101 protein-coding genes, 1 other RNA gene and 4 pseudogenes (1 of these 106 running past the window's edge) are annotated in these 115343 nt (G+C 37.3%); 37 read left to right on the top strand and 69 right to left on the bottom strand.

Going from position 1 to position 115343, the window contains the following annotated elements:
* Positions 1–1218, bottom strand: the 5' portion of a protein-coding gene (locus H6G25_RS10595) for an NADP-dependent isocitrate dehydrogenase (protein ID WP_190392444.1). It extends 204 nt beyond the left edge of the window; 1218 of the gene's 1422 nt are visible here — the first part of the coding sequence; it begins with the start codon at positions 1216–1218; its stop codon lies off the left edge, out of view.
* Between the two features lie 277 nt (positions 1219–1495).
* Between H6G25_RS10595 and H6G25_RS10590 the strand changes: the two genes are divergently transcribed.
* Positions 1496–2218: a GUN4 domain-containing protein gene (locus H6G25_RS10590; RefSeq protein WP_190392443.1), complete on the top strand. Its 723-nt coding sequence runs from the start codon at positions 1496–1498 to the stop codon at positions 2216–2218.
* Positions 2219–2363: 145 nt separating this feature from the next.
* Here the strand turns inward: H6G25_RS10590 and H6G25_RS10585 are convergent, their stop codons facing one another.
* From H6G25_RS10585 to H6G25_RS10575, 4 genes and pseudogenes are all read right to left on the bottom strand, one after another.
* Positions 2364–2969: an exopolysaccharide biosynthesis protein gene (locus tag H6G25_RS10585; protein ID WP_190392442.1), complete on the bottom strand. Its 606-nt coding sequence runs from the start codon at positions 2967–2969 to the stop codon at positions 2364–2366.
* 40 nt (positions 2970–3009) lie between these two features.
* Positions 3010–3178, bottom strand: a pseudogene (locus H6G25_RS21160) (IS701 family transposase); the annotation flags it as partial.
* Positions 3179–3375: 197 nt separating this feature from the next.
* Complete coding sequence (locus H6G25_RS10580) at positions 3376–4254, bottom strand: CoA-binding protein (RefSeq protein ID WP_190392441.1); 879 nt, start codon at positions 4252–4254, stop codon at positions 3376–3378.
* 39 nt (positions 4255–4293) lie between these two features.
* Positions 4294–5532, bottom strand: coding sequence for a succinate--CoA ligase subunit beta (locus H6G25_RS10575; RefSeq protein ID WP_190392451.1), 1239 nt, complete (start codon positions 5530–5532; stop codon positions 4294–4296).
* Positions 5533–5867: 335 nt separating this feature from the next.
* On the opposite strand from H6G25_RS10575, the gene H6G25_RS10570 reads away from it, so the two are divergent.
* On the top strand, positions 5868–7445 hold the full coding sequence (locus H6G25_RS10570) for a hypothetical protein (RefSeq protein ID WP_190392440.1): 1578 nt from the start codon (positions 5868–5870) through the stop codon (positions 7443–7445).
* A 58-nt stretch (positions 7446–7503) separates the two neighbouring features.
* Here the strand turns inward: H6G25_RS10570 and H6G25_RS10565 are convergent, their stop codons facing one another.
* Positions 7504–8370 (bottom strand): shikimate dehydrogenase, encoded by an 867-nt coding sequence (locus H6G25_RS10565; protein ID WP_190392439.1) that lies wholly within the window; start codon positions 8368–8370, stop codon positions 7504–7506.
* A gap of 153 nt (positions 8371–8523) precedes the next feature.
* Here H6G25_RS10565 and H6G25_RS10560 point away from each other — a divergent pair, with 153 nt between their 5' ends.
* Together H6G25_RS10560 and H6G25_RS10555 are read left to right on the top strand one after the other, a co-directional pair.
* Entirely contained in the window at positions 8524–9426 is a 903-nt protein-coding gene (locus H6G25_RS10560) for an alpha/beta fold hydrolase (RefSeq protein ID WP_190392438.1), read from the top strand.
* 270 nt (positions 9427–9696) lie between these two features.
* Entirely contained in the window at positions 9697–10143 is a 447-nt protein-coding gene (locus H6G25_RS10555) for a pyridoxamine 5'-phosphate oxidase family protein (protein ID WP_028089165.1), read from the top strand.
* Positions 10144–10249: 106 nt separating this feature from the next.
* Here the strand turns inward: H6G25_RS10555 and ilvA are convergent, their stop codons facing one another.
* Positions 10250–11761, bottom strand: a complete 1512-nt coding sequence (gene ilvA / locus H6G25_RS10550) for a threonine ammonia-lyase, biosynthetic (protein WP_190392437.1) — start codon at positions 11759–11761, stop codon at positions 10250–10252.
* Positions 11762–12095: 334 nt separating this feature from the next.
* Positions 12096–12356: a hypothetical protein gene (locus H6G25_RS10545; RefSeq protein WP_190392436.1), complete on the bottom strand. Its 261-nt coding sequence runs from the start codon at positions 12354–12356 to the stop codon at positions 12096–12098.
* 294 nt (positions 12357–12650) lie between these two features.
* Between H6G25_RS10545 and miaB the strand changes: the two genes are divergently transcribed.
* The gene (miaB, locus tag H6G25_RS10540; RefSeq protein WP_190392435.1) at positions 12651–14012 is read left to right on the top strand and encodes a tRNA (N6-isopentenyl adenosine(37)-C2)-methylthiotransferase MiaB; all 1362 of its coding nucleotides are present in this window, start codon (positions 12651–12653) and stop codon (positions 14010–14012) included.
* Positions 14013–14234: 222 nt separating this feature from the next.
* On the opposite strand, the gene crtR is transcribed toward miaB, so the two are convergent.
* Together crtR and H6G25_RS10530 are read right to left on the bottom strand one after the other, a co-directional pair.
* Complete coding sequence (crtR, locus tag H6G25_RS10535) at positions 14235–15116, bottom strand: beta-carotene hydroxylase (protein WP_028083201.1); 882 nt, start codon at positions 15114–15116, stop codon at positions 14235–14237.
* Between the two features lie 195 nt (positions 15117–15311).
* Entirely contained in the window at positions 15312–15458 is a 147-nt protein-coding gene (locus H6G25_RS10530; RefSeq protein WP_190392434.1) for a hypothetical protein, read from the bottom strand.
* 77 nt (positions 15459–15535) lie between these two features.
* On the opposite strand from H6G25_RS10530, the gene pyk reads away from it, so the two are divergent.
* Complete coding sequence (gene pyk / locus H6G25_RS10525) at positions 15536–17305, top strand: pyruvate kinase (RefSeq protein ID WP_028089224.1); 1770 nt, start codon at positions 15536–15538, stop codon at positions 17303–17305.
* 167 nt (positions 17306–17472) lie between these two features.
* On the opposite strand, the gene H6G25_RS10520 is transcribed toward pyk, so the two are convergent.
* Both H6G25_RS10520 and H6G25_RS10515 read right to left on the bottom strand, forming a co-directional pair.
* Positions 17473–17802: a type II toxin-antitoxin system PemK/MazF family toxin gene (locus H6G25_RS10520; protein ID WP_190392433.1), complete on the bottom strand. Its 330-nt coding sequence runs from the start codon at positions 17800–17802 to the stop codon at positions 17473–17475.
* The gene (locus H6G25_RS10515) at positions 17790–18050 is read right to left on the bottom strand and encodes an AbrB/MazE/SpoVT family DNA-binding domain-containing protein (RefSeq protein WP_190392432.1); all 261 of its coding nucleotides are present in this window, start codon (positions 18048–18050) and stop codon (positions 17790–17792) included. Before H6G25_RS10515 ends, H6G25_RS10520 begins: the two co-directional genes overlap by 13 nt.
* A gap of 202 nt (positions 18051–18252) precedes the next feature.
* On the opposite strand from H6G25_RS10515, the gene H6G25_RS10510 reads away from it, so the two are divergent.
* Complete coding sequence (locus H6G25_RS10510; RefSeq protein ID WP_104386476.1) at positions 18253–18504, top strand: UPF0175 family protein; 252 nt, start codon at positions 18253–18255, stop codon at positions 18502–18504.
* A 150-nt stretch (positions 18505–18654) separates the two neighbouring features.
* Entirely contained in the window at positions 18655–19779 is a 1125-nt protein-coding gene (locus tag H6G25_RS10500; RefSeq protein ID WP_190392431.1) for an ATP-binding protein, read from the top strand.
* Positions 19780–20001: 222 nt separating this feature from the next.
* On the opposite strand, the gene H6G25_RS10495 is transcribed toward H6G25_RS10500, so the two are convergent.
* Genes H6G25_RS10495 through rfbC form a run of 3 tightly spaced genes read right to left on the bottom strand, consistent with a single transcriptional unit; the run spans position 20002 to position 22512 of the window.
* Positions 20002–21078, bottom strand: coding sequence for a glucose-1-phosphate thymidylyltransferase (locus tag H6G25_RS10495; RefSeq protein ID WP_190392430.1), 1077 nt, complete (start codon positions 21076–21078; stop codon positions 20002–20004).
* Positions 21075–21974: a dTDP-4-dehydrorhamnose reductase gene (gene rfbD, locus H6G25_RS10490; RefSeq protein WP_190392429.1), complete on the bottom strand. Its 900-nt coding sequence runs from the start codon at positions 21972–21974 to the stop codon at positions 21075–21077. The genes H6G25_RS10495 and rfbD overlap by 4 nt, the downstream gene beginning before the upstream one ends.
* Positions 21967–22512 carry a dTDP-4-dehydrorhamnose 3,5-epimerase gene (gene rfbC / locus H6G25_RS10485; RefSeq protein WP_190392428.1) on the bottom strand — a complete coding sequence of 182 codons (546 nt, stop codon included), beginning with the start codon at positions 22510–22512 and terminating at the stop codon, positions 21967–21969. Before rfbC ends, rfbD begins: the two co-directional genes overlap by 8 nt.
* 468 nt (positions 22513–22980) lie before the next feature.
* On the opposite strand from rfbC, the gene tadA reads away from it, so the two are divergent.
* Complete coding sequence (tadA, locus tag H6G25_RS10480) at positions 22981–23463, top strand: tRNA adenosine(34) deaminase TadA (protein ID WP_347239167.1); 483 nt, start codon at positions 22981–22983, stop codon at positions 23461–23463.
* 110 nt (positions 23464–23573) lie between these two features.
* Positions 23574–24422: a 1-acyl-sn-glycerol-3-phosphate acyltransferase gene (locus H6G25_RS10475; RefSeq protein ID WP_190392426.1), complete on the top strand. Its 849-nt coding sequence runs from the start codon at positions 23574–23576 to the stop codon at positions 24420–24422.
* On the opposite strand, the gene H6G25_RS10470 is transcribed toward H6G25_RS10475, so the two are convergent.
* Positions 24385–26493, bottom strand: a complete 2109-nt coding sequence (locus H6G25_RS10470; protein WP_190392425.1) for a S8 family serine peptidase — start codon at positions 26491–26493, stop codon at positions 24385–24387. The genes H6G25_RS10475 and H6G25_RS10470 overlap by 38 nt on opposite strands.
* 162 nt (positions 26494–26655) lie before the next feature.
* Here H6G25_RS10470 and H6G25_RS10465 point away from each other — a divergent pair, with 162 nt between their 5' ends.
* The 5 genes from H6G25_RS10465 (at position 26656) to H6G25_RS10445 (ending at position 33205) form a co-directional block, all read left to right on the top strand.
* Complete coding sequence (locus H6G25_RS10465; protein WP_190392424.1) at positions 26656–27246, top strand: hypothetical protein; 591 nt, start codon at positions 26656–26658, stop codon at positions 27244–27246.
* 78 nt (positions 27247–27324) lie between these two features.
* Positions 27325–27576, top strand: coding sequence for a BolA family transcriptional regulator (locus tag H6G25_RS10460; RefSeq protein ID WP_028089095.1), 252 nt, complete (start codon positions 27325–27327; stop codon positions 27574–27576).
* Positions 27577–27665: 89 nt separating this feature from the next.
* The gene (gene grxD, locus H6G25_RS10455; RefSeq protein WP_190392423.1) at positions 27666–27989 is read left to right on the top strand and encodes a Grx4 family monothiol glutaredoxin; all 324 of its coding nucleotides are present in this window, start codon (positions 27666–27668) and stop codon (positions 27987–27989) included.
* A gap of 124 nt (positions 27990–28113) precedes the next feature.
* Entirely contained in the window at positions 28114–32421 is a 4308-nt protein-coding gene (locus H6G25_RS10450) for an AAA domain-containing protein (RefSeq protein ID WP_190392422.1), read from the top strand.
* Positions 32399–33205 (top strand): hypothetical protein, encoded by an 807-nt coding sequence (locus tag H6G25_RS10445; RefSeq protein WP_199319720.1) that lies wholly within the window; start codon positions 32399–32401, stop codon positions 33203–33205. Before H6G25_RS10450 ends, H6G25_RS10445 begins: the two co-directional genes overlap by 23 nt.
* A 262-nt stretch (positions 33206–33467) precedes the next feature.
* Here the strand turns inward: H6G25_RS10445 and H6G25_RS10440 are convergent, their stop codons facing one another.
* Entirely contained in the window at positions 33468–33722 is a 255-nt protein-coding gene (locus tag H6G25_RS10440) for a DUF6761 family protein (protein ID WP_028083035.1), read from the bottom strand.
* Positions 33723–34501: 779 nt separating this feature from the next.
* On the opposite strand from H6G25_RS10440, the gene H6G25_RS10435 reads away from it, so the two are divergent.
* Complete coding sequence (locus H6G25_RS10435) at positions 34502–35272, top strand: response regulator transcription factor (RefSeq protein ID WP_190392421.1); 771 nt, start codon at positions 34502–34504, stop codon at positions 35270–35272.
* 141 nt (positions 35273–35413) lie between these two features.
* Here H6G25_RS10435 and H6G25_RS10430 read toward each other — a convergent pair whose 3' ends face one another.
* The 3 genes from H6G25_RS10430 to H6G25_RS10420 form a co-directional block, all read right to left on the bottom strand.
* Positions 35414–36166, bottom strand: a complete 753-nt coding sequence (locus H6G25_RS10430; RefSeq protein WP_190392420.1) for an ATP-binding cassette domain-containing protein — start codon at positions 36164–36166, stop codon at positions 35414–35416.
* Between the two features lie 230 nt (positions 36167–36396).
* Positions 36397–36960 (bottom strand): hypothetical protein, encoded by a 564-nt coding sequence (locus H6G25_RS10425; RefSeq protein WP_028083032.1) that lies wholly within the window; start codon positions 36958–36960, stop codon positions 36397–36399.
* A 125-nt stretch (positions 36961–37085) separates the two neighbouring features.
* On the bottom strand, positions 37086–38780 hold the full coding sequence (locus tag H6G25_RS10420; protein WP_190392419.1) for an NAD(P)H-quinone oxidoreductase subunit 4: 1695 nt from the start codon (positions 38778–38780) through the stop codon (positions 37086–37088).
* 434 nt (positions 38781–39214) lie between these two features.
* Between H6G25_RS10420 and H6G25_RS10415 the strand changes: the two genes are divergently transcribed.
* Positions 39215–39949, top strand: a complete 735-nt coding sequence (locus H6G25_RS10415) for a DUF305 domain-containing protein (RefSeq protein WP_190392418.1) — start codon at positions 39215–39217, stop codon at positions 39947–39949.
* Here the strand turns inward: H6G25_RS10415 and H6G25_RS10410 are convergent.
* The 6 genes and pseudogenes from H6G25_RS10410 to hisIE all read right to left on the bottom strand — a co-directional run bounded on the left by H6G25_RS10410 (position 39924) and on the right by hisIE (position 48051).
* Complete coding sequence (locus H6G25_RS10410; RefSeq protein ID WP_190392417.1) at positions 39924–40619, bottom strand: C40 family peptidase; 696 nt, start codon at positions 40617–40619, stop codon at positions 39924–39926. The two genes, H6G25_RS10415 and H6G25_RS10410, sit on opposite strands and share 26 nt — an antisense overlap.
* Before the next feature lie 307 nt (positions 40620–40926).
* Positions 40927–41124, bottom strand: a pseudogene (locus tag H6G25_RS10405) (WD40 repeat domain-containing protein); the annotation flags it as partial.
* A gap of 21 nt (positions 41125–41145) precedes the next feature.
* Positions 41146–42405 carry an RNA-guided endonuclease TnpB family protein gene (locus H6G25_RS10400; protein WP_190392416.1) on the bottom strand — a complete coding sequence of 420 codons (1260 nt, stop codon included), beginning with the start codon at positions 42403–42405 and terminating at the stop codon, positions 41146–41148.
* An 84-nt stretch (positions 42406–42489) separates the two neighbouring features.
* Positions 42490–45846, bottom strand: a complete 3357-nt coding sequence (locus H6G25_RS10395) for an AAA family ATPase (RefSeq protein WP_190392415.1) — start codon at positions 45844–45846, stop codon at positions 42490–42492.
* Between the two features lie 108 nt (positions 45847–45954).
* Positions 45955–47244 (bottom strand): P-loop NTPase fold protein, encoded by a 1290-nt coding sequence (locus tag H6G25_RS10390; protein WP_190392414.1) that lies wholly within the window; start codon positions 47242–47244, stop codon positions 45955–45957.
* A gap of 156 nt (positions 47245–47400) precedes the next feature.
* The gene (gene hisIE, locus H6G25_RS10385; RefSeq protein ID WP_190392413.1) at positions 47401–48051 is read right to left on the bottom strand and encodes a bifunctional phosphoribosyl-AMP cyclohydrolase/phosphoribosyl-ATP diphosphatase HisIE; all 651 of its coding nucleotides are present in this window, start codon (positions 48049–48051) and stop codon (positions 47401–47403) included.
* Between the two features lie 137 nt (positions 48052–48188).
* Here hisIE and hemL point away from each other — a divergent pair, with 137 nt between their 5' ends.
* Positions 48189–49487: a glutamate-1-semialdehyde 2,1-aminomutase gene (hemL, locus tag H6G25_RS10380; protein WP_190392412.1), complete on the top strand. Its 1299-nt coding sequence runs from the start codon at positions 48189–48191 to the stop codon at positions 49485–49487.
* Between the two features lie 318 nt (positions 49488–49805).
* On the opposite strand, the gene H6G25_RS21155 is transcribed toward hemL, so the two are convergent.
* The 3 genes and pseudogenes from H6G25_RS21155 to H6G25_RS10365 all read right to left on the bottom strand — a co-directional run bounded on the left by H6G25_RS21155 (position 49806) and on the right by H6G25_RS10365 (position 51253).
* Entirely contained in the window at positions 49806–50333 is a 528-nt protein-coding gene (locus H6G25_RS21155; RefSeq protein ID WP_190392411.1) for a cold shock domain-containing protein, read from the bottom strand.
* A 147-nt stretch (positions 50334–50480) separates the two neighbouring features.
* Positions 50481–50954: pseudogene (locus tag H6G25_RS10370) on the bottom strand (type II toxin-antitoxin system YhaV family toxin).
* Positions 50951–51253 carry a type II toxin-antitoxin system PrlF family antitoxin gene (locus H6G25_RS10365; RefSeq protein ID WP_190392410.1) on the bottom strand — a complete coding sequence of 101 codons (303 nt, stop codon included), beginning with the start codon at positions 51251–51253 and terminating at the stop codon, positions 50951–50953. The pseudogene H6G25_RS10370 and the gene H6G25_RS10365 overlap by 4 nt, the downstream one beginning before the upstream one ends.
* A gap of 201 nt (positions 51254–51454) precedes the next feature.
* On the opposite strand from H6G25_RS10365, the gene H6G25_RS10360 reads away from it, so the two are divergent.
* Together H6G25_RS10360 and H6G25_RS10355 are read left to right on the top strand one after the other, a co-directional pair.
* Positions 51455–51703: a helix-turn-helix transcriptional regulator gene (locus tag H6G25_RS10360; protein WP_190392409.1), complete on the top strand. Its 249-nt coding sequence runs from the start codon at positions 51455–51457 to the stop codon at positions 51701–51703.
* Complete coding sequence (locus H6G25_RS10355) at positions 51693–52706, top strand: BstXI family restriction endonuclease (RefSeq protein WP_190392408.1); 1014 nt, start codon at positions 51693–51695, stop codon at positions 52704–52706. The genes H6G25_RS10360 and H6G25_RS10355 overlap by 11 nt, the downstream gene beginning before the upstream one ends.
* Here H6G25_RS10355 and H6G25_RS10350 read toward each other — a convergent pair.
* From H6G25_RS10350 to H6G25_RS10330, 5 genes and pseudogenes are all read right to left on the bottom strand, one after another.
* Positions 52676–53770 carry a DNA methyltransferase gene (locus tag H6G25_RS10350; protein ID WP_190392407.1) on the bottom strand — a complete coding sequence of 365 codons (1095 nt, stop codon included), beginning with the start codon at positions 53768–53770 and terminating at the stop codon, positions 52676–52678. The genes H6G25_RS10355 and H6G25_RS10350 overlap by 31 nt on opposite strands.
* Positions 53771–53917: 147 nt before the next feature.
* On the bottom strand, positions 53918–56494 hold the full coding sequence (gene leuS / locus H6G25_RS10345) for a leucine--tRNA ligase (protein ID WP_190392406.1): 2577 nt from the start codon (positions 56492–56494) through the stop codon (positions 53918–53920).
* Positions 56495–56631: 137 nt separating this feature from the next.
* Positions 56632–56922, bottom strand: a pseudogene (locus H6G25_RS10340) (DUF4351 domain-containing protein); the annotation flags it as partial.
* Between the two features lie 10 nt (positions 56923–56932).
* A complete protein-coding gene (locus tag H6G25_RS10335) occupies positions 56933–58027 on the bottom strand; it encodes a hypothetical protein (RefSeq protein WP_190386783.1) in 1095 nt (364 codons plus the stop codon).
* Between the two features lie 135 nt (positions 58028–58162).
* Complete coding sequence (locus tag H6G25_RS10330) at positions 58163–59293, bottom strand: TRAP transporter substrate-binding protein (RefSeq protein WP_190392405.1); 1131 nt, start codon at positions 59291–59293, stop codon at positions 58163–58165.
* A 166-nt stretch (positions 59294–59459) separates the two neighbouring features.
* Here H6G25_RS10330 and H6G25_RS10325 point away from each other — a divergent pair, with 166 nt between their 5' ends.
* The 4 genes from H6G25_RS10325 to H6G25_RS10310 all read left to right on the top strand — a co-directional run bounded on the left by H6G25_RS10325 (position 59460) and on the right by H6G25_RS10310 (position 62564).
* Complete coding sequence (locus tag H6G25_RS10325; protein WP_190392404.1) at positions 59460–60266, top strand: Uma2 family endonuclease; 807 nt, start codon at positions 59460–59462, stop codon at positions 60264–60266.
* A gap of 43 nt (positions 60267–60309) precedes the next feature.
* On the top strand, positions 60310–60933 hold the full coding sequence (locus H6G25_RS10320) for a TRAP transporter small permease subunit (RefSeq protein WP_190392403.1): 624 nt from the start codon (positions 60310–60312) through the stop codon (positions 60931–60933).
* 8 nt (positions 60934–60941) lie between these two features.
* Positions 60942–62285, top strand: coding sequence for a TRAP transporter large permease subunit (locus H6G25_RS10315; RefSeq protein ID WP_190392402.1), 1344 nt, complete (start codon positions 60942–60944; stop codon positions 62283–62285).
* 93 nt (positions 62286–62378) lie between these two features.
* The gene (locus tag H6G25_RS10310; protein WP_190392401.1) at positions 62379–62564 is read left to right on the top strand and encodes a hypothetical protein; all 186 of its coding nucleotides are present in this window, start codon (positions 62379–62381) and stop codon (positions 62562–62564) included.
* Positions 62565–62905: 341 nt separating this feature from the next.
* Here H6G25_RS10310 and H6G25_RS10305 read toward each other — a convergent pair whose 3' ends face one another.
* The 7 genes from H6G25_RS10305 to H6G25_RS10275 form a co-directional block, all read right to left on the bottom strand.
* Entirely contained in the window at positions 62906–63862 is a 957-nt protein-coding gene (locus tag H6G25_RS10305) for an NAD-dependent epimerase/dehydratase family protein (RefSeq protein WP_190392400.1), read from the bottom strand.
* 195 nt (positions 63863–64057) lie between these two features.
* A complete protein-coding gene (locus H6G25_RS10300; protein ID WP_190392399.1) occupies positions 64058–65380 on the bottom strand; it encodes a CO2 hydration protein in 1323 nt (440 codons plus the stop codon).
* Between the two features lie 233 nt (positions 65381–65613).
* Positions 65614–67107, bottom strand: coding sequence for an NADH-quinone oxidoreductase subunit M (locus H6G25_RS10295; protein ID WP_028090926.1), 1494 nt, complete (start codon positions 67105–67107; stop codon positions 65614–65616).
* 50 nt (positions 67108–67157) lie between these two features.
* Positions 67158–69017 (bottom strand): NAD(P)H-quinone oxidoreductase subunit F, encoded by a 1860-nt coding sequence (locus H6G25_RS10290; RefSeq protein WP_190392398.1) that lies wholly within the window; start codon positions 69015–69017, stop codon positions 67158–67160.
* A 301-nt stretch (positions 69018–69318) separates the two neighbouring features.
* Positions 69319–69513, bottom strand: coding sequence for a hypothetical protein (locus tag H6G25_RS10285; protein WP_190392397.1), 195 nt, complete (start codon positions 69511–69513; stop codon positions 69319–69321).
* Positions 69514–69734: 221 nt separating this feature from the next.
* A complete protein-coding gene (locus H6G25_RS10280; protein WP_190392396.1) occupies positions 69735–69947 on the bottom strand; it encodes a hypothetical protein in 213 nt (70 codons plus the stop codon).
* A 124-nt stretch (positions 69948–70071) separates the two neighbouring features.
* A complete protein-coding gene (locus H6G25_RS10275) occupies positions 70072–71271 on the bottom strand; it encodes an argininosuccinate synthase (RefSeq protein ID WP_190392395.1) in 1200 nt (399 codons plus the stop codon).
* Positions 71272–71381: 110 nt separating this feature from the next.
* Here H6G25_RS10275 and H6G25_RS10270 point away from each other — a divergent pair, with 110 nt between their 5' ends.
* Entirely contained in the window at positions 71382–72347 is a 966-nt protein-coding gene (locus H6G25_RS10270; RefSeq protein WP_190392394.1) for a glycosyltransferase, read from the top strand.
* A 176-nt stretch (positions 72348–72523) separates the two neighbouring features.
* Here the strand turns inward: H6G25_RS10270 and H6G25_RS10265 are convergent, their stop codons facing one another.
* Positions 72524–72925 (bottom strand): fasciclin domain-containing protein, encoded by a 402-nt coding sequence (locus tag H6G25_RS10265; protein ID WP_028082616.1) that lies wholly within the window; start codon positions 72923–72925, stop codon positions 72524–72526.
* A gap of 114 nt (positions 72926–73039) precedes the next feature.
* Between H6G25_RS10265 and H6G25_RS10260 the strand changes: the two genes are divergently transcribed.
* Positions 73040–73978, top strand: a complete 939-nt coding sequence (locus H6G25_RS10260; RefSeq protein ID WP_190392393.1) for a putative 2-dehydropantoate 2-reductase — start codon at positions 73040–73042, stop codon at positions 73976–73978.
* A gap of 177 nt (positions 73979–74155) precedes the next feature.
* A complete protein-coding gene (gene rpiA, locus H6G25_RS10255; RefSeq protein ID WP_190392392.1) occupies positions 74156–74866 on the top strand; it encodes a ribose-5-phosphate isomerase RpiA in 711 nt (236 codons plus the stop codon).
* A gap of 399 nt (positions 74867–75265) precedes the next feature.
* Here the strand turns inward: rpiA and H6G25_RS10250 are convergent, their stop codons facing one another.
* From H6G25_RS10250 to H6G25_RS10240, 3 genes are all read right to left on the bottom strand, one after another.
* Positions 75266–75667 carry a transcriptional regulator gene (locus H6G25_RS10250; protein WP_242034931.1) on the bottom strand — a complete coding sequence of 134 codons (402 nt, stop codon included), beginning with the start codon at positions 75665–75667 and terminating at the stop codon, positions 75266–75268.
* Positions 75651–75950, bottom strand: a complete 300-nt coding sequence (locus H6G25_RS10245) for a type II toxin-antitoxin system HigB family toxin (RefSeq protein ID WP_137908881.1) — start codon at positions 75948–75950, stop codon at positions 75651–75653. Before H6G25_RS10245 ends, H6G25_RS10250 begins: the two co-directional genes overlap by 17 nt.
* 129 nt (positions 75951–76079) lie before the next feature.
* A complete protein-coding gene (locus H6G25_RS10240; RefSeq protein WP_190392390.1) occupies positions 76080–77390 on the bottom strand; it encodes a hemolysin family protein in 1311 nt (436 codons plus the stop codon).
* Between the two features lie 515 nt (positions 77391–77905).
* Between H6G25_RS10240 and mfd the strand changes: the two genes are divergently transcribed.
* Entirely contained in the window at positions 77906–81364 is a 3459-nt protein-coding gene (gene mfd, locus H6G25_RS10235) for a transcription-repair coupling factor (RefSeq protein ID WP_190392389.1), read from the top strand.
* Between the two features lie 248 nt (positions 81365–81612).
* On the opposite strand, the gene H6G25_RS20930 is transcribed toward mfd, so the two are convergent.
* On the bottom strand, positions 81613–81855 hold the full coding sequence (locus H6G25_RS20930) for a hypothetical protein (RefSeq protein ID WP_206754777.1): 243 nt from the start codon (positions 81853–81855) through the stop codon (positions 81613–81615).
* A gap of 60 nt (positions 81856–81915) precedes the next feature.
* On the opposite strand from H6G25_RS20930, the gene H6G25_RS10230 reads away from it, so the two are divergent.
* From H6G25_RS10230 to H6G25_RS10220, 3 genes are all read left to right on the top strand, one after another.
* Entirely contained in the window at positions 81916–83307 is a 1392-nt protein-coding gene (locus H6G25_RS10230) for an AAA family ATPase (RefSeq protein WP_190392388.1), read from the top strand.
* On the top strand, positions 83307–83864 hold the full coding sequence (locus H6G25_RS10225; protein ID WP_190392387.1) for a hypothetical protein: 558 nt from the start codon (positions 83307–83309) through the stop codon (positions 83862–83864). The genes H6G25_RS10230 and H6G25_RS10225 overlap by 1 nt, the downstream gene beginning before the upstream one ends.
* 93 nt (positions 83865–83957) lie before the next feature.
* Positions 83958–84515, top strand: coding sequence for a Uma2 family endonuclease (locus tag H6G25_RS10220; protein WP_190392386.1), 558 nt, complete (start codon positions 83958–83960; stop codon positions 84513–84515).
* A gap of 204 nt (positions 84516–84719) precedes the next feature.
* Here the strand turns inward: H6G25_RS10220 and H6G25_RS10215 are convergent, their stop codons facing one another.
* The 3 genes from H6G25_RS10215 to H6G25_RS10205 all read right to left on the bottom strand — a co-directional run bounded on the left by H6G25_RS10215 (position 84720) and on the right by H6G25_RS10205 (position 87144).
* Positions 84720–85595 (bottom strand): Uma2 family endonuclease, encoded by an 876-nt coding sequence (locus H6G25_RS10215; protein ID WP_190392385.1) that lies wholly within the window; start codon positions 85593–85595, stop codon positions 84720–84722.
* 318 nt (positions 85596–85913) lie between these two features.
* Positions 85914–86363 carry a zf-HC2 domain-containing protein gene (locus tag H6G25_RS10210; protein WP_190392384.1) on the bottom strand — a complete coding sequence of 150 codons (450 nt, stop codon included), beginning with the start codon at positions 86361–86363 and terminating at the stop codon, positions 85914–85916.
* Positions 86364–86487: 124 nt separating this feature from the next.
* Positions 86488–87144 carry a sigma-70 family RNA polymerase sigma factor gene (locus H6G25_RS10205; RefSeq protein ID WP_190392383.1) on the bottom strand — a complete coding sequence of 219 codons (657 nt, stop codon included), beginning with the start codon at positions 87142–87144 and terminating at the stop codon, positions 86488–86490.
* Positions 87145–87337: 193 nt separating this feature from the next.
* Here H6G25_RS10205 and H6G25_RS10200 point away from each other — a divergent pair, with 193 nt between their 5' ends.
* Positions 87338–88045: a L,D-transpeptidase family protein gene (locus tag H6G25_RS10200; protein ID WP_190392449.1), complete on the top strand. Its 708-nt coding sequence runs from the start codon at positions 87338–87340 to the stop codon at positions 88043–88045.
* Between the two features lie 7 nt (positions 88046–88052).
* On the opposite strand, the gene H6G25_RS10195 is transcribed toward H6G25_RS10200, so the two are convergent.
* From H6G25_RS10195 to H6G25_RS10175, 5 genes are all read right to left on the bottom strand, one after another.
* Positions 88053–88916 (bottom strand): M23 family metallopeptidase, encoded by an 864-nt coding sequence (locus H6G25_RS10195; protein ID WP_190392382.1) that lies wholly within the window; start codon positions 88914–88916, stop codon positions 88053–88055.
* A gap of 150 nt (positions 88917–89066) precedes the next feature.
* On the bottom strand, positions 89067–90026 hold the full coding sequence (locus H6G25_RS10190) for an AEC family transporter (protein ID WP_190392381.1): 960 nt from the start codon (positions 90024–90026) through the stop codon (positions 89067–89069).
* 444 nt (positions 90027–90470) lie between these two features.
* Positions 90471–90835: RNase P RNA component class A (gene rnpB, locus H6G25_RS10185), an RNA gene on the bottom strand.
* A gap of 344 nt (positions 90836–91179) precedes the next feature.
* A complete protein-coding gene (locus H6G25_RS10180) occupies positions 91180–93951 on the bottom strand; it encodes a bifunctional acetate--CoA ligase family protein/GNAT family N-acetyltransferase (protein WP_190392380.1) in 2772 nt (923 codons plus the stop codon).
* Positions 93952–94229: 278 nt separating this feature from the next.
* Positions 94230–94709: a hydrogenase maturation protease gene (locus tag H6G25_RS10175; RefSeq protein ID WP_190392379.1), complete on the bottom strand. Its 480-nt coding sequence runs from the start codon at positions 94707–94709 to the stop codon at positions 94230–94232.
* Positions 94710–94834: 125 nt separating this feature from the next.
* Between H6G25_RS10175 and H6G25_RS10170 the strand changes: the two genes are divergently transcribed.
* Positions 94835–95233 (top strand): pentapeptide repeat-containing protein, encoded by a 399-nt coding sequence (locus tag H6G25_RS10170; protein WP_190392378.1) that lies wholly within the window; start codon positions 94835–94837, stop codon positions 95231–95233.
* 144 nt (positions 95234–95377) lie between these two features.
* Here H6G25_RS10170 and H6G25_RS10165 read toward each other — a convergent pair whose 3' ends face one another.
* The 11 genes from H6G25_RS10165 to H6G25_RS10115 form a co-directional block, all read right to left on the bottom strand.
* Positions 95378–95959, bottom strand: a complete 582-nt coding sequence (locus H6G25_RS10165) for a Uma2 family endonuclease (protein WP_190392377.1) — start codon at positions 95957–95959, stop codon at positions 95378–95380.
* Positions 95960–96088: 129 nt separating this feature from the next.
* The gene (locus H6G25_RS10160) at positions 96089–97537 is read right to left on the bottom strand and encodes a Ni/Fe hydrogenase subunit alpha (protein ID WP_190392376.1); all 1449 of its coding nucleotides are present in this window, start codon (positions 97535–97537) and stop codon (positions 96089–96091) included.
* A 594-nt stretch (positions 97538–98131) separates the two neighbouring features.
* Complete coding sequence (locus tag H6G25_RS10155; protein ID WP_028088930.1) at positions 98132–98746, bottom strand: CP12 domain-containing protein; 615 nt, start codon at positions 98744–98746, stop codon at positions 98132–98134.
* Positions 98747–98797: 51 nt separating this feature from the next.
* Positions 98798–99343, bottom strand: coding sequence for an oxidoreductase (locus H6G25_RS10150; protein ID WP_190392375.1), 546 nt, complete (start codon positions 99341–99343; stop codon positions 98798–98800).
* A gap of 12 nt (positions 99344–99355) precedes the next feature.
* Positions 99356–99883: a DUF3122 domain-containing protein gene (locus H6G25_RS10145; RefSeq protein WP_190392374.1), complete on the bottom strand. Its 528-nt coding sequence runs from the start codon at positions 99881–99883 to the stop codon at positions 99356–99358.
* A 40-nt stretch (positions 99884–99923) separates the two neighbouring features.
* Positions 99924–100640: a bidirectional hydrogenase complex protein HoxU gene (gene hoxU, locus H6G25_RS10140; protein WP_028088927.1), complete on the bottom strand. Its 717-nt coding sequence runs from the start codon at positions 100638–100640 to the stop codon at positions 99924–99926.
* 93 nt (positions 100641–100733) lie between these two features.
* Positions 100734–102341: a NuoF family protein gene (locus H6G25_RS10135; protein WP_190392373.1), complete on the bottom strand. Its 1608-nt coding sequence runs from the start codon at positions 102339–102341 to the stop codon at positions 100734–100736.
* Complete coding sequence (hoxE, locus tag H6G25_RS10130) at positions 102328–102828, bottom strand: bidirectional hydrogenase complex protein HoxE (protein ID WP_190392372.1); 501 nt, start codon at positions 102826–102828, stop codon at positions 102328–102330. Before hoxE ends, H6G25_RS10135 begins: the two co-directional genes overlap by 14 nt.
* An 81-nt stretch (positions 102829–102909) precedes the next feature.
* Positions 102910–103923, bottom strand: a complete 1014-nt coding sequence (locus tag H6G25_RS10125) for an NAD(P)-dependent alcohol dehydrogenase (protein ID WP_190392371.1) — start codon at positions 103921–103923, stop codon at positions 102910–102912.
* 34 nt (positions 103924–103957) lie between these two features.
* Complete coding sequence (locus H6G25_RS10120; protein ID WP_190392370.1) at positions 103958–104479, bottom strand: universal stress protein; 522 nt, start codon at positions 104477–104479, stop codon at positions 103958–103960.
* A 322-nt stretch (positions 104480–104801) separates the two neighbouring features.
* A complete protein-coding gene (locus tag H6G25_RS10115) occupies positions 104802–105923 on the bottom strand; it encodes a sensor histidine kinase KdpD (protein ID WP_190392369.1) in 1122 nt (373 codons plus the stop codon).
* Between the two features lie 233 nt (positions 105924–106156).
* Here H6G25_RS10115 and H6G25_RS10110 point away from each other — a divergent pair, with 233 nt between their 5' ends.
* Complete coding sequence (locus H6G25_RS10110; protein ID WP_190392368.1) at positions 106157–106738, top strand: thioredoxin family protein; 582 nt, start codon at positions 106157–106159, stop codon at positions 106736–106738.
* Positions 106739–107124: 386 nt separating this feature from the next.
* Here the strand turns inward: H6G25_RS10110 and H6G25_RS10105 are convergent, their stop codons facing one another.
* The 3 genes from H6G25_RS10105 to H6G25_RS10095 all read right to left on the bottom strand — a co-directional run bounded on the left by H6G25_RS10105 (position 107125) and on the right by H6G25_RS10095 (position 109890).
* Positions 107125–107871 (bottom strand): creatininase family protein, encoded by a 747-nt coding sequence (locus H6G25_RS10105; protein WP_190392367.1) that lies wholly within the window; start codon positions 107869–107871, stop codon positions 107125–107127.
* Between the two features lie 159 nt (positions 107872–108030).
* Positions 108031–108249, bottom strand: coding sequence for a DUF2839 domain-containing protein (locus tag H6G25_RS10100; RefSeq protein ID WP_190392366.1), 219 nt, complete (start codon positions 108247–108249; stop codon positions 108031–108033).
* Positions 108250–108330: 81 nt separating this feature from the next.
* Positions 108331–109890 (bottom strand): ATP-dependent DNA helicase, encoded by a 1560-nt coding sequence (locus tag H6G25_RS10095; protein ID WP_190392365.1) that lies wholly within the window; start codon positions 109888–109890, stop codon positions 108331–108333.
* Positions 109891–110023: 133 nt separating this feature from the next.
* On the opposite strand from H6G25_RS10095, the gene H6G25_RS10090 reads away from it, so the two are divergent.
* A complete protein-coding gene (locus H6G25_RS10090) occupies positions 110024–110977 on the top strand; it encodes a M48 family metallopeptidase (protein WP_190392364.1) in 954 nt (317 codons plus the stop codon).
* A 226-nt stretch (positions 110978–111203) separates the two neighbouring features.
* Positions 111204–112370, top strand: a complete 1167-nt coding sequence (locus H6G25_RS10085) for a pentapeptide repeat-containing protein (protein ID WP_190392363.1) — start codon at positions 111204–111206, stop codon at positions 112368–112370.
* A gap of 418 nt (positions 112371–112788) precedes the next feature.
* Here H6G25_RS10085 and H6G25_RS10080 read toward each other — a convergent pair whose 3' ends face one another.
* Positions 112789–113715 carry an AAA family ATPase gene (locus H6G25_RS10080; RefSeq protein ID WP_190392362.1) on the bottom strand — a complete coding sequence of 309 codons (927 nt, stop codon included), beginning with the start codon at positions 113713–113715 and terminating at the stop codon, positions 112789–112791.
* Positions 113716–114057: 342 nt separating this feature from the next.
* On the opposite strand from H6G25_RS10080, the gene H6G25_RS10075 reads away from it, so the two are divergent.
* Positions 114058–114462, top strand: coding sequence for a hypothetical protein (locus H6G25_RS10075; RefSeq protein WP_190392361.1), 405 nt, complete (start codon positions 114058–114060; stop codon positions 114460–114462).
* The last annotated feature ends 881 nt before the right edge of the window (positions 114463–115343 follow it).

Raw genomic sequence — 115343 nt, 5'->3', positions numbered from 1 at the left:
AATTTTATCTAACCCAGCGTGTTTTGGTGCTGTACCATGAGTGGCTTCAAAAATCGCGCAGGAGTCGCCAATATTTGCCCCTGGACCCATGCCTAAACCGCCAACAATAGCGGCAGCAGCATCAGATAAATAATCACCGTTTAGGTTCATTGTAGCCAGAATAGAATACTCATCTGGACGAGTTTGAATTTGTTGAAAGATACTATCAGCAATGCGGTCATTGACCATGATTTTCTCTTGCCATTTGCCATTTCCGTGGCTGTCCCAAATTGTATTGAGAACTGTTTCTACTTCTTTGACAATTTGGGCTTTTTTCTCTGGTGTTAAAGCATCAAAACCAGGATCAATTTGACGGGCGTTTTCTTCTGAGGAAATATTGGGATTTTTCTCTTTATTTCCTAATATCCAAGATTCCCGTTCTGTAACAGTTTCTTGACGAAATTCCGTAGTGGCCAGTTCATAACCCCAGTCACGAAAAGCACCTTCGGTATATTTCATAATATTACCCTTATGTACCAAGGTGACTTGTTGCTTATCTTTGGGCAATAACAAAGCGTGTTTAATCGCCCGTCTAACTAAACGCTGAGAACCAGTTTTACTGATGGGTTTGATGCCTATACCAGCATCTAAGGGAATTTGCTTTTTACCGTGTTCAGATGTAGCAGGTATTAACTCTTCGTTAAGGATCTTGATGAGGCGATTCCCTATTTCACTACCTTGTTTCCACTCAATTCCCAAATAAATATCTTCCGTATTTTCCCGATAAACAATTACATCCAACTTTTCAGGAGTTTTGTGGGGAGAAGGAGTACCCGCGTAATAACGACAAGGACGCACGCAAGTATAAAGATCAAAGATTTGGCGTAAGGCGACATTTAAAGACCGAATCCCTCCACCAACGGGAGTAGTCAAAGGTCCTTTAATCGCTACGCCATATTCTTTAATAGCCGTCAATGTATCCTGGGGTAAATATTGATATGTACCATATAAATCACAAGCTTCATCACCAGCATAAACCTTAAACCAGCTAATTTTTCTTGTGCCATTATATGCTTTTGCGACTGCGGCATCCAGCACTTTTTCCGTTGCAGGCCAAATATCTATACCCGTACCATCACCGCGAATAAATGGGATAATGGGATTTTCAGGAACAACCGGTTCACCGTTTTTGAAGGTAATTTTTGCGCCGGTGGTAGGAGGAGTAATCTTTTCGTACATAGTTAACACATTCCAAATAGAAGAAATTCACCAACTTAGAAGTCAGGAGTATTTATTCTGTAACTCCTGGATCATGTAACTCCTTAGCTGATAAAGTATTGTGGGCTAGGATTTCGCTAAAGCCACTGGGAGTGATTTTTTCAAATACACACTCCGGGGCTTTCCAACTTTCCCCAAGATTTGAAGTAAACTACTTTTCGCTATTTGTGCTTCATTTTGTAGAATAACCGATAGCAATAGATAGTTTATTCACGCTCACGCTAACACGAGTAATGGCATGACAGACCCAATGATTGTATCAGGCACTACAAATGATCTTGACTCCCTCCGCCAAAAGTTAATCGCTGGGTCCGAAAAAGTCCAACAACAAATCATCCCGCAGTTAGCTGACTTGGGTAATGAGGGGTTAGAGGTATTGAAGGAATTTTTGCTGAAACGTCGTGACCACCCAGCAACTTGGATTGATGGTAAACTCTACCAAGTCATCTACAATACTGATGCACCGACAAGTCGGGAATTTCTACAAACTAACTTTCCTGAAGGAATTGTACCTCTAAAATCGGACTGTGGGATCAGTTACAATTCTTTGCAAAAGCTACTTGTAAATCAAGATTTTCAAGCAGCAGACCTCTTGACAATTCAGAAGATGTGTGAAGCAGCAGGTTCTCAAGCAGTAAAAAGAAAATGGCTATACTTCACAGAAGTCGAAAGTTTACCAATTCAAGACCTACGCACTATTAATCAACTCTGGGTAGTTCACTCAGAAGGTAAATTCGGCTTTTCTGTACAACGAGAAATTTGGTTAGGTTTAAATAAAAATTGGGTTAACCTCTGGCCGAAAATTGGCTGGAAAAATGGCAATAACTGGACAAGATACCCCCACGGGTTCACCTGGGATTTAAGCGCCCCTAGAGGTCATCTACCCCTCTCTAATCAACTGCGTGGAGTCCGGGTAATGTATTCTTTATTATGTCATCCCGTTTGGAATAAGACTGAATAATTTTCTCGCGCAAAGGCGCAAAAGGAAGAAGGGTCTATAAATTAATTGAACAATTACAATTACCCTCAACTTTTAGTTAGTTGGGGGTAATTGTTTAATTACTGAGTTCCAATGTCACAAATTTTTGGCATTTCTGCCAAAAATTTCATTTAAAAACTGAAGGTAACAAGTTGGGGGCTAACCATAAAGCATAACCAATGAAGGCAAATAGTAAAGTAATCAAAAGAGTCACTACATAGCTAATGCTCATTAGCAAACCATCGGATTCAATAGTAGCAACTGCCAAAAGTAAAATTCCCACGGTTGGGATAGGATTGGTAAAGGGAACAGGAGAAATCAATAATATTGTCAACCAAGAGATACATAACCCATTAAATCGCCAAATTAAAGGATGATTAGCGACTTTTTGAAATCGGGGCTGGGCAATTTTTTCTAAAATTTTAGTTACTCGACGCAGATTTTGTAAGATAATTTGGGCGAAAGCGTTGGGAAATTGATAGTTAGCGATTTTTTTGGGTAGCCAGGGTGTTCTTCTACCTAAAACCATTTGTAATGATAATATTAAACAAGCTATGCCTAGAGGACCGCTTAATCCCGGTGGCATGGGAAATAAAAAGGGTAATACTAATAATGTGATGACTAAGCTAAAACCCCGTTCTGACGTTTCTAAGAGAATATCACCTAAAGTCAAAGGTTTTTCGGTTAACCGTTGCAGTAAAGATTTGATTTCTTGGGAAAAGCGTAAATTCATTTTTGTACTAGTTAAAAAAATTGTCATTTTGGCGAAAAAATATAGGAATTACGCATTGAGAAAAAATCTCATTCATGGGTTTCCCCTGTAGTTGGTACTGAATTCCCATACACATCACTGTAATACAGTGTGATTAAATTTATTCCTGTGATGCTCTTATGATATTTCCCAGCTTAAAAATAAGCGATTAATTCTGCATTTTTTGGATCAATTTCTGTGATTGTCCGATGTCTGGTAAATAGACGACACTTTTTATAAATACACTATTTTGCCCCTTTGTCAATGCGTAAGTCTCAGAAATAACCGACAAATAAATCATTTTAAAATTTGATTCCTCCATGATCTCTATCTCTGTATCCTGAAGTGGTTAGTTTTTCCATTGCGGGAATTTTCGGAAGAAGGAAAGTCAAATTAGCCTTTTTAGCAATTCAGGAATTTGAGATGGACTATTGGCCAGAGGGATTTTTAGCGCCTCAAAAGCAGCCAATTTACTTTCTACCGTGCCAAAATTAGCAGAACGTCCAATTACAGTGGCTAAAGTTCCTGTTTGTTGCCAATTTTGTGTGGGAGGTGCGTGTCTACCGGCAATATAGGCAATTACGGGTTTATCAATTGTTTCAGCAATATATTTTGCTGCTGCTTCTTCACTTCCCCCACCAGGTTGGCCGATTAAAACAATGGCTGCTGTGGTGTCATCTTCATCGAGAATTTGTAACCATTGAAGAAATGAAGAACCAACAATAGTATCACTGCCAATACTAACACTAATTGACTGTCCCAAACCCACTTTTGTTAATTCCCAAGCTACTTCATAAGTGAGGGTACTACTGCGACTGACAATTCCTACAGGACCTGGGATATAAAATTCATGTTCGTGAGTACCCAGGAGAATTTTTCCAGGGACGATAATTCCGGGACTATTTGGACCGATAATTAAGGTTTCACCTGCTTCTGTTTTGCGAAGTAATTGCACCATATCCAGAGGTGGGACACCAGCAGTGATAATAATAATTTGGGGGATATTAGACGCTATTGCTTCTAATGCTGCATCCAAAACTTGATCCGGTGGAACACAAATAATTGTTGTGTCAATCTGTCCAAATTTGGCAATAACCTCCTCAACTAAATCAAATACTGGTAGATTATATATTTGCTGTCCACCATGTCCAGGATTGACACCAGCTACCAAATTTGTACCATAAGTTTGCATTTGAGCAATATGAGTTGCTGAGATAAATTCACAAAATCCTTGGATTAAAACTTTACTTTCTGGTGTTAAGTTCATAATTTGTTAGTGGGTAATGCAATTTTCATTTCTCAATAATTACCTATTACCTTTTTTATTCCCAGGTGATTTAACTAAATGAACCGCTTCTCTAACTGCTTCATCTAAATTTTCTACAATAACAAGTGATTGATTAGCAGTTTTTAATGTAGCTAAATATTTTCTGACATCCTTAAATTCAGAACCAGCTAAACGGATCACTAAATGGGGGAGATTAACCTGAACTTGACACTTATTACCATTGGAAACCGATAGTTCAGATGTGATTTCACTTGTATCTGATTGGAGAAATTTGGTAATAATTTCTGGAAGTTTGTCAACTTGAGGGATAGTTCCTAAAAAGTTGATTAAAATAACTTGAATACTTTGATATTCAGCTAAAGTTTTCAAGCTACTTACCAAGCGATCGCTAAAAGTCGTCGATTTAGTATCACTCGTAAATGAATGACGCAAATTGACACATTTACCAGGTTTACCACCTGCATAAACAACCGCATCCAATGTTGTGAATATAGAACCTTTGCCATTCCCTAAGATACCGATTTTACCGGGCATTTCTAAACTATTCCAACTACCCAAAAAGTCGTTATTTTCGCGCTCATCATCACGACGGCTGACCATTTTTGCGGCCATGTCAGCTATTTCGGGATGACGGTTAATAGCTCGTTCATTAACCCTGATTTTACCATTCAGAGCCATGACTTGACCCATTGAGTTCACACCCAAAGGATTAATTTCTACTAAGTCCAAATCTTTTTGGATGAATAACTGGTACAGTTTCTCGACAATATTGCTCACAGACTGCATCAAAGTACCCTGCAAACCCATTTTCAAAGCCAGTCGTCGAGCGTAAAATGGAGAAAATTCTTGTTGGACAACTACGTGCTGGAATTTTTCTCCTGCTGTTTCCCAGTCAATATTTGCTTTTGTACAACCCAATAAAACGGGACGACACAGCGCAGTATCCAAAACTACAGCAAGATAAAACTCCTCTTGAGCATCATACTTTGATTCTGCCAATAAGACCTCTGGGAATTGTCCCCAAATTGGTAGATTAAATATATTTTGTGCCGCAGCTATGGCATCAATTGTCGTTTCTACGATTCTCACCCCACCCGCTTTTTCCCTTTCCCCCCCTTGTACCTGGGATTTCAGCACAATCGGGTAAGGAATTTTTAAGCGTTTTAAATCTGTGGGATGATCTATTTTTTGGGATGGTAGGACGGGAATCCCGATTTTACCAAACCATTCTTTAACTTGATACTCCAATAAATCCATTGAGACACACCTTGTATTGATAACTCCAACGCTATATATTCCTGATAATATCCAATATTCTGCACAATCCTGAAGATTATAGAATTTGGCTTTGGTTAACTCAAAAATTTCTTGTGCCATTGTCTAATTTATAATCTGGTTGTGTAAAAAAGTATAAGACATCACGCGAAACTCTTGGCTGTATTTTTCGTGAATAATTCAACATTGGTTAGAAAATGATTGTCTTGGCTTTGAAATCTGGGTCTGCATCTGGCTACGAATTTTCCTCATCCCTGTGCCAATTCCCGTTCTCTTGGATCATCAAAACTATACATCAAAAGTGACGGTAACGCTTCATGAAAACAACAGTCGAACAAGAAGAACTACAACTTTTAGGCGATATTTTGCGGACAAGATTAAAAGCAAAAGTACCTGCTAGTCAGGATTTTCAGGTGAAATGCGCCATCAAAAATGATTTATTGATGATTTTAACTCAACACCCTCCTGGAGTGACAGTTGACACTGAGCAAGTTTTTGATGTCTTGGCACAAACATTACAATCCCAATTCAACTACAAAACTCAACATATCCAATTTTTCTTGAGAGTTTTTGGGGACAAGCTTCCCTATGCTAAATATTTCCTAGATTCTCCCATGCCGACAGTGGAGACAGAAGGGGAAACGGAAAGCACCAACCAGAAGGAAAAAGAAACTTCCTTAACTGAAACCATTCCCGATTCATTTGTCTCCACTCCCGAAGCACTTTTATTAGACTATTCCTCACCGGATTCAATTTTACACAATCTATCTCTGGATCAAGATCAATCCCAGGAAATTGGGGAAGAGTCTTATCCTTTTGTTCATATCCCAGCTAAACCCAAAAAAAGACACTTATTGCGATCATTTCGTCCTGGTCCTATAATTAGTACTACTGTATTTATCGTCTTCCTTTACCTGAGTGGTACTTTTGTTCTCCATCGTGGTTGTGTAATTTTGGAGTGTAAAGAATTGCAAACAGCCAAAAAATTTAAAGGTGAATATCAGCAACAGATCAAAAGTACCAAAACCGATTTAGAGTTATTAGCAATACAACAAAAATTAGACAAGGTGGTAGCAGATTTACAAAAAATACCTCAATGGTCTTCTCGTTATCAAGAATCTCAGGAATTAGCTAATAGTTTTTCTCAAGAGTCGTTAAAAATTAACCAGGTGCTACAGGCTTTACGGGCGGCAACATCTGTAAAAAAAACAACTTTATATCCAGCTAAAAGTTGGGCTGAATTACGTAATAGACAAAATTTGTTGAGACAGGCAATCACTCGACTAAATAACATTAAACCTGAAAGTGAATTTTATCAATTAGTACAAGGAAATTTACCAAGGTATGAAAATAGTTTAAAGACTATTACCCAGCAGTTAATTAGAGAAGAAACATGGCTGAAAAAAATTGCCAGGGCTAAAACCCTACGAGAAGCAGCTATCAAACGTCAAGCCACTGCTAAATCTGCTGCTGATTGGCAACAGGTAAAATATAATTTAGGGGCAGCAATCAATATCTTAAAAACTATTCCTCAAGATAGTTTTGGTTTTCAAGACGCAGGTAAGCTATTAGTATATTATCAATCAGAAGTCATTGTAGCATATGAAAACGCCGAAAAAGAACAATTATCAACAATGTCCTCTCAACAACTTCTCGCAATCATTAATCAAGTCAAAACCGATCTCAATAAAACTTGCACTAGTAAAATTAAGATTTGTACTTTTACCATCGAGAACCATCAAATTAATATTCGCTTAAGTAGTGAATATGACAGCTTATTAAAAGTTAATAATCGAACAATGCAGCTTCACTTCCAAAGTTTGCAAAATGCTCTCAAAGTCATTGGTCAAAAATATCAACTTCCTGTATTTATTTATAATTCCCAAGGACAATAACACTAGAAGGGGCAGGGAAAGAGGGGGTCAAATCTCAAATCTAAGATTGTGTGATTCCTTAAATTCCCAAGTGATTTTGTAATGCTTGACGCATTTGCGTCACGGGAACTGTTTCTTCTTGTAACCAGATTTTTAAGGCTGCTGCACCTTGTTGTACAAGCATTTCTAAACCATCAATAGTTACTATCCCTTGTTTTTGGGCTAGGTGCAAAAATTTTGTTGGTTTAGGGATATATATTAAATCATAGGCGATGGCATCACCAGGTAAATAACCCATTTCTTGACTACTCAATGGTGATTGTTCAACATGGGGATACATTCCTATGGGGGTTGTATTTACTAACAGGTTAGCTTGGTGAAGTAAATTTGGTAACTCTGTCCATTCATGAACCTGGAATTTATCTGCAAAGGGTGAATTTTGCCAACTTTGCTCAAATACTTGTAATTTCTGTAAATTCCGCCCCACAACGTGAATTTCGGCTAAACCAAGTTGAATACAACCAGCAACAACAGCCCTCGCAGCACCACCATTCCCTAAAATTACCGCTTTTTTCTGACTCCAATCTTGATGATATGTTGTTTGTAAAGGAGCGATAAATCCTTCTACATCTGTATTTGTACCTAACCATTTATTACCTTTATTCACAACTGTATTTACAGCACCAATAGCTTGGGCAATAGGGGAAATTTCTGATAATAAAGGTAATATTGCTTGCTTATGAGGAATTGTGATACTAAAGCCTACAACACCAATACTAGCAAAACCTGCGATCGCCGTTGCTAAATTTTCTGGGGCAACGGGAAAAGGTAAATATACATAATCTAATCCCAGTTTAGTCAAAGCGGCATTGTGCATCAATGGTGACAGAGAATGTTCTATAGGGTGTCCAATTACTCCCAAAATTTTAGTTTTTCCGGTAATCATTTGTATTAGTTGTTGGTTGTACATTTAAAAGGCGGTTAGAAACCGCATCTACACAGGCAAAACCCACCTGTGTGGGTGATAATTAATTTAATTTACATAATTTAATTTACATAATTTACAATTGTTCACAGTAACTTAATATTTCTTGGCAATATGCAAACAAGAATCGCTCCTTTGACAAATCCGATTCCTGGTCAATACTGGCAATGGCGTGGACACAAAGTGTATTATGTACAGGCAGGAGAACCGCAAGTGCAACGTCCACCCTTACTATTAGTACATGGTTTTGGTGCGTCCACAGACCATTGGCGTAAGAATATCACAGAATTGAGTGCAGACTTCCAAGTATTTGCCATTGACCTATTAGGATTCGGACGTTCAGCAAAACCTAAATTGCAGTATAGCGCCGATTTGTGGCGGGATCAACTCCATGATTTTATCAGTGAAGTTATTGGTCAAAAAACAATTTTAGCGGGTAACTCCTTGGGAGGATATGCTTGTTTATGCGTTGCTTCTCAACGTTGTGATAGTGCTGCTGGTGTAGTATTACTTAATAGTGCAGGTCCTTTTTCCCCAGCAGAAAATCAAATTCAACCTGCTGCAAATCCCCTCAAAAAACTTTTAGGAAACGCTATTAAATGGTGTTTTAAACAACGGTTAGCACAGTCTTTGTTATTTGAATATACGCGGCAAAAATGGGTAATTCGGCGCACCTTAGAAAAAGTTTATCTTGACAAAAATGCAGTTACAGATCAATTAGTCGCAGAAATTCAACGTCCTGCTTATGATCAAGGGGCTTTAGATGTATTCATTTCTGTTTTTAGCACTCCTCAAGGGGAGAAAGTTGATGTTCTACTCAAACAATTAAATTGTCCTTTATTGTTATTATGGGGAGAAGCAGATCCTTGGATGAAAGCGAGAGAACGTTCTCAGAAATTCCATGAATATTATCCCCAATTAACAGAATATTTTCTCATAGCTGGTCATTGTCCCCATGATGAAATCCCTGAACAAGTAAATTCATATTTACGTGATTGGGTAATTAGTTTGCATTAAATTTGCATTAAAATTAGGATGGGTGGGCATCTTGTCCACCCCACAATATTTTTAATATATTAAAATATTTTTATTTTTACTTTAATTTTAAAAATTGACATCTTCTTGAAGATATATTTCCTTAGTTATAAATTGGTAATAGCAAGTTTTAATTTTAATTTGAATTAAAATTTTAATAATTACCTCTTTAGACTCAGGTATATAAATTGAAAAACCTTAACACTAAGAATATCACTTCATCATCTTTATAAAATTAAAATTCTAGATATAATGACACAATCTGTACAGACAAAACCACAAATTCAGGAATTGCGTAAACTACTAGAAGGTATTGAATGTGGAATGTTAACCACAATTGATGATCATGGTAGTTTACATAGTCGCCCCATGTCAATATGGAATGAAATTGATCATAATGGTACACTTTGGTTTTTCACTTTAGCTAATTCCCATAAAGTCGTAGAAATTGAACATCATCAACAAGTAAACGTCAGTTTTTCTGCACCTAATCAACAGCGATATGTTTCTATACTAGGTTCAGCACAATTAATAAGAGACCGCGATAAACTTGAAGAAAAATGGCAGCCAGGATTAGAAATTTGGTTTCCCCAAGGGATAGATGAACCTGATATTGCTTTACTAAAAGTAAAAGTTAATAAAGTAGATTATTGGGAAAGTTCCTCTAGTTTTAGTCCGCAAACAATTAGTTTTTTATAGTTTTTTAGAACAATCACACCGTTAAATTCTCATCTCTAATAGCCAAAATACCTATCTCCCCAATTTCCTCAAGCAGTTGGGGAGATAGGTTTAGATATAGACTAAATCATCCTAAAAATAACTTATATGCAGGATTATCACTTTCATGCAAATAGCTATAACCAAGAGTATCTAAAAATGATTGCCATTCTGTCATTTCATGGGGAGGAACTTGCATTCCTACTAAAATGCGTCCATAATCTGCGCCATTATTGCGATAATGAAATAAGCTAATATTCCAATCAGGAGACATGGAAGTTACAAATTGCATTAAAGCACCAGGACGTTCAGGAAATTCAAAGCGGTAAAGTAGTTCATTTTCTGCTAGGGGAGAATGTCCTCCTACCATGTGACGTAAATGCAGTTTTGTTAATTCATCATCTGTTAGATCTATGGTTTTTAAATCGTGAGATTCAAAATTTTCAACCATTTTTGCTGCGTCGGCACGATTTTCTATTTGCACACCCACAAAAATATGCGCTTCTTTTTCGTTAGCAATACGATAATTAAATTCAGTTAAATTCCGCTTACCAATACATTCACAAAACTTTCTTAAACTGCCTCTTTCTTCGGGAATTTTAACTGCAAAAATAGCTTCTCGACGTTCTCCAAATTCTGCCCGTTCAGCCACAAAACGCAACCGATCAAAATTCATGTTAGCGCCACAAGCAACAGCAACCAGGGTTTGATTGGCAATTTTTTCTCTTTCTGCATAAACTTTTGCCGCAGCGATCGCTAATGCCCCCGCAGGTTCTAAAATAGAACGAGTATCCTCAAAAACATCTTTAATGGCCGCACAGGTGGCATCTGTATCCACTAAAATAATTTCATCTACGTATTGTTGACATAAACGGAAGGTTTCTTCTCCTACTTCCCGCACCGCTACCCCGTCAGCAAATAAACCGACCTGAGACAACCGCACTCTTTCACCAGCTTGCAGTGATTGATACATAGCGTTAGCGTCCACAGGTTCAACACCAATAATTTTAATATCGGGACGCAAGCGTTTAACATAAGCAGCAATACCGGAAATCAAACCACCACCACCAATGGCCACAAAAATGGCGTGAATAGGTTGTTGATATTGTCGGAGTATTTCCATACCAATTGTTCCCTGGCCAGCAATGACATCAGGATCATCAAAGGGATGTATAAAAGTTAATCCCTTTTCCGCTTCTAATTGGCGAGCGTAAGCGTAAGCATCGTCATAATTATTACCATATAGTATTACTTCCCCTCCCCTAGCTTTGACCGCATTAATTTTTACTTGGGGTGTAATCACTGGCATGACAATAATTGCCTTTGTTCCCAAGCGACTAGCAGCTAAAGCGACACCTTGGGCGTGATTTCCCGCTGAAGCCGCTATGACACCCTGCTTCAGTAAATCTGGTGTCAGATTGACCATTTTATTATAAGCGCCCCGTAATTTGAAGGAGAAGACTGACTGCATATCTTCCCGTTTCAGTAGGAGTTTGTTATTAATACGCTGGGAGAGATTGGGTGCATATTCGAGGGGTGTTTCCTGAGCTACATCATAGACACGGGCGGTAAGGATTTGTACTAAATAGTCGCAATACATATCAAGGGGTGCATTTCGGGTTGGTTGTTAATTGTACCGCTTGTTGGGTCTTTTGGTGGCAGGTTTTGAGAAAAAAATTTCGCTTCTGCATCCCGTGGTGCGGGCATCTTGCCCGCTATAATCATAAAAATCCCGTGGTGCGGGCATCTTGCCGGCTAAAAGTGTCCCTCACTCTTATAGTAATCCGCTGTCAAATATATCCATAGTGATTGTGTTTAAGAATACCCTGGGGCAATCACAGATTGATATTGGCAATTACAATCAATAGTAAATCCAATCTCTGCGATCGCTTTTCCCATATATCTAAGTATAAATTCTTATACTATACTGTTATTTAATGACATCCCACACTAATATTAGGTAAAGTTGATTTAGGGTTAGTAGTTAATTTTACCCCTTGTTGTCCAGATGGTGCATTTAATTTGATGGAGTTTTGAGTTCTGAGGATGAAATTTTGGCTTCTGAGAATCAGGTTACGAGTTCTCAGCAGAGAGTTTTGAGTTCTGAGTACAGGGTTGGAAGTTCTGACTACAGGATTTTGAGTTTTGAGGACGGAGTTTTGATTTCTAAGTGCGTAGTTGTGAGTTTTGAGCATAAAGTAAAGTTTTGACTTATTGATCATTCCTGTTTTTCAGAGGATATCATCATATCAATCTTTTGCTCCCTATATTAGTCAAGGCGAAAATTTTGAGATTTTAACTTTTCATGCCCTTCTACTCCAATATAGAATAGTAAATAGACTTGATATAAGTAGGTGATCGAAAAAAAAAACGACACAAGTAACGAAAAGTAAAGTTGCCCAAATCCTCTTCCCTGTTCCCTGTTCCCTTGTCATAACGACAATTTTTAACCCCAACCTACTTACATTACTAATTAAGCGTAATTCCCAATGACCACTAAACGACATTACCACATTATTACCTTCGGTTGCCAAATGAATAAGGCCGACTCCGAGCGCATGGCTGGTATTTTAGAAGACATGAACTTTGAGTGGTCAGAAGACCCAAATCAAGCAGATGTAATCCTTTACAACACTTGCACCATTCGGGATAATGCGGAACAAAAGGTATATTCTTATTTGGGTAGACAGGCTAAACGCAAGCATGATCAACCAGATTTAACCTTGATTGTTGCTGGTTGTGTCGCTCAACAGGAAGGAGAAGCTTTATTGCGACGAGTACCCGAATTAGATTTAGTTATGGGACCGCAACACGCTAACCGTCTCAAAGATTTGCTAGAGTCTGTCTTTGAGGGTAATCAAATTGTCGCTACGGAAGAAGTTCACATTTTTGAAGATATCACCCAACCCCGTCGGGATAGTCAGGTAACAGCTTGGGTAAATATTATTTATGGCTGTAACGAACGTTGTACTTATTGCGTAGTTCCGAACGTGCGCGGTGTGGAACAGTCCCGTACACCGGAGGCAATTAAGTATGAAATCGAACAGTTAGGAAAACAAGGTTACAAAGAAATTACACTGCTGGGTCAAAATATTGACGCTTATGGTCGAGATTTACCCGGTTCTACTCCTGAAGGTCGTCATCTGCATACATTAACAGATTTACTTTATTATGTACATGATGTGCCGGGAATAGAAAGAATAAGATTCGCTACTAGTCATCCTCGTTATTTTACAGAAAGATTAATTAAAGCTTGTGCTGAATTACCGAAAGTGTGTGAACATTTCCATATTCCCTTTCAATCTGGAGATAATGAGCTTTTAAAAGCAATGTCACGGGGCTATACTCATGAAAAATATCGCCGAATTATTGATACTATTAGAGAGTATATGCCGGATGCGTCAATAAGTGCTGATGCCATTGTGGGTTTTCCGGGTGAAACAGAAGCACAATTTGAAAATACTTTGAAATTAGTAGAAGATATCGGTTTTGATTTATTGAATACCGCTGCTTATTCACCCCGTCCCGGTACACCAGCGGCTTTGTGGGATAATCAAATCAGTGAAGAAGTAAAAAGCGACAGATTGCAAAGATTAAATCATTTAGTTAATATTAAAGCAGCCGAGCGATCGCAACGTTACTTTGGACGCATTGAAGAAGTATTAGTAGAAGCTGAAAACAGTAAAGACAAAACCCAGGTTATGGGAAGAACCGGGGGAAATCGTCTCACATTCTTTACTGGTGATATTAATTGTCTAAAAGGGAAAATAGTCAAAGTCAAAATTACCGAAGTTCGTCCTTTTAGTTTGACAGGAGAAGCGATAGAAGTTCGTCAAGCCGCAACAGTTTAATAGAAATACTTAATAGGAATACAAGAGTATGGTTTAAGAGGGTGTTTGAAAAGTGATGATTTATGTATTTTTACCCCTCCCTAACCCTCCCCTTGTTAATGGGAGGGAACTAGATTTCCTTGTTTCCCCCTTTCCAAGGGATTAAGGGGGGGTAAGAGGGGATACTAGTTTTCAAACAACCTCTTACATGAAACGTCTCCTTTTCCACAAAAATATCAGAATTCAGTGATGAAAGTGAATACCTATGAAAATATCATAGACAAATTCAAAAAAGTCCTTTTTCTGCAATAACCCGGAAGTTTGGGGACTGCCTTTTTCATCCAATAACGGCTTCATTAAATAATAAGCCGGTTGATAATTATACCAAGGAATCGAAGGCCACAGATGATGAATTAAATGGTAATTCTGCCCTAAAATCAGGATATTGAGAACTTTACCAGGATAAACCCGGGCATTTTTCCAGCGATTTCTTTCTACAAACGGACGGTGGGGTAAATAATCAAAAAATAACCCCAAAGTTATTCCTACTAAAAAAGCCGGAATAAACCAAAAGTTAAGAATATAGCCCAAAAAATGATATTGGACAGAAATATAAACAATAGTAATGATGATTAAGCGACTAATAAACCATTCTAGTAGTTCATAATTACGCCATAATCGTCTTTGGAAGAAAAATACCTCATGGTACAAAAATCTCACCGCAATTAACCACAGGGGTCCGCCTGTCGAAACATAATGATCTGGGTCATCATTAGGGTGGTTAACATTACCATGATGCTGCAAATGTACTCGTGTAAATACTGGAAAAGCAAAGGCGAGAATTAAGGCACTACAATGGCCTAAGATAGCATTAACAATTCGATTCCGATGGGCTGACTGGTGACAAGCATCATGAATGATTGTTCCTGAACAATGGAGTGCTAGTGTATTGATACTAAAACACAACCAATGAGGCCATTCCCACAACCAATACCCAAAATTAGATAAAACCAACATCATCACTACGACTAAAAACATCAGTAGCGTGGGGTTAAAATCACCAGGAGGTGATAAAAGTTCTTTGGGGGGAATTGTCAGTGGCTTTTGTGCCTCCGACGTGAGCATTATTAACTCCTTTAATTAATAATCAATCTTTACGGATCATACTATTAATCTTAGTTAAGAGTAAAGTTATGTAAAGCAAGATTTATTTACAGTTCTGTGGAAGGGTCAATAAATGAGGCTATGATTCTTGGCTAAACCAGTGCTTTTAGATAAAAAACTCTCTGAGAGGACTGTTGCCAATGTACGATATCAAATTTATACCATAATTACCTCCCTAACTGCCTGTAACATTGATTTAGCAGTTAATAAAAAAGACAGTTCGTTTAATTCATACCAATTTGCAAAATGATGGTGATCAATGGAAAAATGAATTGCTGATACTGTCAGTTTTTCATCATCCAAAATCTTAGATCTCAAATGGTATCAGCAAAGATGACGATAAATTCCCCGGTAGACTCCAAAAATCTTCAACCCAGCCCATGACGCAATTAAGAGATTCTCAGCGCCGAACTAAAATTGTTGCTACTATTGGACCTGCTACCAGTAGTCCAGAAATGCTGAAAGCAATTATTGAAGCGGGTGCTACAACCCTTAGACTCAACTTCTCCCACGGAACTCATGCTGATCATCAGCGTAGTATTCGGTTAATTCGGCAAACTGCTTTTGAATTAAATAGACCAGTAGCAATTCTACAAGATTTACAGGGTCCCAAAATCCGTTTGGGACGGTTTGAAAATGGTTCTATAATCTTAGCCAAGGGCGATCGCTTCACCTTGACAAATCGCCCCATAGAAGGAACTCAAGAAATAAGTTGTGTCACTTACGATTACTTAGCGGAGGAAGTTCCCACAGGTGCAAAAATCCTCCTCGATGATGGTAAAGTCGAAATGGTGGTAGAGGACATCAACCGCGAAAAAGGTGATTTACACTGTCGTGTCACAGTTCCAGGTAAACTTTCTAACAACAAAGGTGTTAATTTTCCGGGAGTTTACTTATCCATTAAAGCCATGACCGACAAAGACCGGGAGGATCTCATGTTTGGTCTAGATCAAGGTGTTGATTGGGTAGCACTTTCCTTTGTCCGTAATCCCCAGGATATCATTGAAATTAAAGAACTAATTTCCAGCACCGGTAAAAGTGTCCCTGTAGTTGCTAAAATCGAAAAACACGAAGCCATTGAACAAATGGAAGCAGTTTTATCTTTGTGTGACGGTGTCATGGTCGCTAGAGGTGATTTAGGGGTGGAATTACCAGCAGAAGATGTACCCGTACTACAAAAACGGCTAATTGCTACGGCTAACCGCTTGGGTATTCCCATCATTACCGCTACCCAAATGCTAGATAGCATGGTCAGTAACCCCCGTCCTACCCGCGCAGAAGTATCCGATGTTGCCAACGCGATTTTAGACGGTACAGACGCTGTCATGCTTTCCAATGAAACCGCCGTCGGTAGTTTTCCTGTGGAGGCTGTAGCGACCATGGCCAGGATAGCAGAACGCATGGAACAGGAGTACGCACAAAACCCCAACTCCCGTCAGTCACGAGATAATAAACCCTCTATTCCCAATGCTATTAGTCAAGCAGTTGGTCAAATTGCAGAAAATTTGGGTGCAGCGGCGATTATGACTTTAACACAAACTGGAGCTACAGCCCGCAACGTTTCTAAATTCCGCCCGAAAACACCAATTTTAGCAATTACACCCCATGTTAACGTAGCGAGACAGTTACAGATGGTCTGGGGCGTAAGACCGCTTCTAGTGTTAGAATTACCTTCCACAGGTCAGACGTTCCAAGCAGCTATCAATGTAGCCCAGGAAAAAAACCTCTTAACGGAAGGTGATTTAGTAGTCATGACTGCTGGTACACTTCAGGGGGTTTCTGGGTCAACAGACTTGATTAAGGTGGAAGTGGTGACTGCTATACTCGGCCAGGGAGTTGGACTGGGACAAGGTTCAATTACTGGACGCGCTAAGGTAGTTCATAATGCTATGGATGCCAGTAATTTTAATTCCGGTGATATTCTAGTAGCATCCCGCACAGGTGTGGATTTTGTAGAAGCAATTCGCAAAGCTGGGGGGATTATTACTGAGGAAGATAGTCTCACTAGTCACGCCGCAGTTATCGGTTTACGCTTAGGTGTACCAGTAATTCTGGGTGTGAAGGAAGCAACACAGGTAATTAAAGACGGTGCGATTTTAACTTTAGATATACAGCGAGGTTTGATTTACTCCGGCGCTGTGGGAACTTAAACAATTAAAAATTCAAAAAAATAATTTTGGATTTTTAATTTTTGGGTTTTAAAAACATTTCACGCAGAGACGCAAAAGGCGCGAAAGGCGTTTTCTGCGTCTTGATTTTATGATAAATAAAAATAAACTACGAAGAAGGGAAGCATACGAAGCAAGAAGAAGGTTATTTATTCTGCAAATATTTCCGCTAAGATATCCAAAACTGCTTTTTGTTCTTCTGTGGTAATTTGACCGAGAAGTTTTACTAATCGGATTTTATCTATTGTGCGAATTTTCTCAAGTACGATTTGTCCTTCTTTTCCTTGAAATTGACAGGTTACTCTTGTGGGGTATGGTTGTCCTTTTGTTGTCATTGGTGCAACTATTACGGTGGAAATATAATGGTTTATTTCATTGGGTGAAATTATTAAGCAAGGGCGTATTTTTTTAATTTCATTGCTAATGGTAGGGTCAAGATTAACTAGGAAAACATCAAATCTGTTAACTACCATTGCCATTCATTTTCATCCCATTCTGTTGTGTTGATATCATTTAATAAGATATCATCGCGGTTTTCTGCCATTTCTATAAATGCTTTTTCCCAACCTTTTCTGACTTTTTCAACTGGGCGAATAATGAGATGATTTCCTTGAACTTCTATTTCTACTTCTGAGTTAATTCCACTTTGTTCTAATAGGGTTTTGGGGATACGTAACCCTTGAGGGTTGCCGATTTTGACTATTCGGGTTTTGATTGCTTTACCCATTTTATGTTTTGGGGGATAGGGCAGTATCTACATTGTAATTACAAAGATAAAAATAGTCAAGTAGAGGAAGATATGTTTATTTAGTGAGGGATGTTAATCGCAGTTTAGATGCTGCACAGAAAAAATTACAAATTATTGCGACGAGATATGTAAACAGGTTTTTGAGTATAATGAAGTAATGAATCACAAATATTGTTCTATAATGAGTAAATTTGCGAGTTCGATTAATTTACAATTATCACCTGATTCTTTAAGTCAGGGTGAGTCGGCTATTCGTCAGGAATTAGCTTTACAGTTATACGCACAGAATATTTTTACTTTTGGTCAAGCACGACGTTTGGCTAATTTATCTGTTTGGGAATTTCAGCAGCTTTTAGGAGAAAGGAAAATTGAACGACATTATAATGAAGTTGATTTATTGGAAGATGTTAAGACTATTCAAGAAGGTTTTTAATAATTGTGACTGTTATTTGCAATGCTACACCTCTAATTAACTTTGCTGCTATCAATCGTCTAGATATTTTAAAGGAGGTATTTGGACAAGTTATAATTCCTCAAGCTGTTTATCTTGTAAACTAGAGAAAAAGAATTAAATAGAGCTTATATGCTGAAGTCTTTTCAAATACGCAACTTCAGACTTTTTAATCGTCTTGAAGTGAAAAAATTAAGTAATGTTAACCTTATTGTCGGTATGAATAATGCTGGTAAGAGTACATTTCTCGAAGCAGTAGAACTTTATGCCAGTAATATCTCCCCTATGACTCTACTTGATATTGTAGAATCAAGGCAAGGATCTTGGATTAGTGAAGCACAACAGCATCCTCCAAATTTTCTTAGTAATCCCATACGTCATCTATTTTTTAGTCATAAATTACCCGATATAGGAGAACAAGGTATCATTCTTGGAGAAATTTCTTCAACCTCAAAAATTCACATCGGCGTTGCTGTATATCAGATTAAATCTGATGATGAAGGGACAATGAAAAGAATTCGCATTTCTGGTGAGCAACTATATGAAGACTTATCAAATATTGAAGTTATTCTCATAGCAGAAGAAGGCGAAAAAACTCGAAGAATCTTGAGATTAGATAAGGATTTTAGAGAAATTAGACGTGGTTCTAGAGTTGTTTATGAACGACAAGATTCTGAATTAAAATACAAATGGCAATTTGTCTCAACAGAGAATATGCCTAACCGAAAATTAGCTGCTCTATGGGATTTGACAAGTTTAACCAGTTTGGAATCAGAGGTAATTTCTGCTCTTAAACTTATTGAACCTAAGATATCAGGAGTCGCTTTTGTAGAAGATATTAGTAAAGGCCGTAGTAGTGACAATCGTATTCCTCTAGTAAAAGTTGAAGGTATAGATGAACCATTACCTCTTAAAAGTATGGGTGATGGTTTAAATCGTTTATTTCATATCATGGTAGCTCTGGTGAATGCGAAAGATGGAATTTTGTTAATTGATGAATTTGAAAATGGCTTGCATTGGACAGTACAACCTAAAGTTTGGGAGATTCTTTTTCATTTTTCCGAAAAGCTCAATGTTCAAGTATTTGCAACCACACATAGCCGTGATTGTGTAAATGGTTTTGATAGTGCGTGGCATAAGTATCCTTTACTTGGTGCTTTCTTTAGACTAGAAGTTAAAAATAATCTGATTAGAGTAAAAGAATATTCTTCTGAAACATTGGCAGATTCTATTGAAATGGACGTTGAAACAAGATAAAGAGAAATAGTATGAAAGATATCTGTAAACAAGATACCGATAAAGTATTACTTTTGGAAGGTAAAAATGATTGTCATGTGCGTAAGTCCTAAAGATAAAAAGAAATAATCATGACAGAAAATATTGATATAAAAGCCAGTTGTAGCAAGGTATTTATACTATTGCTAAAACCAGCCTTTTTATTAAATATTAGTACAGTGTCTATAATGATACTTCTTGCCTTTAAGTCAATTCAATTTGCGAATCATCACCAATTAAAAAACGTAATGCTTTAGGACGACGAGGGGCTATACTTAATTGGGCGCGTTGTCCAATTAAACTATCAATAATCCGCTGCTGAATACCCGTAATTTTAGCACCTTCTAAAACTACACTATGTTCTAAATCCGTTTCTATCAGGGTTGAATTATCCGCAATGCTACTATAAGGACCAATAAAACAGTTTTCTAAATAACAATTATTGCCAATTATCACAGGTCCGCGAATTGTACAGTTGATAATTTTAGATTCAGCACCAATTTCTACCCTACCAATAATCTGAGTTTTACTATCAATGTCGCCTAAAATTGATTTTGTTAAATAGGTATCAAGAATCAGCCTGTTAGCTTCTAATAAATCATCTTTTTTCCCTGTATCTAACCACCAACCATCAAGATTATAAGCTAAAACTTCTTTTCTTTGATCTATTAAACATTGAATAGCATCCGTAATTTCTAATTCTCCCCTCGCTGAAGGTTTGATTTGAGAAATTGCGTCATGGATAGTGGACAAAAAGAAATAAACTCCTACCAATGCTAAATTTGACGGGGGAACTTTTGGCTTTTCAATTAATTGTAATACCTTACCTTTTTCATCTACCTTCGCTACACCAAAGGCACTAGGATTTGGGACTTTACGCAACAGAATTAAAGCATCTGGTTCTTGTTGGCTAAATTTATCCAAAAATGAACTTAAGTCCCCTTGTTGAATCAAATTATCTCCCAAATACATCATAAATGGAGAATCTTTTAAAAAAGGACGCGCCACCTGGACAGCGTGGGCTAAACCGGCTGGTTGTTCTTGCAAAATATAGGTAATATTCACACCGAATTTTTCCCCATTTCCGGTTTTATTTTTGACTTCTTCTCCTGTTTCTGGACTGATAATAATACCAATATCTCTAATTCCCGCCCCAGCCATTTCTTCAATTCCGTACCATAAAATTGGTTTATTAGCAACGGGGACAAGTTGTTTTGCTCCGGTATAAGTTAAGGGACGTAATCTTGTGCCTTTTCCACCGGATAAAATTAATCCTTTCATAAAGATGTTCCTTGTAATTCTTTTAACATTAATCTTAGTCTTTGTCGCCAATGGGGAGGATAAGTTCCCAAGATTCTAGATATCTTATCACAAGCTAAAATGGAGTAAGCGGGACGTTTTGCTGGTGTGGGATATTCGGGAGTGGTAATAGGAATGATCTTTTCAATTTTCAGGGGAAAGCCCAGTTTTTCTGCTTCTTCAAAAATTGCTATAGCAAAGTCATACCAACTCGCAACACCACTATTTGTATAGTGATAAATTCCAGTAATTTCTGCTGTTAATTGGGGGATAATTTGCTGAATTGTAAAAGCTATATCTTGCGACCAAGTAGGACTTCCAATTTGATCTGTAACTACCCGAATTTCTGGCTTTTCTTGACCAAGTCGTAACATCGTTTTCACAAAATTGCTTTTTCCATAAGTTCCATAAACCCAAGCTGTACGGATAATTATATGATGATTGGGACAAGTTTTTTGAATTGCTACTTCTCCCGCTAATTTTGTCTTTCCATAGACACTTAATGGATTGGTAATATCTGTTTCTTGGTAGGGATAATTGTGATTACCATTAAATACGTAATCTGTGGAAAGATGAATTAAGAAACTTCCTAGTTTTTGGCTTTCTTCGGCGATAATTTGCGGGGCTATAGCATTCACGGTATGAGCTATTTCTGGTTCGCTTTCGGCTTTGTCTACGGCGGTGTAAGCAGCAGCATTGATAATTATTTCTGGGTTGGTTTCTCTGATAATTTGACGCAGGTTATCAGGTTGATTTAAGTCTATTTCGGGACGTGCATAAGCAATAACTTTATAGTTGCTAGAGTTGGATGAAAGGGTATTTTTTATTTCTGTTCCAACTTGTCCGTTACTACCTATTAGTAATATTGATTTATTCATAAACTTCGGCTTTTTTAAAAGTTGGAGCATTATTATCTTTAGCTGATAAAATCGGCGGTGTGGTGAGAGGCCAATTTATAGCTAAATCTGGATCATTCCAAATTATAGCGCGATCGCCTCCTGGTGCATAATAATCTGTAGTTTTGTATATCACCTCTGCCATTTCTGAAAGTACGAGAAAGCCATGAGCAAACCCAGGTGGTATCCACATTTGGCGTTTATTTTCAGCACTGAGTTCGTAACCCACCCATTGTCCAAAGGTTGGAGATTTTTTTCTAATATCCACAGCCACATCAAATATCTTACCAAGAATAACGCGAACTAATTTACCTTGGGGCTGGATAATTTGATAATGTAATCCTCGCAGCACATTGTATTCCGATTTTGAGTGATTATCTTGAACAAATTTGGCTGTAATTCCCAGTTTTTCTGTGAATATTTTTTGGTTATAGGATTCCAAAAAAAAGCCCCGTGAGTCTTGGAAGATTTGGGGTTCTATCAGGATAATGTCAGGTATTTCCGTTGGAATAAGTTTCATGGTTTTTGATTTTATTAGTTTACTATTCAATCTTGCAGATAATCAAAACTGGGCAAGTATTTGGAAGTGCATATTCCAAGGATGTTTTAGAAGTTTTTAATGTATAAATAAACCCCTCTGGAAACCTCTCAAGTATTAAATGTTATTCCTTTTCCCTCTCCTAAGAGGAGAGGGTTAGGGAGAGGTGCGGAGAGAGGCTTTTAAATCGCCATTCCAGCTTAAAAAAGTTTTTCTGCTTCCTTTTCCTAAGAGGAGGTAGGGAAGGGGGGTTAGGTTTCTGGACATTATCCGTTTCATTTAATACTTTTAAAACATCCTCTTAGACAATAGCACAAAATGTTAATTTCACAGTCAATAATTAAGTAACTGAGCAAAATTAATTCAACATTTTTAAAATAAACACACATTTCCGTATTTCTTGTCTGTTTCCTGTTACCTCACTTCAATAAAAATACTTATAAAAAGTTGATTATGGTTGAATTTCCAGAATATTTAACACATAGAAAATGGATGAATCACGCCCTGGAATTAGCACGAGCAGCGGGTAATGCTGGTGAAGTTCCCGTAGGTGCTGTGATTGTTGACAGAGATGATCACCTGATTGCTGTAGGTGAAAACAGGAAAGAACGTGATCAAGATCCTACCGCACACGCGGAAATTATTGCTATTCGCGCTGCTAGTCAAGCTTTACAAAGTTGGCGCTTGCATAAGTGTACATTATATGTAACTCTAGAACCTTGTCCAATGTGTGCTGGTGCTATAGTTCATGCCCGATTGGGGAAATTGATCTATGGAGTGGACGATAGTAAAACTGGTGCGATTCGGACTGTTCTCAACATCCCTGATCACCCAGCGTCTAATCACCGTCTAAAAGTGCTAGGAGGTATTCTGGAATCAGACTGTCGAGAACAATTACAAAATTGGTTTGCTAGCCAACGTCAGCAAAAATAACAGACACAGATAAAACTGTCCAGATGGAAAAACAAAAATTACTCAATAAAATCTACGGTGGACATAATCAAGTTTGTGTCATTATTTACTTTTAAAAACTAGCCCCCGTTATGATTAAATCAGACTCTGCTTCTACTAAGGGCCATTCACAAACCACAAGTACCTATGTAAATTCTCAGGTGGAATCTCCCCAGCGACCGTTAATGGCTGTGAGGACTTCGCGGGTTTCCCCTTGGTTAATGCCTGTGGCCTATTTTCTAGGACGTTACTTAATTCTGCCATCTTTCTTTGGACAGATTAAAGTTACTGGGCGAGAAAATATCCCTACCAGTGGTCCGGTAATTCTTGCTCCTACCCATCGTTCTCGTTGGGATTCATTGGTTTTACCCTACGCTGCTGGTCGTCATCTCACAGGTAGAGATATGCGATTTATGGTGACAAGTGATGAATGTCGGGGGTTACAAGGTTGGTTTATTCTCAGAATGGGCGGTTTCCCGGTCGATACTCAACGTCCGGCCATCGCTAGTCTCCGTCATGTGGTCAAGTTAATGCAGCGGGGAGAAATGTTAGTTATTTATCCTGAAGGTGATATCCATCGTGATGGTCAAGTTCATCTTCTGAAGCCGGGAATAGCTCGTTTAGCCTTAAATGCTGAATCTAAATACTCAGGTCTGGGGATTAAAGTTATACCTGTTAGTATCCAATACAGCGAATCCTATCCTCACTGGGGTGCAGATGTCAACATTCACATTGATGAACCTATCCAAGCTAGAGATTATATGAATGGAAATTTAAAACTGGAAGCTAAAAGGCTCACAACAGATTTAACCCATAAATTAAAACAATCAAGTCAGGAGTCAGGAGTCAGGAGGAAGATAGAACCAGAAAATTCCTCCCCTGCTTCCCCTTGCTATACATCAACTACTGTCCCTGTCCAATTACCAATTCCCAGTGATTAAGTTTGCCCACATCTAGGGCAGCGTAGTCGATAACTTGTAATTGCCAGTTACCTTGTGCGGGTAGAGAAAGTAATTGTTTCAGGGCAGGATGCGATCGCACTGTGTAAGTATTTTGTAATTGGTTACGACGGCCTAATGTGCGACTTTGCAATAAAATCCGTTGATTGTTAGGAGCAATTAAATAAATTTCTAGATCTCCTAAAAAATCATGGGTGATATTAACTGTAACTTGGATATCACCAATATTAATAACTTCATTAATAGCGATCGCACTTTTAATTCCCTGTTGATCATTATCAGGAATATTCACAACTTGAGTATTTTTTACCTGTATTTGTTCATTAGTAATTTGGGCGACGACACCCATCTGTTTTGCTAGTCTCACAGCCTTAGCTGCATTAACTTTCCCATAACCAAACCATTGACTGTAACCATTACTATCATAAGTACCTCCATCAATATTCAATTGAGGATCAGGGTTATTATCAACAATTTTATCAGCAGTATCTTGAAGAATCTGTTTAACTTGTTGAGCCGTTAAATCAGGATTAGCTGATAATACTAAAGCTGCTACTCCTGCGACTATGGGAGTAGCACTAGAAGTACCACCAAAGTTATTAGTAAAGTTTCCAGAATCATAACCTGCTGCTCCTATTTGATCTGTGGTTAAGATTCCCAACCCAAACAGAGAAGAAACAATTGCTGGTTGTGTATAAACAAAACCAGTTTCTTGAAACCACATTCCTGGGGGAGCATTATTACTAGGAGCGCAAACAGAAATATTATCTCCCCAATTACTATAAGCAGCTTTTTTATTCAAACTGGTGGAAGCAGATACAGTAATTACATCGGGATGAACTGCAAAACCGCTTAACCATTTTGTGTTACCTTTCACAATATTTTTCGGCCAGTTTTGTTCATTTACAGTCCCATTAATCGGACGGTTAGTATTTCCGGCTGCAAAGACAATTACACATCCTTTCCCATTACGTCCATTGGTAGCAGCATAACTAATAGCTGCCCTTTGACGAATAGAAAGGGGGAAATAAACAGCAGAAGCTCCCCAACTACAAGAAATTACACTTGCTCCCTTTTCCATCGCCCAATTAAAAACATCCTCAATTGATTTATCATCTAAAAAACCAGTAGTCCGAATGGGCATTATTGCACAACCAGGGGCAACTCCGACAATTCCCGCACCATTTTCTTCTGCTACGGCTAGTCCCGCGCAAGCAGTACCATGACTGGTTTCTTTTTCTCCTGGTAAGGGTAAAAAATCATTTTCTTTTAAATCTCTAGGAGCAACAATTTTACCATCACCTTGAAAATCTGGGTGATTCAAGTCAAAGGAATCATCTATTACAGCGACGACAATAGAACGAAGACCGCGAGTAGTATCCCAAGCTTGTTCTACAGAAATGTGAGAACCAGCTATCAATTGATTGCCACCATTATGATTAAGATACCATTGTTGGGAATAAAGGGAATCTTTGGGTTTATAATGGGGTTCTTGTTGAATGATAATATTTGGTTCAGCAGCTAAAACTTCCGATAGTTGTTGTAACTGATTCGTGATTTTAATTGGGTTTTGCGTGGCTTCTTTACTAACAAGAAAAACAAAAGTATTTGGCATTCCTGGAATTGGTTTATCTTTAACTAAATTAAATCTACTGACAATAGTATTAATTTTATTAATGTCTACCCAAGTAGCAAATTGAATTGTAATTTCGTCACTGAGGTAAACAAAAGTACCAGGATTATTTTCAAACATATAAACGTGACTAACAAAGTCTATATTTTTATCAGCACGTACTTGAGACATTACTGTTTCTAGCTGCTCAGGAAAAACTGTATATAGTTCTAACTTTGCCTGGGATATACTGCGCCGCCATACACATCCATGTATCTGTGATAGTTGATCACGTGGAAAGTTAGCATTAGGACGAATAGTGAAGCGATATAATGCCTTTTCTAACATTAACTCCTCGCCACTGCGTTGTAAAATTAATGCTTTGTCGCTATTTGTGACATCTGGTTCAACAAAATCTGGAGAATTCATATTATCACTCATAAAAAATTGGGATTAGTTTAAAATTAATTTACCTCTTGGTTCTTGCCTGTTTAGTCCTTTGCCAGAGAAATTTTTTCAGTCACTTGAGTTTATTATCGGTACAAAGAGAGTTAAAATACATCAAGCTTTTCAAATTTTTGCCATATTTTACTAGTTAACCTCATGAATGTTGCTACGGATCTATTAATTCGCTTTACCTGCTTATCATTTATAGCATTTGTAGGCATATTATCACCTGCTGAAGCTCAGGTACAAAAGCCCTCAAGTCCTGTTAATCCTGCTAGTGAAACCAAACCGACGACCGGGGATAAAACTAACACCCTCAGTCCCACTGGACAGGGTAATAATATCTTGAGTATAGCGGCAGGCGATCGCCTAGTCAAAGAAGCAAATCAAGCGATATCTAGTCAAAATTATGCCCTAGCTGCCCAAAAGCTGCAAGAAGCACGCCAGGTTTATAATCAGTTATCGAGCTTTTATCAAGAGTTAAATTCTAGCTTTACAGGTATTGACATTTCTGTATCTGACTCCCAACGCCAAAAAGCCCTAGCAACTGCCCAAAAGCGAGATGAAGCCAGCTACCAGTTAGCCCTAGTATATCGAGCGCGAAATCAGCCAGAACTAGCCATACCTTTGCTAGTGCAAATCATTAAAAGTCAAAACCCAACCAGAGAATTAGGGACAAAAGCTTATCAACAATTATTTGAATTAGGTTTTGTGGATGCACCCTATTCTCCTGCAAACAAGAAATAATCAGCATAAGTTAATTAGCAACAACCAAGAGTTAGATATCTGTTAATAATAGAGAAGTAAAGTTTTTTAGGAATTGCAATGATGAGTCCGCAGCAAGTGGAGGGAATGATTAAGGCACAACTACCAGATGCCCAAGTGCAAGTACAAGACTTGACGGGTGGTGGTGATCACTATCAGGTGACAGTAGTTTCATCCCAGTTTGCAAACAAGGGACTAGTACAACAACACCAGCTAGTTTATGGGGCATTGAAACAAGCCATGTCCAGCGAAGCTATTCATGCCTTAGCCCTGAAAACCTACACTCCCGAAGCTTGGCAAGTAGTAAACTAATTTGAGATTTAGGATTTTGCCTTCAACAAAATCTAAAATTGTCTTGAATTTTGACTTTCGACCTTTAAAAACGCAGGAAATAACTAATCATGACCCCAGAAATTAAAGAAAGAATTGATACTTTGGTAGAAGAAAATAAAATTATGGTTTTCATGAAGGGCAACAAATTGATGCCCCAATGTGGTTTCTCTAACAATGTTGTGCAAATTCTCAATACATTAGGAGTTCCCTTTGAAACTCTTGACGTACTTGCAGATCAAGACATTCGTCAAGGAATCAAAGAATATTCCAACTGGCCAACAATTCCCCAAGTATATATTAATGGTCAATTCGTTGGTGGTTCTGATATTTTGATTGAACTCTACAACAAAGGTGAATTAGAACAGTTGGTAGAAGTAGCCCTAGCTTCTTAATATCAACTATAAGGTGTAGGTTGGGTTAAGGAACGCAACCCAACACCTGATATCTATTGGCGACAATTTCCAATTTATTTTTAAATAATACATTATTTATTACTGACGATTTTTTACCAAAACGATGAATAATAAAACAAAGATAGAAGACTGTGGTTATACATTCATAAGTACAGCGGTTGATAATTTAATTCGCCATTTTGAAGGTCAATCATCTCTACAATTATATCCTGATTTTCGAGAACGGCGAGAACGTGCAAATGAATTATTATTTGATTTAGTTGGTAAACAACCTGGTTGTTTTTATATTCGTCGTCAAGGGACTGGAAAAGAAACGGGAGAAGAAATTTGGGAATTAATTCTAGCCACAGACCAAGATAATTTTCAATTACCAAAAAGACTGAAAAAATTAGGAAAGACTTTAGGATTTAAAGCTGCCGTTCGTCAAAACGGATCTGGTGGGTTTAAAATTTTATCAGCTTATTTATTACCAGAATTGCGGGGAATTGTTGACGGTTATGCTGTACTTTATTGGTTATGTTTAATTCCTCATTATCAAGAGCGTCTTGATATTCCCACACCATTATTGGCAAAAATTAAAAATATGCCAATTTGCGGAAATCATGTTCCTACAGAAGATCAACTTCAAGCCTGGAAAGCTTTTTTAAAGGTTGAAGAAAATATTGCCAAATCTCGTCAATTTTGCGTCTTATTTATCAATATTAATAATCACCGCTCAAATTCTCGACTAATTACTTTAGAAATTAAAATTAATTCGGCTAGTTTAGATGGTTCTGAAGAACATTTTTTGAGTGTAGAAAACTTTTGGGAACGGGTCAAAAAAGCCAAAAATCAGGAAGTTAAATTTTTAGATTCTGTCCCCACAGAAAAAAATCGCCGTAACAGTCGTCAACTAGGAACTATTGAAAAAATTGATCAAAAACATAATCTTATTGATATTCGACTAGAGAGAGAATTAATTGAATATATAGCCAAAGGTAATTATCAACTTCCCAATAATGGTTACTTATTTTTTGATGCTGCTGGAGATATCAAACAAATCGAACGTAAAGAAAAAGCTTTAGAACAATTAAGACAAGGAAGGACTCAAAACCCCTATTTAGGTAATTTTTTATTTGACGCTTCCCAAGCGAGAACTATTACAAAAACAGTGAAACTAAAATCACAAGATTTATTATTATCTTCTGCTAATGCAGGACAAAAAACCGCAGTGGAAAAGGTACTTTCCGCAGAAGATTTAGTTTTAATTCAAGGACCACCCGGTACAGGAAAAACCACCGTCATTGCAGAAATTTGCTATCAAGTAGCATTACGCGGAGGACGGACATTAATTACCTCTCAAGCGAATTTAGCTGTTGATAACGCCCTCAGTCGCTTAGTTCATAATCCCCTTATTCGTGCTATTAGAAAGGGAAGAGCCGAAAAAGTTGGAGAAGAAGGACAACCATTTTTAGAAGATCAAGTCATTAGTACATGGTTACAAAATACCGCTACTGACTGCGAAAATAATCTCAGTCAACGTCAGGAAAATATTACAATTTTAACTCAATTATTACCATTATTACCAAGATTTATAAACTATTATATATTTGAAGAACAGTTTAATCAGCAACAAAATGAACTGAAAACAGAAAAAGAGAATTTAGAGACAATTTATCAAAACCAAGAAATTAAATATGATCAAATTTTAGTAAATAAAAATGAAATTGCGTCCTTAATTACTGGTTTAGAGAATATACTGAAAAATCCCCAAAATATAGACTGGGAATCTCCAGAAATCAAGAATTTCTTACCCCATATTCAACCCTATACAGAGAATAACAAACAAGTAGATATTTTTCGAGAAAATGTAATTCAAGCTATTAAATGTATTGAGGAACTTGGTTTTGTCCGTCCTGATTTTGGTGTATTTGGTTTAGCAGTTTGGTTACAGGAAACTATTATAACTCAACTTTCTGAATTTAAAGCCGGATTAAAAGATATTAATAATCTATCTTTAGCTATTTCGGAAGTAGCGGAATTAGTTGATATTTTTCAACAACATTCTGTATCTTTACAGAAATTAGAAACAGATTTGCAAAAATTTAGTATTCACAATAATATACAACCAACAATCCAAATTTGGGAAAATCGTCAACGGGAAATTGATTATATTGTTGAAGCAGTTGTAGAATGGAAATCTACAGGATATAATAACCTATATCAAGTTTTGAAAGAATGTCAACAATCTGATTTACTTTTAACAGAAAATATGGTAAATTTACCATTAGGTTTATTGATGTTTGCTCAAAACTTAAAATTACCTATTGTTCCCAAAAATTATAAAATCAGTTTACCAGCTTGGGGAGTATTAACAAAAGCCATAGCTTATGAAATAGAAGGAAATTTCACTGATAGAAAAGGTAAACAGCATAATTTTAGTTATTTTTTACAACAAAGTTTTAATCAAATTCCCATAGTATTATCAAAAAGTGATCAGACCCAGTGGCAAAAAACCTATCAAGAGTTAAAAAATTATCAAATTCTTACTCCTAAACAGCGGAAATTGCTAATTGAAAATATTCAAGTTTTTTTGATTAGATTGGAAAAAACTTATGGTAAGTCCTTTGAATGGAATAATATTGAAGCTACTCTTAACCGCATTACCCAAGAATTACTAGAAGTTATCTTAATTAATGCGCGTCAATGTGTTTTGAAAGTTAAAACCGAAGCTCAACAACAATTGCAAATTTTAAAACAGCAATTTCAGGAACTTCCAGAAAATGTAATTTCTTCCCAACAAATAGCTGAAGCTAAAACTCAGTTAGAAAACAGTAAACAAGCTGCTAATTTAAAACTTGCAGCAGTTATTAATAATTTACAAGCAATTCATAAACAGCAAAATATACCTCATGAATTACGGAATTTAACAGAAAAGTATCTAACTAAACAAGCAAATATTTGGGAACAACCACAGGAATTTTCTCAACAAGTTAAGTTTTGGGAAAATCGCATTTATGAGTTAGAAACTCTGATTTCCTCATTAGCACCTTTTACCATTTTAGAAACAATTAAAGACGCTTTAAATCAACAATTTACAAATTTACAAGAACAAACTGATGTTTATCAAGAGGAACTTGAACTATTACAAATAGAAATATCTGATTTAGAAGACAAATTAGAATTACAATTATCAGATAATTTAATTATAGAACGGAATTGGTGGGAGTCAACTTGGCAAATTATACCAGATAAATTTAAGCCAGAATTATCTGACGGAGATTTATTTAATTTAGAGTTTTTAACCAAGGTCAGAAATAAATTGAAATCATGGAAACAACAACTGCAAAATGAAGAAAATTATTTAGATAAATATCAAAATTTTGTTCAAGATTGGATTACAAAATTACGTCAACCTTCCGAACAAGATAGTAATGATTTAAGACGAATTTATTTAGATAATGCTAACGTTGTCGGTATTACTTGTGTTCAAGCTGCAAATTATAGTTTCTCCGAAGAATTTCAATCTTTTGATGTTGTAATTATAGATGAAGTTAGTAAATGCACTCCCCCAGAGTTACTAATTCCCGCTTTGAAAGGTAAAAAATTAGTCATGGTAGGAGATCATCGGCAATTACCTCCTATGCTTGATACTAGCACAGTGGCAGAAGTGGCGCAAGCCATGGGTAATTCTAGAGAAGAATTGCAATTTTTAGAAGAATCATTATTTAAAAGTCAGTTTGAAATTGCTGATAAAAGTATCAAGAAAATGCTCAATACTCAATATCGAATGCACCCCATGATCATGGGAGCAATTAATCAATTTTATCATGGTAAATTAGAATGTGGCATTTTAGAACCTGATAGGAAACGCGCTCATAATTTAGCAGGGAAAATCATTCAATCTGATCATCATTTATGTTGGGTAAAAATGCCTAGAGAAAATGAATTTCAAGAAGAACGCAATGGTACTTCATTTGTGAATACTAAAGAAATTGATGTAATTGAAAATATTTGTCACCAATTTGAGCAGGTTTGGTTTCATAAAGTTGCGAATGGAGAACCAAAAAAAGAAATAGCTGTAATTACATTTTATGGCGCTCAATTAAGAAAAATTGATGAACGTTTACAATCTGAACTTTTCCCTTCTTTACAAATTAGAACGGGTACAGTTGATAGATTTCAAGGTATGGAAAGACCAGTGGTAATTGTGAGTATGGTCAGAAATAATCCTCAAGGAGATGTGGGATTTGCAAATAAACCAGAACGGGTAAATGTGGCTTTTTCTCGCGCTCAAGAATTGTTAATTATTGTCGGTTGTCACGATTTATTTACAGGTAAATCTGGTACAGTAGGTAATATGTATTCTGAGGTTGCAAACACTGTTAATCATCATGGAGGTTTTATTGATGTTTCCTGCTTCTGTAGTTAAAATAATTGATAATAATTTGAAATATTTAGTTGATAAAATTGAATCTGAAAATGATTATTCATCGGTTTTATTAGCACGTCAATTTTATTATCATGTAACGCAAAATTTCCTAGAATTAACTATTAAAGAACCTCGGAAATTTAATGTTTTAGAAGAGTTTATTATTCGCGCTGGTATGGAATTTAATCCCCCCCCTACAGCTAATGAATTAGCATCTATTTTAGGACTTGATTCTGTATTTGTGAAAAGTACCATTGCTAATCTTCAATCTTTACAAACTCTAGCAAATACACCGCAAATTACTGTCACCCCAGAAGGGAGTTTATTTTATAAACAAGGTTCTGTTCCTAAACCTCCATATTCTGTCCAAATTTATGCTATTACTGATAATTTACTAGGAACAATTACATTTCAATATGAACAATTAGATCATATAATAATTAACCAAAACCAATTAGATTTAATTAAGTTGATCAATATTCAACAAGAAACTCCAGCACTTTCTAGTTTACAACTTGCGGATATTCAGGAAATTATTCAATCTTCCGATTTAGGTCTTCACGTCCCCACAGCAGGTAAATTTATCACTGATTTTAAATTGCGAGGTAGTAAACAAACTATTGCCAGAAATATATCACTATTTGTGATTTTTGATCAAAATCAAAATAAATTAGATATTCAAATCAGAAGGGGAAAGGAGATTTTAGAACCTGCGACAAAAAAGATTCAAGAACTATATGATCAAGAAAAAATATCTCTAGAAGAATTAAGTAGGTTGGGGTGAAAAATTGTCGTTATGACAAGGGAACAGGGAACAGGGAACAGGTTTTGGACAACTTTACTTTTCGTTACTTATGTTGTTTTTTTTCCGTTCACCTACTTATGTCAATATCCCAATTAATTGCCATTTATATATAAAATATAATCACTTATAACCAACAACAGCAAAATTCCCCTCAGCAGCATCAAACTGAGGGGAGTATCAAAAATTGTACTACAGTCGCTATAGTCAGATGGTAGCTACTCGATAAAATCAAAATCTACCTTTAGTAGTAGCGATGTTGTCTTTCGGGTTCTGGTTGAACCATTGTAAAATTCGATACATCATGCAAATAGCGGCTGGCTTCCTCTTCTAAGCGATGAATCCAGTAGGGTTCAATGATATTACTATGTCTGAGTGCGGCTAGGTATCCATCCAAATACATCCGCATATCATCCATACGATAACCGCGATTCCATAATTCGACGAAGGCGTCGGTAAGTCTTTGGTAGTAGCGGATGGTTTGTGTGTCTTGGAGCATAACTGCTGTATTAGTCTCTTGGGAATGAGAATTGTAGATGATGATTCACGCTCAATGAAGTATCACTTCCTGCTTATGTATGAACTCATAAGTAATATTTGGACTTTAGATGAGACCCCTCAGCAGCTAAAAACTTAATTAAATCCTAGTCCAAAAAACTGGACATAAGGTGATTTTGTAGTGTATTTTTACGATTCTTTGTCAAAAGTTAGATTTAGCAATCTAGCATGGTGTTAACTTGGTGTTGATCATCACAGGTGCTAATTGATATTGATCCAATTTTTGTCCGGTTTTCTTGAGGAATACAAATTTAGCCATAGTCCAAACCTGTATAATCAAGTTTTATAACTTCTTAGCCACCTCATGGATAGAAAACAAGTCTTGTTTAACTAAGAGTCATAATCAGGTGTGAATTGTATCCTACTCCCTTTGATAAATGATTGTTATATGAGTTTATCATATCTCTTTAGGAGTAGGACAAATGATTCAAATTAAAGTTTAATCATAAGTAGGGCTTGGCAAGTAAACAATTTTATACCAATTACCAGAAATTACTAAACCACCCTAGACAAATAGCAATTTGAGTTTAGAGAATGTAAATGTAATAATAATTTAATAAAGTCACCTGCTTGATTGCAAATAAAGTGAAAAATAAATTTTTTGCAAGGTTTTCTTGAGGGAAATGTGAAGAATATCTTCATTGAGGTAACAAAAACTACAAAACCTTGACCACGAGATTGTTAATTTGAGATTCATCAACGCTAAGGGGTTTTGCCACTGTGGGTTCGGTTTGTATTGAAATTGTTGAGGGGAATCCCCATCTGAGATCGTTATTGGGTTGGCACTTGCAACAACTAGAATACCGAGTTCATCAAGCTGCCAGTATTTATCAAGCAAAAGAAGTATTTCAAAGCCATCAACCAACTCTAATTATTTTAGATGCGGATTTATCCGATGGCGATGGTATGGATTTGTGCCGCTGGTTACATCGTCAACAACAGCCTTTAATTTTGATGTTATCTGCTCGTACCAATGAAGCCGATATTGTTGCGGGTTTAAAAGCAGGAGCAGATGATTATTTAAGCAAACCCTTTGGAATGCAGGAATTTTTGGCTAGGGTTGAGGCCATTCTTCGTCGTCACCGCACACCTAATGCACCAGCTTATTTAGATTATGGCAGTTTGCAAATTGATTTAGTCCAGCGTCGGGTTCGTTTCCAAGGGGAATTTATTGATTTGACTCCCCAGGAATTTAGTTTATTGTATGTCTTAGCACAAGCTGGAGGAGTGCCTTTAAGTAGATCGGAATTATTGCGTCGTGCTTGGCCTGACGCTATTGATAACCCGCGCACCATTGATACTCATGTTTTATCGCTGCGGAAGAAGGTGGAACTTGATCCTCGTCAACCCAGTTTAATCCAAACTATTCGTAATGTTGGATACCGATTTAACATGGAAATTTTGAATGCTAATATCGCTCAACAACAAGGGAAATTACCAAGAGAAAGATTTACTAATCAACTTCCCGTATTAACCGCTCAAAGTTCTTGATTTCAGGAAACTCTTAACAGATACAGCACTTCCCGATGTTATGAGGTACAAGAACCCCACCCCCAACCCCCTCCCCGCAAGCGAGGAGGGGGCTTAAGATGTACCTCATAAGAGCGGAAACCCCTGTAAAATGACCACTAACTAATAATTAATTGTCCATTCTTCTAATTCTTGGTTTTCTGCTGCTGTCAGGGTGACTGCTAAGTTTTCCCAGTCTACTTCAGCCGCAGGTTGATTAACCACTAATTGACCTTGGTGAAGATGTAAAACATGGGTACAAAACTCCTGCACTAAATCCCTTTGCCGATTTACCATCAAAATCGCCGAAGAATGGGCTTGATTTGATTGAGTGAGGATATTGATTAAATTAGTAATTGCAGGGGTATCTAACGCCGACGTAGGCTCATCTAATAGTAAAATTTGCGGTTCGGTAACTAAAGCGCGAGCAATCGCAATTAACTGTTTTTGCCCTCCAGAAAGTTGTACTTCTGTCCGTCCTAACCATTGTTCAGGAATTTGCAGTTTTTCCCGCCAATAACTGACTTTTTCCTGAATAGTTGGTTTAGGTAAACCACGCAAAGTTAAAGGATAAGCTAAATTTTCTTCTACTGTCATCCCCAACAGTTTAGATTCTTGTTGCACAAGCATTATCTGTTGACGTAATTGAATTACAGGAATTTTGTGATATTCCTGATTTTTAAAATATATTTTCCCGCTAGTAGGTTCATTTAGCCGATTAATCAGACGTAATAGGGAAGTTTTACCAGCACCAGATACACCTACAATAGCAAAGCGATCGCCTGGTGATACTCTAAAAGAAATATTCTGTAAAATCGGGTATTGATGTTGATTCTGTAAACGTCCACATAAACTCACGGATTCTAATACAAGCATAGTAATAAACTACATTTTTAATGTAAACTATTAAAATCTTATTGTAACTTAATACATTCTTAATGTAAGCCAATACATTCTTAATGTAAAAAGTTACAATTTATGTTGTAACCTTTCTTGGTTAAATGGAGATGATTACAGAGTTAAATTATTGGCATTGCTAAATTAAAGCATCAAATCAGATATGCAATGCCAAATAATTTATCGAAATTTAATCACCCAAATACTTATTACCCATGACCCATAACTAATGCAGCTTGAATAGTCCAAATATCTACTAATAGCAATAATAAAGTCAAACCTAACAAAATTAAATACATCCAAGGCTGTGATAAAGGACGAACATCTTGAGTATCAATACCAGTTTTTGCGGCGACAATATTGATAAACTTAGAAAATCCAGACATTCGCATAGGTAATAAATAAGCCTTACCATCCTGAGTAATAAAATAATATACTAAACCACCTTGTCCAGTCGTTCGTGGCTTTAACTCTTTCACTTCCGACCATGATAAACTCCAACCGCGACGAAAAAACTGAGAAAACCAACCTGAGTAAGTAACCTTAATTCCTTCCTCATCTAAAATCACCCTTTCAGTCAAAACAGCATACAACAAAATAAAACCGCAACCAATTCCTATCCATAATAACCAGGGAGGAATAGTTGCGGCTGTTAACTGAGCTAAAAACGGTAAAGGAACCGTCAACGCTAAATATAAACTTAACAAAGTGATCCGAATCAGAGGAGAAAGACGAAAAACAGAGGTCAAACCATTAGTTAAATTAGCCGTCATGGTGTTACAATCATTAACGATATATTTATCGTAACGATAAAACCACCAAAATTTGACAAAACCATCAACATAAAACTCTCTGCTTCTAAAGCGTCTTTGCGTGAGAAAAAAAGTCCTGATGTAGCCTAAGATTTTTGTAAAATTCCCAAAACAGGAGTTAACTCAGTATGATTAACTTGGGGATTCAACAAACCACCAGCATAAACACGAGGATTAGTTTGGGAGATGATAGTATAAGATTGACGAACATGACTATTCACAGCCACAGTTGTTGCATCATACATTTGCATGGCAATTTTAGGATAAAAACCTATGCCAATAATTAACACTAGAAAAGAAGCAGCAATGAAAATTTCTCGTGGCCTAGCATCAGTATAGATAGTTTCCGTTGGTAAAAGACAATCTGTACCAAAACAAGCAGTTCCTTCATCTTCTTGATTTTGAATACCTGCATTGTTAATATCACAGATCAGGTCTGCACCAGAACCGTAAAATACTTGACGTAGCATAGAAAGGAGATAAATGGGTGTGAGGATAACCCCTACAGCAGCGAGAAAAACCGTAACAGTGCAAAAAGTGGTAGTGTAAACATCACTAGTAGTGATACCCACAAATACAGAAAGTTCACCGACAAAACCACTCATTCCTGGTAAAGCTAAAGAAGCCATAGCTCCCATTGTAAATAGAGCAAATACCTTTGGCATTGCTTGACCAATACCACCCATTTCTGCCATCATCATAGTATGAGAGCGATCGTAGGTGACACCTGCGAGGAAGAATAAAACAGAAGCAATTAAACCATGGGATATCATTTGTAACATTGCGCCATTGATACCCAAATCGGTAAAAGATGCAATTCCTATAAGGACAAAACCCATGTGAGAGATTGAGGAATAGGCCAAACGACGTTTCATGTTCGTTTGAGCGAAGGAATTTAAAGCACCATAGATAATATTGACAACACCGAGAATAACGAGAATAGGAGCAAAGTAAACATGAGCGTCGGAAAGTAGGTCAATATTCAGGCGAATTAGTCCATATCCGCCCATTTTTAGGAGTACACCGGCTAAAATCATAGATACTGGGGAAGACGCTTCACCGTGAGCATCAGGTAGCCAAGTATGTAGGGGAAAAATTGCCAATTTTACGCCAAAGGCAATTAATAAACCAGCGTATAGTAGTAGTTGGAAGGTGAGGGGATATTCTTTGTGTGCGAGTTGAGCGATATCAAATGTGACATCTCCACCGCCATATAAACCCAGTGCGAGCGCTGCTACCAAGATAAATATAGAAGCTGCTGCGGTGTAAATGAGAAATTTAGTAGCTGCGTAGCGTCGTCTTTGTCCACCCCAAATACAGACTAATAGATATACGGGAATCAGTTCCACTTCCCACATAATGAAAAATAATAGCAAGTCTTGGGCGACAAATACTCCAACTTGTGCAGAATATAACACAAGCATGAGAAAGTAAAAGAGCTTTGGTCTGCGATCGACTTGCCAAGCGGAAAAAATGGCAAGGGTGGTAACAAAACCTGCTAAAAGCACCAAGGGAGCGGAAATACCATCAACAGAAACGGTCCAATTTAAGCCTAATTGAGGCATCCAAACATAATTTTCTACGAGTTGAAAACTAGCACTACTGGCATCATAATGCTGCCAAAAAGCTAAACACATCAAAACGAAGTCTGCTATACCTACACCTAGCGCGTACCAACGTACAACCTTACCGTCCTTATCAGGGAATAGGGGGATAAGAAAGGAGGCCAGGAGTGGAAATAGGACAATTGCGGTAAGCCAAGGAAATTGATCCGCTATCATGTCAATAGGAAAAAATACTTATTTGTCTAATCAGATTATTGTACTAAACTTTTTAACAATTTCTTTATAAGTTTTTACCCAAGTTAGGTATAAGAAAATATTTACTTAAAAATATCTTATGATGAGGATTGAATAGTTTAAAAAATTGGTTTGTCTAGATAATCGTTTAAAATTACACCATTTGTGTGTAATGATGATCCAATCCTGTGGGATGGGCATCCAGCAATCCTTGTATTATTAGCGGGCTTTTCGGCCCGCACCACAAGAAATTTTTCGGTATTTTTTTAATTGGAAGTCTCTTATGTTTATCTGTGTCCTATGATACTTTTAAAACATCCTCCAAGAAACTATACTGGGAAATGCCCACCCTACTAAGTATATTTATTTTGTTCTCGCGTCTAACTTTTCCCACATTAATAACTTCAATAACTTCTATGCAAATTCCCAAGGTAAGAAATAGCTTTTTGCTACTAACCTCATTAGCGATCGCTTCTGTTTATGGCGGACTTATAACAGCCTGCTCCGTAACCACTCCCGAAAGTAAAACACCAAATACTGATACTAGTAAAACTGATGCTCTTAATCATAAACAAATGAAGCACGATGGTGATATGATGAATCATGGAGGTGGTATTAAGCACAAAATGGAAATAAATTTAGGTCCAGCCGATACTAATTATGATTTGCGCTTTATTGATGCAATGATTCCCCATCATCAAGGAGGCGTAAAAATGGCAAAACAGGCCCTAGAGAAATCAAAACGCCCTGAAGTCAAAAAGCTGGCCGCAGAAATTATCAAAGCTCAAGATCAAGAAATTGCCGAGCTAAAACAGTGGCGTAAAACATGGTATGCTTCAGCAAGCATAACTCCGATGACCTATGACCCTAAAACGGGTAAAACAATCCCCATGTCTGACCAGCAAAGACAAGGTATGATGATGGATGAAGACCTGGGATCATCTGATGCTGATGATTTGCAGTTTATAAATGCGATGATTCCCCATCACGAAGGTGCTATTAAAATGGCTGAAGACGCATTGAACAAGTCTAAACGTCCTGAAATTAAAAAACTGGCGACTAGTATTATTAATTCACAGCAAGCAGAGATTAACCAAATGAAGCAACTTACGTTATCTAGACAAGTTAGGAGTTACCAATATAACTGTTAACAACCCTACCAGCACCGCGTAATTGTTGATAATAGGCTAGACTAACCTTATCTCCCTGTTCCGAAAGTTGGTCAATACCAATACCATTGCGTCCTTGGTCTTTTCCTGAACTGTGAATGTAATAACCATCACCTAAATATAAACCTACGTGAGTGGCCTTGTGAGGAGTACCAAAAAATATCAAATCTCCCAGTTGTAGTTCAGTAATATCAATGGGTTGGGTAAAGGCCTCCTGTTGATAAGCGTCTCTGGGTAGCCAAATATGGACAGATTTAAAAGCTGCTTGCATTAAACCAGAACAATCATAATTAGGTGCAACTGTACCACCCCAAAGGTAATAATTATTTTGTGCTTTTGCTGCGTGGGTAAAAGCGATAACAGCGGGTATGTGTTGTTGAATTTCTGCGGTTGAGATAAATTGGGGTTGATATACGGTTTCTGCGGGTTGAAGAAACTGTAAATCTTCAAGTGATAACCATCCGGGATAATCATCTTCACATAAACATACTGTAACTGCGGTATTTTGATGATTTGATGTTATTTTTAAATGTCGTCCTGTAGCAGCTTGGGTGGCTAAACTGACGCATTCGGGAGAATTATAGAGATTGAGGTCGCGTAAACATTGATATTCTGTTGTGGGAGAATGGGGAATTAATAAGTTTAAAGACATGAGTAATATGTAATATTTTCTAAATCAGAATTTACAAGATTTAAGGATGTACAGAATGGTAATTTTATCACCTTTCTGTTAGAGGGTGTTGGAAAAGTTATGATTGATGTATCAAATATTTTTAACCCCACCCTAACCCTCCCCTTGTTAAGGGGAGGTAACTGGATTTTCCGGTTTCCCCCATTTCCAAGGGGGGACTAAGGGGGGTAATTTAATTAGCTTTCCTATCATTGAAAAAATCCCTACTTCCTATTAAAAATTATTTCCTGTTAATCCTTTAATCCTGGATATCCTGATTCAGACAACTTCAAATATCATCACATAATCGGCGCTCTTGGTCACTCAATTTAACCCCCGGATTGTGTAAATAATCCTTTACCCAAGCACAACCATCTTTAAGTACCCGGTCTAAATTCCGTACAGGCCACAACCGCGCTGTGTTGTCCGCAGAAGCAGTAGCAATGGTTTTACCGTCGGGACTGAAACTTACACTATTGACAGAATCCTGATGTCCGCTCTATAAAACTTACCCAAAACTACCCAAGTCTAGACACATCTGGACAGCGATCATCTTAGTATTTATTTCCTGCTTCACTGTAGTCTCAAGATGACTCTTGAGAGGTTTATCTACTCCACAGGCTGACACGGTAGAGCTTACCGCCATATCTGACCTTTCAGGGATAAAAATATCCATAAACCATCGGTCAATATTTTTAGCCGCGTTTAAATCTCTATCCTCTGTATATCCACAATTAGGACAGACATAAACGCGGTTTTTTAATGGCATTTTATGACGATGATTACCGCAGTTAGAGCATATTTGAGAACTGGGAAAAAATCTATCCACAAGGATTAATTGACTTCCAAATTTCTCAGTTTTGTACTCTAGTTGTCGTTTGAACTCATACATCCCACAATCCGCGATAGCACCCGCTAATTTGTGGTTCTTTAAAAATGCCTTAACGTGCAAATCCTCTATCTTTATCACGCTGTGGTTTTTAGCTAGATAGTAGGTTAACTTATGAATGGAATCCTGGCGAATATTGGAAACTTTGGCGTGTATTTTACCTAGTTTCTTGACAGCTTTGATTCTATTTTTAGACCCCTTTACCTTGCGGCTAACACTACGCTGTAAACGTTTCATGCGTTTACTTTTACGTCGGTATGCTTGAGGATTCTCAAATATTTTACCATGGCTGCAAACTGCTAACTCTTTGATACCAATGTCAACCCCAACAGTCGGTCTAGGAGCAACTAAAACAGGTCTTTCAACTTCATGTTTAATGGCTATAAACCACCTATCGGCTTGTCTAGAAATTACACAATTATGAATGGCTGTAACTGGTAATGGTTCAGCTAATCTAACCCAACCTATAGAAGGTAATTTAATTCTTTTACCATCATTTTTAATTAATGGTTTAGCTTTAGTTCCTGACTCCAAATAGAAAGAATCACGTTGTCCTTTCTTCTTAAATCGGGGTTGTTTTGATACTTTTTTAAAGCATCTATCCCAAGCTTGACGTAAATCAGCTAATGCTTTTTGTGGTACATTTTTGTTAACTTCGTAATACCAATCATGTTCATATTTAACCTCAGCAACTAACCTTTTATGGAGGTCAATCGCTGATGGGAGTTTAAGTTTTTCGCCTTCTTTTTGGGCGGCTAAAATATCCTTAATTTGAGCATTTGCCCAGTTGTAGGCGTGTCTAGCTACTCCAGAAGCTTTGCGAAAAGCTGTAACTTGTTGGTTGTTTGGGATAAGCGCAGTCTTGAAACTAAGTAACATTGTTCGACCTCCAATGTTTTGATGACTATTTGATCTAAAATAGTACATTTCGGCAAGTTTATCTACATCTGGCTAGAATTTAAGTTACAGGTTCAAAGCCTGTAAATTCCACACTGTAGCTTTTAGTTCTTTTATGTAGCCCCTCAGAGTGTTGATGTTCTTATCATAAGCAGAAGAGTCACCCAATGGCAATTTTCCTGCACTCTTTGGTACATAAAACACAAATATCAGATCCCTCCTAGTGAAAAAGCTCAGGAATGGGTCTTTGAGGTTATCCTTCTGTGGACTAATTGGCCAACCGTTCTTTTTGTAATTTTCAAGATTAGCAATCTGCTTTTTGCATTCTTCAATCTCCCGGTCAATAATTGATTTAATATACGTATTTAACGTAGTGATATTCTTATCATAAGCAGAAGAGTCACCCAGTGGAATACTTTTTACATAAAACGCAAATTGCAGATTCCTCCTGTTAAAGAACTGGAGAAATGCGTCCGGTTCGAGTTTATCTCCCGTTAGGCCAATTGGCCAACCCATTTTTTTGTGCTTCTCAAGTTCTCCGATTATTCCTTTAGTATCTTTGATTATTGCTTTAGGTTTTACTGAAATGTAGGACTGATAAATTTGTGCTTTTTTTAATGAATTTTGGGACTTTTCCAGATCAGCATTAGCATTTCTAATTAGGGAATTTAGTTTTTCTAATTGAGTTTGAGCAGTTTGAGCTTTTTTAAAATTAATTCCAGCATAATAGGAAGCCATACCTGCAATTACGATAAAACCCGCAGCTAAACCAGAACTTAATTTTAATCTTTTTTCTCCTTGAATTCTGGCTTTTTCTATTATCTGTTTAGCTTCCTTTTCCTGTTTTAATTCTGCTTGAGCTTGAGCTAATTTTGCTAATAATTCATTTCCCTGCTGTTGACGAATAAACTCAACTAAATAATCATGTACTAACTGATATCTATCTGCTGGAGATTCTGGTAAGAGTAAGACTAAACCGGACGCAACGAAGATATTTAAAATTAAATCCAGATTTTCACTTTCTGGTAATTTTACTACTAATTCATCTTTAGTTTTTAAAGGTCTGGTATTATTTTCATCAGTGAGTAAATATAATACTAGTCGTGCTGCTTGTTCATGTTCTGAACCACAGTCTTTAATCACATCTTTTAAAAACTTTTCTACTAACTTTTCCTTATTGCCAAATTCTCGATATTTTGCTAAGGTTGTAATTTGTTCAGTTTGTAATTGTGTTCCCACAATTTGTAATTCTATGGGTCGAACTTCTCCCATATCTCCCGCTAATTCTTTGACCAATTCAGTAATTAATTCTGTTTGTAAATAAAACTGAGTTTTTTCCGTGAGACTTTGAATCACTGTTTGAGCGTCTGCGGGAGAAAAGTTACCTAAATAATAGCGAATATCTTTATCAAGAATATTATTATTAGTGACTGTCAAATCAACTAAACGATCTAATTCTAATAAATAATGTAAATAATCTTCCCGTAAGGAAAGAACTATTTTTACAAAAGGAATATCTAAACAGATGCGGAAAAAGTCATAAAATGGTTTTCTCTGGATTTTATCAGTATAAACAAAGAAAAATTCCTCAAATTGGTCAAATATCAAAACCGTTAATAAATATTTATCAGCATTTTTTCGCAATTGTTGAATAATTGTCTCTGTAGAATGTAGGGATAATTGATCATTGGTTGATTTTGTTGATTTTAAATGCTCTCCTAAAAGTTCTATCCAATTTGTATAAACTCGTAAATATATAGGTACAGCGTTCCGTTCTCCAATGGGTTCTTGTTGAAGAGCGGGAATTAAACCACCTTGTAAAATCGAACTTTTACCAACTCCAGACTGACCATGAATTACAGTTAATTTATGTTGAGTTCCTGCGATTCTTTCCCGCAACCGTTTAACATCTTGTTCTCTTCCTGAAGCAGAAATTTCTCTAGCAATTGTACCGATATTTTCCAAGTTTTCGAGTCCCCTCTGTTCACCGGGTAAGGGAGTATTGATAATTTGACGTTGGGGGTTTAGATAAGAAGCACCCACAAAAGCCCGAAAACCATATTGTTGTTCAATTTGTAATTTTTCTTGTTTGAGATTAAATGCTTTTAAATATTGTTTTTCTTGGAAATAGAGAGAACTTAATTTTTCTAAAATCGCAATATAAAGTTTAGGATTATATTGATGATAACTTTGATTTTTAGCAGTTTCTAAGGTTTGAATAGCTGCGGATATTTCCCCTAAACCCACTTGAGAATGGGACATAAATAAACGATATTGGCTATATGCTTGGGAGGGTAAATTGGGAATTTTAGTTAAAATATCTATTGCTTGTTGTGCGTATTGATTTGCTTTTGGATAGTCTTGATTTTCTAAAGCTACTTCTGCGAGAAAACCGTAATTTTGACCTAACCACATTATTTGTGAAGGTTGTAGAGATGTTCCATGGAACGTCTCTAGATTTTCAGATAATTTCAACGATTTTTGAGCTAGATTTTCTAAATCATTCCACGCTTTTAAATGTCCGAATATTTTCCCTAAATCGTTGATATATTGAATTACTAGATCTAATCTTTGCGCTTTTTCAAAAATCTCTACAGCTTGCTGTAAATAATTTCTAGAATTTTGCCAATTTTCTAAATCTTCACCATTGTTAATTTCCGCTTTGCGGGTATAAACCAAAGATATTTTTACCAATATTATCCCATAACGTTCTAAATTATTATTTAGATTATTTAGCCAAAATTCTTGACTTTTTTGAAAATAACTTAAAGCCTGATCTAGATGATCTTGTTGATATTCCCGTAAACCAAAGGCCAAATTTAAACCAGCTTGTATTTCTGGGTTTATTACTGCTTTTCTATTTTGTAAATCCTGAGTTGCAAATTCTATTTCTTGATAAACTTGAGGACTGGGAATATGATCATTAATAAATATTTCTTCTGTTTTTTCTCGAAGGAGATTAATTAAATCCTCCCCATCATTTTCAAAATCCAGAATACTCCCCCAACTTTCTAAATCTGGTGCGACGCGGATAATTTTTTTAAGAATTTGATCATCTATCCAAATCAAAATCGGAAAGGGGAAGTTTTTTCTAAATTCCTCTCGAATTTGATTAGACAGATTCAAAATTACATCAATGTTTTTTACAGAGTCTAAACCAGAAATCATTAAGGCTGGTGGTTGTTCATTTCCCAATTCTTGAGATATTTGATTGTACAAACTTTTTGTAGATGCTGTTAAAGTTATTTCTTTAATAGGAATAGAGGAAACTTGATGAATTTGTGCTGATATTTGCTGACGTAATTTTGCATAATTACAACGCAGAAAAATCAACGATAATTGACCTTGAGAAAAATTAATTGCTCTCAATACCGTTCGCAAAGAATTTTGATTATTATCGGGGGAGATTTCTGGATGATTCATGATATGGTTTCCTCATTTCAGTTAAGATATTTAGGTTTTTAGAGGCTTGCAAAAAATCAAAATGGTGCGTTACGCTGTCGCTAACACACCCTACATTTCTAACACACCCTAGGTTTCTATTAAAATTGGATTAATATCAAACCAAGATCCATTTTCATCTCGATATTCAAAGACAAACATACTGCGAAGTAGGATATCATATTTTTCATTTCCTCGATAGTTTTTTGTCTTTTGTACTTCCTGTAATAACTCCCATTCGTCAGGTGTAATTGCTAAATTTAACTCATTACAACGTTTTTTGATCACTGTTTCCAGACATTTTCGAGAAATTGGTGTGTCTTCCATTTGTAAACAACGAAATAATAACATTAACAAGTTACGCAAATGACCACCGCTAACTTTACAAAGTCGTTCTAATGTCTCAGGACTATCAAATATTTCTGTAATTAAATTTTGACTTTCCTCTCCACTGGCTCCGGGAAAAGCTCTTTTCATAATCATTTCTTGTAATAGCGTAATTCCTGCGGGATAATCTGTACCATTCCTTTGTTTAACTGCTACCATTGGTAAAACTTTAGGATCTACTCCAAAGCGATTTGTTAATCTACCTAAAGCATTAGAAAATATCAAAACTAGAGGAATTGTATAAACAACATGACATTTTAATTTATTTAATTGTTCACCCCTTTCTACAAATAGATATTCTGGTTGATATTGACCATTTGGTTTAACAGCATTATCTATCCTATCTAGATTATCAATGATCACAACTAAACCTGTTTTACCGCGTTTTTTTAGTTTTTCTGTTGCGGGGATAAGCAATTCTTGATTAATTGATTCTAAAATTCCATTGGTACGAGGTTCTAAATATTGTCGGAGTTGACTCCGCAATTTAGGACTATCCTTTGTTTTAGCAGTAATTTTGCCAATACCTACAGATAATTCCGCTTCAAAACCAATATCTAAGGGTGTTTGTAAAAGTTCCGCTATTTCTGTGAATAGTTTTTGAAAGTATCCTGGTTTGAGTTTAATTTCTGCTGCTTCTAAACTTTGACTAACTTCACGAGCGATCGCTAGTAAAATATCTGTAATATCAATATCGGCTAAATCTAAACTTTGGCTAGACTCAAAATAAACTACATGAAATTCTGAGTTTTCCAATTCTGCTTTTAACCGCAGTAATTCAGTAGATTTACCACAACCAATATGTCCCGTAAATAATTGACAAGTGGGAATTTCAGGAGAAAGTAAAGCAATAGTTCTTCTAAATTCCCTAATAATTTCTGCACCCCGTACCTCGGAAAAATCAATATAATATTGTCTATCTTCAGCTTTACTTTGATCAAGAGTTTTGTTAGGGTTACAAGCTTGATAAAATCTTGTTAAATCAAATTTCATAGTAAATTATCGCCAACTATTTTCATCATAGTTATTACTTGAGTAAGTATACAGGCAATTACCTAATTATTCAATGACTTCCGACAAAAAAATACCCTTTGTAGGGTGTGTTAATTGTCTTTGCGACTTTGCGTCTTGGCGTGAAACATCATTCAATTACTTTCGCCGCTCATGTAATTTACGATACACAGCCCTTAAATCAACTTGATGATATGCCAAAGCTACCAGAGTATGATAAAATAAATCCGCGACTTCACCAGCGATCGCATCACTATCATCATCTTTACAAGCCATAACCACCTCCGCGCTTTCCTCACCAATCTTTTTCAAAATCTTATTATCACCACCTGCCAATAATTTACAGGTATAAGAAGTTTCATTAGGATCATCCCGGCGATCGCAGATGACATCAAACAATTGTGATAAACTATCCCCTGGTGGTGGTGTCACCGTCCCACTCACCTGGTGAAAACAACTACGCTCCCCTGTATGACAAGCAACATCACCCAGTTGCTCCACAACCACCAACAGAGCATCACTATCGCAATCATAACGAATACTTTGCACCTTTTGAATATGGCCAGAAGTTGCTCCTTTGTGCCAAAATTCCTGACGGGAACGACTCCAAAACCAAGTTTCCCCAGTTTCTAAAGTCTTTTGTAAAGATTCTTGATTCATCCAAGCCATCATTAGCACCGTACCATCTAGATAGTCTTGGATAATAGCCGGAACTAAACCCTTGTCATCATAGCGAATTTTGTCCACAGGGATAGCAGATGAGAGTGATAACAGTTGGGGAGAGGACATAGCAGTTAATTTAGAATAATCTTTGACTTAACATACCATTTTCAGTTAATTCTAGATCATAGAAATTCTGAGTAACTTTTCGACCTATCCTAAGATAGAGCATAAATTATTTATTTCCCCAGTTTAGGGAGGAAACCTTGGTAAATACCTCAATTAGAACCACAAAATCACAAGAAATCTTTGCTGCTGCTCAAAAACTTATGCCCGGAGGGGTTAGTTCTCCCGTGCGTGCGTTTAAATCCGTAGGTGGACAACCAATAGTATTTGATCGTGTTAATGGCGCATATATTTGGGATGTAGACGGTAACAAATACATTGACTATGTTGGTACTTGGGGACCAGCCATTTGTGGTCATGCTCACCCGGAAGTCATTTCCGCACTACACACAGCCCTAGACAAAGGGACTAGTTTTGGCGCTCCTTGCGTCCTGGAAAATATTTTAGCGGAAATGGTCATTGATGCTGTTCCTAGCGTCGAAATGGTCAGATTTGTCAACTCTGGTACAGAAGCTTGTATGGCTGTATTACGACTCATGCGAGCCTTCACTAACAGAGAAAAAGTGATCAAGTTTGAAGGCTGCTATCACGGACACGCTGATATGTTCTTGGTCAAAGCCGGTTCTGGAGTCGCTACCCTGGGTTTACCTGACTCACCCGGAGTACCCAAAGCTACCACAGCCAGCACTTTAACCGCCCCTTTCAATGATTTAGAAGCGGTAAAAGCCCTATTTGAACAAAACCCTGGGGAAATCGCTGGTATCATTCTTGAACCCATAGTTGGTAACGCCGGTTTTATTACCCCTGATGCTGGGTTCTTAGAAGGACTCAGGGAACTTACCCATGAATATGGTGCATTATTAGTATTTGATGAAGTCATGACAGGCTTTCGGATTGCTTACGGTGGCGCTCAGGAAAAATTTGGTATTACTCCCGACTTAACAACTTTAGGTAAAGTCATTGGTGGCGGTTTACCCGTGGGCGCGTACGGTGGTCGCCGCGAAATCATGTCTATGATTGCTCCCGCAGGTCCTGTGTATCAAGCAGGAACTCTTTCCGGTAATCCTTTAGCTATGACAGCGGGGATTAAAACCCTAGAATTATTGAGCAAGCCTGGTAATTATGAATACCTAGAACAAATTACTAAACAGTTAGCTGATGGATTGTTAAAAATCTGCAATGATACAGGTCATGCTGCTTGTGGTGGTAATATAAGCGCGATGTTTGGGTTGTTTTTCACCTCTGGACCAGTACATAATTATGAAGACGCTAAAAAGGCTGATACAGCTAAATTTGGTCGTTTTCATCGCGGAATGTTAGAACATGGTATTTACCTAGCACCATCTCAATTTGAAGCTGGTTTCACTTCTTTAGCACACACCAAAGAAGACATAGAACAGACCTTAGCCGCAGCAAAAGATGTTTTGTCTAGTCTATAAAACCTATAAATAGGTCAAAGATAAGGGGTAAGAGACATAGGACATCAAAAGCTGTTGTCTCTTACTTATTATAAGAGGAACTTTATAACCCACCGAAAATCAGCAACGCCTAAAATTGTAGGTTGGGTTGACGTATGTTACCCAACATCAAGGAGTAATAATAAATGTGTTGGGTTGCATTTCATTTAACCCAATCTACAAAATTCTTTATTCTTCCTGTCCTTCGTGTCTTCGTGGTTCAATAACTCCGTAGGTTGGGTTGACGTATGTTACCCAACATCAAGCAGTAATAATAAATGTGTTGGGTTACGAAAAATTTTATTTTGGTGCTTTACGCCAACCATTAGCCAAGGCTTCTGACTCTTGACAAAACCATTTCTCTCCCTTGCTTGGATCAATGACTGTTGATTCATAATCTTCAGAGCCAGGAATGTGATAAAACTTACGACCAGTGTTTATAGAAATATTACCTTTGATTTTACATCCTGGTTTAGTGAACGATGTGATTGGAGTTGGAGAACGGCTACCTCTAAATTCCGTTGCCAAAATAACACAACCAACAGCAACAGTAATCCCGATCAGTTTTTTCATAAGACTACCTTTTTTTACCTTTTGGTATTTTCTGACAGGTAGAGATGGAACTCCATCAATTGATGCTGTAGTGGCGCGAAGTTTTCCATCTGAGGCTGTTGTTAATTCGTACAGGATTGTATCACCGACTTTTGGACGACGACTTGCCCCCTTTATTTCACTGATATGAAGGAAAATTTCTTTACCTCCATCACTAGGTTGTATAAATCCAAAACCCCTGTTATCTTTCCATTGTGTAATCACACCTTTACGCATAACATCTTCTCACATACCTCTAAGATCAAGATTGGGTTGACGTATGTTACCCAACATTAATCAATAATAATACATAAGTTGGGTTTAGTTTTTGAACCCAACCGACAAACTAAAACCATAAATAATATTGTTAATTCAAGTTATAAATTAACTATTATCAAAATCTTCTGAAAGAGATTCTAGCTCATCTGAAGCCTTTAAAAGATCATCCCAACTATCTGGAGGATTACCACTTGCAAGCATTTTAGTAAAAATGTTGTATGGATCTGTTTTTGCTCCCTCTTTCCGAAGCGAATTTTCATCATTTATCCAAGCATAAATAATAACTTTTTCCGTACTACTATAACGAAAAAATAAACGAAATCTTTTAAAGAATTTAGCTCGAAACCAATGCTTTTTATCTGTTCCTAATGTTTTACCCTACCTAAATTCTGGTGCGCTCGGATCTTCAGGTATTCTCCTAGAAATAAGCTCATTAATGTTGTTGAGAAACTGTGTAGCTGGATGTTGCTGATATCCTTCGGGATTTTTTTCTTTAAGTTCCTCAACCTGAATAATTAATTTTTTATATTTTTCACCAAAGGCAGGATGAATTTTTAATGTCCACCCATTAACATTCATACAAATATGAAATCCTCTGGTAATTCTTCATCAAGATCAACTTCCATGCCTTCTGTAAGCAATGAGGCACGACGATAAGTATCTTCTGTAAGTGGTTCAATATTGCTAGGATTTTTCTGGATATCTCTAGCAAGGAAATCTAAGAACGCCTTTACAAAAGAATGCTTTTCCATAGTTGGAGACAATATTCTATTCATTCCTAGTGTTTCTCCTTTTTTCTGATTAATAATTATGTATTTACTGGAAAGACTTACACCAGTACGAGAAGCGCGTGCATTTTTGCGAACTCTCAGTTTCATGATTCTAACTCATTTGTGTTGAGATAATGATACTTATACATATATTCTCAATATACAAGGTTGGGTAGAACGAAGTGAAACCCCTCCAATGATGTGGTATTAGATTTGTGACTTATAGTCCGTGGACTCATAATCTACATTCACAGACAATAAATTTTGGTTCATTATTTTCTATTCATGAAACAGGAATGCTGATTATAAATGAAAAAAACACTCGTTACTGCCGTAGCTTCAACGGTTAAGCATTTTCGTAAGATAAACAGTATGAGTCAAGAGGAGCTTGCCGATATTGCAGGTCTAGACAGAACCTATATTTCAGGCGTTGAAAGAGGTGTTCGCAATATTACACTTGATTCATTAGAGCAGATAATTAATGCTCTTGGGATAGATATTGTGGCATTTTTTACCAAATTATTTGAGTATTTAGGTGATACAAAAAATGAAATCTAAGGCAAAAAAAAGCGGCATATCTCGCTGTCCTAAATTACTTGATACGAAAATTTACAAAACAGGGCAAACCAGGGGTGCCGATGATGATGTTATATACCAAAATCGTGTTTCAAGAACTAGCACAGTATTGATTCCATATGTTCTTTGGCCTAGTTGCGCTAATCCTCCTAATGGTGAATTAAACTTTGAAAATGGATTTATTGTTCTGATTAGTCCAGAAACTTACTTCTGCAACGATAACATCGATCAAGACCTTAAATCATATGGGCTTCATCTCGGTATAAATACTCTGGTATTTTATGAAACTCGAACTGATTGGAATAAGTATAATCCTGAAATAATGGGCTGGACTGCCGCACAATCCAGACGACAACGACTAGGTGGACAATATGTAGCAAGAGTACCTGCAACAACTTCTGTAGAAAATGGAGGAAAGATTATACGTGGATTTAATACAACATCTTCAAAAGGTGCAGGTATTAGGTTATATGAATATGCAAGCTCAGAAATGATTTCAAATTGTCGTCTTCAGCTTGAGTTTTTTTACTGGTGTTGTTTCGACTCAGAAAATACCTCTATAGAAAATGGCATGAGTGCTGATGATATTAGGCAAAGGAAGGAATATATTCAATCAGAGTGCCAAAAGTTTGATCTATTGGATAGACATAAATTAATAGAGGCACGTATTATCAATCAAGATGGATTAACTATTTGCCCACTTTGCTTAGAGAAGCTTTCAAGTCGAGGATTCTTTAGTCGCCTAGAGCAAGCAGAAGGACGAAAAGTTCCAGATTTAACAGTCACTCAGATCAATCTTTTTCATATTGAAGAGTTGAAGTATGGAGCTTACAATCATAGACCATACAATCTTGGCTGGGGTCATCATCACTGTAATGTAGTGGTAAAAGATTCAGGCATTACCGAAACTATCGAGTGGATGTATAGAGTTGTGAAGGTAAACATTGATAATGGCTATTTCACTCCTGAAAACAAATCAAGTTGATGAACAAAAGTTGATCTTTTATTTTCTTGTGGTTGGTAGCTGTACTCTTTTCCATTCCGGTTGATAGATTCTACTTCTAGGCGTGTAGCGATAGCTTCTACCCATTTTTTGTCAATCTCAAGCGAAATAGTGCGCCTACCAAGATTAAGAGATGCTAAAGCAGTATTGCCTGAACCGGCAAAACAATCTAAGACTATATCTCCTGGATAAGTTGTTGCCTCAATTGCGTGTTCAAGCATCGCTAAGGGCTTCTCTGCTGGATGTTTACCTTTATAAGGTCGAACAGAAGGAAACGTCCAGATATCAGTAAATTCTTTAGAACCATCAACGGCAAAGACTCGGATAACATCTTCGTATGGTGGCATATATGTTATTTTGCCCGTTCCAAGTATTGCAGAGCATACTTTTTCATACTGTTCTCTACTTGGAGTGTTGCGACCAGCTTCCCAATTAGAAACTGCACCACCATGATTGACTTTTCCATAAGCACCAATCATAGCAGTAAGTTCTTTTAGTGATAATCCTGCGGCTTGACGCATATCACGAAGAAACTGGGCAAAAGTTGAGCGGAAAAGATTCCCTTCAACTGCTGGTTCAGCAAAAATAATTCTTTCAGAATGAGGATACCATTGTCGAAGTGCCTCTTTTTTCATTTTTCCTTTCCAACCATCAAATCCTGGTTCGTTTGGTTTAGTCCAAACAATATGAGAAAGTACATTAAATTTTTTTGAAAATAGGACTTCAAGTCGGGCAGACATTGAAGAATCACAGAAACAAAATAGTGATCCATTTGGTCGCAGCACTCGATACCATTCAGAAGAATAGGACTCCATCCAGTCAAGATAATGCTCGTCTTCTTGAAATTGGGTATCTCCATAAATATTGTGCTTTTTTGTCGAGTGATAAGGTGGATCTGTCAAAATCAGTGATATTGTGTTACTCGGTATCTTACGGATTAAATCTAATGAATCACCTTCTGCGAGAATTCCATGAGGGGTAGAAACTCGAATACTATCTGATAAGGTAAGGGTAATTTGTTCAAAATCCTGCGCTCTAGTAGACATCTGTTAGTAATTATTTATGATAAAGTGACTTATAGTCTACAGCTTTAATTCAAAAAAATCAACCCCCCAGATTCTCTACCACTTCTTCTAACATACCCCTAAGATACAAGGTTGGGTTAAGGTACTTCAACCCAACCTACAAAAATATTAACCCAAAACGAAATTCACCAACTTACCAGGAACAACAATCACCTTTTTAACATCCTTCCCTTCCAGATAACGCTGTGCCACCTCAGACTCCCGCGCATACTTCTCCAAATCCGCTTTATCAGCTTTTGCAGGAACTTGAATAGAACCGCGAGTTTTACCCATAATTTGAATTACCAAAGTAATTTCATCAACTATCAAAGCCCCAGGATCAAAACTTGGCCAAGGTTGGGTATGGACAGAATTTTTATTCCCTAGTAATTGCCATAATTCATCACCAATATGGGGGGCAAAAGGTGCTAACATAATCACCAAAGTTTGAATACCTTCCGCATAAACTGGCGAATTATGACAATCAGCATCAGTCAACGCATTACTTAACTTCATCAATTCCGAAATTGCAGTATTAAATTGATAATCATCCTGCACATCTTCGGTAATTGCTTGAATAGCAATATGAATGAAGCGACGTAAATCTTTTTCGGCTTTTGTCAGTTGTCCGTTGTCATTTGTCAGTTGTTTTTTAGTTGTAGCGTAATCTGTAACCAACCGCCAAACACGGTTTAAAAAGCGGAATTGTCCCTCAACATCTGCCTCATCCCATTCTAAATCTTTTTCTGGAGGTGCTTTAAATAAAATGAACATTCGCGCTGTATCAATGCCATATTTATTAATCACATCTTCCGGTGCAACACCATTTCCTTTTGATTTGGACATGGTAGCATAGAGACGTTGTAAAGGTTCGCCAGTTTGTGGATCTACAGGATTATTAGCATCAACTAAATGAGAAGGAATCCATTTATCTTTACCACCTTTTTTCGGGTTCATGTAAGTTAAACCCTGTACCATGCCCTGAGTTAATAACTTTTGAAATGGTTCATCAAAGTTAAATAAACCTCTATCTCTCAATACTTTAGTGAAGAAACGCGAATACAATAAATGTAAAATTGCGTGTTCAATTCCCCCTACATATTGATCTACAGGCATCCAATCATTTACTTTACCAGAATCAAAAATCTTTTCTTCATTTTTGGCATCAGAATAACGCAAGAAATACCAAGAAGAATCAATAAAAGTATCCATTGTATCGGTTTCCCGTTTCGCAGGAGTACCGCAACTTGGACAGGGGACATTTACCCAACTTTCTAATTGTGCTAAAGGTGAACCACCACGGCCACTTAATTCAATATCTTCTGGTAATTGTACAGGTAAATCTTTTTCTGGTACGGGGACAATTCCACATTCAGGACAGTGAATAACAGGGATAGGTGCGCCCCAATAACGTTGTCGAGAAATTAACCAATCTCTGAGGCGATATTGTATTCTTAATTTACCAAAGTTTTGTTTTTCGGCAAATTCAATAATGGCTTTTTTTGCATCTATAGAATTTATCCCATTAAAGTCACCAGAATTAACTAAAATTCCCGCTTCTGTATAAGCTGATTTTAAAGTTTCTTCTGCACCAATTTCGGGAACAATCACCACTTTAATTGCTAAATTCTGTTCTTTTGCAAATTTGAAATCTCGCACATCATGGGCTGGTACACCCATTACCGCACCTGTACCATATTCATAAAGTACATAATCTGCAATCCAAATCGGTACTTCTTCCCCGGTAAAGGGGTTAATAACTTGACCCCCCGTAGGAATACCCCGTTTAGGTTTATCTTCCGCAGTCCGTTCTAACTCGCTTTGGTTGCTGACTTCCTTAATAAAGGCTGCTACCGCTGCTTTTTGGTCTGAAGTTGTCACCACTTGAGTTAAAGGGTGTTCTGGGGCTAATACGACGTAACTCACGCCATAAACGGTGTCGGGACGGGTGGTATAAACGGCGATTTTTTCATCTAAGCCCACAATCGGAAATTCTAAATAAGCACCGGTGGATTTTCCTATCCAGTTGGCTTGCATTAATTTAACTCGTTCTGGCCAACCTGTGAGTTTATCTAAGTCATTTAATAATTCTTCGGCGTAGTCGGTAATCTTGAAAAACCATTGACGCAATAATTTACGTTCTACTATTGCTCCACTACGCCAAGAACGTCCTTCATTATCAACTTGTTCGTTTGCTAATACAGTTTGATCTATGGGGTCCCAATTAACTGCTGCTTCTCTTTGATAAGCTAAACCCGCTTCTAAAAATTGCAGAAAAATCCATTGTGTCCATTTGTAGTAATCAGGAGAACAGGTAGCAACTTCACATTCCCAATCTAAGGATAAACCCAGACGTTGTAATTGTTGCCGCATTTGAGCAATATTTTGATATGTCCATTTCGCAGGGGGTACACCTCTATCAATGGCGGCGTTTTCTGCGGGTAGTCCGAAAGCATCCCAACCCATTGGATGTAATACTCGATACCCTTGCATCCGTTTGAGGCGAGCAATTACGTCTGTAATTGTGTAATTACGAACGTGACCCATGTGTAAGCTACCGGAGGGGTAGGGGAACATAGAAAGCGCGTAGAATTTGGGCTTGTTTTGGTCTTGATGTGTTTTATCTAAGCCAAGTTCTAACCATGTTTTTTGCCATTTTTCCTCTATTGCGGCTGGTTGGTATGATGTTTTTTGGGGGGACTCCACAACTAAAACTCCTAATGCTGTTATCTAATTTTGCTATTGTGGCATAATTTAGATATCATTTTTTTCTCACGCAGAGGCGCAGAGGCGCAGAGAGAAGGAGTTTTGGAAATTAATTTCAGCGAAGTTCGTCCCTCGATTTAGCAATCTTCCAACCAAGTTTCTAAATCTGTAACTGAAGTAAAATCTAACAAAGCTTCTCCTAATTCTTCAAGTTTCTCAACGGGTAATTCTTGGACTTTTTGAATTAATGAGGAATGAATTTCACCAACTCGACGATTTAAGAGACGGATAATTAGACGTTTTTCTTTTTGCAGTCCTTCTTGTAATCCTTCTTGTTTAGCCAGTTCTCTGTCTTGTTGGTAAAGTGGTGCTAATCGCATAATCAACTCCTGATCTTCTGTTTGTGAACTTTGATTGATTTTTAAATTGTTTAAATTTTTACTGCACAACTTCCTGAATATCAACTCCTTTAACAAAGGTTGGTATTTCAGGAGAAATCGGTGCTTCCTGAGCAATTTTACAAGCTAAAGACATCATATTCCCAACAGAGTGCAAACAATATTCAAGCGCATCTGGAGCGGAGTTATCATCTTGTTTAGAAGCTTCAATCCACTGAGATACAGTTTGAAACGGGGAGCCTTTCGAGCGAACTTGCTTTACTGAGAGTGGATTAGACGGAATTGGGAAATAGATTGAGGGCAGATTTCCTAAGCTGTTATCAGGCAAAAACCGTCTGAAAACAAACTCTCTTCGTGTTGCTTGTCCTAATGGTACATAATGAACAACTAAGTCTCGATAAGCAGATAATTTAGCTAACCAACCGCCATCGCTTTCATTAGTTATTTCACATAGCTCAGAGGCTAGGGAGTTATCTGTAATATTGACTTTAAGTATCTGTTTTCTCAAAGAATTCATTAATCGAATTCTATCGTTTGTGTTGAGAGAGCTTTTGAGTACAAAGTTTGCAACAAACTCTGCCAAATAATCCCGGAGAGTACATAACTCTCGAAGAAGATCATGAGTTTCTAAATAAATGGAAAATGAATTTAACGTTTCAATTTTGCCAGGAGAAAACTGTTGCTGTTCGCATAAAGACCAAAGTTCAACATTATAAGCTTCTGATAATTGCCGAAGTCTTAAGTTACAAGCTCTTACCTCAAAAGCAATTCGGCTACAAATATCCATTAATTCCATCTTTTCTGCTTTAAAAGCAGCGTAAGCTAACCGACTCCAATTTCTTTCTGCATGAAGACAGGAATTGTTGTTTGCCTGATCTGCATGGAAGGGATGCCACATGGGTGGATAGTATCCCTTTATTTGCTGAGATGTTTCATAGTAATCAATCCCAACTATCTTGAATCCTAATGAAATCAAATTCAACGGTAAATCATGATAGCGATCTATAGAAAATGTTGGCATAGGATCATTGCTACCAAGAGGAATAATGACTTCAGATCCCGTTTTATTAATAGCTTTCAGTCCACCTACTAGATGGACTATGCGAGTAACATTATGCCATTTTCCTTCAGTCATGAATTACCTCCTGCAAGGTCTATGTTGAAGATTTTTACTACCATCGTAGCTTCTCATTAACAAACGAAATTATACACTTTCGTTTAAAAAAAAAGGCAGAGAATTTTTTGATTTGGAAGTCTATTAAACAAACTCTCAATTCCCTGCTTTCAGCTTTCCATAAGCATAACGGGTTAAACTGCCTTCATTGAGATTATTCCAAGCATACATCCTATCTCTAAAGGGTTTCCACTGTTCATAAACGGCTTTAAAATCAGCATCTTTAGTCGCAAATTCATCATATAAAGCAAAAGAAGCTTTTTCCGCTGCTTCCAAAATTTCCTGACTATAAGCACGCACTTGAGTGCCTGTTTTTAATAGTTTTTCCAATGCTTCACCATTACGCGCATCATAACGAGCTAACATTGTTGTATTCGACTGATATGCAGCCGTTTCTAAAGCGGCTTGGTATTGAGGTGGCAGCTTTTTCCATTCGTCTAAATTAACTTGTACTTCTAAAGTTGGACCTTGTTCCCACCAACCCGGATAATAGTAAAATTTAGCGACTTTATTTAAACCCAATTTTTCATCGTCATAAGGTCCTACCCACTCAGCCGCGTCAATAGCCCCTGTTTGTAACCCTTGAAAGATTTCTCCACCGGGAAGGGTTTGTACTGTCACCCCTAATTTAGCCATAACTTGCCCCCCCAACCCGGGAATCCGCATTTTTAAGCCTTTGAGGTCATTAAGTGTTTTCACTTCACTGCGAAACCATCCTCCCATCTGTGTACCCGTATTTCCCGCAGGAAATTGAATAACGTTGAATTTACTTGCGTAAATTTCCTGAAGTTTCGCTAAACCACCACCTTCATATAACCAAGCATTTTGTTGTTGGGCATTGAGTCCAAATGGTACTGATGTACCAAAAGCCAGGGCGGGACTTTTACCGATGTAGTAATAAGCGGCAGTATGTCCTGCTTGTACCGCACCTTGAGAAACCACATTGAGAACTTCTAAACCCGGTGCTATTTCTCCGGCCGCGCGGGCTTCGATAATGAACTTACCGTTAGTTAAAACTTTGACACGCTCTGCTAATACCTGCGCTCCGCCAAAAATGGTATCTAAGGATGTTGGCCAACTTGTGGCCATTTGCCATTTAATTGTCGGCAGGTTACTGGTATCGGTTTTACCTTGATTTTGAGCTTTTTGACAACCACCAACGATGGCGATTCCTGTAGCAGCGATCGCACTTTGAGATAATCTGTTAACAATAGTCCGACGTTTCATAAAAGTTAATACTATGACTAACTGCAATACTTTACTACACTACCATAATGATGTAACATTTGAAGAATTCCTGTAAAATTTATTATTGCTGATGATTTGATCAATTTCTAATCATTTCAGATTAGTATAAAAATATTAAGTAATTTCTAACTAATATTTAACAGCTATGTTAGAAACTGTTTTGGCTTTATCCAGCGTTCAACTGCCACCCACCCAGGCAGAACTTCCTTGTGATGATGGTATCCCCATGGAAACACAAAGACATAAATTCCAAATGGATATTTTAATTGATACGATTCAGCCTTGGTTAGATCAAAGGGCTGATGGATATGTAGGGGGCAATATGTTTGTCTATTACAGTTTAGCACAATTAAAAAATCAAGATTTTCGAGGTCCAGATTTCTTTGCTGTTTTGGGTGTACCAAAAACAGAACGATTGTCTTGGGTAGTTTGGGAAGAGGGAAAACCACCAGATGTAGTAATTGAATTACTTTCAGAAAGTACAGCTAGTAATGATAAAAATGCGAAAAAATTAATTTATCAAAATCAGATGCGGGTTTCTGAATATTTTTGGTATGACCCTTTTAATCCAGATGATTTTGCAGGTTTTGATCTGAATAGTGGTACATATCAACAGATTGCTCTAAATGAGAAAAATCAACTGATAAGTAAGGTTTTAAATTTGTCTTTAGTGCGTTGGGAAGGTAATTATAGAGGTGTTGATGCCACTTGGTTGCGCTGGGCAACTTTGGATGGTGAGTTATTTCCCACTTCTCAGGAAATGGTAGGAATTGCACAACAAAAAGTAGATGAAGTCAAACAAATTGCAGAACAGGAAAAACAACGGGCAGAACAAGCTGAATTGCAATTAAGACAAGTTGCTATTAATTTGTTACAGAATAAAATGTCTGTAGAACAAGTGGCACAGTTAACAAATTTAGATATTTTGGAGGTAGAAAAACTGATTGATTAATAATCAAAACTCTCCCAATACTTGTCCTTAATTTATATATTGTATGCGTCAAACCAGAAGATTTTCCTTAATTAGTAAACTGTTGAAAATTTCGCAATTTATTGACAATTGTGCCGATAAATTGGGATGGTTATCCAATTGGTTAGTTTTATTGACAATTGGAGTCGGTTTTTTTAATGTTGTCGCCCGCTATATGGGAAGATTCAGTGGTGTACAATTGTCTTCTAATGCCTTATTAGAACTGCAATGGTATTTATTTTCTCTCACTTTTTTGTCGGGATTTGTTTATATTTTACGTCATGGAGAAAATGTGCGGGTTGATTTTTTCTATGCCAATTTTAGTGAAAAAAAACGGGCATTAGTTGATTTTTTTGGGACAATTTTGTTTTTAATTCCCTTTTGTTTAATTGGCATTTGGGTATTATTTAATCCTGTTTTACAATCCTGGGGAAGATTAAGTGATGGTAGTTGGGGGACTTGGGAAATATCCTCTGACGCTAATGGTTTACCCCGTGCCCCAATTAAAACAATGGTTCCCATAGCCTTATTACTGCTACTAATACAAAGTATTTCTCAAGCAATTAAATACCTAGCAGTCATTTTAGGCTATCAACAAGTAGCGGAACAAATTCGTTTAGAAACTTCAGAAAATATCAATATTGAATAGGAGAAAATATGGGTTTTGAATGGTTAGGAATTTTAATGTTTGTCGGCTTTTTCTTTATTCTCATGAGTGGCTATCCTGTCGCTTTTTCCTTTGCTGGCACTGCTATTGTTTTTGGACTTATTGGTACAGTAGTTGGGGCTTTTAATCCCGCTCGTCTTCTACTTTTACCTAATAGTTGGTTTGGCACAATGTCGAACTTTACCTTACTTGCTATTCCCTTTTTTGTTTTTTTGGGTGCAGTTTTAGAAAAGTCAGGATTAGCAGAAGAGTTATTAGAAACTATCGGCATTGTATTAAGTCGTGTCAGGGGAGGATTGGCTTTAGCAGTGGTTTTAGTGGGGACTGTTTTAGCAGCTACAACTGGAGTCGTAGCCGCTACAGTAATTGTGATGGGAATGTTATCATTACCGCTAATGCTACGCTATGGCTATGATAAAAAATTAGCTTCAGGAGTTATTATTGCTTCCGGTACTTTAGCCCAGTTAATTCCTCCCAGTTTAGTTTTAGTGATTCTGAGTGATCAAATTGGTGTTTCCGTTGGAGATTTATTTTTAGGGGCATTAATTCCCGGATTAATGTTATCTGGTGCTTATATTCTCTATATTTTAGGACTAGGTTTTTTTCAACCGGAAAAAGTTCCCCTTATCCCTGATGATGTCGTAATTCCTGAAGGTAATGAATTAATTAAAAAAGTTTTTAAAGCTGTTGTTCCGCCGATTATTTTAATTTTTGCAGTGTTAGGTAGTATTTTCTTTGGTATTGCCACACCCACAGAAGCGGGGGCTGTAGGTGCTGTTGGGGCTTCTATTCTCGCAGCTTTTAATAAACGTCTCACACCACAATTAATTCGTGATGCTGCCCATTCTACCGCAGTGATTACAGCTTTAGTGGTGATGATTTTATTCTGTTCTTCGATGTTTAGTTTAGTATTTGATGCTTTAGGTGGAAAAACTTTTATAACTAATTTATTAATAGGTTTACCTGGAGGATATTGGGGGTTTTTAATTGTTAGTAATATCGTGATTTTTATTTTAGGAGCTTTTCTAGAATTTATTGAAATTTGCTTTATTGCTATGCCTTTATTAGTACCAGCAGCCCAAGCTTTAAATATTGATATGGTGTGGTTTGGTGTGGTAATGGCAGTGAATTTACAAACGGCGTTTATTTCTCCACCAGTGGGATTTTCTTTGTTTTATTTACAAAGTGTTGCCCCTAAAGAAGTGAGTACATTAGATATTCATAAAAGTGCGATTCCTTTTATGGTTTTACAGTTTATTGTGTTGTTAATTGTGATTATTTTCCCGCAAACAGTCCGCTGGTTAATTGATATTTCCGCAACCACTGGGGTTTAAGGCATTTTTGGGCGGTTAGAACCCATTTCTACACAGTAATAGCGTTAGACTGTTGAATCTATATCAAAATCGTGAACTAAGGAGATAAATAAAATGTCAGAAGAAGAGTTTCCACAAAAAATCTTAAATTCACTCGAAGAATTAAAAACTGATGTGGCAAAATCAAATGAGAAATTTGAGGTATACAGGCAAACTACGCAGTCACTGGTTAATTTGGCTTTCGGTTTGATTGCCAGTGCCACGATAATTACGGTGGTGTCATCAGTTTTTAAGAGATAATTTCTAAACGCGTTCTGAACACCAATTACGCTATAGAAGTTGATCAAATCGGCGGTTGGAAACCGCGTTTACAGATGAAAATAAAATTATTCCTAAGCTTCTGGTTTTTTTTGAATGCTACATCTGAAATAGATGACTTAATCAAAACGGCACTAACTAAAATGTTGAGTTAATCCCCTATTTTTCGCTTGTTCTTGCATTTCTTGGATAATGTTATGGCGGTTCTCGGTTGAGTGAGATACAAGGGGGCTGCTTGGGAAAGGAAAGAGTCCGCGATTTGCAGTGGAGTTACCTAATCATCAAAAAAGCCCCTTGTCAAAATACATCATGTATAATATAATTTATCTGTATACATACAAACTCTTCACCCATTCCCATTCCTGGGTTAAGCCATTTCTTAAAGATACTTGGGGTTGATAATTAAGGATTTTCCGGGCTTTGGATACGTCAGCAGCGGTGTGACGGGCATCTCCCATGGCTTTTTCGATATAATGGCGTTTGATGGGTTTAGCGACTATTTCCGCCATGGTATCTAAAACTTCTGATAAAATAACTCTACTGCCGCCGCCAATATTGAAAATTTGCCCTACTGCTTCTGGTACAATAGTAGCAGCTAAGTTAGCAGCGATCGCATCACTGACAAAAGTAAAATCTCTGGTCTGGTTTCCGTCACCATAAACGGGAATTGCTTCGTCCTGCAACACTGCTTTAAAAAACTTATGAAATGCCATATCTGGCCGTTGTCTTGGTCCATAGACCGTAAAATAACGTAAGGACACAAAGGGGACACCAAAGTTTTTATGATATAACATTCCCAACTGTTCAGCCGCTAATTTAGTAATACCATAAGGTGACACAGGTAAAGGTTTAATTTCTTCATGGGTTGGTAATGTTTCCGCGTCACCATATATGCTAGATGTAGATGCAAACACTAATCTTTTTAAATTTTCAGCATCTTTAACAGCTTCTAATAAAACTTGTGTAGCGTTAATATTCCGTTCAGTATAAGCTCGAAAACCCTTCCCCCAACTGGCTCTAACTCCAGCTTGGGCCGCTTGATGATAAACTAATTGGACATCTAAAAGCAGTTTTTGCCAATCTAAAAATTGTATATCCCCTTCTACTAAAGTAAAATTGGGGTAATGTTGAAAATTGGCGATATTTTTCCACTTCAACAGGGGATCATAATAATCATTAAATTCATCAATACCAATTACCTCTTCTCCCTGTTTTAATAATGTTTCAGCTAAGTGAGAACCAATAAAACCCGCAACTCCAGTGACAATGATCTTAGTCATTTTATATTTTGTGATTTGGCTGTAATTTTGTTTAACAGCCTAATATTAATTATTTATAACTTAGTCTAACTAAGGACATAATTTTTCCATAGATATTCAATAATTTACTGAAAAAATATAAATCTTTACAAAATCAACAAATAGGGAGATACCCAACTTCTGCAAGAAGTCGGGTATCTATTTTCTCCGTAGCTTCTATCTATAATCCTGTCTTTGAATATCCCGTAATCTAGCAGCATCACGCATATTATAATCACTACGAGTAAAGCGATTTAACTGCATTTCAAAAAATTCTCGATTTGCTTGTAAATGCTGGGGATTTTCATCATCTAAAGGATATAAAAGAGCAGTTCTTAAAGCTTGAATTACCGCAGATGTTACATTGTACATGGAACGTTGAAAAGTAATTCCCAATTGAATTAAAATATCTTCTTCTCCTCGACAATATTGTTGATAATAATCAACAAGATATTGAGGCAAAAAATGCAACATATCTTGCATTAATAATGTCGGAGGAATACCTGCTGTACCGACGGGAAATACATCAGCATACAGAATACCATAATGGAAGTCTTTTTGGTCTTCTGGAACTTCCCCTGCTTGAGCATTATATGACTTTGTGCCTCTAAATGGTGCGGTGCGATAAAAAACGGCTTCCACATAGGGTAAAGCGGCTTCATATAACCAGGTAAACGCTTTTGATTTGGGGATAATTTCATAACATTCACCGTCAATATAAACATGATGATAAATGGGGCGGCCGGCAATAGCAAATATACCATTGATGAGAAAGTTCATAGCATCAGGTACACTTTTGAAACCACCTTCATCATAAATATCTGACATTTCAAAAAACACCGGTGCCATGACTTCCCAGAAAAGTCCTAAATTAGAATAATAGGACATCATGCGGCACTGTTCCAAAAACATATCAGGAAACAGTTTATAAAGTCCCAACATTAGAGGATTTTTCCGAAAATAAGCCTTAATTGCTTTATCTGCATTGGCTTGATATTCGGCTGAATCTAAATAAGCATCAAATTGGTTTACTGGTGCATACATTTTACGGTGCCAAAGCATAGCCTGCATACAAGCTTCCGCAAATTCCATGTTGATTCTATCATGGAATAAATGATGGAATATTTTCGGCATTTTGATGGTTTCACCTTTTTCCATAAATGCCAAAAGTTCTGGGTGTGCAGTAGCTTCACCGCGCCAAATTCTTAAATCAGCATCATCACCTGCATAGTGATTATGCAGGTCTAAATATTCCTGTGGTAAGAAGTATTTAAAAGCTGGTAAAGGATTTAAAAATACCCTTTCAGCAATATATAATAAATCTCGCCAATAAAAATCCATCGGTACAGCATAAGCTTTATAAATACCGATAATTTGCATTAAATTTTCTGGGGTATCTGGTAACATTGAACCACCAGCTTCTAAACGATGAATAATTTCTGCAAATTCGTGTTTTGAAGGAGGAATTTTGGCTTTTGGTTTTTCTGAAGTTTGTACCATATTATTTTTGTTTTGGGTTTATTTGTTGGCTTCTACACGCGCCTGGAATTTAAGTTCCAGGCTACTAGCTAAAGTTTACTAAAGCAAACTAAGGATTTTCTTGTTCCCATACTCTGTGTGGGAATTAATTTTAGAAGGTTCTGCCTTCAATAATATTAGAATTAGAGGCACAGCCTCTGTGATAGCATTCCCAGTCGGAGACTGGGAACGAGATAACGAGATATTGATCATAATTACTTTAAGGCAATTACGGATTTTTCGGTGGGGGAAATTGCGGCTACCATAGCGGTAGTTGTGGTTTCACTCCAACGCACTAACCAGGTGGGTTGTACTCCCAAAAAGATAATTAACAATGCTAAAATTAGTGCCGGAATTTTTTCTGCCCAGACGACTCTAGGGTAGTAAGCTAAGTTATTTTGCAATTTACCAAAACAGGTACGGTTAAGAAGAATGACAAAATAAACTGCGGTTAAACCAGAGGCAACTACACATAAAATTGTGGGAACTGGAAAGGTAGAAAAACTGCCTTGAAAGGAAATAAATTCAGCAATGAAACCGGTTAAACCGGGAATACCAGAACTAGCCATACCACCTAAAACTAGCAAGGCACTAATTAATGGTAAACCGCGAATAGGACTCATTAAACCATTGAGTTTATCTAATTCTCTTGTACCAACTTTAGTTTCAATCACTCCCACTAAATGAAAGAGAATAGCGAGAATAATTCCATGACTAAACATTTGGGCTACTGCACCAACTAATGCTAAAGGTGTGGCTGCGGCTGCTGCTAGTAAAATATAGCCCATGTGGCCGATAGAACTATATGCTACCATGCGTTTGATGTCTTTTTGGGCAATGGCTACAACCGCCCCATAAATCGCGCTAATTGCTCCCCAAATTGCCAATGTTGGGGCGATAATATGCCAAGCTTGGGGAAACATTCCTAAACCAAATCTTAATAGGCCATAAGTTCCTAATTTGGCTAATATTCCACCTAATAAAATAGCGATAGGTGCGGAAGCTTCTACGTAAGCATCTGGTAGCCAGGTATGGAAGGGAATTAAGGGAATTTTGATCCCAAAACCTACAACTATTCCTGCTAATAATATTAATTGCATTCCCGCAGAAATCTTTTCAGTGGCAACAGCATCAAAAGCAAAACTGTGAGAACCTGTTAACCATACCATCCCTAAAAATGTGGCTAAAATTAAAGCCCCGGAAATGGCTGTATAAATCAGAAATTTCATGCCAGCATAAGCTCGTTTTTCCCCTCCCCAAATGGAAATTAGTAAATAAAAGGGGATTAATTCCAATTCATAAAACAGGAAAAACAGAAGCAAATTTTGTGATAAGAAAGCACCAGCCACCCCACCACTAACAAACAAAATCAGGGCATAAAATAACCGAGGACGTTCTGTATCTTTACTGCTGCTGTAAATAGCAATCCAACTGAGGAAGCTATTTAATACTAACATTAATATTGATAATCCATCTACTCCTAATTGATAACTCAACCCCAGGGTTTCATTCCAGGGTAAATATTCGGTAAATTGCGCCCCGGAATTGGTGAGATCAAATTTGAACAAAATCAAAATATTCCACAGCAACACTAACCCTGTAATGATTAACGATGCTAAACGAATTTGATTTGCGGGAATATCTTTTTTTGGATAAAAAGCGATGATTATAGCGGCTATAATTGGTAGCCAAATTAAAACACTCAACATATTTCTGATCTGGGAATTGGTAATTGGTAATGCTATAAGTTAGGTGCAAATTAAAAAATTAATTTCATAAACTGCACACCCCAAAAAGGCCATGACAACCAAGCGCCTAAAACACCTACTCCTAAAAGCACTGTCAGGGCATAGGTTTGAGTTTGTCCATTGTTACTATATTTTAACCCTTCACCACCTAAAAGAGAGAATAAACCCACAAAGTTGACAATACCATCTACTACGAATCTATCTAGGATATCGGCAAATTTAGAAAGTTGGGCAACGCCGAAAATAATGGTGATTTTGTACAGTTTCGGAGTGTAAAAATCGTAAGCAAATAAATTTTGTAAACCTTGCCAGGGTAAACGAATTGGTTTAGGAATGTTGCCTAAATAGATGATGCTGCTAATACTGCAACCGAATATACTTGACCAAATTAATAATAGGGCAACGTCTTTATTTAATGTTGCCCAGTCAGGAAGCAATGACAAGCTTTGTAATACTAAAGGCAGGTGTAAAACAAAGCCCGATAAAATCATCATTGGTAAAACCATTAACCAAATAGCTTCGGGGGAACGTTCACTCATTTGTTTGGGTTTACCAGCAAAAATTAAACCAAATTCCCTAGTTAAACTAAATGTGGTTAAGGCATTAACAACAATAACTATTCCTACTAAAGTCGGATGTGTTGCCCATAAACCATCGGCTAGTTTAAACAATGCCCAAAAACTACCTAAAGGGGGAAAACCTATTAAACCCAATGTACCAATAATAAATGCTAAACCGGACATGGGACGACGTGACCATAATCCACCTAATTGGGTAACATCTTGGGTGACACTATTCCAAACAATTCCTCCTGTACTCATGACTAGTAATGCAGAGGATAAAGCATGGGTGAGGACTAATAGCAGCGCGGCTTCATTTTGTTGTGTGCCTACGGCAATAAATACCAAGCCCATGTAAACACTAACACAATAGGATAAACAGCGTTTAATGTCAATTTGAGCGATCGCAATTAACGCCCCACCAATAGCTGTTACTGTACCAATAGCCACCATTACAGAAGCTGCGACGGGAGATAAACTAAATACAGGTTGTAATTTAATTAACACCCATGCCCCACTGGCGACGACCACCGAATTTCGTAAAATTGTACTAGGAACAGGTCCTTCCATTGCTTCATCTAACCACAAATGCAAGGGAAATTGGGCGCATTTACCCATCGGACCTGCAATTAAGCCCAAACATACTAAGGTAATAATTGTGGGGTCAACATTTGCAGTAGCCGCCCAAGCAGTCAACTCTGTATAATTCCAAGTCCCTGAAAGTGTCCAAAGTCCTAAAACACCCATTAACAAAAACAAGTCTCCTACCCGTTTGGTTAAAAAAGCATCTCGCGCCCCAGTCACTACCAAAGGCTGACTAAACCACAACCCTACTAATAGGTAAGTTCCCAAGGTGAGGACTTCCAGAATTACATAAGTGGAAAATAAATCGTTACACAAAACTAAGCCACAAAGACCTGCTTCAAATAATCCCAATAAGGAAAAGAAACGTCCCCAACCCCAGTCCATTTCCATGTAACCAATAGCGTATATCTGCGCCAGCAAGTTCAAGCCAGTAATAATAATTAACGCCCCCACGCTGACAGCAGAAATTTCTAAATTAATGGTGAGATTTAAACCTGCTGTCGACAACCAAGGAATAAATACTTCTTTAGCTGGATGATTCCAGGTAGCAAAGAAAGCAAGAACAGCATGAACAAATGAGCAAAAGGTCATAACTGCGTTTACGTATCCCGCTGGTCGAGGACCCGTTTTGCGAATTATTCCTGGTGACCAGGGTATGGCTAAAAGCCCACCTATCAAAGCATAAACCGGGACTAGCCAAATAGTATCTAGTAAATACTGACCCATTCAATTACCTCTACAATTTGCAGCAAAACTTAAAGAAAACACAGCAAATACCGTTGATCCCTATCAATCTAGTGATCATTGATAATCGCAATTTATTTTTATTTAATATTATTATGAATAGTGTACCCTTATCTGTAACAAAAATAAATTATTTAAGTAGATGAATTTGCAATGATTTCCGTAAGTGATTCTTATATTTCTGTACATTGGATTATTAAATAGTAACCATCAGGTTTAATCTATAGATTAACTTTTCAAGCAGTATCTATAATCTAGGGGCAGTATTTACCACCCCATTTTTTTATACTTTAACAAGTATCTGACATGGGGACTCATGTAAATTACTGATTGCAATAACTACTTGTGGGCTGAGTTGGCTAATAGGGGCTGGTTTCATATCCCGATAATCAATAATTTGGACAACAATGAGGTAAGCAATAGCCAGAAGTATAGAAATTACCCCTGTAATAATCGCAACTATCTGAGAACGGTTCATTAGTATTTCCTGCAAATCAAGTATGATTGTAGAGACGTTCCATGGAACATCTCTACAAGGATTCTAAAAGATAAATCTAGTTTAAGTAGATGAACAGAAAAATTTAAATGTATGTGAAGAAAAGTAAAATCACTCAAAACTCTCTTCCTGTTCCCTGTTCCCTGTTCCCTGTTCCCTTGCCCCAACGACAATTTTTAACGCCCACCTACTTAGGTGCAATATTAAGTATTTTCTATGATTTTTATTTCTTCTGCTGTTAATTCGTAAAGTTGATCTATTTCTGTTTCAATATTTTTAACATCTTTACCATTAGCATCAAGACATTTTTGCAGAAGCTTTTCTATAGTTTTACGCTGTGATTCCGTTCTAAAAGGGTTGATTTTCAGAAATGCTTTATTTAATGATTCCCTGGGTTGTAGTTTCTGTAAGTTCATTTATTTTTCATCCAAAAAATGTAATTCTCATATCCCCAAATTCTCAAAATTAATAATTTATAATTGGTGACGGGTGATAAGTAGAATAGTTAATTATTCCCTACACCCTACACCCTACATCCTACTACTTGTTACCTTGCGCCCAAATTCGGGTAGGTAATCCCCAAACGTAGATAAAACCTTCCGCAGCTTTGTGATCAAATTGATCATCTGCGCCATAAGTCGCTAAATCAGGAGTATATAGAGTATTATCGCTCCAACGCCCCACAATTATAGCATTACCTTTAAATAGCTTTAAACGCACCACACCAGAAACTCTTTCTTGTGTTTGTTGAATAAAAGCATCTAAAGCAGCTTTGAGAGGACTATACCAAAGTCCATTATATACAAGTTTAGTATAAGTTTCTTCTATACCTCGCTTGTATTGAGTGACATCTGCTGTTAAAGTGAGACTTTCTAAGTCACGGTGAGCATTAATTAAAACTACCATTGCTGGTGATTCGTAGATTTCCCGTGATTTAATCCCGACTAAGCGGTTCTCAATCATGTCAATGCGGCCAATACCATGATTTCCCACAATTTTATTGAGTTGTTCAATTAACTCAACCGGGTTTTTTGCTGTCCCGTTAATGGTGGTAGGAAGTCCTTTCTGGAAGCCAATTTCTAGATATTCTGGCTCCTTGGGAGTATCAGCTATGGCTTTGGTCATTTCATAGATTTCTTCCGGTGGTTCGTTTGCTGGGTCCTCTAATGTACCAGCTTCAATACTGCGACCAAGTAAGTTTTTATCTATACTGAAGGGAGAGGATTTTTTCACCGGTGCGGGAATACCAAACTTCTCACCATAAGCAATGGTTTGCTCTCGACTCATGCCCCATTCTCTGGCTGGTGCTAATATCTTCAAGTTAGGGTTGAGGGCTGCACAGGAAACGTCAAAGCGCACCTGGTCATTACCTTTACCTGTACAACCGTGAGCGATCGCATCTGCACCATATTTTGCAGCCGCCTCTACCAGTATCTTAGCAATTAAAGGCCGAGCCAGGGCTGTACCAAGAGGATAGCGATTTTCATAAAGGGCGTTAGCTTGAATTGACGGAAATGCGTAATCTTTAACAAATATATCCTTAACATCCGCTACTAAAGACTCACTTGCACCCGATTTCAGGGCTTTTTCTCGAACTGGCTCTAATTCATCTCCCTGGCCTAAATCTGCTGCTAGGGTAATTATCTCTTCTACTCCCCACTCTTGTTTTAAATAGGGAATACAAACGGAAGTATCAACTCCACCAGAATATGCTAAAATAACCTTTTTGGCGCGACCCATGAATTTCTCCACTCAGTAAAACAAAGAATGAGTCATCATTATATCTGACTTGCCTAGCGTATATTTTTTTGTGCAACAGTAACTTTGGCATATTTGTCTTATTCTAAAATATGAGCAACAGTATTTTGGGTGAAAATGTGTTTTTTAGTATTGTTATTCCCACATATAATCGCTTACCAATTTTAGAAAAGTGTCTCCGCGCTTTAGAGAACCAGGAGTTCAACAACAAAAAAGATATCAAAGATTATGAAGTTATATTAGTAGATGACGGTTCTACTGATGGTACTTTAAATTGGTTGGCAACGCATAAAGATGAATTTCCCCATGTCCACTGCTTTGAACAAGTCCATGCAGGACCGGCTGCGGCACGAAATTTAGGAGTAGAAAAGGCGCAAGGTGACACAATTATTTTTATTGATAGTGATTTAGTGGTTTTATCTAATTTCCTGCAAGCTCATACAAATGCTTTGATACAAGGAAAAGAGAAGTTAGGAAGCGACAGCTTTTTTACCTATGGTGCTGTAATTAATACCTCTAATTTCGCCAATCCTACTGCGGAACCTTATAAAATCACAGATTTTTCTGCTGCTTTCTTTGCTACGGGTAATGTCGCTATTCCTAAACATTGGTTAGTGAAAGCTGGGTTATTTGATAATAGTTTTCAACTCTATGGTTGGGAAGATTTAGAATTAGGTGTCAGGTTAAAAAACTTGGGTTTAAAATTAATTAAATGTCCTGAAGCTGTCGGTTATCATTGGCATCCACCATTTACTTTACAACAAATTCCTAAGTTAATTGATCAAGAAATTCAACGGGGAAGAATGGGAGTTTTATTTTATCAAAAACATTCCACCTGGGAAGTAAAAATGATGATTCAAATGACTTGGTTTCATCGTTTATTGTGGGGGATTCTGTCCTTAAATGGGTTCTTAAATGAAAAAACAATGTCTCCGTTTTTACAATGGTTGATTGATTTGGGAAAACCGCAACTAGCTTTAGAAGTGGCACGGATTTTCTTAAACTGGTATAATGTCAAGGGTGTTTATGCGGCCTATGCTGAAATGCGGAGTAAATAGACCTCCTTTATTTAATTTCTAGAGATGTCTAATGATTTTTTCACGCAGAGATGCAGAGACTGGGAGAGTTAGGGTAGATTTTAAACGCATATTTAATTTTTAATTTTTGGAGACGTTTAATCATAGAGACGCTGTATAAAACGTCTCTATAAGATTTCCCCGGTGAAAAGGTGGGATTAACCCATCAAAATCACAGTATCAATAACATGAATCACGCCATTATCTGCAACAATATCGGCGGCTAAAACTGTAGCATTTTTTACCTCAAAACCATGATCACAATTGATTTTAATAGGAGAACCTTCCACAGAAGTTACTGTACCCAGTTTTGCCAAATCATCCTTTGTTAATTTGCCAGGAACGACATGATAGGTTAAAATTCGTGCTAACTGGGGCAGGTTTTGTAATAAGGTTGTAATTGTACCGGGGGGTAATTTAGCAAAAGCATCATCAGTGGGTGCAAACACGGTGAATGGACCGGGACTTTTTAATGTTTCTACTAACCCAGCAGCGGACACAGCCGCTACCAAGGTTTTAAACGCATCATTACTAACTGCAATATCAACAATATCAGCCATTAATTTTACCTCACCTTATATCTAGCAAAGGTTCTAGAAAATAGTAAATCATGTTTAAGTTTAATTAGCTACAATTCTGGTAAAATCTGACCTGATGATTTTTCTATACATAATATGGTTAAACGCACTTATGCAATATTGGGAACTGGTGCATTAGGCGGATTTTATGGTGCAAAACTGCAAAAATCCGGTTTAGAAGTTCACTATTTACTCAAAAGTGATTATCAACAGGTAAGGGAAAACGGTTTAATCATTGAGTCTAAAGACGGTGACTTTACCCTCCCCCAAGTTAATGCTTATAACAATGTAGAAAAGATGCCACAGTGTGATGTGGTAATAGTATCATTAAAAACTACTCAAAATCAACTTTTACGCGATTTATTACCACCAATAGTTAAAGATAATGGAACGGTATTAGTATTACAAAATGGACTGGATATAGAGGCAGAAGTTGCGGAAATTGTCAGCAATGTTAGCATTATTGGCGGCTTATGTTTTCTCTGTTCTAATAAAGTTGCACCAGGGCATATTCATCATTTAGATTATGGACAAATTACTTTGGGGGAATATACATCTAATTATCAATTAACTGGCATTACTCAAAAAATGCGGGAAGTTACAGCAGATTTTGAAAATGCGGGCATATCCATAGAACTATTAGAAGATTTACTATTAGGACGGTGGAAAAAATTAGTCTGGAATATTCCCTACAATGGTTTATCTGTAATTCTTGATGCGAGAACTGATGAATTAATGGCAGATATTCATACTCGACAATTAGTAGAAAATTTGATGTGGGAAGTAGCAGCGGGGGCAAAAAGTACAGGGAGAATTATTCCTGAAAGTTTTATTCAAACCATGTTAGATTACACCGTAAAAATGAAACCCTATCGCACTAGTATGAAAATTGATTTTGATGAATTTCGTCCTTTAGAGATAGAAGCAATTTTTGGTAATCCATTTAGAAAAGCCGAAGCAGCGGGTGTAAATTTACAACAAATTCGCTGTTTATATCAACAATTGAAGTTTTTGGATATGAGAATGAGAAAATAAATTTTAAGTTTAACTAATTTAGGACTTAGGTACAAGTCACTGAATAATGAACCACGAAGGAAAGAGTTTTTCCAGATATTTTGCATAAGTCTTATAATTACTAAGCTAAATTGATCCCCTTTTGTAGTATAGTCGGCTGTAACAGTACCTTGGCGTGAGTTTTTCAGGAGTTAAAGAATGTCCATACCAGCAGACCCAGTTAAATTGATGAAGCAAGAAGTTGGCAAGGCCGCGGCCAATTTGGTAAAATCAGGTTCGATAGTCGGTTTGGGTACAGGTTCAACCACAGCCTACACAATTCAGTATTTAGGAGAACGGCTCAAATCTGGAGAACTTGAGGATATTGTCGGTATTCCCACCTCATTTCAGTCAGAAGTTTTAGCAAAAGAGTATGGCGTTCCCCTGACTACTTTGGACGCTGTGGACCATATTGATATTGCTATAGATGGTGCGGATGAAGTAGATCCTCATAAAAACTTAATTAAAGGTGGTGGTGCGGCACATACCCGCGAAAAAGTTGTAGATTACTTGGCAAAACAGTTTATTGTGGTGGTTGATAGTGGTAAACTGGTGGATAAACTGGGTTCTGTGTTTGCTGTACCCGTAGAAGTCATCCCTATGGCGCTTACTTCTGTCACTAATGCTATTAAAGCGCTCGGTGGTAAGCCAATACTGCGTATGGGTGTAAAAAAAGCAGGACCTGTGATCACTGACCAAGGTAATATGGTTTTAGATGTGACATTTGATAGCATTGATGACCCTGTAAATCTAGAAAAAACCCTGAATAATATTCCTGGTGTTCTGGAAAATGGTATTTTCGTCAATTGTGCAGATATCGTTCTTGTCGGTGAGGTTATTGACGGTAAACCTGTTGTTAGACAGCTTTAATTTTTTGATGTAATGGTGTAAGTTAATGGTTAGAAAAAAGGAAGAAAATGGTTTTTTAGTACCCTTTTTTCTAACTGAAACTTAATAAATTATCTATTGAGTCTGGTATCAGTGAACGGGATTTTTTTGTCTCACCCAGAGGCGCAAAGGTCGCAGAGGAAGGGAGAAATACCTGAACATATTTGATTATTTATATGTTATTTATATGGTTAATACAGCAGTTTCCGAAGTTAGGAGGTAAGCCCAGAAAGAATAGAAATAGATATCGTCATGAAAGCATATTTAACCTATCTCTGATATTTTTTTTCATAAAAACGGGAATTGCTGTGATTGTGGGAGTGTTTCGGAATCAGAAATACCCATGATACAAAAATGGGATTTTGCTGAAAAAGTCGTTTTTTACCTAACAAACAAACTAGCATCGACTTTTAAAAATTTCCCCAAAATATTAGCTTGTTCTTGCGTCACTCCCACCTCACCATTAATTATCTGAGAAACCAAATTACTTGAACCAAAAATAGAAATTAAATCATCTGTTTCCAAACCCTGCGCTTCCAGCAAATGCAAAATTCTTGAAGCAGGAGTAGAAATATTTAACTGATAATGCTGACTTTCAAAGTCTTCAATTAGCCTCATTAATAACTCCAATAAGGTATCTTCTTCTGAAGTTAGATGAGAACGAGAAAGTAAATCTTCCACAACTGCTAAAAACTGCTCATTTTCTTCCTCCGTTTTGATTACTCGTGGTTGATACTGGGACAGTAATTTGCTGTAAGCGTCTGAATTAAAAGTAAGGGTCATTTTTCCAGTAGTCTTTGTCATATTCTGCATGAGTTAAGACATATTTAATATAGATTACCTGTTTATCATAATTAATACTAGAAATCAAACGGTATTTATTGCCTTTAATATTGAAAACTGTGAAATTACCAACAGCTTCAGCTTTAGGATAAACAGATTGTACTTGTACTAAATTACGCCAATCAGCTTTACTAGCAGTAATATACCAGTCGTCAAGAATTTCACAACTGTTTGCGTGTTCCTGACAAAAATCTCTGAGCTTTTTCCGGCTGATAACGTGCATTAAACAAGAAAAATTAAAGACAATAAATAGATAATTTCTAGTTTATCACCAATTACCAATTACCAATTACCCATTACCAATTACCAATTACCAATTACCCATTACCCATTACCCATTACCCATTACCAATTACCCATTATTCATTCTCCTGGGTACAACTAATACTTTATCAACTCGATTTCCGTCCATATCCATAACTTCAAAGCGCATATTATCCCATTCAAAATGATCTGCTGCTGCGGGAATACGTCCTAAATGGGTAATCACAAAACCTCCTAATGTTTGATAATTTCCTCTTTCTTCAGTTTCTAATTCTTCGAGCTCAAATAGTTCTAAAAACTCTTCTATTCCTAACATTCCATCTACTAACCAAGAACCATCTTCCCTTTGTACTGCTTGGGGTTCTTCTTGTCCTGGTCCTGCAGGAACATCACCGACTATTTCACTCATGATATCATTTAGGGTAACTAATCCTTGTATGACTCCATATTCATCTACGACTAAGGCCATGTGAGTCGCGGTTTGCTTAAATAGTTCTAAAACTCTTAATCCCCGTGTACTTTCGGGAACAAATACGGGTTGACGTAATCCTAGGGTTAGATCTAAGGGTTCATTACGTAAACTTCTGGCTAGTAAATCGGTGACAGGAATTATACCCAGAACTGTATCCAATCCCCCTTGACAAACTGGATATCGAGAGTAGGCGCTTTCGGTCATTTTTTGGCGGTTTTCTTCAGCAGGATCTTCCAAGTCTAACCAGACTATATCAGGTCTGGGTGTCATAAAGGAGGTAACGGGGCGATCGCCTAATCGGAAAACCCTTTCTACCATGTCTTGTTCGGCTTCTTCAAAGGTCCCTGCTTCCGTACCTTGTTCGATTAAGATTTTAATTTCTTCTTCTGTGACTTGGGGTTCTTCTGAGGGTGTAATTCCTAAAATTCGCAATACTAGGTCTGTAGATGCACTTAAAAGATAAACTACAGGTGAGGCGATTCTTGCTAAAGCCCGCATAGGTATAGCTACAAAAGCGGCGATTTTTTCAGGGTTATTTAAAGCGAGACGTTTGGGTACGAGTTCACCGACAATTAGGGAAAAATAGGTAATGAGTAAAACAACTATCCCAAAGGCGATCGCATTACTATAATTGGCTAAAATGGGGACTAGCTTAATATAGTCTTCTAGTCTTTTCGCAATAGTAGCACCCCCGAACACACCATTAAGAATATTAATCAGTGTAATCCCCACCTGGACAATAGACAAAAAATGATTGGGAGATTCTGCTAATTTTAATGCAGCCCTAGCGTTAATATCCCCTTGGTTAACTAACTGCTGTAGTCTAACTTTCCGGGACGAGACTACGGCCATTTCCGACATGGAAAACACACCGTTAGCGAAAATTAGCACCAAAATTGTGAAAAGTTCAAAAGAGAGGGAAGACATTTTTAAAATTGCTGGTATAAAGAGTAAAATTATACAGAGTTCCCAAGTTTGGGCTAATGTTAATTAAATCTGACTTATTTTAGTATCCATTATTTTAGGTGATTCTCTCAAATACTTTGACTATAAACAAAGTAGTAGTCAGATTTCTTCTATCTATTAGCAGTTAAGAGTCTAATTATCAAGTGAATAGGACTTACGCACAAGTCACGGAATAATGAACCACGAAGGAACGAAGAGAACGAAGAAAAGAGGGTTTGAGAGATATTTTGCGTAAGTCCTGGTGAATATTCAGTAGGGTGTGTTACGCTGAAAGTAACACGCTTTAGTAAGATGTTACTAGAATTATACAAGTTAAATCCAGTCTGGTTGATCTAAGGTTGACTTGATAAATCATTTCTAGGCTAGATTTTTTGCCCCTTCACTGTCAAGAGAGCGATTAAAACTTTTAAAATAGTTGATATCAAGGGCTTCTAGATTTTCATATCGGTAACAACTGCCAATTTAGCGTAAAACTTATGCCATTTTCTTCTATTGTCCGTGCTTTGTCCCGATCTTTGCTGACCGCAGAACTAATCACTAAACTCAACAAACAACAGGAATTGCGGTTAAATGGGATTTCTCGTTTCCCCAAGGGACTGGTAGCTTCAGCATTAGCAAATTATGAAGATCAAAATTTGTGCGTGGTCTGTGCTACTCTGGAGGAAGCTGGGCGGGTTTTCGCCCAAATGGAAGCAATGGGCTGGAAAACTGTCCATTTTTACCCTACTTCGGAAGCTTCTCCCTACGAACCCTTTGACCCTGAAAATGAGTTAAGTTGGGGACAAATGCAGGTTTTAGCTGATTTGGTTAATTGTCAGTTGCAAAAGCAGAAAACGGCTATTATTGCTACTGTGGGGGCGTTACAGCCCCATTTACCACCACCGGAGGCGTTTAAGTCATTTTCTGTGACTTTGGAAAAAGGAATGGGTTTTGATTTGGATGAATTTGCTCTAAAAATCACTGTTTTGGGATATGAACGAGTTCCCCTGGTGGAAATTGAAGGACAATGGAGTAGACGGGGGGATATTGTGGATGTGTTTCCGGTGTCTTCGGAGTTACCTGTACGCTTGGAATGGTTTGGCGACGAAATTGAACAAATTCGGGAATTTGACCCTTCTACCCAGCGTTCAGCTTTGGATAAGGTAGAAAAAATCACTCTCACTCCCACAAGTTTCGCACCGATAATTTTAAACGGATTGAAAAATTTACCAAATGTAGAGACGTACCATGGAACGTCTCTACAAGAATTAGGAACATTAGAGGGGAGTCGGCGGTTTTTAGGGTTGGCTTTTACAAGACCCGCTTCATTACTTGACTATTTACCTAAAAATACTTTTGTGGTTATTGATGAGCCAGAACAATGTTATGCTCATAGCGATCGCTGGGTGGAAAATGCTCAAAGTCAGTGGTCAGTAGTCAGTGGTCAGTTATCTATTGAATTACCTAAAATTCATCGTAATTTTGATGAGTGTATAGCAGAAATTAGTAATTTTAAAAAGTTATATTTATCGGAATTATCAGAAGAAAATAGTGGTTTGAATTTGGGGAGTAGACCTTTACCCGTGACTCCTCACCAATTTGCTAAATTAGCGGAGACAATTAGAAAAGAACGCGATCGCAATTTTGGAATTTGGATACTTTCGGCTCAACCTTCCCGTTCAGTTTCGCTACTACAAGAACACGATTGTCCCGCGCAGTTTATTCCCAATCCCCGTGATTATCAAGCCATTGATAAACTACAAATTAATCATACACCAATTGCTCTAAAATATTCCGGTTTAGCAGAATTAGAAGGTTTTATTTTACCTTCTTATCGCTTAGTTATTGTCACCGATAGAGAATTTTATGGACAACATTCCCTAGCTAATTTTGGCTATGTCCGTAAACGTCGTCAAGCAACATCTAAACAAGTTGATCCTAATAAATTACGTCCAGGGGATTTTGTTGTTCATCGTAGTCATGGAATTGGCAAATTTGTGAAATTAGAAAGTCTGACAATTAACGAGGAAACCCGTGATTATTTAGTTGTGCAATATGCAGATGGTTTATTAAGAGTTGCTGCTGATCAAGTTGGTTCTTTATCTCGATTTAGAACTAATGCAGATAAACCTCCAGAACTGCATAAAATGACTGGAAAAGCTTGGGATAATACTAAGAATAAAGTCAGAAAAGCGATTAAGAAATTAGCAGTAGATTTGTTAAAATTGTATGCAGCGCGATCGCAACAACATGGTTTTTCCTATCCCCCAGATATGCCTTGGCAAGAAGAAATGGAAGATTCTTTCCCTTATCATCCTACCACAGATCAACTAAAAGCGGTACAAGACGTGAAACGGGATATGGAAAGTGAAAGACCCATGGACAGGTTAGTATGTGGAGATGTCGGTTTTGGTAAAACTGAAGTAGCAATTAGGGCAATTTTTAAAGCTGTCACCGCAGGAAAGCAAGTGGCACTTTTAGCACCAACGACAATTTTAACTCAACAACATTATCACACAATTAAAGAACGTTTTGCACCTTATCCAATTAATGTAGGTTTACTCAATCGCTTTCGTAGTGCGGAAGAAAAACGGAATATTCAAAAACGTCTCGCAACTGGAGAATTAGATATAGTTGTCGGTACACATCAATTATTAGGAAAAAGTGTACAATTTAAAGATTTAGGACTTTTAGTAATTGACGAAGAACAAAGATTTGGAGTTAATCAAAAAGAAAAAATCAAAAGCTTGAAAACTGAAGTTGATGTTTTAACTCTTTCCGCTACCCCTATTCCCAGAACCTTATATATGTCATTATCAGGAATTAGGGAAATGAGTTTAATTACCACTCCACCTCCAACGAGAAGACCAATTCAAACCCACCTCGCACCCCTAAAACCGGAAATTGTCAGAAGTGCAATTCGTCAAGAATTAGATCGAGGTGGCCAGGTATTTTATGTAGTTCCGCGAGTAGACGGAATTGAAGAAACCACTGCAAATTTGCGAGAAATGGTTCCCGGAGGAAGATTTGCGATCGCTCATGGTCAAATGGACGAAAGTGAGTTAGAATCAACCATGCTGACTTTCGGAAATAATGACGCGGATATTCTTGTTTGTACGACAATTATCGAATCTGGTTTAGATATTCCGCGAGTTAACACAATTTTAATTGAAGATGCTCACCGTTTTGGTTTATCTCAATTATATCAATTGCGGGGACGAGTGGGACGTGCGGGAATTCAAGCTCACGCATGGTTATTTTACCCCAAACAAAGAGAATTATCTGATGCCGCTAGACAAAGATTAAGAGCAATTCAAGAATTTACTCAACTCGGTTCTGGATATCAATTAGCAATGCGAGATATGGAAATTCGCGGGGTGGGAAACTTGCTAGGTGCAGAACAATCTGGTCAAATGGATGCAATTGGCTTTGATTTGTATATGGAAATGTTAGAGGAAGCGATTCGAGAAATTAGAGGTCAAGAAATACCCAAAGTTGAAGATACACAAATTGATCTTAACCTCACTGCATTTATTCCTTCCAATTACATTACTGATCTTGATCAAAAAATGAGTGCTTATCGCGCTGTAGCCACAGTAAAATCAAAATATGAATTAAAACAAATCGCTGCTGAATGGACTGATAGATATGGTACTATACCCGTACCAGCAAATCAATTATTGCGCGTGATGGAATTAAAACAATTAGCCAAAAATTTGGGATTTAGTCGCATTAAACCAGAGAATAAACAGCATATTGTTTTAGAAACACCCATGGAAGAACCGGCTTGGAATCTATTAGCAGAAAAGTTAACTTCAAATATGAAATCTCGGTTTGTTTATTCTCCTGGAAAAGTGACAGCAAGAGGTTTAGGAGTTTTTAAAGCAGATCAACAATTGCAGACTTTAATTGATACTTTTATGAAAATGCAAGGTGCAATTTCTGAAACTCCTTGAGTTTGATTTTGTAGATTTTGTAGGTTGGGTTAAGCGACAGCGCAACCCAACAACAGTATTAATTATCTTGGGTTTCCTTTAATCATATTGCTGATTTTCTGCACTTCATTTTGTTTGTAATAGGCGAATATTACCCTGATTTTATTTTTTGATATGTGTAAAAAACATATTTCATCAATTACTTCAAGTGCTAATACTACATTATGAAATGTGGATTAAGTTTAATTTTGGAGATTTTGTAGGTTGGGTTAAGCGACAGCGCAACCCAACAACAGTATTAATTGTCTTGGGTTTCCTTTAATCATATTGCTGATTTTCTGCACTTCATTTTGTTTGTAATAGGCGAATATTACCCTGATTTTATTTTTTGATATGTGTAAAAAACATATTTCATCAATTACTTCAAGTGCTAATACTACATTATGAAATGCGGAATGTGGGATGTTGGGTTTCCTTGCGTCAACCCAACCTACGAATACTAAAAAAGCCATTATCTATAATCGGATAAGTGATAGTATAGACTAATGGTTAATAGTTAAAGAAATAGGACAATGAAAATTAAAGTCAAAAATCTTGGTACTTTACGAGAAGCAGAATTTACTCTTGGTGACTTGACGATCATTTGTGGTTGTAATAATACGGGGAAAACCTACGCAACTTATGCTTTATTTGGATTTTTATACACTTGGAGGCAAATGCTTTCAATTCAAATCAACGATGATAAAATTGAGGAACTTCTTGCTGACGGTGTAATTCGTATTGATATCCAAGAGTATGTTAAAAAATCTGAGCAGATTATCATTAAAGCCTGTGAGAGATATACCCAGGAATTACCGAAAATTTTTGCAGCACCAATTGACAGATTTAAAAACACAAAATTTAACATCAGTCTAGAAATAAAAACTGAAGATATTAAATTAAAAAACAAATTTGATCGGAAAATGGGATCAGCTAATGCAGAAATTTTCTCTATTACTAAAAGTGAAGAAAGTACAGAATTAGTTGTGACTCTTCTTGTTGAAAAAGACAAGGTAAAAATACCACATGAATTCATTAAATTTCTAATTGCTAATGCCATAAAAGATATTATTTTTGCTCAGTTTTTCCCTCGTCCTTTTATTGCTAGTGCTGAACGAACTGGCGCGGCCATTTTTCGCAAAGAGTTGAATTTTGCTAAAAATCGTTTATTAGAAGAAATTGGTCAAGCTGACGAAAATATTGATACAATGGAACTTTTACTGAAAGAGTATGATGATTATGCTCTACCGATAAAAACGAATGTCGATTTTACTCGTAAACTTGAAACCATTGTTAAAAAAAATAGTTTCATTACCGATGAACATCCTGATCTATTAGCTGATTTTACTGATATTATTGGTGGTGAGTATACTGTCACCCGCAACGATGAGCTTTATTATGTACCTAAGGGTAAAAAAGTTAAGCTTTCTATGGATGAAAGTTCTAGTGCTGTGCGTTCTTTATTAGACATTGGCTTTTATCTGAAACACGAAGCACAACATGGTGATTTATTGATGGTAGATGAACCAGAATTAAATCTACACCCTGAAAATCAACGCCGAGTAGCCAGACTTTTTGCTCGACTGGTTAACGTGGGTATTAAGGTTTTTATCACTACCCACAGCGATTACATCGTTAAAGAACTGAATACTCTAATCATGCTTAATCATGATAAACCCCATCTCCAGCGAATTGCCCAACAAGAAGGTTATCAGCCAGAAGAACTGATTACTGCTGAAAAAATTAAAGTTTACATTGCGGAAGAAGCAAATATGAAACTAGAGGGAAATACAAAAAAAACTAAATGTCAAACTCTTATACCTGCGGATATTGACCCAGAATTGGGTATTGAAGCTCGGAGTTTTGATACAACAATTGAAACCATGAATCGGATTCAGGAAGCAATTTATTGGAGTGAAGAGTAATGTCTGATATTGCTATCTTGAAAGAAATGATTCAGGAAACCGCTACGGTATCATTAGAAATTGATCTCAACGGAGGAAATCAGGTAATACTTAAAGAACCTAAATACAATTACGATATAACTATTTATGGGATGCCTGATGGTGATAATGTTATAATTATTAATCCAGAGGAATTTAAGTCACTTGATACAATTTTCAAAGGAAAAAACGGTGAATGTAAACGTGCAGACTTTATTATCATTACCGATACTGGTAAGAAACAGACAATTATCTGTATTGAAATGAAAGCAGGAAAAGGAGGAACAATGAAAGATATTACTGCACAACTTCAAGGAGCAAAGTGTTTTGTTGCCTATTGTCGGGAAATTGGTCAATCATTTTGGGATCATCCGAATTTTCTTAAAGATTATAAATGGCGGTTTATCAGCATTAAAAACATCACGCAAAAAACAAAAACACGGTTTGACCCTAATCAAAAGTCCACTTCAAAATTACAAATACGCCATATTTCAGGTAAATCTTTTCAATTTAATGATTTAGTCCATTGCCAAAAATAATGCTAGTGATAGCTATATAGTCAAGTAAATTTTATCATCTGAATAAATTGCCGATTCTTACCAATCTCAATTAAAATCTAAATAGAGGTGACAATGATTTTACAAATAGTTAGACATCAATTTACAGTTAAACAATTTCACCAAATGGCTGAATCTGGTATTCTGTCAGAAAATGAGCGAGTAGAATTAATTCGGGGGGAAATGATTGATATGTCACCTATTGGAAGAAGACACGCTGGTTGTGTAAATAGATTAGTTAATCTGCTAATTCAGCTTTTAGGAAAACGGATCATTCTTGCACCTCAAAACCCTGTAGAATTAAATGAAACTTCTGAACCCCAACCAGACATAGCATTATTAAAACCACGTCCAGATTTTTATAGAAATTCACACCCCCAACCAGAAGATATATTTTTGTTAATAGAAGTGGCTGACACAACTGTAAAATATGATCGGGATGTGAAAATTCCTTTATATGCGGAAGCAAATATTCCTGAAGTTTGGTTAGTAGATGTTAATCAGGAAATTATCGAAGTATATCGAAATTCTCTTGAGGGAATTTATCAAGATGTACAAAGGTTAACAAAAAATCAAAGTTTATCAATTTTAGCTTTTCCTGATGTGAGTATTCATCTGAGTGAACTATTTTAGTTAAATTTTTAGTTAGATTTTATGCTCTCCTGGCGGTTAGAAACTGCTTCTACAACAGCCAAAACTGAAACTCCTTGAGTTTGATTTTGGAGGTTGGGTTAAGCGACAATGAATTTCCCAATTGGGATTAATTAGGTATCCCGCAAAAAAGAATGTAGAGACGTTCTATGAAACATCTCTACAACAATTTTAGAAACCGCACATTTAATCAATTGGATCAATACCCAGAGCGCGTAACTGTTCTGCTAACCTTTTAGCCCGTTGGCTTTCTTGTTCAGCCCGTTGGCTTTCTTGTTCAGCCCGTTGTCTTTCCTGTTCAGCCCGTTGACTTTCTTGTTCAGCCCGTTGACTTTCTTGTTCAGCCCGTTGACGTTCCTGTTCAGCCCGTTGACGTTCCTGTTCAGTTCGTTGCTGTTCTTTTTCTAGCTTTTCTACAGCCCAGGGTAACAAATTACCTGCTTGATCCCACCACCGTAGCCAGTAACCTATGCGACCTTCCTTTTCCCCTTCCCACAATCCCAAAAATAATCCCATATCTGTAATCCAGTAACGATTATTTTCGTCTTTTGGCTGTAATTTATACTGTCCTGACTCGATTTGATGAACTTCTAATACAGCAGTCAGGGGATCAAAAATTACATAAGTAGGAACTTGGAGAATTTGTTCATAAAAAAACCATTTTCCGGGGGGGAAAGTGCGTCTAGCTGAGTATTCTTTTCCGTCAGTATCTGAGCAAAATTCCATGACAATACTGGGAATTTCCCCTTCTAGGTGGGGTGTATAGCTGCGTCTATCTGTCACCCCAGATAGGGGTAAAACTGTCCGCACAAAAAACCAATCTGGTGCTTTGACAACAAGTTTACCATCCATGGTGGCACAGATGCCCAAATTTGCCGCTATCAGCATGGTGGGTTGAATATATCCACTTAATTCTAGACTTTCTCGTAATGCTCCAGCAATTAATGGTTGTGCGGTGTTTTCCACAGGTTCTTCTTCTAAGATAAAATCTTCGGGTAATGCTTCCCAAGAAATTGTCACTTTTGATAGTTCGGCAACGGTCGGTATTGGAGTAGCAACCATAACTCTAACTCCCTGGGTATTTTGGGTATTTTTGGTAATTTGATTTATTTTAAATTGTCTTATTATAGCTGAATACTTGATCCTGAATATATTTTTTAAATATGTTCATGTTGTGGCTTTCCCTGGGGAAAGATTGACCTTGAGTATTCGCTCAATACTTTGTTTGAGTTGTGATACTGAACAAGAAAGAGATGAAAATGCCACCAAAAACATAGAAATGGTCGGGATGGGACTGTAAGACTGTTTCGGCTGCGAGTTACCGTGAACTGTTAAGAATCACTGACCTTCTAGGTCGGTGAGTATGTCAATAACTAGCTTTTACTTGGGTGCTATTGCCGTTTTCGGAATTTCCATCACCGGGTTGTTTAAAGCCACCATTAAAGGTGAATCTGTGGCTGCTGGTTGTGTTGTCGCTGGAGTCAATTCTGTTGTTTTTGCCACTTGTAGTATTCTGGATGAGTCGCCAGGTAATAAACTGGAAACTGTACCCAGAATACAAGCTGCTAAGGCCGCCCCACCAAATACCCAGGCCAACTGGTAGCGGCGGTTAACACGCTTGAATAATTGCTCAATTGTGCTTTCTGACGACTGATTGGCTGCGGGGACAGGTATGTTCTGTAAGCCTTGTCTAAGATTTAACAGTCTTTTATATAAGCATTTGACGGAGGCATCAGTTGATAGCCATTCTTCAACTTGCCTACGTTCAGTAGCAGTTACTTCGCCATCTAGATAAGCACTTAACAACTCGAAACAATCGCGCTTCTGCATATTCATATTACTTGTTGATTCATTTTTGCTGCTCAATGACAGAAAATCAGAAAATATATATTTTCGTTGACAGTCGTTAATACTTCTTAAAGTTTGCCATAGAATCGAGGAAACATGATGTAGATTATATATCTAGATAGCTTTGCAACTGAGTTTGTAACCTAGATCTGGCTCTGGCTATTCTAGATTTCACAGTTCCTAGAGAAACTCCGGTAAGTTCGGCAATTTCTTCATAAGCCAGACCTTCTATTTCTCTAAGAACAATAGTAGTCCGAAAAGCCTCCGGTAAATCGGCGATCGCTTCTCGCAACTGCTCATAAAATTCTCTCGTCGTCATTTCCTCATCTGGACTTGGCGTATCACCGGCAATTTCCCAATCCATTTCACCGTCTTCTAGACTCCGAGGAGCATCTAGTGACAGGGGGCTGGCTACCCGTTTGCGTTTACGTAATTCATCATAAAACAAATTAGTGGCAATACGACTTAACCAACCTCGGAACTTGGTAGGGTCTTGTAATCGGCTAATATTCCTATATACACGAATCCAAACTTCCTGGGCTAAATCGGCTCTGTCAGACCAATCAGGGGCTAAATGATATAAAACTCGATCAACTTGGGTTTGATGGCGGCGTAGCAGTTCTGCAAAGGCAGCACGGTCTGGACGCAATCCGACTTGACAGCGTAAAATAAGATCGTGGTTTGAGAGTTTGTCAATTTGCACCGATGCTGCTGGATAGGTGGCACCAACTGTTGACCAGGATACACTAACGGATTGATTCATTGATTATCGATTAGCTTCAAATCACTCCTTTCTCTCAGACTTAGACTGGATAATTGATGAAAAGTTCCCCAGTAAGGTAACGGGTTTATAATCGAAATACCGAAATATGGTGATGGGTAATGAATGGGTAATTGGTGAAATTCACATTAGTTACCAGTTCCTAGTTGGAGATGTCAGGGATAAATAACAGGCGATAGTAATGGTAAGAAACAAATCTGTAGCGAGTATGGTCATGTTTCTCTGTTTTGGTACAGCAATTTTATCTCTAGCTGTCCATTTGCAAACTATGAGAAAAACAGGCCAGTTAAATCATTCTAGGTCAATAAATCTGTATCCCCAGGAGTCACAAGTGGCGATTGGGGAAAGTGCAATTGCAGCTTCTGCACCTACCTCTCCCCGAAAGGCTGGGACAATTAATTTAGATTTAGATTCTTCTCGGAAAAAACCCAAGTCAAGTTTGGCTAGTATTACAGATACAATTAACAATACAAAACCAGAAGTACCAGCACCAGACACAAACCAGGTGGTAGTAGATTTAAGCGATCGCCGTGTCTATGTTTTTCAGTATGATGAGGTAATAGCTAGTTACCCCATCGCTATTGGTAAAAAGGGCTGGGAAACACCAACCGGCAATTTTAAAGTTATCCACAAAGAACATCATCCCATTTGGCGACATCCCATTACAGGTGCTATCTTTGACGGTGGTACTAATAGTCCTTTAGGCGATAGATGGATTGGTTTTTGGTCAGATGGTCGCAATGAAATTGGCTTTCATGGTACACCAGATGTTGATTTAGTGGGAGCGGCTGTTTCTCATGGTTGTCTGAGAATGCGTAATCCTGATGTACGGATGTTGTATAGCCAAGTTTCTTTAAATACACCTGTATTAGTCCGTGATTGAATTAGGTTCATTTAATTTCCTGGGATTTCCACGGTAATGGGTCAACTGATTGTCCGTTTACATACAAGCCCCAGTGCAAGTGGGGTCCGGTAGATGCACCGGTTGAACCTACTGTACCAATTTTTTGACCAGCTTTGACAAAATCACCTTCTTGAACATTTATACGACTCAGGTGCATGAAAATACTGACTACTCCTTGACCGTGATCAATGCCGATAACATTACCATGAACTCGGAAACCTTGGGATACTGTCCCCACTAGGGCAACTCTTCCCGCTGCGGGGGCTGTTACAGATGATCCTGCTGCTCCTGCGTAATCCAGTCCACGATGGTAGTAATCATTGGCAAATACGCCATTGTAGTAGCGACGGACACCATATCTAGTAGATTTTCTCCCGGCGTTGGGGGTGAGAAAAACACCGTTCCAGTATTTTTCCGGTGTCTGGAGGGCTTTAAGTTCTGCTACTCGCTTTAGTTCTTCCTGGGTGGCTTTTACTCCAGCTTTACCCGGTGGTAAGGTGATGCGTTGAACTGGAAATTTGCGATCGCGCACTTGTATGGATAGTTTTTGTTCCTGTGCCTCCTGGGACACTCTAATTGTTCTCACTCCAGCTTTTTCTAAGGGAGTTGTGGGAATAAAGGAACGGTATTGACGAGGTGCAATTTCAAAAGCTGGATAGGTTTTTTCGCCAATTGTCACCGTAGGATTACTAAGACTTTTTTGAGCATCTGCCTCAATTAATACTGAAACTGTATCTCCCAATTGGGGATTTTTAGGCATTATCTGTACTTCTAAAGCCTTTGCGGGTAAGCCTAAAGCCATGGGAATGGCAGTAATTATGCCCAAGAGTATCTTAACACGGTTGCTCATTGTCAGAATCAAAATTAAAGGATTAACAGGGTAAAAACAGGATTTAAGGCTTTTCCTGAACGGGGAGAGGTTTATCGGAGAGGTTTTGTCATGTTTGTAACTCCAGAATGTGACTGGAATTTTTTCCCAGTCAAATATTAAATCATAAATTTAGCCAAACCAAATTAACCACAGAGGTAGAACTAAAAATAACCCAATAAAGGTTAAAGCAATGCTACTGGCTAATAAATTCCGATCTAAGTCGTAAACTTCCGCTAAAATTAGTACGGAAAGTCCTGTGGGTGTCCCTGACATAAGTACCAAGACTAAACGCTGTTCGTCAATTATACCTGCATAGGTCGCACCTAATCCCACTAATAAGGGGATAATCAAAACTTTCAGAATACTGGCTATTATGGCAATATGCAGATTTTGATATTCTTTTATTGTTCCTAGTCGCAAACCAACCAGGAACAAAGCGAGGGCAATTACCACCCAAACAGCCTGATTTAAACCTGATTCAATGACTGCGGGTAATTGCACAAATTGGGTATTTAAGCCAATGAAAAACGTCCACAGACTGGGAACCGTAGCTATATCTCGCAATTGTATCCACCAATGATTTTCCGTGGCTCTCTGTCCAAAATAACTAGCAATTAAGACAGCAATTCCATAAGTACCAACACCATTATTTGTGACGCTAAATAATAATGCTGAATCGTTATTTTCCGGTCCTGTTAGCACTTGTGTTAGTGTTAGTCCAACAAAACCAGTATTTCCTAAAATTGTTGCCAAAATAAAACTACCTAAACTGGCTTTTCTTAAAGATTCGGGTACTTCTACGCTTTTTTGCTCTGTCTTGATTTTATTAAACCATTGCCAAAACCACCAAGTCAATAGCGCTAAAGCTAAACTTAGTATTAATATTGCTACTGCTATGGACGGTATTAGTTCACTATTTGCCGCATTAGTATGACGTGCTAATACTAACAATTGTAGTGGCACTCCTACCCAGTATAGTGACTGTCCTAGCCACTTAGCAAATTTATCGGAGCTAAATCGAGATAATATTAGACCTAACCCTATCCAAGTAAATAGGGGAATATAAGCTTTAAATAGGGTTTCAATCATGATCAAGTGGTTAGTTTTTTTGCCCGCTTTATAAGTAATTATAGTTGCAAATCATGAGTTACAATACTTGTTACCAATTACCAATAATAATCAAAGTTAAAACTAATGATAGTATTACAGCAAATTGTCATCAAACCCGGAACAAGAACCCCACCCCCAACCCCTCCAATATCAAAAGTTTATCCTTTTCTTCCCCCCGCTGCGGATTGAGGGGGGTGCGAGGAGGGGGCTAAGATGTACCTTATATGATTGGAAATCGCTGTAATTAGCAGAATAGATCAATTATGGAAAAAACCTGCTCCTCAAAACCAGACAGAGAAACCTTGAGACAGTTGGCGACAGAGCAACTGGTAGAGATGGTCGTGGAGCAGGCGCTCGCTCTCGTTTTCTGTAGTAGTTGAAAAAACGAACTATGGAAAATAAAAAATCCATAATTCGCTTAAGAAGAGAGAGTCGGTAGTAAGCCGGGTTCTGTTCTCTTGCGAGGGCAGTTATCTATCTGGGATGCTTGTTACCAAACACCTCTAGCGGCTCTTTTTTAGCGGAACTGGTAAAAGACCAACCGTAGTTCCTCCGGCCTTGCTCCCAACCGGGGTTTACCGAGCCAACGTCTCTCGACGTTGCTGGTGCGCTCTTACCGCACCTTTGCACCCTTACCAACCAATAAATTGACTGGCGGTATCTTTCTGTGGCACTATCCTCACGATCGCTCGCACTGGACGTTATCCAGCAAGTTTGGTCTTTCGGGAGCCCGGACTTTCCTCAAACCAGTCTGAATGACTAATCTGCAACCGCCTACGCCTACTCTCCCCTCATATTCTAGTTTAAACTTTAATAATGTAAGTTGCTAGTTAGGTAAATTGTCAGAATCAGGATGTCTAGGATTAAAGGATGAACAGGATCAAACCAGAGCTTTTATTACCAATTACCAATTACCAATTACCAATTACCAATTACCCATTACCCATTACCAGCCTTAACGAGATAACTAACAACTTGAGTTAATAATGCATAAGTAAGTCGGCAAAATAAAATAGTATCTTTTTTCTAGTTAGCTAATTTACCTACAACCCTTATAGAGACGTGACCGGGGTAGGGATTCTCGACTCTACAATCTTTACCTCCAGATGTCTATTTAGATGGTGGAGTAATTTTATGTCAGTTGAATTTCTGCTCTAAAAACAGTTTGATCATCAGTATGTGAAATCTGAAAACCGAGTTTTTTACATACTTGCTGCATCACTGAATTATCAGCTAAGATGTCAGCATAGATACAGCAGATTTTCTCATTTTTACCAACTTCTAGTAATTTCCAGAGTAATTCCGTACCTAAACCTTGATATTGAAACTGATCACTCACAAGTATAGCAAATTCCGCGCTTTTATTTTCATGTGATTTACTTAATCTTCCTACTGCTAATATTTCCCTGTTTTTTGTTTGAGGATTTTGGTATTCTGCAACTAAGGCCATTTCTCGATCATAGTCAATAAAACACATCCTGGTTAGTCTTTCATGGGTAATGCGTTGACTCAATTTAATTAAGTGGAAATAGCGGAAATAGACACTTTCTGCTGATAGAGTTTTGTGAAATTCTACCATTAACGGTTCGTCTTCAGGACGAATAGGACGAATAATAACTGGTATACCATTTTTCAATTGCCAATTACTAATATATTGACTGGGATAGGGACGAATTGCTAATTTTGGTAATTGATTTTCTGTTAGATCAGGAGAATGTAAAACTATTCTCGCATCTAAGGCAATTAATCCTCTAGGATTTTCTGGAGTTGGAGGAAAAGCTAATAATGGATTAATATCAATTTCTTTAATGTCAGGTTGTTCTATAACTAATTGACTAAATTCTACCATTAATTGTTCAAGGGCAGAAATATTAATACTTTTGCGTCCTCTGACTCCTGACAATGCTTGATAAATTTTTGTTTGTTCCATCATCCGTCGTGCTAGGGTAGTATTAAGAGGAGGAAGTGCCAGGGAACTGTCCTGAAATATTTCTACTAATTGTCCTCCAGTACCAAATAATAATACTGGTCCAAATTGGGGATCTAAACTACTACCAATAATCAATTCATAACCGTCGGTTTTTACCATTGGTTGTACAGTAACACCAAGAAAATCTTCTGCTTTTCCTTTCTCCTTTACTGATGTTTCAATATGCTCATAAGCAAGTTTTACAGCTTCCCCATTTTGTAAATTTAACTGCACACCTCCCACATCAGTTTTATGGGTAATTGTTTGAGAATATAGTTTTAAAACCACCGGATAACCAATATTTTCTGCACATTTGACGGCTTGGTCTGCACTTTTAGCAATGCAACCAGCCACTACAGGAATACCATAAGCAGCTAAAATTTCTTTAGATTCAAATTCCGTGAGAATTGTTCTTTTTGCTGTTCTTGCAGCTTGCATAATATTTGTAATATTAGCACAATTGCGAGTATTAACATCACAAATTAATGTTGGTAAAACCGGAGTTTCATAAATACCGCGCAGGTTATAACTCGATTTCCACATATAACTAAATACCCGCGCGGCTGCGTCAGGATAAGCATAAGTGGGAATACCTTGACTATTGAGAATTTGTTCTCCCGCAGCTACATCATTACCTCCCATCCAACTAGCTAAAATCGGCTTATTAGACAGTTGGGCGTAAGCTTTTAATTGTACTGCAATTTCGGTAGGATCTGTCATAGATTGGGGTGTTAAAATTACTAATAAACCGTCACTATTGGGATCTTTGGTAACAATTTCTAAAGCTTTTTGATAACGTTGAGGGTCAGCATCTCCTAAAATATCAATAGGATTATTATGACTCCATTGTGGTGGTAAAATTTCATTTAAAGAGGTCATTGTTTCGGGGGAAATAGTTGCTAATTCTCCACCGTTTTCAATTAAAGTATCTGTTGCTAATACTCCTGGACCACCAGCATTAGTTAAAATCGTCAACCGTGAACCTTGGGGACGGGGTTGTTTTGCTAATACTTCCGACATATCAAATAAATCGGAAATACTATTGACTCGTAATACCCCACAACGACGAAAAGCTGCATCTAAAACAGCATCACTTCCTGTTAATGCACCCGTGTGAGAAGCTGCGGCTTTAGCTGCGGCTGCGGTACGACCGGCTTTAATCACAATTATCGGTTTTGTTAAAGCCACTTCTCGCGCTGCTGACAGAAAAGAACGGGCATTTCCAATAGATTCCATATAAATTACAATACTTTTTGTCTGAGGATCATCACCCAGATAATAAATTAAATCACCCCAACCAATATCTAACATTGAACCAATAGAAATAAAGGCACTAAAACCCACATTTTCTTTTAAACTCCAGTCCAGAATTGATGTACATAAAGCCCCACTTTGGCTAATAAAACCGACATTTCCCGGACGGGCTATTTTACTAGCAAAAGTAGCATTTAACCCAGAGATTGGATTCATTACTCCTAAACAATTAGGACCAATAATTCTAATTTTTCCCCCTTGTGCTTGTTGCAGTATTTCCTGTTCTAAAACTAGACCTTTTTCTCCTGCTTCTTTAAAGCCAGCAGAAATAATAATTGCACCTTTAATTCCCGCCTCAACACAATCAGATATAATTTTGGGTACGGTTGGTGCAGGGGTGACAATAACAGCTAAATCAATTTTTTCAGGAACATCAAATATAGTAGAATAGGCTTTAATTCCTAATACACTATGACGGTAAAGATTAATAGGGAAAACAGTCCCTCCAAAGGGATTAGTAATTAAGTTCCAAAGTAAGGTTCTTCCCACACTTCCAGGTTTTTCGGTAGCACCAATTACGGCTACAGTTTGCGGTTGAAATATAGCATCTAAGGGATTAATTCTGCTCACTTGCAAGATATCATGAGCTTTATCGCTAGGTTTTTTAGTAAATGTTTCCATTTATAACTCCGAGTAATTTATAGTTAATTTTGTAGTTAATTTTGTAGTTAATTTTTATATTATATCGTTTCCCAGTCTCATGAAGTACACACCAATTTACTCCCTGTTCCCTGTTAAGAGTTCCCTGTTCCCTTGCTTTTGTAGTTAATTTTTATATTATATCGTTTCCCAGTCTCATGAAGTACACACCAATTTACTCCCTTTTCCCTGTTCCCTGTTAAGAGTTCCCTGTTCCCTTGCTTTTGTAGTTAATTTTTATATTATATCGTTTCCCAGTCTCAAGTAGAATTTTGTCCTTTACCAATAATATTAATTATTTTATTTAGAGCTATATTAATTCCTATTTCTGCTATGGGGGAAAGACAATCTCCTAATTCAAAATTCACCCCTGGTACTGTGACTAACCAAGCAGTTGGACAATAACCATAGAGGTATTTAGTCAAAGATAAAAGCGATCGCGGATTACCAATATGTCCTAACATCATATTAGATATAATATCAGATATTGAATTAGATTCACTGGGCAATATAGACTCCACTTCCACATTTTCCGATTCTGAACTGATCATAGCATCTACAAAAATTGCTAAATTGACATTTGCTAAATTTGCTGCTAATTCTGGGGTAAGTTGGTGAACTGCAAGAGATTCAACATCAGATAAATGCCAAGAATTGATAATATTGGCGACTTTTTGACCAATGGCATCATCACTGCGTAATTCATTGCCATAACCAATTATAATTGTAGTTACGCTCATTTCTCTTATTTCTTTTATAAATTTATGTAAATAGGGTATTTATTTTTCGGCTCATCAGTTATATAATACCCTCAGGTATGGTTATAAAACCTGTAAAAATTTTAAATAAATTGCGAGGCTGTTTTATGCCTGAAGTGAATTTTCAAAAGTCAATTAATAGCACTGCTGCTAAGATTGTAGAAGAATATACAGCGGGAAAAAGAGATTTTGAGAGAGCAGAATTAAGTGACGCTAATTTGCAGGGTTTGGACTTAAAAGGCTCTAATTTCAGCTATGCTGATTTGAGCAAAGCTAACCTCAGCGACGCTAATTTGCGGGGATGTGATTTGAGTTTTAGCGATTTGAGTCAAGCTAATTTACAAAATACAGATTTGCGAGGAGCGATGTTGATTTCTGCCAACTTGCGTACAGCTAACTTACAGGGGACGCATTTAGAAAAAGCAGATTATAACCATAACACCCATTTTCCTCCAGATTTTGACCCTATTACAGCAGGTTTAACCATGAGTCAACCATCAGTATAAATATTGATGCGGCTATATCAGCCGCTAATTATTTATACTTGTATTAATATAACATTAATATAAATTGTCAAAAATAGGCCATTATATTAATTCAAAACTAAAATAACATATTTTCTCAATTTTTGCAAATTTTAATTTTATAACTCAATTTTTGACTGGAAATACTTTAGTTAAATCTAAAATTAATTCCGGGAAAGATGGCAATTTTACAGACTCATTAGGGAGGATAATTGATTTATGACGATAGCCAAATGTACCTTGTAGATTTTGATATGGTTGACAATAGCATTCTAAATGATAAGCGATTAAGTTAAAGATCCAATAATCTGAAATACCGGCTTCTGCATATAAAGGTAACTTTACTTCTTGGTCATATTTTAAAGATGAATCAGCTACTTCAATAACTAGGAAAATATCAGATGGTGTAGGATGATTGAGAAAATAATCATCAGGTCTATTTTCAACAATTACTAAATCTGGTTCTGGTTCACTATTATTAGTGATAATAATTGGTTCTTGTCCACGAATAGTAGCTTTTTCCTCTAGGAGTTTAAATAACTCTTTATATAAACGAGTATTACAAACAGAATGTGGTCTACCTTTTGCAGCCATTTTGATAATTTCACCTTTAATTAATTCAATTCTGTCATCTTCCGTGAAGAAGTCAAGGTCTGCTAGACGGTGATATTCAGTTATGGTAAAGCGTTTAGTAGTAGTAAGAGTCATAAAAATTAGAAATTTGGGTAATATGAGTTTGAGCTATCTTAGAGTTAGATTATATCACATTATATCATATAAATGATCAAAAAAACCAATATGCCCGACTTTTTAAAGCAGTCGAGTAACTAATACATACTAATTACGACAAATTTGATTAATTACAGTGCCATTTTTATTTACTACTTCTATTAATAAAGGCATTTGTCCCATAGCGTGAGTAGAACAACTCAAACAAGGATCAAAAGCCCTAATTCCGGCTTCAACACGGTTTAAAATTCCTTCTTTTATGTTATCACCTTGGATAAAATGACGGGCAATTTGGGCAACTGTGCGATTCATTGCTAAGTTATTTTGACCAGTAGCAATAATCAAATTTACTTTTAACATTAAACCGTTTTCGTCAACTTGATAATGATGGAATAATGTCCCCCTTGGTGCTTCACTTACACCCACAGATTCCAAGCAATTAATCCCAGCTTCTGCCCGGAGACGGGTTGATAAAATATCAGGATCATCTAAGATAATGTCTATGTGTTCAATGGCTGCTAAAATTTCAATTAACCGGGCATAATGATAGAAAAATGATGATTTAACAGTACCATTTTCATAACTACGAAATTCTTTTAATTCTGCGTCCGCTAAAGGTGTACCAATATGACTACAAATATTCAATCTAGCCAAAGGTCCAACACGATACATTCCACTATCTAAACGACAATGATCACTACTATCGGGATAACCTAAAGGAAGATAATAAGGTGATTTTAAATAGGAGTCTGTTTGCACTGCTTCAGCGATAAATTCATGATAGTTATTGGGGTCAAGTTTATCAGCAACAATATTCCCGGCACTATCAACAAATCGAATATGTCCATCATACGTTTCCCATAAACCATCAGGACTGACTAAACCCATAAATAAACTCGGAAAATTACCAAAAGTTTTAACTTCTTTTTGATAAATTTTTAACAACTTTTTAAACAACTCAATAGCATTAATTACTGTAGATTTTGCTTCAGGAATCCGTTGCTGAATATGGGCGCGATTTTCTTGGGTTAAAGGGTGACTTACTCCACCAGGAACAGCCCAGGAAGGATGGATTTTTTTCCCTCCTAATAATTCAATGATTTCCTGTCCAAATTGCCGTAAACGAATACCACCTCTAGCTAATTCTGGTTCAGCAGCAATTAAACCAAAAATATTCCGTTTTTCTGGTGCGCTATCCATGCCTAATAATAAGTCAGGAGCGCTCAAGTGAAAGAAGCTGAGGGCATGGGATTGGACAATTTGACCCAAATTTATCAAACGACGTAATTGAGAGGCTATTTTAGGGATTTTTACCGCTAAGATGCCATCTCCTGTTTTGGCTGAAGCTAACAAGTGACTTACCGGACAAATACCGCAAATTCTCGCAGTAATTCCCGGCATTTCTGGGAAAGGACGACCAACACAAAACTTTTCAAAACCGCGAAATTCAGTGACATGAAATCGAGCGTCATTTACTTGACCTTGATCATCTAAATAAATACTAATTTTGGCGTGGCCTTCAATGCGAGTTACGGGGTCAATAATGATTGTTTTCATAATTATGTAATTGGTAATAATCAACAATTGTAGGTTGGGTAGAACAACGTGAAACCCAACAAAATCTTCGATAATGATCATGTTGGGTTTCCTTTGTAGGTTGGGTAGAACAAGGTGAAACCCAACAAAATCTTTGATGTAGAACAACGTCAAACCCAACAAAATATTTGATGTAGAACAACGTCAAACCCAACAAAATCTTCGATGTAGAACAACGTGAAACCCAACAAAATATTTGATGTAGAACAACGTCAAACCCAACAAAATATTTGATGTAGAACAACGTCAAACCCAACAAAATCTTCGATGTAGAACAACGTCAAACCCAACAAAATCTTCGATGTAGAACAACGTCAAACCCAACAAAATCTTCGATGTAGAACAACGTCAAACCCAACAAAATCTTCGATGTAGAACAACGTCAAACCCAACAAAATCTTCGATGTAGAACAACGTCAAACCCAACAAAATCTTCGATGTAGAACAACGTCAAACCCAACAAAATCTTCGATGTAGAACAACGTCAAACCCAACAAAATCTTCGATAATGATCATGTTGGGTTTCCTTGCGTCAACCCAACCTACGTATAGTAATTACAAATCATAAATTCTAGATTCTGCTAATTCTGGATATTCATCACAATAATCTTCAAAGGCAGTTTTTAGGGGTTTTTCGGCGCGTTGGTGAGCAATTTCGGCTTGTATTTCTTCTACCACATCCCAAGCGGCTGCACATTCTGTAGAATTAATACCTTTTTCTGCACAAACAATGCGAGCTTTTTTAATTTCATCTTGTAATTCTTGTTCTAATAAAAATGAGCGTGGTTGTTCTAAACAACTACTCCGGGCTAAAATGTCAGTGAGGGAAATGATTCCTAATAGTTTACCACTAATTACAGGCGCACGTCGCAGATGATGGTTAGCAAATAATCTGGCTACATATTCTAAACCTAATTCTGGATTGACAACAATACAAGGTTTAGTCATAATTTCATAAACGCGGACTTTATTCGGGTCTTTGCTATAGGAAATTACCTTATAAACAATGTCACTTTCTGTGATAATACCATAGGCATCTTGTTCATGACGACGATCTACAATTAATGCTCTCCAATCTCTAGAACGCATTAAATCAACTGCTTCTTTTGCTGTTGCTGAACTACGAATCATTGCTACATCTTTAGTCATAACATCAGCTGCTGTTAACATAATTTATCTCCAAAATAATTAAAAATCCAAAATCCAAAATCCAAAATTAAATTAACCAAACTTAATCATTTCTCGTCCAATAATTTCCGGCTTTTCTCCTTTTAATAAAGGTGAAATTGCGGCGCGAATACGATCTGCTGAAGGTGGACAACCGGGTAAATAAATATCTACTGCGACTACTTTATGTACGGGGACAACTTTATTTAATAACGGGGGAACAATTCCGGGAGAATTAGGGATTTGTTGATGAATATTAGCCCCTTGAATATAAGCTAATTGTAATGCAGGTTCAGCACCACCAGCAAGATTGCGTAAAGCAGTAACATTACCAGTAACAGCACAATCACCAAAAGAAATTATGGTTTTAGTCCGTTCTCTAATTTTGTAAATTAATTCTAAATGTTCTTCATTGGCTATAGCTCCTTCAACTAATACTAAATCTACGTTTTCTGGATATTCTTTAATATCAGCAATGGGACTATAAACTATATCTACTTGTGCTGCTAAGTCTATTAACCATTCATCTAAATCTAGGAAGGACATATGACAACCGGAACACCCACCTAACCACACTGTTGCTAATTTCATTTTCGTCATTTTTTTACCTTTTCAATTTTCATTGGCAATTAATGATTGCCATTCTTTGACAACATGAATGGGAACTAGAATATTAATGAATTTATTACCAGGTAAAGGTATGCCCAAAGTTAGAGATTCTGGAGGTAATTGGGGTAAAATTTCTGTGAAATCGTATTGACCAATTGTGGGGGCTGGGGCTGTATCTAAAAATAGATCATTAGCATTCCAAATTTTACCTGTATTCGTAGTAATTGTTAACGGTTGGGGGTGAATTAATTCCGCAGAATTTGGAAAGCCAACTAAGCGAAGATTGATATTAGATGGTTGATCTAAATAAACTTGTTTAAATAATACAACTTGCCAAACTTTTCCTGATTGATCATCTAATTTCACTTGGGAACGATAAATAACTTCTTCTGGTGGTTTTCCTAATTGAGTAATGGCTGCATTTGCTGTCTGGTATCTGATATTTGCTATATTCAGAAATATAAATGTTGTGAATATTCCTACTAATATAATTCGCGTCAATGTTTTTTGAAGTTTAATATGCTGTAACATGAGATTTTATTGCCAATGACTGATAACCAGTGAGTAATTACTAAAAATTCCATTGTTTTTTAGTTCGTGCAGTGACTAAAAATTCAATTTTCCCCCGATCATGTTTCATTTCACTAACACTTGAACCTTTATCAAATAAAGCTCCTGTGGGACAAGCATTAACACATTTACCACAAGAAGTACAAGTTTGAGAAGTTCCCCAGGGTTGGTTTAAATCAGTAATCACATGAGATTTTGATCCTCTTCCCGCCATATCCCAAGTATGAGCGCCTTCAATTTCATCACATACTCGTACACAGCGAGTACAAAGCACACAACGATTATGATCAATGCCAAAAAGATGATGAGAAGTATCAACGGTTCGCTGAGGAAATTGATATTCTAACCGCAGATGATCCATACCCATTTCTATCGCTAAATCCTGTAATTCACAATTGCCATTAGCAACGCAAACTGAGCAAATATGATTACCTTCAGCGAATAACATTTCTACAATTATACGCCGATATTTCTGCAAGCGATCGCTATTTGTAGTTATCTCCATTCCTTCTATTACTTTCGTCATACAAGCAGGTTGTAATTTATTACTTCCGACAATTTCCACTAAACATAAACGACAAGCGCCCACATCTCCCACACCTGCTAAATGACATAATGTAGGAATATGAATACCTGCTTCCTGTGCTGCTGTCAATAAGGTTTCATCTTCACGAGCGCTAACTAATTCACCATCTATTGTTAAAGTTTTTACGGACATAATGATTTATTTATCAGTAATGGGTAATGGGTAATGGGTAATGGGTAATGGGTAATGGGTAATGGGTAATGGGTAATGGGTAATGGGTAATAATTAATGACCAATAACTAATTGCAAATACTCATGACGAAAATAACGCAAAGTGCTAAAAACTGGATTTGGTGCGGACTGTCCTAAACCACATAAACTAGTATTTTTGACCATATCGCTAAGTTCCTCAAGTAAATCTAAATCAGCCAGTGAACCTTCTCCCTTGGTAATCTTCGTTAATAAACCGTATAATTGCACAGTACCAACGCGACAAGGAATACACTTACCACAGGATTCATCCATGCAAAATTCCATAAAAAAGCGAGCCACATCTACCATATTGGTGGTTTGATCCATAACAATCATCCCCCCAGAACCCATGATTGAACCCAAAGCTGTTAAGGATTCATAATCTACAGGTGTAGCAAAAGCAGAAGCCGGAATACATCCCCCTGAAGGGCCACCAGTTTGTACAGCTTTAGCAATACCACCGTCTGGAACACCTCCTCCCATGTCTTCAACAATTTCCTGTAAAGATGTCCCCATTGGTACTTCTATTAAACCCGTGTTACGGATTTTTCCGGCTAAAGCAAATACTTTTGTACCCTTGCTTTTATTAATACCAATACTAGCAAACCACTCTGCACCTTTGCGGATAATGGGCGCGATATTGGCAAAGGTTTCCACATTATTAATTAAAGTGGGATAGCCCCATAAACCGGACTCAGCAGGGTAAGGAGGACGGGGATGAGGGACACCACGTTTACCCTCAATAGAAGCCATTAAAGCCGTTTCCTCACCGCAGACATAAGCCCCAGCCCCAATGCGGATTTCCACTTTAAAATCGAAGGGAGAATCAAATATCTGCGAACCTAAAAATCCTAAGTGTTGGGCTTGACGAATGGCAATTTCTAGCCGTTTAATAGCCAGAGGATATTCGGCTCTAACATAAATATAGCCTTGATTTGCCCCAATAGCGTAGGCAGCGATCGCCATTCCTTCCAAAACTCGATGGGGATCACTTTCCAATACACTCCTATCCATAAATGCACCGGGATCACCCTCATCAGCATTACAAATAACAAACTTTTTCTCAGTATGGGATTTGGCCACGGTCCCCCATTTTAAACCAGTGGGATAACCAGCGCCTCCGCGTCCCCGTAAACCGCTTTTGGTGATAGTTTCTACTACCTCCGTGGGCTTCATTTCCCGCAGCACTTGGTAAAGGGCTTGATAACCCTTAGCCCCAATATAAGCTTGAATCCGTTCGGGGTCAATTTTACCACTATTTTCTAGGACTATGGGCAATTGGCGACTAAAAAACGGCTGGTTTAAATCACCTGTTTGTAAATTTGTTACTTCTCCATTCAACCCGCGAATAATTTCTAGAGCATTTACCGGGGTGACTTTTTCATACAACTTTGATTCTACAGGATTTGCCAAATTTTCCACCTGTACCAAGGGTCCTTGACAACAAAGACGCATACAACCCACACCCGTAACTTGCACAGTATCCTGTAAATTCTCGGCTTTGATAACTGCTTCTAAATTGTCTTTAACAGCTTGGGAATCAGAAGACAGACAAGCCGCAGCAGTACAACAGCGAATTTCTAGAGATTTTCGCTCAGAAAGTTCTTTTTCGGCAATTTCTAATAATTCATTTAGTTCCATTTTGCCACCATGCTCCCACTTTTTCGCACACTGACTCTGGGGTTTGATTACCTAAAACCACACCATCCAAGACCACCGCTGGAGCAACTCCACAAGCCCCTAAACACCTAGCTGTCATTAAAGAAATTTGACCATCTGTAGTAGTTTCTCCCGCGTGAATTTGCGTCAGTTTTTCCACCTGTGTTAAAATCTTTTGAGAGTTTTTAACATAACAAGCTGTACCCGTGCAAACCACACAGTTATGAACTCCTTTTGGTGCCAGGGAAAACAAATGATAGAAAGTAGCTACTCCATAAACCCGACTGGGTGGTAATTTCAGGCTATGGGAAATATAAAGCAATAAATCCGCTTCTAAATAACCAAACAATTCAGAAGCACGATGGAGAATTTCAATGAGTGCATCTTGTTGATATTGATGACGTTTAATCGTAGCATCTAATATCTTTAAACGCTTATCTCCTGAAGGACATGAAACAGCAGTTCTCATATCTTCCTTTCCCTAAATTCCTCAGACTCTTCGCGCCTCTGCGTGAGAAAAAATTTATACCTTCATTCACCAACGCCAAAACTATACCAAAACAATCCGATAGCGAGCTTTATTTGCTACCACCCTATCCATGGCTGCATTAATTTGGGAAATGGGTATAGTTTCAATCATTGGTTTTATTTGGTGAATGGCGGCAAATTCCAGCATTTCTTTCATAAAACGCCTTCCACCTACCACACTCCCAGCGATCGCTTTTTGACCAAATACTAAGGGTAAAAGCGGAATGTTCAGGGTAGAAACCGGCAGCCCCACCAAACACAAGACACCGTTATTTGCTAGTAAACCAAAGGCTTTGTTCCAGTCAATTTCCGAGGAAACCGTACATAGAAGTAAGTCTAAAGTGCCACTCACTTCTTTAATTTGTTCAGTATTTTTCCAATTACAGAAATAATGCGCCCCAAATTCTTTGGCTTCGGCTTCTTTATCAGATGATGTAGAAAAAGCTGTCACTTCTGCCCCCATAGCCTCCGCAAATTTAATGGCTAGATGTCCTAACCCACCAATTCCCAGCACTCCCACCTTAGCCCCCGGATATTTTATATACGTACGTAAGGGATTATAAACTGTAATTCCAGCACATAATAAAGGAGCAGCGCTGGCGGAATCTAGATTATCTGGGATTTTATAGGCAAAATCCGCGCAAGCTCGTAATTTATTGGCAAAACCGCCATGATTTCCGACAATTAATCCTTTATAACCCTGACGACAAATGTTTTCTTCTCCCCGCAAACAAGCGTCACAGACTCGACAAGAATTACTAATCCAACCAAACCCCAGGCGATCGCCAATTTTTATACCAGTTACATCCGCACCAATTTGAGTAACATTTCCTACTACTTCATGACCTGCTACCAGGGGAAATTTACTCACATTCCAGTCATTATCTCTCATGTGAATGTCAGTATGACACAGGCCATTATGGGTAACTGCGATTTCGACATCATTGCTACCTAAAGGGGCTGGTTCATATTCCCAGGGTTGTAGCTTTTCCCCTGGTTTTAAAGATGCGTAGCCTTGGAACTTTAATTCCACCATTTTCATCATCCTTTGGAAAGACAAATCAGAGTAATTACTGATTACTTACTACTTCTTCCTCTTGTGTTTTAGCACTTACAGGCAAATGTACAATCTGCACTGAACAGGGGGCATGATGTAAAACATAGTTACTCTGACTACCGAGAAAAAACTCCGCCAGTCCAGAACGTCCCCGTCTTCCCATCATAATTAGATCAGCATTCCAAGTTCTAGCCAATTCACAAATCATTCTTCCTGGATTACCACTATTTTGCATAAATTCCGTATTAATACCTGCTGTATTGGCTTGGCTACTAAATGACTGTAACATCTCCAAACCTTCATTTTTAAATTTTTCCCAGTGTTCTTGGTATAATTTAAAAGTTTCCTCATTCCACCCTGGATAATAGTCAATATTTGGGAAAATCAGGGCTTCAGGACTACCATCTTCTTCATGTGATAAAACGTGCAAAAGCATCAATTCAGCGGATGTTAACTTTGCTAAACATAGCGCTTGATTAAATACTTCTATACCTATTTCCGAACGATCTAACGCTGCCAAAATTCGTTTAAACATATTCACCTCAATATTAAATTGCTCATCAATGATAATGACTATAATCAGCTTTTTAGGTTAATTTTTAGTAAAAATCAGCTTAATTTTCACTATCAATTTTATCCCCAAAGAATTTAAAAAACTTCGGAGAATAGATTTTTAGGTGTTATTGAATTATTAAAGACGTGATGAAATTATGAACTGTAAAGACTTTCTATATAAACTTCTTAAAGAAATCATATTAGTAAAGTCTCTACAGAATTTTTTTCAAGTCTAATACTCACTCTATACAGAAAATAGCAAAATTCCATCCTATTTTAGATAGATTCACAAAAATTAAAATTTATTTCTCAGTAGCAATAATGTGTAAATCTATATGTTTGTCCCCGATTAACTCCAATAATCGTTCCGTAAAAGAGCGTTTAAAAAATCTTTTCCATCGTGGCTGCCGACTTTCACCAATAACTATCTGGGTGATATGATTAATTGTAGCAACTTCAGCGATCGCTTTAGGAACATTGTAGCTCTTAACATGAAGAAATTCACCAGCAAATTCTCGACACATTTTCTCACAGGTATCAATATGTAAACTTTCTTCTTTACTGAGAAAACGGTCAGGATCTGCCACAAATAAGGTATAAAATCTGGCATTCATGTAATTTGCCAATCGCGCTCCACGCCGTAATAATTGAATCGAATTTGGATAAGTAGATACACATACTAAAACTCGTTCATGGACATTGCGAACTTGTGGGGAAGAAATAGAGGTATTTGCTTCTTCTTCAACAGTATCAGCAACTTCTCTTAATGCTAATTCCCGTAAAGCAATGAGGTTACGACGCTGAAAAAAGTTTTCTAAAGATTGCTGAATTTTATCAGCAGCATAAATTTTACCTTCCCGTAGCCGTTCTTCTAGAGTTTCTGGAGTAACATCAATCACAACAACAGCATCAGCTTCATCTAAGAGAATATCGGGAATACGTTCTCGCACTACAACACCCGTAATTCTAGCTACCAAATCATTCAAACTTTCCAAATGTTGAATATTGACAGTAGAATAAACATCTATACCCGCAGCTAAAATCAATTCTACATCTTGATAGCGTTTTTCTCTAGGTGAACCTGGTATATTTGTATGCGCTAATTCATCAACTAAAACCAATTGGGGAGAACGGGTTAAAATTGCTTCGGTGTCCATTTCCAGAAGGTTGATATTTTTGTGAATATTCGCTTTTTTAGGAATTACCTCCAGACCTTCTGCTTTTACAGCCGTCTCTTTGCGTCCGTGAGTTTCTAAAACCCCAATAACAACATCAATACCCTCTTGTTTAAGTTGATGTCCTTCCTCTAGCATTCTGTATGTTTTTCCCACACCAGGGGCCATACCAATAAATATTTTATGTTTTCCCCTTCGAGTTGGTGGGGTATGATAATTGTTTGAGGGTGGAGTATTGGGATAAAACATAAACTAATTCCTGCTTATTTTCTTCCTCATAATAAATGTTTTAATCCTCAATTACCTTAAACTTGAAAAAACTATCAGTATATCGATCACGGGCTGTGTATAGGTTTTGATTTGTTATTTTGGAAGACTATAACTTTACTGCTTCAGCCCTCTTTTTTTGGGGAAGCCATTGAGATGGATTATTTATTATATTATTAGTTAGTCAAACTCCTGATCAAAGCATTCAATAAATTATGGTTTTAACAGCTTCAACAATGTTGCCTTTAGGCACTAAAGCACCAGATTTTCATCTACCAGAAGTGGTATCGGGAAAAACAATTTCTCTTGATAATTTCGCTGATAAAAAAGCAGTTTTAATCATGTTTATTTGCCGTCATTGCCCATTTGTGAAGCATATTCAAGAAGAATTGGTAAGGTTAGATCAAGATTATGGTAAAAGTAATTTAGGGATTATTGCTATTAGTGCTAATGATGCCCAAAATTACCCCAATGATGCTCCTGAATCATTAAAAGAAATGTCTAGAGAACTGGGGTTTGAGTTTCTCTTCTGTTATGATGAAACCCAGGCAATAGCAAAAGCTTATACAGCAGCTTGTACGCCGGATTTCTTTTTGTTTGACAGCGAAAGAAAACTGGTTTATCGTGGACAATTAGATGATAGTCGTCCCAGCAATAATCAACCTGTAACAGGTAAAGATATCAGGGAGGCTATTATCGCAGTCTTAAATAATCAACCTGTAAGAAGTGAACAAAAACCGAGCATTGGTTGCAATATCAAATGGAAACCAGGAAACGAACCTAGTTATTCAGGGTAATAGGTAATAGGTAATAGGTAAGAGTTTTACCAATTACCTATTCCTATAGAACTCCTATGGCACATTAGTAAGGTGCATCAAACTGCAAAAATTTAGCAAATAAACAGATAGTTGGTATCTGATACACGCTACAATAGATTTTTGGTGTGACACTTGCGTAAGTCCTAACAACTAAAAACATCCAGGTTACATTTTTTAGCGATCGCTGTGTCAAAAATATCACAAATGGCTTCTATAGGATTCTTGGCAATTTAACCATAAAGAGTATTAAAAGAGTATTATTTATAATTATTTATAATATAAACAATCTATTTTCAACATTCTTCCTGGATGTCTATTTAAAAAATATTCTTAATTCCGCTCCGCGCCTCTGGGTGAGAAAAAACCTATTCCTCCTTCACAAACTCCAAATATCCCTTACTCAGTTCCTCCACAGATAAATCATAAAATAGTTTACCATGTTCTGGCGTTGCTAAATCTGGATTTGAACCCATACGACCATCTGGATAACGAGAACGAAAATCAGTAGCACTATAAATGTTATGTCCACCTGCAACTTCGGGAGAAAGAAATGCTTTTTTAATTGCTTCTGGATAAACATATTGAGTCACAGCTACTTCACTAGGGGTAGCATGAGAACCTTCTTGATCACCATACAATTCTTTGGCGAGTTTGTAAACTGAACCAGCCATAAACCAATTAGCAATTTGACATTTAACTTGGGCAGAATTGGGAATTTGTAGGTCTTCTAAATGAGCATAAGTTTCAGAGAAAGCAGCTTTGAGAGTCGCAATATTTCCCCCATGTCCATTGATAAAATAAAACTTGGTAAAACCAGCTTTTACTAAACAGGTTAAATAATCTTTAACTACTAAGATTAAAGTGCTTGGACGTAAACTAATTGTTCCCGGAAAAGCTGTATGATGTAAAGCCATTCCCACATTAATTGTCGGTCCAACCATTGCTTGAGTTGCTTCCCCTACACCCTTTGATATAGATTCTGCACAAATTGCGTCTGTACCAATTAGTCCTGTAGGTCCATGTTGTTCTGTTGAACCAATGGGTAAAATAATCCCCGGAGATTGTTGTAAATAAGTTTCAACCTCCGGCCAAGTGCTTAAATGTAAGAGCATTTTTTATTAAAAATTCAACAGTTTACAATTAAATCATTGACATCATTATCATTACCAGAATCCCGACTTCTGAAATATATTCATATTATAATTATCTTGACTAATTAATTATAATATAAAACATAATCTAAAAAAGAAGTCGGGGATCTCATTTGTAAATTAACCAACAATTTCCCACCAGCCAAAACCAGGTCCAATAAATCTGATTGTGATCCAGACAACAACCATAGTACCAATACCTATCCATGCACCACGAGTAGTGATAGCTACAAATTGTGAAGCTTGAGTTTTAGTAATGGGAACCCAAGGTAATATTCTAGCAGCATTTTGTCCGTATTCTTCCCCTAGTGAATTTTTACGGCGTTTTGCTTCACCCATAATTTTATCATTGATTTTGTTGACAAGTTCAATTTAGATTTTAATAGAAATCAGTCATGAGTTGATGATTATCGCCATTAATTAAGTAGAATAATCTTCATTATTGGTGGAAAATAAACTAGGATCAAGGTAGTTTAAACGTGCTAGGGGACTCAGAGAAGAGAGAATTTGCGCTCCATAACTGCGGTTAACCACACGAGTATCTAATAAAGCCACAATACCTTGATTTTCACGTACAGGTGCGATCGCTCTTTGTAATTCGTTCATAGCTTTTGGTAACAGATATAAACGAAACCAGTCTTGATGCGATCGCTTGTAATGAGCTACTCTACCGGCGACCAAGGGATTTTCTAAAGATGGTAAGGGTAAAGTGGCAATAATTAATAATCTGGGCGCTGGTAAAACACCTTGATTTTCACGCCAAAATTCCCAACCGCTAATCAAAATCCCATTTTCATCTAAACAAGTCTTTTCCACCTGCACCCGTGAACCAAATTCCGAGGCCAAAATTGCTCCTACCCTAGCCTTTAGTGGCACGTCCCCTATCAATATTACCGTCATTCCTGGGGCTGTGGCACTCAAACATACTAAAGTACGAACTTGATGAATTAAAGCTCCTTGAAATTCTGGTGTATTTGGTAAAGGCAATTTATAAGGAACATAAAGTTGAATTGCTTCTCCTTGACTATCAGCAGCAAACTTTAGACAGGTAACATCTTCTAAACCCAAACGTTGACGGAAAAGGGGTGCTTCCGTTTCTGGTTCTAAAGCACTACCAATGAATACTACAGGTTGACGCTGCCAAATTGGTGCTATGATTTTACTTAATTCTATAGGAGCATAATATAAAGAAAATAACCCTTGACGACGAGCAATAGTCGCCCAGAACAGGGGAAAGTCAGAGGTAGAACCGAGGCAAGAATCTTGTAAATTAGGGATTTTTTGCCAAAAATTCCGCCAAGGTTCAGGAAGATGATTTGGCTCTAAAGATAAGTATAAACGTTGTAAAATTTCGATTTCTGACTGAGAAATTAGATAACAGTGATAGGGATTTTCCGGGTGCTGAAATAATTGATGTGTCAGTTGTACCTTAGCTTCCCGAATTAACTCCACTTGATATGGATAAGCGAGCATTAACTGATCCCAATCCTGGGGTTGAATAGTTTCAGTTAACTGAAAACGCACCCAATCTTCTAAATCGTCAACACCATCAATAATTGTGGGAATATGAGCAGGAAAGGGATTGTTATGAGCTAATTGTCCTTTCAACCAAGCAGCGGGGGAAATCAATAGTAAACCCTGAAAATCGGGACTTGGCCAAGTGTCACCAGTTCTAATGGATTTATTCGCTGGTAGCCACTGCTGGAGTCGGGGAATTTCTACCTTTAACAACCGTTGCTGTACGGTTTCCGAGGCGACAATAATTACAGAACCATGCCACATTAAAGCAGAGGCGATAAAACTGGTGCGATATCGACCTTGGTGTCCACAAACCGCCCCAACTTGAATTAAAGCGCTGCGTCCCAAACGCAAAGCGCGTGCTACCAACCTAGCCATGGTTAAATGATGAGGCCAAGAAGGGAAACCCGCCTGCGATCGCAGGAAGTTATGTAATGATAAATGAACTTCTGCTTCAATCACGCGCTTTATATTCCATAACAAGTGTTTTTTTGAAACTACCTCATGAACATGATCAAGAGTCAAGAGGGAATAGAAATTCCTCACAACTGACAACGAACAACCCACAACCCACAACCAACTTATTATCTAAATTATGCCAACTTATACAGGAATTTCCAGTGCAGCCTTCAGACATCCATTAGATATTCAAGCAGAACAAGCTTTACGCAGTTTACCGGGCTTTGACTTAATCGCTCGTAAATTTGTAGAATTTGTCTATGAACGCCCTCAACTTGTTTATTTAATGGGTAACTCCATACAAGTCGGACCCCGGCAATATTCTACTATTTACCAGATTTTCCGGGAATGTGTCCGGGATTTGGACATTAGCAGTGAACCGACATTATTTATTGCCCAAGATGCTCAAGTCAATAGTTATGCACTAGGACAAGACAACCCATACATAGTCGTTAACACTGGGTTACTAGAGTTACTCAATGAGTCGGAACTGCGGACGGTATTGGCTCATGAACTAGGCCATATTAAATGCGGTCATACTATTTTAATCCAAATGGCGATGTGGGCGATGAATGCCGCCTCTGTCCTGGGTGAATTAACCTTGGGTTTAGGTAATTTTGTCAGTCAAGCCTTGATTTATGCTTTTTTTGAGTGGCGACGCAAAGCTGAGTTATCGGCTGATAGAGCGGCTTTATTGGTCATGGATGATTTAAATCCAGTCATGTCATCTATGATGAAACTTTCTGGAGGTAGTAATAAATATGCCCATGAATGTAGTTTACAGGAATTTATTCAGCAGTCAGAAAAATATCAAGCACTAGATGATGACGGGCTGAATCAAGTATATAAGTTTTTAATATACAATGGCGCCCAGGGAATGATGTTAAGTCATCCTTTTCCTGTGGAGCGGTTGCACTATTTACGCAGTTGGGCGGTATCAGAAGAATACCAGGAAATTAAAAGGGGTAATTATCAGCGTTCTCCTGTTGGTGCGGTTGATGTGACACCGGCAAAATCTGATAATGAAGTGGAAAAGTTACGAAGGGAAATTGAAAGGTTACAAGAGGAAATTAACAAAGTCAAAAAATAAATGACAAAACCCCTGATTTCTTGTAGAAGTCAGGGTCTAAATTAATAAAGCGGGTTCTAATTGCTGAGAATGAATAAATTTTAATTTTTCTGCCCTTATTTAAGGTTATTTTAACAATAAAATTTTTTCTTATTCTAGTATACTTGCTCCTTAGTGTACTAAAATGTCTGTATCTTGCATTGCTTACTTGATAAAGCCATTTTACACAGGGAGTAGAAATTGTATTATGTTCACAGATGATGAAAAGGATCTTATTAAAAATTGGGTGATCTTTGGAGCTATATTTTTGCTTTTGATAGCTGTTGCTGTTACAGTTTATTTTATCTCAATGATTTTAATTACTGACAGAAAAGAATTATTAAAAGACAAATATGAATATATTGTTGAAAGTCTTAACCTATTAGGTTTATTCATTGGTGGAGGGGCAGTAATTGTTAATGTTTACTTTGCAGGTAGACGTGCAGACGCTATGGAAGAGACTGCAAAGGCTACAAATAGAAATGCAGACGCAGCAAATAAAAATGCAGAAGCCGCAAATAAAAATGCAGAGGCCGCAAATAAAAATGCAGAGGCCGCAAATCAAAAACAAATTACAGAAAGGTTTTCTAAGGCTATTGAACAGCTTGGGAGTGATAAACCTGAAGTTATATTAGGTGGAATTTATACTTTAGAACGAATTGCGAGAGATTCCGAATCAGACCAATGGACAATTATGGAAGTTCTGACAGCTTTTGTCCGTCAGAATGCACCTATTATAAAAGAAAATGAGTCACAATCTCCAGAAGATCAAGAAAAATTCCAAAAACTTAGAATTTCTATTCAAGCGTGTTTAACTGTGATTGCAGAACGTAAACACCCAGATTTAGAAAATAAATATATTGATTTAACTGAAGTTAATATTAGTGGATTCAATCTCATAGAATTGAATCTCAAAGGATTCAACTTCACAGTAGCAAACCTCACAGAAGCTAAACTCACAAGAGCCGACCTAGAAGGAGCCGACCTCTACAAAGCCGACCTAGAAGGAGCCTACCTCACAGAAGCCAACCTCACAGAAGCCGAGCTCACAGAAGCCGACCTCACAGAAGCCGACCTCACAGAAGCCGACCTCACAAGAGCCTACCTCATAAAAGCCGACCTCACAAGAGCCTACCTCATAAAAGCCGACCTCACAGAAGCCGACCTCACAGGAGCCGACCTCACAGGAGCCGACCTCTTCGGAGCCTACCTCACAGAAGCCAAACTCATAGGAGCCAACCTCACAGGAGCCGACCTCACAGTAGCCTACCGCTTGGAACCGGACTGGATAACAAAAGTTTTGCTCACAGAAGCCGACCTCAAAGGAGCGATACTCACAGGCGCTAGAATGCCAGATGGGTCAATTCATGATTAGCAAAAGTAAAATTACTGAAATCTCAGACTAAAAATGCCATAATAGAGACTCAAACCTTTATACTACTACTGGCGTTGTTGATCATGACTAAAGTATATTGTAGTTAATAGCAGACTTGATGATACAGGGGTTTCCGCTTTTATGAGGTACATCTTAATCCCCCTCCTCGCTTGCGGGGAGGGGGTTGGGGGTGGGGTTCTTGTACCTCATAACATCAGGAAGTGCTGTATGCCTAACTTCATTAATGAAATACAATAAGAAATAATTGTATTTTTTGATTAAGAAAAATTATATCATCAAAAAGATGATAGCATTGACGGGTGACAGGTGAAAGTAATAAGGGGATAGGAAATAGGCAAGAGTTTTACCAATTACCAATTACCAATTACTAATTACTAATCACCAATCACCAAATTAATTAACTTTCAGTTTCACAATCAGGAACACCTTCTCTAAACACTCGACTAGCGAGAATATCTGCTGCTTCAATGGTAATTAAATCCTGTTTTTCTAACAGTTTACCACTACTTAATAAACGATTTGCTTGGCGTAAACGCGCTCTATCTATGGCATTACGGACACTTCTAGCATTAGCAAAATGGGGCATGGTCTTCCGTTTAATTAAATATTCGCGGAAGGCTTTTTCCGCATCAGGACTAAAGCAATAATTTTGCGCTTTGACTATAGATTGGGCAATTACCATTAAATTATCCACACCATAATCATTAAATTCAATATGTAGTCCAATGCGAGAATTCATCCCCGGATTACTATGAAAAAACCTTTCCATGTGGTCCTTATAACCGGCAAGAATGACAACCAAATCATCACGTTGGTTTTCCATTACCTGCATGAGAATTTCTATTGCTTCTAAACCAAAATCTCCCGGATAATCTGGACGGTATAAAGTATAGGCTTCATCAACTAACAAAACGCCACCCATGGCATTATTTAATACTTCTCTAGTTTTTGGTCCGGTTTGTCCCATACCTTGACCGACTAGATCATCTCGCGTCACTAACATGACATTTTCCTTACGGATATATTCCAGACGGTAGAGAATTTCCGCCATACGCATTGCTACAGTCGTCTTACCCATACCCGGATTACCTAGAAATGTCATGTGTAGACTGGGCGCACCTGCATTTAATCCTAAGCCTTTACGAATCCGGTCAACCAACAACAAGGCCGCCATTTCTCTAATCTTATTTTTGACGGACTTTAACCCGACTAACTCCTGGTCTAACTTATCGAGAATTTCCTGAATATGAGACTCTTGAAAAGCTGCTTCTAAATCTATTCCCTCATTTTGACCTGTTTGTTTTTCTAATAACTGTTCTGTCATGACTATCACCCTTACTAATGAATTTTATGATAGCCTGGGGTCGAGAAATATAAAAGAACATAATATTTATATGTCTGATATGTTTTTCTTTATTATCAATTTCTGAATTTAGTCATAGAGAAAACATTATCCATTTTACCTCACCCCCAATATAGAAATAGCTTAATTTTCTTGTCTGTCTCTTGAAATTAGGATTTATGCTGTTCTCTACTAGTAAATATGTTCTGTCAAAAATCAATACTTTTCCATGTCTAGCACGTAGTCACCAAAAATAGAAAAATTATCTAATGCTATTCCTGTAGCTAGAATTGGATTTAAGCTGTTATTAACATTAAAATCAACATGATTAGTAAATTGACACAACGGTTATTGGCTTTGGTACTTGTCTTTGTTTCCGCATTTTTCCTATGGGAAATTCCTTTGGCTTCAGCAAATCACTATTTTACTAATTCTGGCGAAATTAGGGATAATATCGAATTATCTGAAAATGATTTTACTCCTCAAGAAAATCAAGCATTACAAGCTATCCGTCAGCGAAGAAATAAAGAAATTGCCAGAATTTTAAATTCATCTCAACGTCAGTTACTTGTCCATAAATTACACAATGGCAACAATATTGATCAAGCTTTGGACTCATTAAATCTAAGTTCTGAACAACGAGAATTAGTAAATTCTATAAATGTATTCACTAATTTGAAATTGAAAGGAATTTTTTCCCGTCATGCTTTACTTGACAGTGACAAATAAAGTTAAGTAGGTTGGCGTAAAAAATTGTCGTTATAGTAAGGTAACTCTTAACTCTTAACTGGGAACAGGGGAGAGGTTTTGGGCAACTTTACTTTTCGTTACTTATGTCGGTTTTTTCCGTTCACCTACTTATATCTGGGAAATTGTAAATTATGCCAGTTGTGAGAAATTCCATATTTCTGCGACTGGTAATTACAGCGAATTTCAGATAAATGAACCACGGTTTTTGTTTCGCGCAATCTCTCTTAGAGATCCCGAAGGGTAGGCGCAAAGTAGGGAAGGCGCAAAGGAAGAAGGTAATCAAAGTCTGGTTTAAATAGATGAAAACTGCTGTAAATAAATATAAATCTCTTAAATCTCTGACCGAAAATAATGGGATACAAACCCCATCCTTAATCATGAGAATAGACCCCTGTTTATTGAGAAAGTTCTTTTTTTCCTAAAATCTTATATAAATAACTTATATCTCTAGAACAAAATATCCAAATTATTTAATCAATCTTGTATTTCCAGAAGTTGTGGTTAATATTTCCCTACTGCGGAGATTTATTTTGGAAATAATAATCTTAGTAATTCAAAACTCTATATATATGGGCGCACTATTCCCCACCAATAACATCATCATACCCGAAACTCAAAACACTGTCAAGTCCCTTGGCTGAAATTACCAAAACTCGTGAAATTATTGACAAAATTCTCAATATTCATGAGAATGAACCCCTCGTTATTGAGAAAGTGATTTTTTCCCAAAATCTTATATAAATAACTTAAGCTGTTACGCAGCTAAATTTAATAAACTGCATTACCTTTATTTTTAATTTTGCGCTCCCATTTAATAATAAGACCTCCTTCATTTAGCAATTTATTTAACAATTCTTCTA

Source organism: Dolichospermum sp. FACHB-1091 (assembly GCF_014697585.1).
Taxonomy (GTDB): domain Bacteria; phylum Cyanobacteriota; class Cyanobacteriia; order Cyanobacteriales; family Nostocaceae; genus Dolichospermum.
The sequence above is the reverse complement of the archived record's forward strand: the minus strand, read 5'-3'. Positions and strand labels throughout refer to the sequence as shown.

What these genes read in the sequence shown, in the direction of transcription:
- H6G25_RS10590 (WP_190392443.1), top strand. Translation starts at nt 1,496, where the DNA reads ATGACAGACCCAATGATTGTATCAGGCACTACAAATGATCTTGACTCC.
- H6G25_RS10585 (WP_190392442.1), bottom strand. Translation starts at nt 2,969, where the DNA reads ATGAATTTACGCTTTTCCCAAGAAATCAAATCTTTACTGCAACGGTTA.
- H6G25_RS10580 (WP_190392441.1), bottom strand. Translation starts at nt 4,254, where the DNA reads ATGAACTTAACACCAGAAAGTAAAGTTTTAATCCAAGGATTTTGTGAA.
- H6G25_RS10575 (WP_190392451.1), bottom strand. Translation starts at nt 5,532, where the DNA reads ATGGATTTATTGGAGTATCAAGTTAAAGAATGGTTTGGTAAAATCGGG.
- H6G25_RS10570 (WP_190392440.1), top strand. Translation starts at nt 5,868, where the DNA reads ATGAAAACAACAGTCGAACAAGAAGAACTACAACTTTTAGGCGATATT.
- H6G25_RS10565 (WP_190392439.1), bottom strand. Translation starts at nt 8,370, where the DNA reads ATGATTACCGGAAAAACTAAAATTTTGGGAGTAATTGGACACCCTATA.
- H6G25_RS10560 (WP_190392438.1), top strand. Translation starts at nt 8,524, where the DNA reads ATGCAAACAAGAATCGCTCCTTTGACAAATCCGATTCCTGGTCAATAC.
- H6G25_RS10555 (WP_028089165.1), top strand. Translation starts at nt 9,697, where the DNA reads ATGACACAATCTGTACAGACAAAACCACAAATTCAGGAATTGCGTAAA.
- ilvA (WP_190392437.1), bottom strand. Translation starts at nt 11,761, where the DNA reads ATGTATTGCGACTATTTAGTACAAATCCTTACCGCCCGTGTCTATGAT.
- H6G25_RS10545 (WP_190392436.1), bottom strand. Translation starts at nt 12,356, where the DNA reads ATGCTCAAAACTCACAACTACGCACTTAGAAATCAAAACTCCGTCCTC.
- miaB (WP_190392435.1), top strand. Translation starts at nt 12,651, where the DNA reads ATGACCACTAAACGACATTACCACATTATTACCTTCGGTTGCCAAATG.
- crtR (WP_028083201.1), bottom strand. Translation starts at nt 15,116, where the DNA reads ATGCTCACGTCGGAGGCACAAAAGCCACTGACAATTCCCCCCAAAGAA.
- pyk (WP_028089224.1), top strand. Translation starts at nt 15,536, where the DNA reads ATGACGCAATTAAGAGATTCTCAGCGCCGAACTAAAATTGTTGCTACT.
- H6G25_RS10520 (WP_190392433.1), bottom strand. Translation starts at nt 17,802, where the DNA reads ATGGCAATGGTAGTTAACAGATTTGATGTTTTCCTAGTTAATCTTGAC.
- H6G25_RS10515 (WP_190392432.1), bottom strand. Translation starts at nt 18,050, where the DNA reads ATGGGTAAAGCAATCAAAACCCGAATAGTCAAAATCGGCAACCCTCAA.
- H6G25_RS10510 (WP_104386476.1), top strand. Translation starts at nt 18,253, where the DNA reads ATGAGTAAATTTGCGAGTTCGATTAATTTACAATTATCACCTGATTCT.
- H6G25_RS10500 (WP_190392431.1), top strand. Translation starts at nt 18,655, where the DNA reads ATGCTGAAGTCTTTTCAAATACGCAACTTCAGACTTTTTAATCGTCTT.
- H6G25_RS10495 (WP_190392430.1), bottom strand. Translation starts at nt 21,078, where the DNA reads ATGAAAGGATTAATTTTATCCGGTGGAAAAGGCACAAGATTACGTCCC.
- rfbD (WP_190392429.1), bottom strand. Translation starts at nt 21,974, where the DNA reads ATGAATAAATCAATATTACTAATAGGTAGTAACGGACAAGTTGGAACA.
- rfbC (WP_190392428.1), bottom strand. Translation starts at nt 22,512, where the DNA reads ATGAAACTTATTCCAACGGAAATACCTGACATTATCCTGATAGAACCC.
- H6G25_RS10475 (WP_190392426.1), top strand. Translation starts at nt 23,574, where the DNA reads ATGATTAAATCAGACTCTGCTTCTACTAAGGGCCATTCACAAACCACA.
- H6G25_RS10470 (WP_190392425.1), bottom strand. Translation starts at nt 26,493, where the DNA reads ATGAGTGATAATATGAATTCTCCAGATTTTGTTGAACCAGATGTCACA.
- H6G25_RS10465 (WP_190392424.1), top strand. Translation starts at nt 26,656, where the DNA reads ATGAATGTTGCTACGGATCTATTAATTCGCTTTACCTGCTTATCATTT.
- H6G25_RS10460 (WP_028089095.1), top strand. Translation starts at nt 27,325, where the DNA reads ATGATGAGTCCGCAGCAAGTGGAGGGAATGATTAAGGCACAACTACCA.
- grxD (WP_190392423.1), top strand. Translation starts at nt 27,666, where the DNA reads ATGACCCCAGAAATTAAAGAAAGAATTGATACTTTGGTAGAAGAAAAT.
- H6G25_RS10450 (WP_190392422.1), top strand. Translation starts at nt 28,114, where the DNA reads ATGAATAATAAAACAAAGATAGAAGACTGTGGTTATACATTCATAAGT.
- H6G25_RS10445 (WP_199319720.1), top strand. Translation starts at nt 32,399, where the DNA reads ATGTTTCCTGCTTCTGTAGTTAAAATAATTGATAATAATTTGAAATAT.
- H6G25_RS10440 (WP_028083035.1), bottom strand. Translation starts at nt 33,722, where the DNA reads ATGCTCCAAGACACACAAACCATCCGCTACTACCAAAGACTTACCGAC.
- H6G25_RS10430 (WP_190392420.1), bottom strand. Translation starts at nt 36,166, where the DNA reads ATGCTTGTATTAGAATCCGTGAGTTTATGTGGACGTTTACAGAATCAA.
- H6G25_RS10425 (WP_028083032.1), bottom strand. Translation starts at nt 36,960, where the DNA reads ATGACGGCTAATTTAACTAATGGTTTGACCTCTGTTTTTCGTCTTTCT.
- H6G25_RS10420 (WP_190392419.1), bottom strand. Translation starts at nt 38,780, where the DNA reads ATGATAGCGGATCAATTTCCTTGGCTTACCGCAATTGTCCTATTTCCA.
- H6G25_RS10415 (WP_190392418.1), top strand. Translation starts at nt 39,215, where the DNA reads ATGCAAATTCCCAAGGTAAGAAATAGCTTTTTGCTACTAACCTCATTA.
- H6G25_RS10410 (WP_190392417.1), bottom strand. Translation starts at nt 40,619, where the DNA reads ATGTCTTTAAACTTATTAATTCCCCATTCTCCCACAACAGAATATCAA.
- H6G25_RS10400 (WP_190392416.1), bottom strand. Translation starts at nt 42,405, where the DNA reads ATGTTACTTAGTTTCAAGACTGCGCTTATCCCAAACAACCAACAAGTT.
- H6G25_RS10395 (WP_190392415.1), bottom strand. Translation starts at nt 45,846, where the DNA reads ATGAATCATCCAGAAATCTCCCCCGATAATAATCAAAATTCTTTGCGA.
- H6G25_RS10390 (WP_190392414.1), bottom strand. Translation starts at nt 47,244, where the DNA reads ATGAAATTTGATTTAACAAGATTTTATCAAGCTTGTAACCCTAACAAA.
- hisIE (WP_190392413.1), bottom strand. Translation starts at nt 48,051, where the DNA reads ATGTCCTCTCCCCAACTGTTATCACTCTCATCTGCTATCCCTGTGGAC.
- H6G25_RS21155 (WP_190392411.1), bottom strand. Translation starts at nt 50,333, where the DNA reads ATGCGTAAAGGTGTGATTACACAATGGAAAGATAACAGGGGTTTTGGA.
- H6G25_RS10365 (WP_190392410.1), bottom strand. Translation starts at nt 51,253, where the DNA reads ATGAAACTGAGAGTTCGCAAAAATGCACGCGCTTCTCGTACTGGTGTA.
- H6G25_RS10360 (WP_190392409.1), top strand. Translation starts at nt 51,455, where the DNA reads ATGAAAAAAACACTCGTTACTGCCGTAGCTTCAACGGTTAAGCATTTT.
- H6G25_RS10355 (WP_190392408.1), top strand. Translation starts at nt 51,693, where the DNA reads ATGAAATCTAAGGCAAAAAAAAGCGGCATATCTCGCTGTCCTAAATTA.
- H6G25_RS10350 (WP_190392407.1), bottom strand. Translation starts at nt 53,770, where the DNA reads ATGTCTACTAGAGCGCAGGATTTTGAACAAATTACCCTTACCTTATCA.
- H6G25_RS10335 (WP_190386783.1), bottom strand. Translation starts at nt 58,027, where the DNA reads ATGACTGAAGGAAAATGGCATAATGTTACTCGCATAGTCCATCTAGTA.
- H6G25_RS10330 (WP_190392405.1), bottom strand. Translation starts at nt 59,293, where the DNA reads ATGAAACGTCGGACTATTGTTAACAGATTATCTCAAAGTGCGATCGCT.
- H6G25_RS10325 (WP_190392404.1), top strand. Translation starts at nt 59,460, where the DNA reads ATGTTAGAAACTGTTTTGGCTTTATCCAGCGTTCAACTGCCACCCACC.
- H6G25_RS10320 (WP_190392403.1), top strand. Translation starts at nt 60,310, where the DNA reads ATGCGTCAAACCAGAAGATTTTCCTTAATTAGTAAACTGTTGAAAATT.
- H6G25_RS10315 (WP_190392402.1), top strand. Translation starts at nt 60,942, where the DNA reads ATGGGTTTTGAATGGTTAGGAATTTTAATGTTTGTCGGCTTTTTCTTT.
- H6G25_RS10310 (WP_190392401.1), top strand. Translation starts at nt 62,379, where the DNA reads ATGTCAGAAGAAGAGTTTCCACAAAAAATCTTAAATTCACTCGAAGAA.
- H6G25_RS10305 (WP_190392400.1), bottom strand. Translation starts at nt 63,862, where the DNA reads ATGACTAAGATCATTGTCACTGGAGTTGCGGGTTTTATTGGTTCTCAC.
- H6G25_RS10300 (WP_190392399.1), bottom strand. Translation starts at nt 65,380, where the DNA reads ATGGTACAAACTTCAGAAAAACCAAAAGCCAAAATTCCTCCTTCAAAA.
- H6G25_RS10295 (WP_028090926.1), bottom strand. Translation starts at nt 67,107, where the DNA reads ATGTTGAGTGTTTTAATTTGGCTACCAATTATAGCCGCTATAATCATC.
- H6G25_RS10290 (WP_190392398.1), bottom strand. Translation starts at nt 69,017, where the DNA reads ATGGGTCAGTATTTACTAGATACTATTTGGCTAGTCCCGGTTTATGCT.
- H6G25_RS10285 (WP_190392397.1), bottom strand. Translation starts at nt 69,513, where the DNA reads ATGAACCGTTCTCAGATAGTTGCGATTATTACAGGGGTAATTTCTATA.
- H6G25_RS10280 (WP_190392396.1), bottom strand. Translation starts at nt 69,947, where the DNA reads ATGAACTTACAGAAACTACAACCCAGGGAATCATTAAATAAAGCATTT.
- H6G25_RS10275 (WP_190392395.1), bottom strand. Translation starts at nt 71,271, where the DNA reads ATGGGTCGCGCCAAAAAGGTTATTTTAGCATATTCTGGTGGAGTTGAT.
- H6G25_RS10270 (WP_190392394.1), top strand. Translation starts at nt 71,382, where the DNA reads ATGAGCAACAGTATTTTGGGTGAAAATGTGTTTTTTAGTATTGTTATT.
- H6G25_RS10265 (WP_028082616.1), bottom strand. Translation starts at nt 72,925, where the DNA reads ATGGCTGATATTGTTGATATTGCAGTTAGTAATGATGCGTTTAAAACC.
- H6G25_RS10260 (WP_190392393.1), top strand. Translation starts at nt 73,040, where the DNA reads ATGGTTAAACGCACTTATGCAATATTGGGAACTGGTGCATTAGGCGGA.
- rpiA (WP_190392392.1), top strand. Translation starts at nt 74,156, where the DNA reads ATGTCCATACCAGCAGACCCAGTTAAATTGATGAAGCAAGAAGTTGGC.
- H6G25_RS10250 (WP_242034931.1), bottom strand. Translation starts at nt 75,667, where the DNA reads ATGACCCTTACTTTTAATTCAGACGCTTACAGCAAATTACTGTCCCAG.
- H6G25_RS10245 (WP_137908881.1), bottom strand. Translation starts at nt 75,950, where the DNA reads ATGCACGTTATCAGCCGGAAAAAGCTCAGAGATTTTTGTCAGGAACAC.
- H6G25_RS10240 (WP_190392390.1), bottom strand. Translation starts at nt 77,390, where the DNA reads ATGTCTTCCCTCTCTTTTGAACTTTTCACAATTTTGGTGCTAATTTTC.
- mfd (WP_190392389.1), top strand. Translation starts at nt 77,906, where the DNA reads ATGCCATTTTCTTCTATTGTCCGTGCTTTGTCCCGATCTTTGCTGACC.
- H6G25_RS20930 (WP_206754777.1), bottom strand. Translation starts at nt 81,855, where the DNA reads ATGGCTTTTTTAGTATTCGTAGGTTGGGTTGACGCAAGGAAACCCAAC.
- H6G25_RS10230 (WP_190392388.1), top strand. Translation starts at nt 81,916, where the DNA reads ATGAAAATTAAAGTCAAAAATCTTGGTACTTTACGAGAAGCAGAATTT.
- H6G25_RS10225 (WP_190392387.1), top strand. Translation starts at nt 83,307, where the DNA reads ATGTCTGATATTGCTATCTTGAAAGAAATGATTCAGGAAACCGCTACG.
- H6G25_RS10220 (WP_190392386.1), top strand. Translation starts at nt 83,958, where the DNA reads ATGATTTTACAAATAGTTAGACATCAATTTACAGTTAAACAATTTCAC.
- H6G25_RS10215 (WP_190392385.1), bottom strand. Translation starts at nt 85,595, where the DNA reads ATGGTTGCTACTCCAATACCGACCGTTGCCGAACTATCAAAAGTGACA.
- H6G25_RS10210 (WP_190392384.1), bottom strand. Translation starts at nt 86,363, where the DNA reads ATGCAGAAGCGCGATTGTTTCGAGTTGTTAAGTGCTTATCTAGATGGC.
- H6G25_RS10205 (WP_190392383.1), bottom strand. Translation starts at nt 87,144, where the DNA reads ATGAATCAATCCGTTAGTGTATCCTGGTCAACAGTTGGTGCCACCTAT.
- H6G25_RS10195 (WP_190392382.1), bottom strand. Translation starts at nt 88,916, where the DNA reads ATGAGCAACCGTGTTAAGATACTCTTGGGCATAATTACTGCCATTCCC.
- H6G25_RS10190 (WP_190392381.1), bottom strand. Translation starts at nt 90,026, where the DNA reads ATGATTGAAACCCTATTTAAAGCTTATATTCCCCTATTTACTTGGATA.
- H6G25_RS10180 (WP_190392380.1), bottom strand. Translation starts at nt 93,951, where the DNA reads ATGGAAACATTTACTAAAAAACCTAGCGATAAAGCTCATGATATCTTG.
- H6G25_RS10175 (WP_190392379.1), bottom strand. Translation starts at nt 94,709, where the DNA reads ATGAGCGTAACTACAATTATAATTGGTTATGGCAATGAATTACGCAGT.
- H6G25_RS10170 (WP_190392378.1), top strand. Translation starts at nt 94,835, where the DNA reads ATGCCTGAAGTGAATTTTCAAAAGTCAATTAATAGCACTGCTGCTAAG.
- H6G25_RS10165 (WP_190392377.1), bottom strand. Translation starts at nt 95,959, where the DNA reads ATGACTCTTACTACTACTAAACGCTTTACCATAACTGAATATCACCGT.
- H6G25_RS10160 (WP_190392376.1), bottom strand. Translation starts at nt 97,537, where the DNA reads ATGAAAACAATCATTATTGACCCCGTAACTCGCATTGAAGGCCACGCC.
- H6G25_RS10155 (WP_028088930.1), bottom strand. Translation starts at nt 98,746, where the DNA reads ATGTTAACAGCAGCTGATGTTATGACTAAAGATGTAGCAATGATTCGT.
- H6G25_RS10150 (WP_190392375.1), bottom strand. Translation starts at nt 99,343, where the DNA reads ATGACGAAAATGAAATTAGCAACAGTGTGGTTAGGTGGGTGTTCCGGT.
- H6G25_RS10145 (WP_190392374.1), bottom strand. Translation starts at nt 99,883, where the DNA reads ATGTTACAGCATATTAAACTTCAAAAAACATTGACGCGAATTATATTA.
- hoxU (WP_028088927.1), bottom strand. Translation starts at nt 100,640, where the DNA reads ATGTCCGTAAAAACTTTAACAATAGATGGTGAATTAGTTAGCGCTCGT.
- H6G25_RS10135 (WP_190392373.1), bottom strand. Translation starts at nt 102,341, where the DNA reads ATGGAACTAAATGAATTATTAGAAATTGCCGAAAAAGAACTTTCTGAG.
- hoxE (WP_190392372.1), bottom strand. Translation starts at nt 102,828, where the DNA reads ATGAGAACTGCTGTTTCATGTCCTTCAGGAGATAAGCGTTTAAAGATA.
- H6G25_RS10125 (WP_190392371.1), bottom strand. Translation starts at nt 103,923, where the DNA reads ATGGTGGAATTAAAGTTCCAAGGCTACGCATCTTTAAAACCAGGGGAA.
- H6G25_RS10120 (WP_190392370.1), bottom strand. Translation starts at nt 104,479, where the DNA reads ATGTTTAAACGAATTTTGGCAGCGTTAGATCGTTCGGAAATAGGTATA.
- H6G25_RS10115 (WP_190392369.1), bottom strand. Translation starts at nt 105,923, where the DNA reads ATGTTTTATCCCAATACTCCACCCTCAAACAATTATCATACCCCACCA.
- H6G25_RS10110 (WP_190392368.1), top strand. Translation starts at nt 106,157, where the DNA reads ATGGTTTTAACAGCTTCAACAATGTTGCCTTTAGGCACTAAAGCACCA.
- H6G25_RS10105 (WP_190392367.1), bottom strand. Translation starts at nt 107,871, where the DNA reads ATGCTCTTACATTTAAGCACTTGGCCGGAGGTTGAAACTTATTTACAA.
- H6G25_RS10100 (WP_190392366.1), bottom strand. Translation starts at nt 108,249, where the DNA reads ATGGGTGAAGCAAAACGCCGTAAAAATTCACTAGGGGAAGAATACGGA.
- H6G25_RS10090 (WP_190392364.1), top strand. Translation starts at nt 110,024, where the DNA reads ATGCCAACTTATACAGGAATTTCCAGTGCAGCCTTCAGACATCCATTA.
- H6G25_RS10085 (WP_190392363.1), top strand. Translation starts at nt 111,204, where the DNA reads ATGTTCACAGATGATGAAAAGGATCTTATTAAAAATTGGGTGATCTTT.
- H6G25_RS10080 (WP_190392362.1), bottom strand. Translation starts at nt 113,715, where the DNA reads ATGACAGAACAGTTATTAGAAAAACAAACAGGTCAAAATGAGGGAATA.
- H6G25_RS10075 (WP_190392361.1), top strand. Translation starts at nt 114,058, where the DNA reads ATGATTAGTAAATTGACACAACGGTTATTGGCTTTGGTACTTGTCTTT.